Here is a 114202-nt window from a genome sequence, read left to right on the forward strand (position 1 = left end):
GCGCGTATTGTGCGTGTCGCGCTGTTGCGCGGCGCGGATCTCGTCGCGTCGCCGTGGAAGAACGGCGGCGGCGTCACGCGCGAGATCGCGGTGGCGAGACCGTCTTCCAGCGCAGCCTCACTAATTGACCGCCCGACCGCATGAATCACGCAATGGATACAACGACCACAAAACGCGCGCTCTTCGCGGAGCATGCGTATCTTCCCGGCGGCTGGCGCCGCAACGTGCTGCTCGAATGGGATGAGACGGGCACGCTGCGGGCCGTCGCGCACGATTTGCCGCGCGCGCCCGAGGGCGTCGCGCAGGCGTCGGGTCCGCTGATGCCTGGCATGCCGGATCTTCATTCGCATGCGTTCCAGCGCGCGATGGCGGGCCTGACCGAGTATCGCGCGAAACCTACCGATAGCTTCTGGAGCTGGCGCGACCTCATGTACCGCTTCGCGGCGCGCATCACGCCCGACGATCTCGGTGCAATCGCGCGCTGGCTCTATGTCGAAATGCTGAAGGCGGGCTACACGTCCGTCTGCGAATTCCACTACGTGCATCACGCGCCGGACGGGCAGCGTTACGGCAATCCAGCCGAACTGGCGCAGGGTGTGGTCGATGCGGCGGGCGACACCGGCATCGGCATGACGATGCTGCCGGTGCTCTATCAATACAGCGGGTTCGGCGCGCAACCGCCGCGCGACGATCAGCAGCGCTTCATCAATACGCCGGAGCAGTTGCTCACGCTCATCGAGACGCTGCGCCGCGAGCGGCCCGAGCACGGCGCGCTGCGTTACGGCGTGGCGCCGCATTCGCTGCGGGCGGTGTCGCAGGCGGCGCTGCGCGCGCTCCTCGAAGGACTCGATGCCGCGTTGCCCGGCGCGCCCGTGCATATTCACATCGCGGAGCAGACCGCCGAAGTTCAGGCGTGCCTCGCGACCGAAGGCGCGCGCCCCGTGCAATGGCTGCTCGATCGCTTCGATGTGAATCATCGCTGGTGTCTCGTTCACGCAACCCATATCGACGCGAACGAGACGGCCGCGCTCGCGAAGAGCGGCGCGGTGGCGGGGCTATGCCTTACGACGGAAGCGAACCTCGGCGATGGCATTTTCCCGGCGCACGATTATCTCGATGCGCGGGGCGTGTTCGGCGTCGGCTCGGATAGCCACATCGGCATCGACTGGCGCGCGGAGCTGCGTCTGCTCGAATACGGCCAGCGGCTCGTGCGCCGCGAGCGCAACGTGCTGGCTTCGCGGCAGACGGCGCATGTCGCGGACCGTCTGTTCGATGCGGCGCTCGCGGGCGGCACGCGCGCGACCGGCCGGGTGACCGGCGCGCTCGCGGCAGGCGCGCGGGCGGACTGGATCGTGCTCGACGCCGCGCATCCGAACCTCGCGGAGCAGTCCCCGCGGACCTGGCTTTCGTCCATCGTATTCTGCGAACATGGACAGACGCCGGTGCTCGACGTCTACACGGGCGGCGAACGCGTGGTGGCCCAACGTCGCCACCGCGACGAAGACCGCCTGTACGCGGACTATCGCAAGACGCTGAGGCGTCTGCTCGCCGATGCATGAGACCACACGCATCCTGAAGCGCATTTCGCGTCACCATGACCTATGACCGGCCTCTACCCGCTTGAGCGGGGCACTGCGCCGCTTCGACATCGTCCGAAAATGACAGGGTTCTTGCAGACAGCACTTCGAGTGAGCGATCCTCGGTGACCCAGGGATCAGGGCCGCGCTTCGCTAGCGCCCGTTGAATCGCTGCATCCCGCTCAATCAGTAGCGCCTGGATTTCGGTCTCGTAGAGCGCGAAGCAGGCCTTGAGCCACCTTGCGACAATCCGTGGGCCGGTCTGCCGCACGTCGAAGCGCGTGACGAGGCGTGAAAGGCTTGCACCGCTACACCACCGGTCGCCGGTTACCCAGCGGTTCACAGTGAAGAGTCCGACTGGCAAACCGAGGGCATTCACGGAAATAGCAATCAGGTGTGCCGAGTCGGGGTCCCACGTTCCCGGTGCTTCGTCGTTGCCGGCGCACGCTGACACGTCCCAGTCCTCGACATCATGTGAATGGCGGTCGAACCGTGCAAAGGTGTGAAAGTGTCCATTTTCCAGTGTGCCGGGGCGGTCATCCGCGCTGTGGGCGTGATAGAAATACTGGAAGCCGCTGTGGGAGTCGATTGCGTCTGCAGACGGATATTTGCGCCAGCATTCGAACACACTGTCGCCGACCACGTGCTGCAGGAGATTCTCATTGCGCGTGGCAAGCGTCTCGTAACAGCTGATGAGATCGGCGGCCGCCTGCTGCCGCCTGTCCGGTGCTGAAGTCCTGCTTTCATTCATTCCTTCGCCGCGGGCCAGCAGCCACCTGGGCGACTCGGGGATGTAGCGGCGCGCGAGCGCGGCAGCGACGGCCACGATGGCACCGAAATCGAATGCCGCACGCCAGCCGATGTCAGAGGTTTGTGGTCCTCAGGTGTTCCCGGACGCGTGAAATCGAGGACCCGAATGCCGGCTATCTCGATGCTTATTTGGCTCCATTTATCGGCGCGCCCATACCGCGTGAACAATGGCAGGCTTCTGTGGCGGTGATGCGCGGGCTCGATGGTGCTGACACCCAAGCTGATAGCGCCGCAGGGTACGCCGACCCGGTAGTCGCTGATGGCTACGCAGAATTCGAGCGCAAGCGCGGATACCGGTCGATTTGAAATATGTGTGGTTTGGCCCTGTGCTTCCGGGAAGGACGAGGATTTCCTGACGCGGCTGCGTGCGTCCCATCAGCATGATCGGAGACACCTGTTCGTACGACAGTCGTAGTGACTGCCGCTGCTGCGGAGATGTGGTTGGATACGTGTCAGGCTGAGCTGGCTAGCGTTCGCGATTTCCGAATAAATCCGGCGTTGCTTCTCCGATGCGAGATTCGCAAATGCCATTAAGTACCGGGCAGGAATTTCGGTATCGACGTCGCTCGGGCGGAAAAAACGTCTTCCGAGCAAGGCCTCAGCCGCTGGATTGACGATCGAGTGGGAATAAGCAGTAAAGCAGCCACAATAAAAACAAAATAAAAACCCAGGCCGGATCTCCCAGCCCGGGTTCGACAGAACAATACTCCAGCCTTACTTACCCGCGGTGTACTTGAACTCGATAATCGACCCCGGGTTATCGAGCTTGAACGAAGCATTCCCTGCTTCGGTCGTGCCCAGGCCGGCGGAGTCCGTCGCGACGTAGATCGTCGAGCCGTCGTGGCTCGCCACAATTTCTCGATAACGGTTCATCGAGCGGAACAGCGGAATGGCGTCGCCCATCGCAACGCTATTGGTTGCGTCCAGCTTCACGCGGAACACGAGACCGCGCTTGAGCGATGTGATGAGCAGCGAATGCTCCCAGCCCGGCACGCCGCGCGGGCCGCCCTTGTAGTACGTCACTGACGACGGCGCGATAGTCGGCCAGCAGATGAAGTACAGATTCTTGTCCGCGCAGACCGGATCGTTGAAGTCGAAATTGCTCGGTACGGTGTAGAAGGTCTTGACCGGTTCCACGAAGGCCGGATCCGACCATTGCGATTCCTTCATTACCGGCACGGCATCCGGCACCTTGAGCCCGTTTTGCGCCGGGTCCTTCTCCTTTTCCCTCAGCGCCTCGCAGCCGTCTTTCGCTGCCGACCAGTTCGCATACGCGTAGCCGGAATCGTCCTTGCGGCCCGCGACGTGCGGCCAGCCATAGTTGCCGCCCGGCACGATCAGGTTCAGCTCGTCGTCGGTGTTCGGACCATGCTCGGCCGCAAACAGCTTGCCGTTCGGCGAGAACACCATGCCCTGCGTGTTACGGATCCCGTACGCATAGATATGGCTTTTAACGCCGTGAATCACCGGGTTGTCGTTCGGGATCGAACCGTCGACGTTCAGACGCAGGATCTTGCCCTGGTATAGCGAATAGTCTGCCGCCTTGATCTGGGCTTCAGTGGGAATATCCTGCGCGTGATTCGGCTGGCAGAGATAGGAGAACTGGTTGTGGCCCTGGTCGCCGATCGAGTAATAGAGCTTGTGGTCCGGGCCGAACAGCAGGCGCGCCGACTGATGGTCGAAGCTCGACGGCATGCCCTTGATCAGATCGACCGGATGCGCGAGCTTGCCAGTATTCGCGTCGTACGTATAGCGACGGATCAAGGTGGCGTTCGGGGCGTCGCCGCCCTTGCCGGTTGCGTAGGTCATGGAAACGTAGACGTAGTCATGACCCGTGCGCTTGAGCAGCTCCGGGTGGAGTGCAATGCCGAGCAGGCCGTTCTGATGCCCCTCGTCGTAGACCACATCGGGAATCTCGGCCAGCACCGAAAGATTGCCGGTCTTGGGATCGACGCGCAGCACGCGCCTCGTGGCCTGTTCGGTCAGCCAGAGCTGCCCGTCCGGTCCGAGCACCATGTTGTGCGGATTCTTGAGGCCGGTAACGAGCACGCGCTTCGTGAAGTGGTCGGGCAGTGCCGCGAAATGGGTGCCTACCGGAGGCGGCGAATCGGCATGGGCGGCCCCTGCAGAAAAAACGAGCGGAGCGATTAATGCGCACAGGATTTTCTTGTTCACTTGCAGACCTCATTATTGATGAAACATCAACCCCGGAGAGGGACAGCACGCGTCGGCAAACAGGATCGTGTAGCGATAAAACGGGCCATGCTGGAATCGGCATGGGGAGCGGCGACTCCGTAAAGAAAGCTGTATCACCTGGAGTGGATACCGGCTTTGCGAAGGATCGGGGATCCTGATCCAGAATGGCAAACTCAGTAATGCTAATCAGGTTTGAAAATTGACGGCCACCTGCCATCGGGAAAAACGGCTAAAACCGCTGTTACGCACGATGGCGCTTGCTGTGCGATTTCCCCATCCGGATCGAGCCAAGCCGGTTTTCAGCTTACAGCACGGGAGATATTCTCGATTAGGGAGTATTTCCCGATTTTTGTTGTGTAATTGTCAGGTTTTCGGGCTGTGAACGATATGCTATGTGCGGTGCGGCGTTCCGCGCAAGCGTGCGCTATCGCTGGCGGTCCCGAGACACGGTAAAATTATTAAGTTGTTGTCCGCGAAAGAGTTTTTTATGCCGTCGAAGCTTATGTGGGAAAGAAGTCGTGTCGCAGGCGTGGAAACCGCCCGCCACCGCCTCGCGCGTTCTGCACGGGCGGTCACCGCCGCTTAAGCTTCGAAGGGTATCGCGATCGTTCCCTGGCTGCGCGCTTCGCCCCAGTTCGTTGCGTGCGCATTTTTATTTCCTGATTATTTAGAATCGTTGGCCGGATACGCCGCACTGAGGCGACCGGAAAAACATGACTTCAAACGATAAAAGCGGCCAGCTCAAACGCGGCCTCAAGAACCGCCATATTCAGCTGATCGCACTCGGCGGCGCAATTGGCACGGGTCTTTTCCTCGGTATCGCGCAGACGATCCAGACGGCCGGGCCTTCAGTGCTGCTCGGCTACGGCATTGCGGGCATCATCGCGTTCTTCATCATGCGTCAACTCGGCGAGATGGTCGTCGACGAACCGGTCGCGGGCTCGTTCAGCTATTTCGCCGACAAGTACTTCGGCCCGTTCGCAGGCTTTCTCTCGGGCTGGAACTATTGGGTGCTGTACATCCTCGTGAGCATGGCCGAGCTGTCCGCCGTCGGCATCTACATGCACTACTGGTGGCCGAACCTGCCCACGTGGGTGTCGGCGCTCGCGTTTTTCGCGATCATCAACGCGATCAATCTCACGAGCGTGAAGTCGTATGGCGAACTGGAGTTCTGGTTCGCGATCATCAAGGTGCTCGCGATTGTCGGCATGATTGCGTTCGGCGGCTGGCTGCTCGTGAGCGGTCACGCCGGTCCCGATGCCAGCGTCTCCAACCTCTGGCGGCACGGCGGCTTTTTCCCGCACGGCGTGAGCGGCCTCGTGATGGCGATGGCCGTCGTGATGTTCTCGTTCGGCGGCCTCGAACTTGTCGGCATCACCGCCGCCGAAGCCGACGATCCCTCGCACACGATCCCGCGCGCAACCAATCAGGTCATCTACCGCATCCTGCTTTTCTACGTGGGTGCGCTCGCCGTGCTGCTCTCGCTGTATCCCTGGCAGAAGGTGGTGACGGGCGGCAGTCCGTTCGTGCTGATCTTCCACGCGATGAACAGCGACCTCGTGGCCGGCGTGCTCAATCTCATCGTGCTGACGGCTGCGCTCTCCGTGTACAACAGCGGCGTCTACTGCAACAGCCGCATGCTTTACGGCCTCGCGCAGCAAGGCAATGCGCCGAAGTCGCTGCTCAAGGTCAACCGCCGCGGCATTCCGCTGGCGGCGCTCGGCGTCTCGGCGCTTGCGACCGGCGTGTGCGTGATCGTCAACTATTTCATGCCCGGCAAGGCGTTCGAACTGCTGATGGGGCTCGTCGTGTCGGCGCTCATCATCAACTGGGCGATGATCAGCCTGATTCACCTGAAGTTCCGCCGCGACAAGGCGCGCGCCCAACAGATGACGATGTTCAAGAGCCTCGGGTATCCGTTCACGAACTATTTATGTCTGGTTTTCCTCGCGGGCGCTCTCGTTGTAATGTATCTCACGCCGGAGTTGCGGATTTCCGTGTACCTGCTTCCGGTGTGGCTCGCCGCGCTCGCGCTCGCGTACCGGTTCTGGCAGCGCAACGCGGGTTCCGCGCTGCAAGGCGGTGCCGCGACGCGCCAGGCGCATACTGATCGTCTTTCATCCTGAACAGCCCACTTCGCAAACACCATGTTCGAACACATCGACGCCTATCCCGGCGACCCGATCCTCACGCTGAACGAGAACTTTCAGAAGGATCCGCGCCAGAAGAAGGTCAATCTGAGCATCGGCATCTACTTCGACGACGAAGGCCGCCTGCCCGTGATGCAGGCCGTCCGCACCGCCGAAGCGGCGATCCTCGAAGAGCCGGGACCGAAGCCCTATCTGCCGATGGCGGGTTTCGCCCAGTATCGCGACGCCGTGCAGGCGCTCGTGTTCGGCGCGCAGTGCCCGTCGCGCACGGCGGGGCGCATCGCGACGGTACAGACGCTCGGCGGCTCGGGCGCGCTCCGGGTCGGCGCGGATTTCATCAAGCGCTATTTTCCGGCGAGCGAAGTCTGGGTGAGCGACCCGACTTGGGAAAACCATCGCTTCATCTTCGAGCGCGCGGGCTTCACGGTGAAGACCTACCCGTACTACGACGAGGCCACGGGCGGCCTGAAGTTCGACGCGATGCTCTCGGCCATCGACGCGCTGCCGCCGAAGAGCATCGTGCTGCTGCACGCGTGCTGCCATAACCCGACGGGCGTCGATCTCGACCGCGCGCAGTGGGAGCAGCTGATCGGCGTGCTGCAAAAGCGCGATCTGCTGCCGTTCGTCGACATGGCGTACCAGGGTTTCGGTGCGGGCCTCGACGACGACGCGTTCGCCGTGCGCGAGATTGCGCGCCGCGGGCTTCCGGCCCTGATCGCCAATTCGTTCTCGAAGAACTTCTCGCTCTACGGCGAGCGCTGCGGCGGCCTGCACGTGGTCTGCGAAGACGCGGCGGCAGCCGATCGCGTGCTCGGGCAGTTGACGGGCTCGGTGCGCTCGAACTACAGCAATCCGCCCACGCACGGCGCGAAGATTGTCGCGCGCGTGCTGACCACGCCGGATCTGAAGCAATCGTGGGAGAAGGAGCTGGCGGCCATGTGCGAGCGTATCGCCCGCATGCGCGTCGCGATTCATGACGGCCTGCGCGCGTACGTGAGCGGCGAGGCGCTGTCGCGCTATATCCGCCAGCGCGGCATGTTCACGTATACGGGCTTGTCGGCCGATCAGGTCGAGCGGCTGCGCGAAGAGTTCGGCGTTTACGTGCTGCGTTCGGGCCGGATGTGCGTGGCGGGGCTCAACGACAAGAACGTCGGGATCGTGGTCGACGCGATTGCCAAGGTGCTCGCGCACTAGGCATCTATGCGCTTCGCGCGCGGCACAGGCCTGTCTGGACGGCTGTGCCGCACGCGAAGTCGCTTCACACGGCGTACGCTCGTACGCCGCTTACCGGCTGGGCACATCACGGCATTTGCCCGATTCAACGCCGTTCGCTGCTAGCCCTATAACGGTGGTGCAATCGCTGCCCGCGCGGCGCCATTCAGAACCGGATGCCGGTTCAGGCGGCATTCGACAACCGGTTGTCAAGCCATTCACGTCGACGGAAGCCACGACAGAGCCTGACGGTCCTCCAGGTCACGCCCTGCTAGAATGCGTGAGCCGCAACGTGATGAATTACCGATGAAATTGCTTGATGCCCTCGTCGAACAACGGATTGCCGCCGCAGCCGCGCGCGGGGAATTCGACGACCTGCCGGGTGCCGGATCGCCCCAGGAGTTCGACGACGACCTGTTCGTCCCCGAAGAAGTGCGTGTCGCTAACCGCATTCTCAAGAACGCCGGATTCGTGCCTCCGGCAGTCGAACAATTGCGCGCGTTGCGTGATCTCGAAGGGGAACTCGCCAAGGTCGGCGACAAGGCGGCGCAATGCCGTCTGCGCGCGCGTTTGCTCGCGCTCGACATGGCGCTCGAATCGCTGCGCGGCGGCGCGATGGTAGTGCCGCAGGAATACCGTCGGCGCATCGCCGAGCGGCTTTCCGGGCGTGTCTCAGATCCGCAACCCGCCCGGCTGAACGAGTCCACCCAGTCCATTACGGCGGAGGCGCAGTGAACACGCCGGCCGCCACGCCGGCCGCGCCTTCCAGCGTTACCGCCGACCCGCAAGATCGCGCCAATGCAGCGCCCGACGCTGTTGAGCCGGGCACGTCCACGCCTTCGCAACTGCCCGATCCCGTGAGCGAGCGCGACCGACGTTTCATGCGGCTCGCTCAACTGGCTGCCGAAGATGCACGCGCGGCGGGCGAGGTGCCCGTCGGCGCGGTGCTGGTGCGCGGCGACGAGGTGATCGCAACAGGCTTCAACCATCCGATCGGGGCGCACGATCCGTCCGCGCATGCCGAGATGGCCGCGCTCCGTGCGGGCGCGCTGACGCTGGAAAACTACCGTTTGCCGGGCTGTGAACTCTATGTGACCCTCGAACCGTGCCTGATGTGCGCGGGCGCCATCATGCACGCGCGGATCGCGCGCGTGGTCTACGGCGCGCACGACCCGAAGACGGGCGCGTGCGGCAGTGTCGTCGATGCCTTCGCCAACGCGCAGCTGAATCATCACACCAGCGTGGTGGGCGGCGTGCTCGAAAGCGAATGCGGCGACGCGCTGCGCTCGTTCTTCGCGGAGCGACGCCGGGCGAGCCGCGCGGCGCGCCGTGCCGCAGCAGGCGAGACGTCGTCGGCGGATGACGATTCCGCCAGCGAGGGCGACACCCCATCCCAATCGACATGACCAAGCCTCGCACCATCGAACTGATTGCACCGTCCGGTTATCCGCCCGATCCGCTGGCGGTTGAGCGCGCGCTCGATCGCCTGCAGGCCGAAGGCCATCGCGTCGACGGCATGGCGGCCACCGAGCGGCGCTACCTGCGCTTTGCGGGCACCGACGGCGAACGTGCCGCCGAACTCAACCGCCTGGCCGACCCGTCGCGCGACTTGCCCGATATCGTGCTCGCCGTGCGCGGCGGCTACGGCGCCGTGCGTCTCCTGCACGGGCTCGATTACGACGGCCTGCAACGGCGGCTCGCCGGACGGCCGATTGCGTTTTGCGGCCATAGCGACTTCACTGCGATCCAGCTTGCGCTGCTTGCGCGGGCGGGACTCACGACGTTCGGCGGCCCGATGCTCGTGAGCGACTTCGGCGCCGAGGATCTCAGCAGCTTCACGATGCAGCACTTCTGGGACACGCTCTCGAAGCCCGATTTCACGCTCACCGTGGACGTCCCGCAGGCGCAAATCGCACATGTTTCCGGCACGCTCTGGGGCGGCAATCTTGCGGTCATGACGTCCTTGATCGGCACGCCGTTCATGCCGCCGGTGGAGGGCGGTATTTTGTTCCTCGAGGACATCAACGAGCAGCCGTATCGCATCGAACGCATGATCTATCAGTTGCAACTCTCGGGGATCCTCGGGCGGCAGCAGGCACTTGTGCTGGGCGACTTCTCGGGCGGCAAGCCGTTCGACTACGACAACGGCTACGACCTGGATGAAATGATCGAGCAGATGCGCGCGGTGGTCGGCATTCCGGTCATCACGGGTTTGCCGTTCGGGCATATCCCGGACATGGCGACGCTGCCGGTCGGCGCGCAGGCGAAACTGCACGCCACGCCGCTCGGGTTCAAGCTGTCCGTGAGCGGATATCCGCATCTCGGCTGACGCGGTGACACAAAAGCGCTTTCGGGCGCTTTTTTTATGGCCTATATATGCAACTAACTGCCAAGCCGTTTGCCCGCACGCGAATGTCCGACGTGCTCGCGTCGTGACTAACCGCTGGCAGATAAACGGGGCATATTGGGCATGCTGGCGGCGACTGGAATGTCGCGCCGCCAACCAACCAACCGGTGCGTACGGGAATCGCGCGGTTGCTGCAGTGGCGTGGCGTACGCGAGGCGCGGCAGTTTTCGTACACATTGCCTGACCCGTAATATCTGAGCGCGTGTATGGGCGCGCCCCGATGATTTAGCTACACTGATCCGGTACTGAAAGCGGATTGCCGGGCTGACCTGCCGCGCGCCGTTTGTGCACTGGCGATCCGTGCGCCGCAACCGCTTTCCGTCGAATGCGACTTTTGCCGGGTCTTGCCTTCACAACACGATCGGTCGACTCTTCCAACATGGCACTCGATCCTCTCTATCCTCGCGATCTAACCGGTTATGGCCGGCATCCGGTGCAGGCAGACTGGCCGGGCCAGGCGCGCGTCGCTGTGCAGTTCGTGCTCAACTACGAAGAGGGCGGCGAAAACTGTGTCCTGCACGGCGATAGCGCGTCCGAGCAGTTTTTGTCGGAGATCGTTGGTGCCGCCGCGTACCCCGCACGTCACATGAGCATGGAATCGATCTACGAGTACGGCTCGCGCGCCGGCGTGTGGCGCATCCTGCGCGAGTTCGAGAAGCGCGGCCTGCCGCTCACGGTATTCGGCGTCGGCATGGCGATCGAGCGTCATCCGGAACTCGGTCGTGCGTTCGTCGAACTCGGACACGAGATCGCGTGCCACGGCTATCGCTGGATCCACTATCAGGACGCGACGCCGGAACGGGAAGCCGAGCATATGAAGCTCGGCATGGAAGCCATCGAGCGCGTGACGGGCGTGCGTCCGCTCGGTTGGTATACGGGCCGCGACAGCCCGAACACGCGCCGTCTCGTCGCGGAATACGGCGGTTTTCTCTACGACTCCGACTATTACGGCGACGACCTGCCGTTCTGGATGGACGTGGAAGTGACGGGCGGCAAGACCGTGCCGCAACTGATCGTTCCGTACACGCTCGACACGAACGACATGCGCTTCGCCACGCCGCAGGGCTTCAATACGGCGGACCATTTCTTCGCATATCTGCGCGACGCCTTCGACGTGCTCTACGAAGAAGGCGACGAAGTGCCGAAGATGATGTCGGTCGGCATGCACTGCCGGTTGCTCGGCCGCCCGGGGCGATTTCGCGCGCTTCAACGCTTTCTCGACCACATCGAGCAATACGATCGCGTCTGGGTGACGCGCCGCGTCGACATCGCGCGCCACTGGCGCGCGCACCATCCCTACCAGCCGCGCGACCGCAAGGCCGCCACATGAAGGCCATGCATTACACCCTCGAACAGCTCAACCGTGCCTCGACAGAAGCCTTCGTGGCCGCGCTTTCGGGCATCTTCGAGCATTCTCCATGGGTGGCCGAGGCTGCTGCAGCGGAGCGTCCGTTCACGAGCGTCGAGGCGCTGCACGGCGCGATGTCGCGGGCCGTCGAATCGGTGGGCGAGACGAAGCAGCTCGCGCTGATCGGTGCTCACCCGGAACTCGCGGGCAAGGCGGCGGTACGCGGCGAACTGACCGCCGAGTCGACGCGCGAACAGCGCGGCGCGGGCCTCAACCAGTGCACGCAGGACGAGTTCGACAAGCTGCAGTCGCTTAACCGGGCGTATCGCGAGAAGTTCGGCTTTCCGTTCATCCTCGCGGTGCGCGGCTACGACCGCCACGGCATCATCGCGAACTTCGAAGCGCGCGTGAACAACAACCGCGCCGACGAGATACGCGCGAGCCTCGACGAGATCTATCGCATTGCGCGCTTTCGGCTCGACGAGTTAATCGATGCTTGATGCGGCGCTTTCGCGCTCACTGGACAGACAAGAAGGACGACGACGATGGCACTCCCGACTCTCGATTCCAACGCTCCAGAATTTACCCGCCGCTATGTGAATCTTGCGGACCCGCGCCTCGGCGCGCAGGCGCTCGAAGCAAGCGACGAATTCTTCGCGCCGAAGGAGCGCATGCTTGACCCGGAGCCGGCTGTCTTCGTCCCGGGCAAGTACGACGACCACGGCAAGTGGATGGACGGCTGGGAGACGCGCCGCAAGCGCACGATGGGCTACGACTGGTGCATCGTGAAGCTCGCGCGCCCTGGCGTCGTCAAGGGGCTCGACCTCGATACCAGCCATTTCACCGGCAACTATCCGCCCGCCGCATCGGTGGAGGGCGCGTATGTGTCCGAGGGCACGCCGACGGCTTCGACGTCGTGGTTCGAGATCGTGCCGTCCACGGCCCTGACCGGCAACAGCCATCACTACCTCGAAGCCACCGGCGGCGAGGCGAGCCAGCCATATACGCACGTGCGGGTGAACATCTATCCGGACGGCGGCATTGCGCGTCTGCGCGTCTACGGCCAGCCGCAGGTGGACTGGAACGGCGCGAGCCGTACCGAACAGTTCGACCTTGCCGCCATGGCGAACGGTGCATACGTGGTCGCGGCGAACAACCAGCACTTCGGTCTCGCGTCGAACATGCTGATGCCGGGCCGCGGCGCGAATATGGGCGACGGCTGGGAAACGCGCCGCCGCCGCGAGCCGGGCAACGACTGGGCGATCATCGCACTCGCGCATCCCGGCACCATCCATAAGATCGAAGTCGACACGGCGCACTTCAAGGGCAACTATCCCGACCGCTGCTCGGTACAGGCTGCGTGCGTGACAGGCGGCACGGACAGTTCGCTCGTCACGCAGGCGATGTTCTGGCCAGTGCTGCTCGATGAGCAGAAGCTGCAGATGGACGCACAACACAGCTTCGAAAGCGAACTGGCCGCGCTCGGCCCGGTCACGCACGTGCGCCTTAACATCATTCCGGATGGCGGTGTGTCGCGCCTGCGTTTGTGGGGCACGCTCGCGTAAGCGGGCGGTGAGCCAACCATGAAATGATCATGAGCCGACCATGAGCAACCCGATGCAACGCTCCGGCTCGACGCTTGCCGTCGAACTGCTCACGCGCGATGCGTTCGCGCCGTTTGGCGATGTGATCCAACTCGAAGGCGCGAATGCGTTTCCGATCAACCTCGGCACGACGATCCGCTATCACGATCTCGCGAAGGTGGATGTGACGGATGAGGGCGGTTGCGCGCTCATCAATCTCTTTCGCGGCGAAGCGCGCGTGCTGCCGTTCGAGGTGAAAATGCTCGAGCGCCATCCGCTCGGTAGTCAGGCGTTTTTGCCAATTGATCGCCGTCCCTATCTGATCGTCGTGGCGCCCGCGGGCGATCTCGACGTCGCGCAGATTCGCGCATTCGTGACGCAGGGCTGGCAAGGCGTGAACTACGCGAAGGGCGTGTGGCACCATCCGCTGATCGCGCTCGGCGAAGTGAGCGACTTTATCGTCGTCGATCGCGGCGGCGCGGGGCACAACCTCGACGAGCAGGATCTGCCCGAGTCGCTCTGGATAAACGAAGACGCTGTGCGCTCCGCACGGCGATGATGCCTGGCGCAATGCCGCGCAGCGTGTAGAACGCCGCGTGTTTTGCCGGGCTGCGGCGCTTTTTAGACTCGCACGCGGCCCTTGCTGCCTTACCTGATCACCTCGCCGCGCCGCCTTCGAACCAGGCGGCAATCTTCTGGCGTTCGTCGTCGGTCATGTGCGTGATGTTGGCGAGCGGCATGACCTTCAACTGCACGGCCTGCCGATACAGACGCTGGGCGTTCCGCGAAATCTCGTCGGGCGTATCCAGCATCACGCCAGCGGGCGCAGCGCCGATCAGCGTCGGATGGGCCGAATGGCATGCCACGCAACGGGCCTGCAGGATCGGCTGGATATCGGCAAGTTTCAGCTTCTGCGAGTCGGCCGCTTTGTCCGCTTTAGCCGCTTCGGCCTGCGGCACGACCGGGTGCGGGAGCGTCCAGAAGAGGGCGACGAACATCAACGCGATGCCGCCGAGCGGCAAATACCACAACACCTGGCCGCGATGGCGCATCACGAAGAACTGGCGGATCAGCGCACCGGCCAGCATGATCAGCGCGAGCACAGCCCAGTTGTGCGGGTGCGAGTAGGTGATCGCGTAGTGATTCGACAGCATCGCGAACACGACGGGCAGCGTGAAGTACGTGTTGTGCAGCGAGCGTTGCTTGCCGCGCTTGCCGTAGACGGGGTTCGGCGCTTCGCCCTTCAACATGGCGTCGACCATCTTGCGCTGGCCCGGGATGATGACGAAGAACACGTTTGCCGACATGATCGTCGCGAGCATCGCGCCCATGATCAGATACGCGGCGCGCCCAGCGAAGATGTGGCAGACGAGCCACGCCGCGAGCAGGACATAGACGCCGACGCACGCGCCGAGCAGCGTGTCTTTCGTGCCGGGCAGGCGGCACAGTGCGTCATAGACGATCCAGCCCGCAGCGAGGAAGCCGAGCGCCGAGAAGATCGCGACGGCCGGGCCCATGTCGAGCACGTTCTTGTCGATGAGGTAGGTGCTGGGCGCGAACAGATACAACACGGTGAAGAGCGCCGCGCCGGAGAGCCAGGTCGTGTACGCGGGCCACTTCGACCAGTGCAGGTCCTCGGGCATCTCGGGCGGCGCGACCGTGTATTTCTGCATGTTGTAAAAGCCGCCGCCATGCACGTGCCACAGTTCGCCGAACACGCCGCGCATGCGCTGGTTCGGGTCCGCAGGCGGCTTGAGGCTGTTGTCGAGCGCAACGAAGTAGAACGATTCGCCGATCCAGGCGATGGCGGCCACGACATGGAACCAGCGCAGGACGAGATTCAGCCAGTCGGTGATGAAACCTGCCATGAGACCTGCCATAAAGCGCCTCCACTCCTGATTCGTTGCGCGCACAACACCTCGTGCGAACTGCGCGTGCGGTGCCTGCTTCAGCGCCGGATTCGGTGCCTTGTGCGTTTGGCTGCTGCCGTGCGAAGCGCTTGCGCCGCCGGTCCTGTGTGTACGGTGTGGCGACGATGGATTGCCGGGTGGGGCAAGCGCGCCTAGCTGCCGCGGTACGTGCTGTACGACCAGGGCGAGACGAGTAGCGGCACATGATAGTGCGCGCTGTCGTCCGCGATCCCGAAGCGCAGCACGACGCGGTCGACGAAGCGCGGGTGTGGCACCTGCGTACCGAGCGAGGCGAAATAGTCGCCCGCATGGAACACGAGTTCGTATTCGCCGGTCGCGAATGCCGCGCCTTCGAGCAGCGGTTCGTCGCAGCGGCCGTCGTCGTTCGTCGTGACGGTTTTCAGTGCGCGGCGCGCATCGCCCGCGAGCGCGAAGAGTTCGATTTTGATGCCCGCGCCGGGACGGCCATTAGCGGTGTCGAGCACGTGGGTGGTGAGCTTGCCCATTCGCAGTCTCCTCGTGTCCAGCCTGTTATGCATACGCGACGTTCAACGCATTGTAAGAACCATCGTGGCGTAAGCGGGTAGACGACAGTGAAGATAAATCCTTCAGCATGAGTGACGTGACGCAGTGCAGCACGCGCGCGCTCTGCGCGGGTTCACCGTGGTTTTGGCATGGTTCGATGCCCCTGTGGCCGTCGAAGCGATGGATAAATACGACCTTTACAGGGCTACGCTGAATCTGTGTATCGTCGCTTGCATGAGTTGCCAGTGCAATTTTGATCGTCGAAGGTCGACCGCCTCGCGTTGCTCGCGCATCAACCCTCCGGGCAGTAAGTCCAGCCTGATAGGCCTGTTTTATCGGTATGTAGTTTTCAATATAAGGGAGGGAATCCGTCGAGGTCGGCTTGCGCCAGACCCCCCCGCGTCACATGGCCTGGCGGGATTTAATGCCCCTCGACTAACGTCCGTCTAACAGGTATCGTCACCCCCGCGCGACGGCCCGGTCATTGGCCGGTCGCGGCCTGGCTGCCCCGAACGGTGCGGGGACAACCACTCCGTGCGGCATGCGCGGGCATAGAACTCGAATAGCAGTAACGTACTTCGGCAGAACCTTCATGGGCGATTCTTCTTCACGTCAGGCGACGGGCACGGCTTCCGGGAGCGACACAGTGCCGCGTCTCGCGCTCGCGGGCATCACGAAGCAGTACCCGGCCGTGCTCGCCAACGACGACGTCACGCTCTCGGTCGTACCCGGCGAGATTCACGCGCTGCTCGGCGAAAACGGGGCTGGCAAAAGTACGCTCATGAAGATCGTCTATGGCGCGGTGCGGCCCGATGCGGGCGAAATCCGCTGGGAAGGGCAGCCCGTCGACATCGCGAACCCGGCCGCCGCGCGCAAGCTCGGCATCGGCATGGTGTTTCAGCACTTTTCGCTCTTCGAGACGCTCACGGTCGGCGAGAACATCGCGCTCTCGCTCGACGAGGCGTTCGATCTCAAGACGCTCGCCAGGCGCATCAGCGAGGTGTCGGCGCAATACGGTCTCGACGTCGATCCGCAGCGCCACGTCCACAGCCTGACGGTGGGCGAGCGGCAGCGCGTCGAAATCGTGCGCTGCCTGTTGCAGAACCCGCGCCTGCTCATCATGGACGAGCCGACCTCGGTGCTCACGCCGCAGGCCGTGCGCAAGCTCTTCGACACGCTGCGGCGGCTCGCATCGGAAGGTTGCAGCATCCTCTATATCAGCCACAAGCTCGACGAAATTCAGGAACTCTGCGACACGGCCACGGTGCTGCGCGGCGGCAAGGTGACCGGTAACGTGACGCCGCGCGAGGAGACGCAAGCGTCGCTCGCGCGCCTGATGGTGGGGCGCGATCTGCCCGACTACACGCGCCGTGCGCACACGCCGGGCGACGTGCTGCTCGACGTCAAACATCTCTCGATGCCGAGCGCCGATCCGTTCGGCACTTCGCTTGCCGACGTGACGTTCGGCGTGCACGCGGGCGAGATCTTCGGCATTGCGGGCGTGTCGGGCAACGGCCAGGCCGAACTGCTCGCCGCGCTCTCCGGCGAGGCGCATCTGGGCCGCCACGTTCCCGCCGATGCGGTGACGATCTGCGGCGAGCCCGCCGGTCGCCTCACGGCGGGCGAGCGTCGTCGTCGCGGCTTCGCATTCGTGCCCGAAGAACGGCTCGGGCGCGGCGCGGTGCCCGAGATGTCGCTGTCCGAAAATGCCTTGCTGACCGCGCACCGCGAGGGCATGGTGCGCTCCGGCTGGCTCAGGACGGGCGCGATGCGCGCATTCGCCCAGCGCTGCATCGACGCCTTCGACGTGCGCTGCGGCGGTCCCGACGCGCGCGCCGCGAGCCTTTCGGGCGGGAATCTGCAGAAGTACATCGTCGGGCGCGAGATCCTGCAGACGCCGAAGGTGCTCGTGGTCGCGCAGCCCACCTGGGGCGTCGACGTGGGCGCGGCGGCGTTCATCCGTCAACAGTTGCTCGATCTTTCGGCGCGCGGGGTGGCGATACTCGTGATCTCGGAGGAACTCGACGAGTTGTTCGACATCTGCGACCGCATCGCCGTGCTCGCGGGCGGGCGGCTTTCCCCCGCGCGGCTCACCGGCGAGACGAACGCCGAGGAGATCGGACGCTGGATGGCGGGCTTGTTCGGCGAGCGCGCGGCAGGCGGCGAGCCGCCCGCGGCACCCGCCGCGTCTGGGCCTGCGGCGCATGTCTGAAGCACATGTCTGAGGCACATGTCTGACGCGCGGCGCACGAAGCGCTGGCAAGGTAGCGTTTGCGTCGAGCCGAAACGGGCGGCTTGTGCACTCCGGCGCTGAACCTGGCGATTGAGCCTGAATTGAGCCTGCGCTACGGCGACCAAAAGCTGCGACCACAACCGAAAACCGACACACCCGGACTGAACACCGATCACGCCATCATGATTTTTCCGTTTCGACTCGAGGCCCGCACGGCGCCGTCCCGCACGGTGCGCATTGCTGTGCCGCTGATCGCCGCGCTGCTCACGCTTGCGATCGGTTTCCTGATCTTCGGCCTCGTCGGGCGCGACCCCGTGCAGGCCATGCACGCGTTCTTCATCGAACCGCTCTCGACCGTCAACGGCTGGTCGGAGCTGCTGCTGAAGGCGTCGCCGCTGTGCCTGATCGCGCTCGGCCTCGCGGCGGGCTACCGCGCGAACGTCTGGAACATCGGCGCCGAAGGGCAGATGGTGCTCGGCGGCATCGCGGCAAGCGGCGTGGCGATCTACTTCGACCAGTCCACTGGCTGGTGGATCCTGTTCCTCATGATGCTCGCGGGCGTGCTCGGCGGCATGGCGTGGGCCGCGATTCCGGCGTGGCTCAAGAGCCGCTTCAACACGAACGAAATCCTCACGAGCCTGATGCTCACGTACGTCGCGACGCAGGTTCTGATCTGGCTCGTGAGCGGCCCGTGGCGCGATCCGAACGGGATGAATTTTCCGCTCTCCGAGATGTTCAGCGGCGACGCGCTCTATCCGACCTTCGGCGGCGACTGGCGCATTCACTGGCTGCGCGGCACGCGCCTGAATGCCTCGATCTTTCTCACGCTCGCGGCGATTCCGCTCGTGTGGCTGTTCCTGCGCCGCAGCTTCGCGGGCTACCGCATGAGCGTGGGCGGGCTGGCGCCGCTGGCCGCGCGCTACGCCGGTTTCTCGGAGAAAAAGACGATCTGGACCTCGCTGCTGCTCTCGGGCGGCCTCGCGGGCCTCGCGGGGATGGGCGAGATCGCCGGTCCGATCGGCCAGCTTCAGGCGACGTGGTCGCCGGGCTACGGCTTCACGGCGATCATCGTCGCGTTCGTCGGGCGGCTGCATCCCTTCGGCATCGTGCTCGCCAGCCTGCTGATGGCGCTGCTCTACCTCGGCGGCGAGGCCGTGCAGACCTCGCTGCAATTGCCCCAGGCGCTCTCGGGCGTCTTTCAGGGCCTGCTGCTGTTCTGCCTGCTCGGCGCAGATCTCTTTGTGAACTACCGCGTACGCCGCCGTCATCCGGTCGCGACGAGCCACTGATTCTGATTCGGGCATAACCACATGGATATCCAGCAAGCCAGTTCGCTCACGTCGAGCGCCGTGACGGCCGCTATCCCGCTCATGTTCGCGGGCATCGGCGAACTCGTCACCGAGAAGTCGGGCGTGCTCAACCTCGGCGTCGAAGGGATGATGCTGATGGGCGCCGTGAGCGGCTACGCAACCACGACCGTGACCGGCAGCCCGTGGCTCGGGCTCGTTGCGGCGATTGCGGCGGGCATGGCGATGGCGCTGCTGTTCGGCTTTCTCACGCTCACGATGCTCGCCAACCAGGTAGCCACGGGGCTTTCTCTCACGATTTTCGGCGTGGGCCTTTCGGCGTATGTCGGCAAGCCGTACACGTCGGCAGCGAGCCTCGCGACCATCGCCGCCTGGCCGATTCCCGGGCTCTCGCATCTGCCTGTCGTCGGCCCCGCGCTGTTCAACAACACGCCGATCGACTATCTCGCATTCCTGATGTTCGCCATCGTCGGCTGGTTCCTGTACCGCACGCGCGCCGGGCTCGTGCTGCGCTCGGTCGGCGAGTCGCCGCAGGTCGCGCACTCGGTGGGTTTCCCCGTGATCGGCGTGCGCTACGGCGCGACGCTGTTCGGCGGCGCGATGGCGGGCCTCGCGGGCGGCTACTACTCGGTCGTCCAGTTGCACCTGTGGCAGGAGCAGATCACCGCGGGCCGCGGCTGGATCGCGCTCGCGCTCGTCGTGTTCGCCACCTGGCGGCCGGGGCGCCTCCTGATCGGCGCGCTGCTGTTCGGCGCGGTGACCGGGCTGCAGTTCTATGCGCAGGCCATCGGCGTGCCGGTGCCGACGCCGTTCCTCGCCATGCTGCCGTACGTCGCGACGATCGTCGTGCTGGTCCTGATTTCGCGCAACCCGAACACGATTCGCCTGAACGCGCCTGCCTCGCTCGGCAAGCCGTTCTTCGGCACCGCCTGATACTCCATCGAAAACGCGGCATTCCCATCCAGAACAGGAGATCCATGATGAAAAAAACCATCCTGACGGCGGTCGCCGTCGCCGCCACGTGCGGCACGGCGGCGCTCGTGCCGTCGGCCAATGCGGCCGATGTGCCGGGCGTTGCGTTCGTCTACATCGGCAATCCGGGCGATGCCGGCTGGACGTTCGCGCACGATCAGGGTTCGCACGCGGCCGAAGCGAAGTTCGGCAACAAGATCAAGATCACCCGCATCGAGAACGTGCCGGAATCGGCCGACTCGGAGCGCGTGTTCCGCGATCTTGCGAACAAGGGCAACAAGATCGTTTTCGCCACGAGCTTCGGCTATCAGGATTTCGCGCTGAAGGTTGCGAAGGACTTCCCGGACGTCACGTTCCTGCACGCGACCGGCTACAAGAAGGCGCCGAACTTCGGCACCTATGACGTGCGCATGTACCAGGGCGCGTACCTCGCAGGCGTCGCGGCAGGCTATGCGACGAAGACGAACACGCTCGGCTTCGTGGCCTCGGTGCCGATCCCTGAAGTGGTGCGCAACATCAATGCGTACACGCTCGGCGCGCGTTCGGTGAATCCGAAGGTCCACACGAAGGTCATCTGGATCAACAGCTGGTTCGATCCGGGCAAGGAAAAGCAGGCGGCGGAAACGCTGATCGGCCAGGGCGCCGACGTGCTGCTCCAGAACACCGATTCGAGCGCGACGCTCGCGACGGCTGAAGCGAAGAAGGTCCACGCGTTCGGCTGGGATTCGAACATGCAGAAGTTCGGCCCGCACGCGCACCTCGGCTCGGTCGAGGCGAACTGGGGCGTCTACTACGTCAACGCGATCCAGCAGGTGATGGACGGCAAGTGGAAGAACGACCCGGTGTGGTGGGGCATCCCGCAGAAGGCGGTCGATCTGGGCGACGTGAACACGTCCGCGCTGCCGGCTGACGCCGTGAAGGCCGTCGCCGCGAAGCGCGCAGCGATCGCGGGCGGCAAGTGGGACGTCTTCACGGGCCCGATCAAGGACCAGACGGGCGCAGTGAAGGTGCCGGCCGGCAAAACGCTAACCGACACGGAACTGCAGCGCCTGAACTGGTACGTCGAAGGCGTCGACGGCTCGCTGCCGAAGTAAGCAGACGCAGCCTGCATGCATACGCGGCCGCGCGTAGCCTTCGGGCTCGCGCGGCCGTTTTCGTTTGCGGTGCGCCTGGGTTGCGCCTGGGTTGCGCTTCGGTCGGGCCCGGGGCGGCTGCGCCCGTCAATCGTCGATGCGCAGCCCGACCTTGATCGTCACCTGCCAGCGCGTGATCTTGTCGTCCTCGACGAGGCCGCGCGTCTCGGTCACCTCGAACCAGTGCAGATTTCGCAGTGTCTTCGACGCACGGGCAATCGCGCAACGGACGGCGTCGTCGCTCGATTCGGTCGACGAGCCGGTCAGCTCGATCTGCTTGTAGACGTGATCGTTCATGGTGGTGTCTCCTCATGGTCCGCGGGTAGGTCAATCGAGTATAGGCAATCGCGGCCCGGTATCATGGCGCTCCGCGCCGCACACGGCGCGACGGGCGAACGACGCGGGAGGCGGTCAATGATGGACAGGCAGGAACTGGGATTTTGCGGACCGGGGCTGATGGGCGCGCCGATGATCCGCCATCTGCTGGGCGCGGGCCATGCGGTGCGCGTGTGGAACCGCACGCGCGAAAAGGCTGAGGCGCTCGTCGCCGACGGCGCGCGCGTTGCCGCGGCGCCGCGCGAACTCGCGCAGCACGCTGAAATCGTGCTGTTGTGCGTCGCCGATGCGGCGGCGGTCGAAGCGGTCGTGTTCGGCGCCGACGGGCTGCTCGGCGCGCCGTTCGACGCGCAGGGCGGCCAACAGGGCGATCCGGCTGGCCGTACGCGCGTGCGCTGCATTGTCGACCATTCGAGCATTCCGCCCGACGCCACGCGCGCGCTTGCCGCGCGGGCTGCGGCGCTCGGTGTCGGCTGGGTCGATGCGCCGGTCTCGGGCGGCGTCACCGGCGCGCAGGCGGGTACGCTCGCGGTCATGGCGGGCGGCGCGGACGCCGACATCGCACTGGTCGCGCCGATCCTCGCCGCGTATTCGGCGCGCGTCACGCATATGGGGACGGTCGGCGCGGGCCAGACGACCAAGCTGTGCAATCAGGCGATCGTCACGGCGACGGTGGCCGCGATTGCCGAAGCGGTGAGTCTCGCGCGGCGCAGCGGCATCGATGCCGCCAGGCTGCCGGAGGCGCTCGCGGGCGGCTGGGCCGACTCGGCGCTGCTGCGCACGTTCGTGCCGCGCATGACGCAGGACGGGCTCGATCCAATCGGCGCGCTAAAAACGTTCCAGAAGGACGTCGACACGATTGCCGCCGCCGCGCAGCAGACCGGCACGCCGATGCCCGTTTCCGGCACGGTTCAGCAGTTACTGCGGCTGGGTGCGGCGATGGGACTCGCACAGGCCGATCTTTCGGGCTTCATCGACGTGTTGCAGACGCCGCGTAGCATCGCGCGGTGACGTGCCGCGGCAGTGGCGGGGCGGGCGGTTGCGATCCGGCCCCTTGCGCCGCCGCGCTTGTTTCCGTGCTTGTCGTTGGGCTTGTAGTCGGGCTTATGGTTGCGGCTTACCATGCCGTTTTTCTGCGACGCTCATGCATCGTTCAAGCGTCGCACGCGGCTTGTAAGCTGCTTGCACGCGGCTTGCATCCCGTGTCGAGGTATCAGGTGCCCGCGAACTAGCATAACCTGATAAAATTACAGGTTTTTCGTCGATCTACTTTCAGGGGCGCGCTGTGCTCTCTACCGCCAACATCACCATGCAATTCGGGCCGAAGCCCTTGTTCGAGAACATCTCGGTCAAATTCGGCGAAGGCAACCGCTATGGCCTGATCGGCGCGAACGGTTGCGGCAAGTCCACGTTCATGAAGATCCTGGGCGGCGACCTCGAACAGAGCTCGGGCAACGTCGTGCTGGAGCCGAACGTGCGTCTGGGCAAGCTGCGCCAGGACCAGTTCGCCTACGAGGACGTCCGGGTGCTCGACGTCGTCATGATGGGCCACACCGAAATGTGGGCCGCAATGTCCGAGCGCGATGCGATCTACGCGAACCCCGAGGCCACGGACGACGACTACATGGCGGCGGCCGATCTCGAAACGAAGTTCGCGGAATACGACGGCTACACGGCCGAAGCGCGTGCGGGCGAGCTGCTGCTGGGCATCGGCATCGGCACCGAGTTCCACAACGGCCCGATGAGCGGTGTCGCGCCGGGCTGGAAGCTGCGCGTGCTGCTCGCGCAGGCGCTGTTCTCGAAGCCGGACGTGCTGCTGCTCGACGAACCGACGAACAACCTCGACATCAACTCGATCCGCTGGCTGGAAGATGTTCTGAACGAGTACAACTCGACGATGATCATCATCTCGCACGATCGTCACTTCCTGAACCAGGTCTGCACGCATATGGCGGACATGGATTACGGCACGCTGAAGGTCTATCCGGGCAACTACGACGACTACATGCTCGCGTCGGCGCAGGCGCGCGAGCGCCAGGCCGCGGCGAACGCCAAGGCGAAGGAGCGCGTGGCGGACCTGCAGGACTTCGTGCGCCGCTTCTCGGCGAACAAGTCGAAGGCGCGCCAGGCCACCAGCCGCCTGAAGATGATCGACAAGATCAAGATCGAGGAATTCAAGCCCTCGTCGCGCCAGAACCCGTTTATCCGTTTCGAGTTCGAAAAGAAGCTGCACAACATCGTCGTCGTGGCCGAAGAGATCACGAAGCAGTACGACCGTACGATCTTCAGGAAATTCGGCATCAGCGTGCAGCCGGGCGAGCGTATCGCGATCATCGGCGAGAACGGCGCGGGCAAGACCACGCTGCTGCGCTCGCTGCTCGGCAGCCTGGCGCTCGACGGCGGCTCGGTGAAGTGGGCCGAGAATGCGAACGTCGGCTACATGCCGCAGGACACGTACGAAGAGTTTCCGGACGACGTCACGCTGATGGACTGGATCGATCAGTACCGCCAGGAAGGCGACGACGAGCAATCGGTGCGCGGCACGCTCGGCCGTCTGCTCTTCAACGCGGACGACATCAGAAAGTCGGTGAAGGTGCTCTCGGGCGGCGAGAAGGGCCGCATGATCTGGGGCAAGCTGATGCTCGGCCGCCACAACGTGCTGCTCATGGACGAGCCGACCAACCACATGGACATGGAGTCGATCGAGTCGCTGCAGATCGCGCTCGAGAAGTTCGAAGGCACGCTGATCTTCGTGTCGCACGACCGCGAGTTCGTGAATGGTCTGGCCAACCGCATCATCGAAGTGAAGACGAACGGCACGATCAACGATTACAGCGGCAACTACGAGGACTTCCTCGCAAGCCAGGGGCTGCATTGAGCAACCATGCGCTGGCGTGAATGCCACGCGGGCGGCGCGAAAGCGTCGCCCGTTTTTTGTATGCGCGTGAAACGTCAGTCAGTTGCGGTTGCAACCAGCATTGGCGGCGCGCGGTGGGGATTGCGGGGCGCGGCTTAACGGCGCACGTGTCATGCGGCAGTGTGGCGCGGCGAATGAAGAAGCGGGCCGATCGACATCGACGCCGCCATGTGAAAAATTGCCGCGCCGCTCGGCGGCTATAAGTAGTCAGGCAAGGGCCGGGAGAGCGGGAAATACGGCCTGGAAGCGGATCTGGAATCCGAATCGACGCAGTTCAAAGCCCTGAATTCCGATCGCAAGTGGCTTTGGTGTCGGTGCAAATATTTTCGTGCGTCGTGTTGATTAACATCACGTGAAGAAGTGTTACTGCGACAGTCTGTGCACTTGCTTGATGGTTATCAATATCATATGTTGGCAGCGCGCGACCATTCTAACTTTGTTACATACCACGCAGGTCATCATGTTCCCTAACCACTCCTTCGCTCCGCTCCAGATTCGAGGCCGCCGGCTGCTGCCGGTCGTCCAGGGCGGCATGGGCGTCGGCATTTCCGCTCACCGCCTGGCGGGCAGCGTCGCCCGCGAGGGCGCAGTCGGCACCATTGCGAGCATCGACCTGCGTCACCATCACGCCGATCTCCTCGAAGAATGCCGTGCCAACCCTGGCCATGACACGCTGGCTAACGCGAACTTGACCGCGCTCGGGCGCGAGATCGAAGCAGCGCGCAAGTTGAGCGACGGCAACGGCATGATCGCGGTGAATGTGATGAAGGCGGTCGCCGCCCACGCAGACTACGTGCGCTCCGCCTGCGAGAACGGCGCCGATGCGATCGTCATGGGCGCGGGCCTGCCGCTCGACCTGCCGGAGCTCACGCAGGGCTGCGATATCGCACTGATCCCCATTTTGTCGGACGCGCGCGGCGTCGCGCTCATCCTCAAGAAGTGGATCAAGAAAGGCCGGCTGCCGGACGCTATCGTCATCGAGCATCCCGCTCACGCGGGCGGCCACCTCGGCGTCACTTCCATCGAAGACATGGGCAACGAGCGCTTCGAGTTCGACCGCATCCTGGCGGAACTCGAAGAGGTCTACAAGACGCTGGGCATTACGCGTGCCGACGTGCCGCTGATCGTCGCGGGTGGCATCAACAGCCACGAGGCCGTGCGAAAATGGCTTCAAGCAGGCGCAAGTGGCGTGCAGGTGGGTACGCCGTTCGCCGTGACGGAAGAGGGCGATGCCCATCCCAACTTCAAGCGCGTGCTTGCCGATGCGAAGCCTGAAGATATCGTCGAGTTCGTCAGCGTGACGGGACTGCCCGCACGGGCCGTCAAGACGCCGTGGCTCGAGCGCTATTTGCGCAACGAAGCGCGCGTGCGCGCGAAAATCGGCTCGATCAAGGTCGCATGTCCCACGACGCTGGAATGCCTCACGGCGTGCGGCTTGCGTGACGGTATCGAAAAGTTCGGCCACTTCTGTATCGATACGCGTCTTGCTGCCGCACTGCGCGGTGATGTGGCGAATGGTCTCTTCTTCCGCGGCCGCGAATCATTGCCGTTTGGCAACGCAATTCGCAGCGTGCGCGATCTCCTTGAACTGCTTCTGACAGGAGTGACGCGGCCTGCGGTCGCATGCCGTGCGGCGTTTGCCCTGACTTGATCTGACTCAATCCCGTAACGTGGTATGCCCCTGAAAATAAAAAGGTCTTTCAACAAGACCAAAGAAAACAGGGCTTACCACAATGAAAAATTGCATCAAAACTCTCGCGGCTACGGCTGCATTGGTCCTTGGGACTACTACGCTTATGGCAGCACCGGCCACGGCGGCCGACGCATCGGGGCCCGTTCGCACTGGCCTTGCTGCAGGTGACGTGCTCGTGCGTCTGCGGGCTATAAGCATCATCCCGCAGTCCAGCACGAGCGGATCACTCGACGGACTTAGGGCGCAAGTCAACAACTCCATCGTGCCGGAACTCGACTTCACGTACATGGTGACGAGCAGCATCGGCGCCGAACTGATTCTTGGCACGTCGCGCAATCAGGTCACGTCGAAGATCGGTGATCTTGGCGGTGTTGGCGTGCTGCCGCCGACGCTCTTGCTGCAGTACCACTTCAATCACGCGGGCAAAGTGCGGCCGTACGTCGGCGCGGGTTTGAACTACACGCTGTTCTACAACAACGGTCTGCATGCAGGCGCCGGCGGTCCGCAGGTTAACATCGACAACCACAGTTTCGGTCCGGCGCTGCAAGCCGGTATCGACATCGACGTCACGAAGCGGGTGTTCGTGAACGCCGACATCAAGAAGATCTGGATGCGCACGGAGGGATCGGTCAACGGCGCTCCGCTCGGCATGCTGAGGATCGATCCGCTCATCGTCGGTGTCGGTGTCGGTATGCGCTTCTGAGGCACACGCACCATGCAAAAAGCGCCGGCGATGTCCGGCGCTTTTTTTTCGTCAGCCGCGAATCAGGTGCGGTCTTTCTGGAAGCGCATCGCGGTACCTTCACGCTCGATGCGTTCCCACACCGCGCGCTTCTCTTCGTCGGTCATGAAGACCCAGTTGGAGACTTCCATCGCCGTGCGGCCACAGCCTTTGCAGATTTCATCGAAAAGGGTGGAACAGACGCCTATGCACGGGCTGTCCGGAAGATCGTGGAGGTTGGATGCCATCTAAGGAGCCTTGAACGGGGCGGCGAGTGTCGGTGCAATGAACCGGGCCCTGCCGTCCGCGGATGAAAACCCCGCTATGTTAGCCGATACCGGCGCGGGCCCGGTTCATTGCACCCGATGCCCGGCTGGCATCGCCCGGTACGCATGCCGCGCCTTGCCGACGTTTGGCGCGCGCGCCAGCGCGCGAGGTTCGATCAAGAGAGCCAGTCGCTCTGTCGGGAAATATCGGGGATGCAGCAGGGCGGCGGCCTTTGGTGCCCGCTCTCCCGGAGCATCGAGGCCGCGCGCCGGGCAGCGCGTCGCACGAAAACAGCACGGACAGAATTTTTGATGAACACGTGCGCAGAACGGGCTAAAATTGCGCGCGATTTACCTTCAGGCCAGGCGCTTGCGCGGGGCTGTCCCGTTTGCGCGACAGGGCGGCGTTTTCTTTGTCGTCCAACATGTTTGATGGTAGGTTTCGTAAATCTCAGGGGGGCCGCGCCTGGCGCGGCATGATGCGGGGCAGACGGCCAGCGCGGGCTGGCCAGGATCGGAGAACGGAATGAAAAGACAGGTGGTAACACGACTGGCCGCGCTGGCGCTTTGCGCGGCGCCGTGGGTGGCGTCGGTGGCGAAGGATACGCAACTGAACGTGTACAACTGGTCCGACTACATCGCCTCCGACACGATTCCGAACTTCACCAGGCAATCCGGCATCAAGGTCAAGTACGACAACTACGATAGCGACGACACGTTGCAGGCCAAGCTCCTCGCGGGCAATTCGGGCTACGACATCGTTGTGCCGACCAGCAACTACGCGGGCAAGCAGATTGCCGCCGGCATCTTCGCGCCGCTCGACAAGTCGAAGATCCCCAATCTGAAGTACCTCGATCCCCAGCTGATGGCGCTCGTCGCCGGCGCGGATCCGGGCAACAAGTTCGCGGTGCCCTGGGCGTACGGCACGACCGGTCTCGCGTACAACGTGACCAAGGTGCAGCAGATTCTCGGCAAGGACGTGCCGCTCAACAACTGGGACATCCTCTTCAAGCCGGAGAACATTTCGAAGCTGAAGTCGTGCGGCGTCTCCGTGCTCGATGCGCCGGACCAGATGTTCGCGGCCGCGCTGCACTACATCGGCAAGGATCCGATGTCGACGAATCCGGAAGACTATCGCGCCGCGCTCGCGATGATGAAGAAGATCCGTCCGTACATCACGCAGTTCAACTCGTCGGGCTACATCAACGATCTGGTCGGCGGCGACATCTGCTTCGCCTACGGCTGGTCCGGCGACGTCGTGATCGCCAAGCACCGCACGATCGAGGCGAAGAAGCCGTACAAGATCGAGTACTTCATCCCGAAGGGCGGCGCGCCGATCTGGTTCGACGTGATGGTGATTCCAAAGGACGCGCAGCACAAGGACGCCGCGCACGAGTGGATCAACTACATCGAGACGCCGCAGGTCCACGCCGCCATCACGAACGCGGTCTACTATCCGAGCGCGAACGCGGAAGCGCGCAAGTACGTGAACAAGGATATCGCGAACGATCCGGCCGTCTATCCGCCGCCGGAAGTCCTGAAGACGCTGTTCCTGCTCAAGCCGCTGCCGCCTGAGATCCAGCGTCTGCAAACGCGCCTGTGGACCGAGTTCAAATCGGGCCGCTAAGGCGAGCCCCGACAGCCAGCCTGTTCCCCCGAGCCCCCGACAGACCGCCGGGGGCTTTGTTCGTCAACACCCGTCCAGCGACAAGACAGGGCAGAGAGAATCATGAGTGACCAATCGAGCGCACCGGCCGCGACCGGCGCGCTGCCTTCGGGCTCATCCGCCGCAGGGACTTCTGCGGATAACTTCGTGCAGGTCATCGACGTCGTCAAGAAGTTCGGCGAGACAGCCGCTGTGAAGAACGTCAGCCTTTCGGTCAAGAAGGGCGAACTGTTCGCGCTGCTCGGCAGCTCGGGCTGTGGCAAGTCCACGCTGTTGCGCATGCTCGCGGGTCTCGAAACCGTGACCTCGGGCAAGATCCTGATCGACGGGGAAAATCTCGCGACGCTGCCGCCGTATCGCCGGCCGGTCAACATGATGTTCCAGTCGTACGCGCTCTTTCCGCATATGACGGTCGAGTCGAATGTCGGGTTCGGACTGCGTCAGGAAGGCGTGAAAAAGGGCGAACTGACCGAGCGCGTCGCGGCGGCGCTCGAACTCGTGCAGATGTCGCGTTACGCGAAGCGCAAGCCGCATCAGCTTTCGGGCGGCCAGCAACAGCGCGTCGCGCTCGCGCGCTCGCTCGTGAAGCGTCCGAAGCTGCTGCTGCTCGACGAACCGATGTCCGCGCTCGACAAACAGATTCGCCAGCGCACGCAGATCGAGCTCGTGAACATTCTCGACACGGTCGGCGTGACCTGCATCATGGTCACGCACGATCAGGAAGAGGCGATGACGATGGCGGGGCGCCTCGCCGTCATGAGCGAAGGCGAAATCGTCCAGCTCGGCACGCCGAACGAGGTCTATGAATTCCCGAACAGCCGCTTTTCGGCGGAGTTCATCGGCTCGACCAATCTCTTCAGCGGCAACGTCGTCGAGGACGAACCCGATCACGTCTACGTCGATTCGCCGGATCTGTCCGTGCGTCTGTACGTGAGCCACGGCATTACCGGCCCGCTCGGCATGCCGGTGACGATTTCAGTGCGCCCCGAGCGCATCGCGCTCACGCGCAAGCCGCCCGAAGGCACCTTCAACTGGGGGCGCGGCGAAGTCATGAACGTCGCGTACATGGGCGGCTACTCGCTCTATCACGTCAAGCTCGATTCAGGCAAAACCGTGGTCGCGAACGTGTCGAGCCTCGCCATCTCCGAGATCGAATCGCCCGGCTGGGGCGACGAAGTTTATGTGCGCTGGAGCGCGTCGGCAGGGGTGGTGCTGACGTCATGAGCGCAGTAGTGAAGAAAATCGTAAGCTGGCCCATCAGGCGCTTCAACCTGACCGGCAGTACGGCGGTCGTGGCAGGACCGTTCATCTGGCTGTTGCTGTTTTTCCTCGTGCCGTTCATCCTGGTCGTGAAGATCAGCTTTGCGGACCAGCAACTCGGCATTCCCCCGTATACCGAACTCGTCTCGTTTGCCGACGGCGTCGCGCATATCGCGCTCGACCTGTCGCACTATGCATTCCTGTTCCAGGACAGCCTGTACTTCGCGACGTACGTCAATTCGGTGATGGTGGCCGCGATCTCGACGCTGCTGTGTCTCCTGATCGGCTATCCGATGGCGTACTACATCGCCCGCTCGAATCCGGCCTCGCGCAACGTGTTGATGATGGCGGTGATGCTGCCGTTCTGGACTTCGTTCCTGATCCGGGTCTACGCGTGGATCGGCATCCTCAAGAACAACGGGCTGCTGAACAACTTCCTGATGTCGACCGGGCTGATTCATACGCCGATCGAGCTTTATCACACGAACACGGCCGTTTATATCGGCATGGTCTATTCGTACCTGCCGTTTCTCGTGATGCCGCTTTACGCGCATCTCGTGAAGATGGATCTGACGCTGCTGGAAGCCGCCTACGACCTCGGCGCCAAACCGTGGCGCGCGTTCATCGAGATCACGCTGCCGCTGTCGAAGAACGGCATTATCGCGGGGTGTCTGCTCGTGTTCATTCCGGCGGTGGGCGAGTACGTGATTCCTGAACTGCTTGGCGGCGCGAATACGCTGATGATCGGCCGCGTCATGTGGAACGAGTTCTTTGACAACGCCGACTGGCCGATGGCCTCCGCCGTGACCTGCGCGATGGTGCTGCTGCTGCTCGTGCCGATGGCGCTGTTCCAGCACTTTCAGGCGAAGGAACTGGAGGGCCGCGGCCGATGAAAACCAATCCGGTTCTGCGGTACATCGCGCTCGGCCTCGGTTTCGCGTTTCTCTATATCCCGATCATCAGCCTGATTGTTTTCTCGTTCAACGAGTCGAAACTCGTGACGGTGTGGACGCGCTTCTCGATACGCTGGTATCAGGCGCTCGTCACCGACGACGAACTCATCGCCGCCGCGTGGCTTTCGCTGCGCGTCGCCCTGATGACCGCATTCGCCTCGGTCGTGATCGGCACGTGGGCGGGCTTCGTGCTCGCACGCATGGGGCGTTTTCGTGGCTTCACGCTCTACACCGGCATGATCAATGCGCCGCTCGTGATCCCCGAAGTCATTCAGGGCATTTCGCTGCTGCTGCTGTTCGTGGAAATGGGCAAGCTGATCGGCTGGCCCGCAGGGCGCGGCGTATTCACGATCTGGATCGGCCACGTGATGCTCTGTATCTCGTACGTTGCGATCATCGTGCAGTCGCGCGTGCGCGAACTGAATCCGTCGCTCGAAGAGGCTGCGCTCGACCTCGGCGCGACGCCGTTCAAGGTGTTCTTCACGATCACGCTGCCGCTTATTTCGCAGGCGCTGGCCGCGGGCTGGCTGCTGTCGTTCACGCTCTCGATCGACGACCTCGTGCTGTCCGCCTTCCTGTCCGGCCCGGGTTCGACGACACTGCCGCTCGTTGTGTTCTCGCGCGTTCGTCTGGGCCTGAATCCGGAGATGAACGCGCTCGCGACACTCTTTATTCTCGTCGTGACGATCGGCGTTGTGGTCGGCAACTACTTCATGCAGCGCGCGGAGCGCAAGCGCATGGCGTTGGCCGTCTGAAGCAGGGCGCTCAAAATCACTTTTGCAGCATTACCGCACCGTCACGGCATACCCATTGCGGGATCGCTGATCGAATCCGCACTCGTTTCGACGCGTCCAGCGAAACGACGACGGAACAATGGGTCGCTGTCGCTACGTACCGCGAAGTCGTACCATCGGCCGCTGTCGGTCAGCGGCCAGTGCAACGACGATTGCGCCTGCGCATTGACAGTCATGCTCCACGGTCCGTCGCGGCGATAGGCAAGCGACTCGACAGTGAACGTGCACGGCGCAGTTCCCCGGTTGATCAGGTCAACATGGATGTCGCCGTTTGCGATGTCATAGCAGACACGGATCTCCGGATTCGGCGTCACGCCGGACAGGCGGCCGGTATCGCCGGTGAATTGCCGGTGAAAGCTGTTGGGGCCGAGCACCCATAGATCGTAGCGTCCCTGGTTGTCTCGTCCTCCGTTCCATGTGTCATCCAAAGTTTTCCCGGCCTCGACAACGTAGCGCCGCGGGAGCCTTCCGAGGTTGTGGCGGTCGTACACGTGGAACACGGCGGCCTGCTTGCCGGAATTCGCGAAGTGCAGTTCAACCATTCCTGAAGCGGCGACGCACGCGCTGGTGTGCAGTTCGTACGGCAGCGCGCGCGATGGTCGATGTCCGGTTGCCTGGATGGGCAAGCTCGTATCGACAGGCAAGGGCACGTCGGGTAGTGCGGCCTGCGCGTCGCGCAGTTGGTCGGCGGCCGCGCGCGTGCCACGTCCCGTCAGCTCGGGTAATCGTTCGGTATTGGGTGTCCGAAAGTTGAACGCGCTCGTCAGATCGCCGCATACCGCGCGACGATAAGGGCTAATGTTTGGCTCGTTCACACCAAAGCGCATTTCGAGGAAGCGCAGCACGGACGTGTGATCGAAAACCTGCGAATTGACCCAGCCGCCACGGCTCCATGGCGACACGACGAATAGCGGTACGCGCGGCCCTGGACCAAACACCCGTCCATCCGGTTGCGGCTGTAACGTGCTGCCGGCAGGAGCCGGCTGTGTGAAATATTCGAATGCCATGGCTTCGTCAGGCAATGTCGATTTTCCCGCCAGCGTACCGTCCGGATTGCGCGATGGCGCCGAGGGGGACGGTACGTGATCGAAATAGCCGTCGTTCTCGTCGTAATTGATCAGTAGCACCGTTTTGCTCCAGACATCGGGATTCGCAGTGAGGGCGTCCAGCACCTCCTGGATAAACCACGCGCCCTGCACGGGACTCGACGGCCCCGGATGCTCGCAATAAATCGATGGGGCATTGATCCACGAGACTTGCGGTAATCGACCCTCGAGCACGTCGCGGCGAAACGCATTCAGATATTCGTCCGGTGATGTGCCTGGCAGCGTATTGGCGATCCCCTTGTAAAGGGGCGTCTTCGCGTTGTCCGTCGCTGCGTCGTAAGCATGGTAGGGCAGCGGCTGGCCAGTGTTCCAGTAAGGGTTGCCCGGTGCGCCGCCGCTCGTAACCGGAAAGCCTGACTTTAGATTTGCACGCCGAAACGGTACGAATGCCCCCAGCAGATTGTCGCCCCATTCGTCGGGCATATTCTGGTAGCAGATCCAGCTGACCCCGGCCGCCTCCAGGCGTTCCGCGTAGGTCGTCCACGTGTACCCGGTATCCGCAGTCGCGGGGAGGCCGTCGAGCGCATTCCACTCGTTGTTCACAAACGCGGCGTTGACTGCAGTCGCGCCGTTGGTCCCCGTGAGGTGGAACGAGCGATTCGCATCCGTTCCCGTGTGCATTCCGCAGTGGTACGCGTCGCAGAGGGTGAACCCGTTTGCGAGTGCGAACTGGAATGGGATTTCCTGCTCCTTGAAATACCCCATCGACGTATCCGTTTTCGATTTCGGCCAGCTTGCCATCCGGCCGCCATCCCACGCATCCTGACTATCGGCCCACGTGTGCGGAACGCCTGTGGTTCGTTGTGCGTTATTGGCCGCACCGTCGAGGTGGTACGGCGTCAACAGCGCGCCGTTTGCGCGTCCCTGCTGCCATACGCGACGCCCGTCCGGCAACGGAATCGTGAAGCGATCGCCAAAGCCGCGCACGCCTTTGAGCGTGCCGAAATAATGATCGAATGCGCGGTTCTCCTGCATCAGAATCACGACGTGCTCGACGTCGCGGATAGTGCCCGTCGAGTTGTTCGCCGGGATTGCGAGCGCACGGCGAATCGAGGCAGGAATGCCGGCAAGAGTGGCCGTTGCGGCAGCACCGGTGCCCGCGAGCTTCAGAAAATCACGTCTGCTGTTCATGTCGAATTACGGATCAAAGTGTGATGCGCTCACGGTGCGCAACACAGGTTGGGTTTGGTCGGCGGCGGCTGGTCGATTTTGCGTGAGCGTACGCAAGAAAAATGTCGGGGCAATGAAAGGTTGGCGTGGATATGGACGCTGTGCCGGTAGGGGATGGGTGGCTCAAGCGTTGTCAGGTTGGCGGGTGTGCCAATTAGGACGCCGGAATAAGCACGACGGAATTATCCGGGGCTCCGGCCTGGATCCCCCGACGTAACGAAAACGGCGCGCGGCCGATTCAGCCGCGCGCCGTTTTCGTTTCTGCTGCTGTCTGCTGCCTTCTGTTGCCGTCTGCTGCTGTTATGCCGCGATCCGGTATCCCATGCGGAAACCGCCCCAATGCCGCCCGTTCACGAAGATCGGTGCGGATGCATCCTTCATCATCACAAAGTTGCCGCCGCCCATATCGCGCCGATAAGTCTGCAACAGGAACCGCTTCGTATGCGAGCCCGCCGCGACGCCGGCGCGGTCGCTAAAAATGCGGTGATTGCGGCAATGCGCGGCGTTCCACACGGGATCGTCGCGCTGCGGCAGCGAGAACTTGCGATTGTGCGTCGGGATATAACCGTGCGGGTCGATCGTGACGCAGAACGCCACGCGCGAATCGAACTCGAGGAGCGGCTCGATGATCTCGGGCAGCACACGGTCGGCGAAGCCTGTGAAGCGCGCGATGTGCTGCTGCGGATTCGTGTGGGGCACCGGCACGTAGTCGGTGTCGAAGAGATCCGCCTCGCTGATTTCGCCGCGCGCAACTGCCTTCTCGAACAGCTTGCCGACCTGCGTCGCCGCGCGCTGCACGACCTCGACGAAGGGCGTGTCCTCGGTTTCGACGCCCGTCGCCGCGCTCAATTCGATCAGCGTTTCCGATACGTCCAGCAGGCGCCCGAGTTGATCCTTGGCCTGCACGAAATTGCGGCTCGAATCCTCAACGCCGTTCGCCATCTCCGCAACCTGCGCTTCGAGCCCGTCGCACTTTTCCTCGATTTCGGTGGTGAGCTGGGCGATCTGGCCGGCGTGCTCGTCGAGTTGCGTGATCGCAACGCCGGTGCTTTGCATCGCCGAGCCGATGGAGTGCGTGCCTTCGCGGACGCGATGTGCGCGCTCGGTGTTCGTCGCACCTTCGGCGATGAGCTGTTCGGTCTGCTGCGTGAGTTCGGCGAGCGTCTTCTCGATCTGACCGGTGGCCAGCGCCGTTTTCGCCGAGAGATTCTTCACCTCGGACGCCACGACGGCGAAGCTCTTGCCCGATTCGCCGGCGCGCGCGGCCTCGATGGCGGCGTTGAGCGCGAGCAGCTGGGTTTGCCGCGCGATCAGCGAAATTTCCTCGGAAACCTTCGAGACATGCGCGAGCGCGCTGCGCAGCGCACTGATCTGGCTTTCGATGACGGTCACGCCTTCGACGAGCCCATGAATATCGGCAAGCGATGCTTCGATGGTCTGTTGCGAGGACTGCACGGTCGCGGCCGTGCTGCTGCTGACTTCGCGCATGGCCCGGGCCGCGGCGGCGATCTGGTGATTGCCCGCTAGCGTGTGCGCAGCGGAGTCGCGCAGGACGCAACAGACGCCTGCCTGGTTTTGCACCCGCGCGGCAACTTCATCGACGTGGCCGGATACATCGCAAATCTCAATTCCGAGGCGGCCTGCCTGAGCGGCGATATCGCCGACGATAGCAGCCGATTTTCCTGTGCGGCGAGCGCCGAACAGGCGAAAACGCAAACGTGACATCAGGTCTCCTTGCCCGTAAGGGTCGGTAAGCGTGGGCCCGTCGATCACGCGTATTTTGGGCTCTCTCCAAGCAGTTTAACGGCGCGCAGCGGGAAGACTTGAGCGCTCGAAGTGCCGCAGGGATATGATCGGAAACACGGGCCGCGCAGCGCCCGTACCGGGAACACGATGATCGAGGCGATGCTGCACGGCGTTGGTGCACAACCGGGTGCGGCCGGATTCGATTGACTACGCGTACGCAAACGTGCGCGACATGCTGAGAGGGGACACGATGACCGATGATTCCACCCGTCGCTTTACCGACCGGGTAGCCGATTACGTGAAGTTCAGGCCGACCTATCCGCGCGAGCTGGTGACCTTCGTGCATGCCGATTGCGGTATTGCACCGCTTGCACGCGTGGCCGATATTGGTGCGGGCACCGGCATTTCCGCGAAGCTTTTTCTCGATGCGGGGCATCCGGTGGTGGCCGTCGAGCCGAACGCCGCGATGCGTGCAGCTGCCGATCAACTGCTGGGCGACTACCCGAACTACCGCAGCGTGGCGGGCACGGCGGAAGCCACGACGCTCGATACCGCGAGCGTCGATCTCGTGATGGCTGCGCAGGCTTTCCACTGGTTCGACGAGAAAGGGGCGCGACGCGAGTTCGCACGCATCCTCAAACCGCGCGGACAGATTGTCCTGTTTTGGAACAGTCGTCTGCTGGAAGGCTCGCCCTTTCTTGCGGGCTACGAAGCGCTGCTGCAGCACTTTTGCGCGGACTATGCGCGTGTTGCCGAGCGTTATCCGGACGACGCGGCGATGGCCGACTGGTTCGGCGACGGCTTCGAGCGCAAGACGGTTTTCCCCAATGCGCAGTTACTCGATTTCGATGGATTGCAGGGACGGCTGATGTCGTCGTCTTACGCGCCTAAACCCGGCGATCCGCGCCACGAGCCGATGCTGGCCGCGTTGCGCACGCTCTTCGATCAGACGCAACAGGATGGCCGCGTGAATTTCGTCTACGAGACGCGCGTTTATGCGGGAAGGCCGCAGCGCTAGCGCATGAATGCTTCGATGGATCGCAGCGCGAATTAATATCGGTAGCTGATGCCGGGGGAGGCGCGCCAGGTTGAAAAGCGATGCGCAGTCCCATCCGGGCGGCTGCGCAATCGTTGTCGCGCCTCGATAAAAAACGGGCTCTGCAAGAGAGCCCGTCGTGAGATTGCTTGCTTGCGCCGTGCAGCGCCAAGCGTGCGCGAGACTTCTACGAATTGCCCCAGTCGTCGGAACTGTCGTTACTGCCCATATCGACGCCGCCGCCTGAACCATCGTCCCAGTCGTTCGAACCCTGGCCGAAGTCGAGGCCGCCGCCATCGCCGCCGCGCGGTATGCGGCGACCGTCTTCGTCGACGTAGACATCGCGCTCGACCACGCGGTCACGCCCGCGACCAAGCGCCTCGCCGAGCAGCACGCCGGTCAGCAATCCGCCCATTCCACCCATTCCGCCGCCTTGCTGCACGATGACCTGGGGCGGTTGTTGCGGCGGATAGGGTGCCTGCGGTTGATGGCCGAACGCGGTGTCGGCTTCGCGCGCATAGGCGGAATTGCTGCCGTCAGGCGACGCCGCGGCGGGCTGCGCGTTCGGATCGGGGCGGCCATCGGCACGCGCCTTGAGGCTTTCGAACCGGTGTTCGAGGTCCTCGATCTGATACTGCGGCAGCGGATTGGCGCTGTTCGAGAGCGTTTCGACGAGGCCGCGCAATTGCGCTTCCAGCCCCTCGACTTCCTTTTCGAGCACATCGTGGCCCGGCGCTGTCGAAAGCCGCACGTCGAGCTTGAGCGAGCGCACCGCATTGAGCAGTTCCGTGGCGCGCTTGAGCTGATCGAGACGGTCGCCGCCAGCCTTGGCGTCTTCATTCGACTTCGCGCGGCGCAGCGTCCAGCGCAGCACCAGCGCAATGCCGGCGAGCAGGACCGCAAAGCCGATCCATGCACCCATGCCGAGACCGTGGCGTTGCGGCGCGGCTGCCGGCGCCGCCTGCTGCGGTTCTTGCTGAACCCGTTGCTGAACCTGTTGCTGGGCGAACGGATTGGTCGTGCGGCTCGTGGTGACGGCACCGGCGCGCGTCGCATCGGCGCGGATCTTCGCCTCAACCTGGGCGAAGCGTGGCGGCGTTGTGAAGCGCACTTGCGGATCGAGCGATCTGGCCTGCTCGACCTGGGTCAGCGCGTCGGCGTAGCGGCCTTCGCGGTTGAGCACCTGCGCGTAGAGATAGTGGGCGTGCGCGTTGTTCGGATGTGCCTGCAGAACCTCCACGAGGCCTGCATCCGCGCGTTGCCAGTCGCTTCGCGACATGGCGGATTCGATCTGCTGCACGCTTGGCACCGCGAACGCGGCACCGCTTGCGAATGCAAGCGAAGCAATGGCGGCGACGAGAAACTTTTTCATGTTGCAAGCCGGGCGGCGTAACGCCCGTCTCCATGACGGTCGGGACGAGGAGGCGGCCCGCGGTGAGCGCCGCGCCGCCTCCGGACACCCCTGCGCGTTATTGCGCCGGTGTGTTCAGTTGCTTCTTGAGGGCTTCGAGACGCTCATCCACCGATGGGCCCTTGTTCAGCGCGGCGAGCTTGTCGTCGAGCGCCTTGCCGCTCGACGTGTCGGCGGAGGTGAGCCGCGCATCCGAGCGTGCGTTCGACAGCGCGACCTTGTCTTCGAGCTTCTGGAAATCGGCCGAGAGATTCTTGCCGCCGATGCCGCCGAGCGCCGTAGCCGCGACGTCCTTCGCCTGCGCGATCTGCTGCTTCGCCTGCAGGATGTTCGAACGTGCGTTGAGGTCGTTGCGCCGCTGGCGCATGTCGTCGATCTGCTGCTTCAGTTGATCGACCGACGGTTCGAGCTTCGCGAGTTCCGTGGCGAGCGCGTCGCGTTCGGCTTCGGCCGTGGACTGTGCGCCGAGCGCCTCGCGTGCGAGCGCTTCATCGCCCGATTGCAGCGCGCGCCGCGCGCCTTCTTCGTACTTCTTCGCCTTGTCGGCGGCCACGTCGCGCTTGCTTTGCTGCGTCGCGACCTGCGCCTGGATCTCGACGAGCGCGTTCTCCGCTTTCGCGATGCTGTCGTCGAGTTCGCGCACGATCTGACGTGCGTCGCGCGACGGGTCCTGCACCGAATCGGCGGCGTCGTTGAGCAGGCCCTTGAGCGTGCGAGAGATGGAGTCGAAAAGCGACATGAATTCCTCCGTGAATTGAAACGGGCTGCGATGGGCAGAAATGCACGCAAGCGCAGACGGCGTCGAGCAGCATCGGCATTGTGCCCGCTGTCAGCAGATTACGCCGCTTTGCACAGACCGCGCATGCAGCCGGTAAATCGGGGCGCCTTCCGCCGATTGCAAGAGCGTGTTGACGAACGCGCGCGACGAACCGGCATGCGGCCAGGCATGGCCCGGCTGCCATCGCTCGCGGATATTACACCACGGGGTCTCTTAAAAGCGCCTTAAAAGGGGACTTAAAGCGGACCTGAAATTCCGCTGCCCGGCTTGCCGCGCGACGACGCCTCGCTACGCGAACTTGCCTTCTTCGGGCGCACCGTTGCCATGTTCGTCGGGATGCGTGTCGGCGGCGTGGCTCGCTCGCTTTGCGCGTGCGACTGGCGGCGCGCTCAGCGACTGGAGCGGCTCATCGTGCCCGGCATGCTCGGCATCGGGAAAAGCCGCGTCGGTCACGGTTGCTTCAGCGCTCAGACGGGCAACCGCCTGGGCGATTTCGCGCGTGGCGTTGCCGATGTCGTCTCCGGCGGCGGGAGATGAGGGCTGCGCCGCGGCTTGCGTTTCAGTGGCTACTTGCGGTTGTGCGGCGTCCGCCTCGCCGTCGCGGTGCGCGGCTGTCACGGCGAGGTCACGATCCGTTTGCGCGGGCACAGTGGCTTCGTCTTTTGGCGTGAGTTGCGCCAGCTCGGGCTCATTGTCCTGCGCGGGAACCGCTGAAGGGGCGGGCTGCAGCGCGTTCCCGCGCCGCGGACGCAAGGGCTTCGTGGCTTTGTGCAGCACCTGGGCGAGCGTATCGGGTTCGCGCGGCGCGTTCAGCCAGTCGACGATGCTCGCGGCTTTTACCTGGTCGCTCGTCGCGCCGAATGCGAGCACGGCGCGGCGCATCAGTTCGCTGATGCTGATGCCGAGCGTGTCGGCCGCAGCCGAGATCGCGCGCTTTTGCGCGGGCGTGACGAAGACGACGATGCGTTCGCTAGGCTTGTTCATGGTCGGCTGCCAGATCGGCTTCGGGTGACCCCGGGATCCCGCCCGGGGCGCGCGTGCGGCTGTCTTGCGAAGACTGCATGCGGGCCGGGTGGAGCGTGTCGCAGCTACGCATCATACGGCTTGACGCCCGATGCGCAATGCCCGGGTGCGCGCGCCATGGCGGCACGCGAAGCAACAATATACCGGCAACCCCGGCGTGCGGCGCGCATTCCGGCGCTCAACGGCGGTTTGTCTGAAAACCTTTTGCGAAGAACACATCAGATGGCGCAAAGAGCCGCCTTTTATTGGTGGAATGCCGGTTTGACGACGCGGGTGGTCATATGTGCCGCTTGCCGCACGCGGCCTGACAACATTTTTTTTTACAAAATCCCCGTCCCGCGTCGCGTGATTTATTTAGAATGCGCTGTTACATTGCGTGATGGTGCGCTTTGAGCGCGTGCCGGGCGGCGGGACGGGGGGCGTAGCCAGCCGCGTTGCGGCAACGGCCACAGGCCGGCGCTGCCTGCCGCCGCATTTGGCGCCATGACGCCATGACCACGATCCTTGTGCGCGAGAGAGACGCGCACCTATGGGCACAAACGGGCGCATACACGCGCAAGCAGGCCCAGGCAGGCCTAAGCAGGCCCAACCGGGCACAAACGGGGGCGCGCACCGGACGCGCCAATCATTCCAGTCATGCCTATCATTAAACAACCGCCTTCTTCGCAGTATCCGAACGACGATCGGGAACCCGCCTACCGCAACGGACACCAGCAGCCGGAACGCCATACGCCGCCAGACGGTGCGAGTGGTGGCGCCATGCGTCGCCGCTCGATCGGCGCGTCGATCGCGCTCTGGTTCGTCGGCCTGATCGTGACGCTGCTTGCGGTCGGCGCGCTGATCGCCGGTTATGCCCTTGTCGTGATGGGGCCGCATCTGCCGTCGCTCGACGCGCTCACCGACTATCGCCCGAAGGTTCCGCTGCGCGTCTATACGGCCGATCACGTGCTGATCGGCGAGTTCGGCGAGGAACGCCGGCAGATCGTGCGCTTCCAGGACATCCCTGACGTGCAGAAAAAAGCGGTGCTCGCAATCGAGGACTACCGCTTCTACGAGCACGGCGGCGTCGACTTCGTCGGCATCCTGCGCGCGGGTCTCGCCGACCTTACGCACGGCGGCGCGGCGCAGGGCGCGAGCACGATCACGATGCAGGTGGCGCGCAACTTCTTCCTCTCAAGCGAGAAGACCTATACGCGCAAGGTCTACGAGATGCTGCTCGCGTACAAGATCGAGCGGGCGCTCACGAAGGATCAGATCCTCGAGCTGTACATGAACCAGATCTATCTGGGGCAGCGCGCCTATGGCTTTTCGGCGGCGGCGCGCGTGTACTTCGGCAAGGATCTCAAGGACATCACGCTCGCGCAGGCCGCGATGCTCGCGGGGCTGCCGAAGGCGCCGTCCGCGTATAACCCGATCGTCAATCCGCACCGCGCGAAGATTCGCCAGGAGTACATCCTCAAGCGCATGCTCGATCTCGGCTATATCACCCGGGATCAGTACGACGCGGCGCTCAAGGAGCCGCTCGTGACGAAGGGCGCGGGCAACGAGTACAGCGTGCACGCCGAATACGTCTCCGAAATGGTGCGGCAGATGATGTACGCACAGTACAAGGATGAGACTTACACGCGCGGCCTCACCGTGACGACCACGATCGATTCGGCCGATCAGGAAGCCGCCTACGACGCCGTGCGCAAGGGCGTGATGGACTACGAGCGCCGTCACGGCTATCGCGGGCCGGAAGGCTTCGTGCAGCTGCCCGCGAGCGGCGACGACCGCGAGCAGGCTATCGAAGACGCGCTCACCGATCACCCGGATAACGGCGCGCTCGTCGCGGCTGTCGTGACCGAGGCGAATCCGAAGCAAGTCAAGGCGCAACTGCTTGACGGCACAACCGTCACCATGAGCGGCGAAGGCCTGCGCTTCGTGGCGGCGGCGTTGTCGCCGCGCGCTTCGCAGGCGCAGCACATCCGCGTGGGCTCGATCGTGCGCGTGCTGCCTGACGACAAGGGCAACTGGCAGATCACGCAGTTGCCGCAGGTGGAAGGCGCGCTCGTCTCGCTCACGCCGCAGGACGGCGCGATTCGCGCGCTGATCGGCGGCTTCGATTTCAACAAGAACAAGTTCAACCACGTTACGCAGGCGTGGCGCCAGCCGGGTTCGAGCTTCAAGCCGTTCATCTATTCGGCGTCGCTCGAAAAGGGCCTGGGACCGGCGACGATCATCAATGACGCACCGCTGTTCTTCCCGCCCAGCACGCCTGGCGGCGACGCGTGGGAGCCGAAGGACGACGACCAGCCGGAAGGTCCGATGTCGATGCGTCTCGCGCTCGCGAAGTCGAAGAACCTCGTCTCGATCCGCATCCTCTCGTACATCGGCACGAAATACGCGCAGGACTTCGTGACGCAGCGCTTCGGCTTCGATGCCGACAAGACGCCGCCGTATCTGCCGATGGCGCTGGGCGCGGGGCTCGTTACGCCGCTGCAGTCGGCGGGTGCGTACTCGGTGTTCGCGAACGGCGGCTATCGCATCAACCCGTATCTGATCGCCGAAGTCGACGACTCGCACGGCCGCCCGATCCTGCGCGCGCAGCCGCTCGTCGCGGGACAGAACGCGCCGCAGACGATCTCGCCGCGCAACGCGTACGTGATGGGCAGCCTGCTGCATACGGTGGCGACCTCGGGCACGGGCGCGGGTACGAACGTTCTGCATCGTAGCGATCTGCACGGCAAGACCGGTACGACCAACGATGCCAAGGACGGCTGGTTTGCGGGTTATCAGCGCTCGTTGGTTGCCGTGGCGTGGATGGGCTACGACCAGCCGAAGAGCCTCGGCAGCCGCGAATTCGGCGCGCAGCTCGCGCTGCCGATCTGGGTGGAATACATGCAGCATGCGCTGCGAGGCGTGCCGCAAGAGGATCCGCCGCCGCCCGAGGGCGTGACGTCGATTGCTGGCGAGCTGTACTTCACGGACATGACGCCGGGTAGCGGCTTCGTGGCGAGCATCGGCGTCGATTCGTCGAATCTGGCGGGTGGGGCAGGCGACGCAGTTGGCGGCATGGCGCCGCCGAACGTGACGTCGAACGAGAAGCAACAGATCATGGACCTGTTCGAGTCGAACAAGCCCTGATAAGCGGGGGTTTTAATAAAGGTGGTCGATACGGCGCGTTGGCGACAACGCGCCGTATTTTTTTTAGCTTCTTTCGGCTCACTCGCCGAAACGTCGATGGAAGCGAAGGTAATCGGCGGGGATGAGTTGTAGTCCTTGCGACTATTCCGCATCTTCGGTCGAATCACAAATAAAGGAATCAGTCGCTTTCAGAACAATCCAGCTAAGCGCTGCGCCTATCAGTAAAAAAGCTACCCCACCGAGGTACCCGCGCCATATAACTCCGCATATAGTCAGAGAGCCTGTCAGCGAAATGACTGTAGTTAGCTTACTCAAAATGTTTGTGGCATTTCCAACCCGACGCCGTTTGTGCTCGTTCCGTTGCTCAGCGACACGCCGAGAAACATCGTGCAAATCGGTCATGGAGTTGGTTTGAAGATTAATTCTCTATTAAGAACGCGTACCCCCTCGGGACCGGCCTGTACGAGTCTGCGCTCCTCCTCCGCGACCAGCCGCTCGAACTGAAAACTGGAATTTTTAGCCAGTTCGGCTTCAATGATGCTGATTGCCTCTTGCGCCCATGGCACCTCGGACTCGAAGTGCCCGAGCAAGCGGCCATCTTGACGAACGACGATACGATAAATTTTCATGAGGTTAGCCCCTGTCTAAGATTGGAACAGGCCGGAGCACAAGTTCCTCTATGTTTTGCGCAACCTGGAATTTCCTGTTAGCAGAGTCGGAATCTTTTCTACAGAATCCGCGGCCTTTTGCTTTATAGCCAGTCACTCCGCGGTCGCCCCAAGCGGTATGACGGGGCACCAGGAATCGAATTTACTCGCGGCTTGCAGTTCCAGAAGGCCAAAAATAGCTATCAGGCAGAGTCCGGGCGCCGTAAATCGCTTGCCCGACGCGGACCACCGTGGCGCCTTCTTCGATGGCGGTTTCGAAATCGCCTGACATGCCCATCGACAATTCAGTGACCTCGTTCCCTCGGGGCAGATCGTGCTGAATGCGGTCTTTCAGGTTCCGCAGCAGAACAAAGCACTCGCGCACGCGAGCGGTTTCAGATGACAGCAATGCCAACGTCATCAGACCGCGCACCCGAAGGGCGGGATATGCCGCCAGTCCTCGCACAAAGGCCACTACGTCATCCGGGGGCAAACCATATTTGCTAGCCTCGCCTGACGTATTGACCTGGACAAATACGTCGAGGCCATGTCCCTCTGTCTGCAGGCGCCGCTCTAGCGCTTCCGCGACACGTACGCTGTCGAGTGCCTGAAATTCCGAAGCAAATTGAGCGACCAACCTGGCCTTATTTGTCTGGAGGTGGCCGATTATCGACCATCGCAAGTCTGTTAAATCGGACATGGCCTCCCACTTGCGATAGGCCTCTTGCACCTTGTTCTCGCCGAGTTCCTTGCAGCCCGCCTCATAGGACAGGCGGATACGCGCTTCATCGACCGTCTTGCTGACCGGCAACAGGCGAACCGAGGATGGTGCGCGGCCAACTCGCTCGCAAGCACGGGCGATGCGATTACGAACCTCAGCCAGGTTGCGGCGAAAGTCCTCAACCGTCAGCGCTTGCGGATAGCGTGGGTCACCCGCTTCCTGCGGGTCAACTGACTCATTCATGTTCGTGGCCCCATGGACGAAAAGTGGTTCTACGCGGGCAATAAGCATAACGTAGTATCGTATTGCCGCAGCAACATGTTTGTTCTGAGATCAAGAACAGGTTCGCGGGAAATTCCGCAGCGGAAATCGTCGACAGCATCCGCGTACTGGTGCGCACAGAGCAACTGAAACCGGGCCGGACCTTGCCATCCGGTCGCGAATTGACGGCCGTTCCCGGAGTTAACGCCAATGCCGTTGCCGCGGCTTATAAGCGTCTAGTTTCGGCCCGGATAGTTCTTGCGCGGGGCCGCTTGGGAACGGTCATTCGGCGAGCCAGAAGTTGAGGTGGAAGAGGGTACGGCCTTTGAAATGCCACTTCCGGCTATCGCTAGTGGTGATCCAAACCCTGTGCGGCTACCGAGCATTAGATTTTTCGATCAAAAGAACTGCTAATCGACCCAACATCACTACTCGCCAGCAGCGCTCGTCTTAACGGCATTGTCGGCGGACGATCTCTCAGCGTCCGCCGCCACGGGCGGACTTCCCATCGCCTGGAACAGCGCCGCCGTATCGGAGAGCCGCGAGCCGCGATAGCGGATCTCATCGAGCCGCGCGTTGCGCCATTGCTGCTCGCTCTGCCGCACCGCGTACCAGGGCACGGCGCCGAGCCGGTAGCGCGCATTCGTCTCCTCGTACACGCCCTCGGAAGAGCGCGCGGACAGGCTCGCCGAATCGAGCGCCTGCGCGTCGTGTTCGAGTGCCGCGAGTTGGTCGGCGACGTTCTGGAACGCCGCGAGCACCGTTTGCCGATACGACGCGTTGGCCGCATCGTACGTCTGCAGCGCCGCGCGCCGTTGCGCAAGCAGTGCGCCGCCGTGGAAGACCGGCTGCGTGAGCGAGGCGCCGATGGTCCATAGCGCGCCCGCACCGGAAGTCAACATCGGCCATGAAAATCCGGCCTGGCCGAGTGCAGCCGATAGCGTGATGCTCGGGAACATCTGCGCCGTGGCCGCGCCGACATCGGCGGCGGCAGCCTTCAGCGCCGCGTCGGCGGCTTCGATGTCGGGCCGCGACTTTAACAGTTCCGATGGCACCACCACGGGCACCTGCGGCGGTAGTGTGAGACTTGCGAGATCGAGATCGGGCGGCGCTGCGTCCGGCGTGCGACCGAGCAGCACCGCGAGCGCGTGCCGTGTCGTGCTCAATTGCTGGCGCAGAACCGGCAGACTGGTCGCGAGCGACGCCGCACTTTGTTGCGCGCTCAACAGGTCAGTATGCGAGACCGCGCCGAGCGCGTAGCGCTTCGCCACATCGTCGGCCTGCGCGTTGGCGAGCGCGACAAGCCGCTCGGTCGTGTCGATTTCCGCGTGAAGCGTGGCCGCGCCGATCGCCGCGGCCACGATGTTGGCTGCGAGCGCGCGCCGCGCAGCGTCGAACTGAAACAACTGCATGTCGACGCGCGCCGTGCGCGCCAGGTTGTTGAGCCGTGTCGCACCGAACAGATCGAATGTGTATCGCACCTGGACAATACCGGCAAAGATGTCGTACTGCAGCTTGTCGACGCCCAGTTGCGGCACGCCTGGCGTGCGCTGGCGCTGTGCGATGCCGAGTGCGTCGACGGTCGGCAGCATCGAACTGCCGATCTGGCCGCGCAACTGTTCGCGCGCGGCCTGCAGGCTGTGATCGGCGGCGGCGAGGTTCGGACTGTTGCGCAGTCCCTCATCGACGAGCGCGTCAAGTGCGTCGGAACCGTACAGCGTCCACCATTGCGGCACGGGTTTAGCGCCCACCACGAACTGCTGCGCGACACCTTGAGCGGCGACAGTTTGCACCGGTTGAGGCTGCGCGCCGTAGTGCGCCGGATGCGGCATCGCGGGCGCTTGTCCTCCCGGACCCCACGCGCAGCCTGTGAGCCCAAATGCGAGTGCGAAAGCGAGCGCGGCAGCGGCTGCGCAAGCGCCGCGGCAGGGCACGGACGCATTACGTCCATTAGGTCCATTACGTCCAGTACGCGCGCGCATCGTCATCGTGTTCGCGGACCGTTTCATGATGCATTCTCCGCGTGGCGGCCATCGCCGCCGGGTTCGTCGGTCTCGCTGCTGCGCACGCGGAACGCGGTGGCGTAGAGCGCGGGCAGATAGAAGAGCGTGAGCACGGTCGCGCTCGTGATGCCGCCCATGAGCGCTGTCGCCATCGGGCCGAAGAAGTTCGAGCGCAAGAGCGGAATCAGCGCGAGCACGGCTGCGGCAGCGGTCAGCGTGATCGGCCTGAAGCGCCGCACGGTGGCGCCGACGATGGCGTCGTAACGCTTGTGCCCGCTGCGGATATCCGTTTCGATCTGGTCCACGAGAATCACCGAATTGCGCATGATGATGCCGAACATCGCAATCACGCCGAGCATGGCGACGAAGCCGAACGGCTGGCGAAACAGCAGCAGCGCGATGACGACGCCGATCAGGCCGAGCGGCGCGGTCAGCACCACCATCATTACGCGCGCGAAGCTCTGCAACTGGATCATGAGCAGCGTGAGCACGGCGATCACGAGGATCGGCAACTGTACGTTGATCGACGCTTGGCCTTTCGCACTTTCCTCGACCGAGCCGCCGACTTCGATGCGGTAGCCCGTCGGCAGCGTCGCGCGGATCGTCTGCAAGCGGCTCACGACGTTGTTCGTGACGTCGATGCCCTGGGCGCCCGGCTTCACGTCGGATTGCACCGTGATGGTGGGCTGCCGGTCGCGCGACCAGATCACGCCGTATTCGAGGTCGTTGACGAGGTGGCCGAGCGAGCCGAGCGGCACGGGTCCGTTGGGCGTCGGCATCGCCATCGTGAGCAGATGCGCGGGATCGACGCGCTCAGCCGCAGGCGCGCGCAGATCGACGCTGATGAGCTTGTCGCGCTCGCGGAACTGCGTGACGGTGTAGCCCGAGAGCGTCATCTGCAGAAAATTCGCGACGTCCTCCGAGGACACATTCAACTGGCGCGCCCGCTGCTGGTCGATCTCGAAGCGAAGCGAGCGTTCGGCGGGTTCGTCCCAGTCGAAGTTGACGTTGTCGGTGCGCGGATCGTCGCGCATCGTGGCGGCGACGCGGTCCGCAATGCTGCGCACGACGGCGATGTCATTGCCGCTGACGCGCAGCTGCACGGGATAACCGACGGGCGGTCCATTCTCCAGCCGAGAGAGGCGCGTGCGAATTGCGGGGAAATCGTTGCGCAGCTTTCCTTGCAGCCAGGTCGCGAGTTTTTCGCGGTCTTCCACCGATTTTGCCGTGATCACAAACTGAGCGAAGTTCGGCACCTGTAATTGCTGGTCGAGCGGGAGATAGAAGCGCGGCGCGCCGGTGCCGACAAAGGTGATCGAATGGTCGATTTCAGGGCGGCTCTTGAGCGCGGCTTCGATCCGTTTCGCCTCGCGCAGCGTGGCGTCGAACGACGCGCCTTCGGGCAGGCGCACGTCGACGAGCAACTCTGGCCGATCCGAACTCGGGAAAAACTGCTGCGGCACGAGCGTGAAGCCCGCGAGCGCCACCAGGAAGAGCAAGATGGTGCTACCCAGCACGATCAGTTTCCGCTCGACGCACCAGCCGATCCAGCGCTGGAAGCGACGATAAAAGCGCGTGTCGTAAATGTCGTGTTCGTGGCCATCGGGCTCGTGCGGCGCGCGCTGACGCTCGGGCAGCAGACGATAGCCAAGCAGCGGAATCAGCACGACTGCTGCGAACCACGAAGCGATCAGTGCGATTGCTGAGACCTGGAAGATCGAACGTGTGTACTCGCCAGTGCTCGACTTCGCGAGGACGATCGGCAAGAAACCGGCGACCGTGACGAGCGTGCCGGTCAGCATCGGAAACGCGGTGCTCGTATAGGCGTACGCAGCGGCGCTGGTGCGGTTCCAGCCCTGCGCGAGCTTCACGGCCATCATCTCGACCGAGATGATGGCGTCGTCCACGAGCAGGCCGAGCGCGAGCACCAGCGTACCGAGCGAAACCTTGTGCAGGCCGATGCCGAACAGATACATGACGAGCGACGTGACGGCGAGCACGATCGGAATCGTGATGACGACGACCGTGCCCGTACGCACGCCGAGCGATACAAGGCTCACGAGCAGCACGATGCCGATGGCTTCGGCGACGGCCTCGATGAAGTCGTCGACCGAGCGCGAAACCGCTTTCGGCATGCTCGATACCTCGACGAGCCGCAAACCCGCGGGCAGCTGGGCCCGCAGTTGCGCGACGCGCACGTCGAGCGCGCGGCCAAGCCGGATCACATCGCCGTCCGGTTGCATCGTGAGTCCGATGCCGAGCACGGATTTGCCTTCGTAGCGCATCTGCGTGACGGTCGGCTCGTCGTAGCCGCGCCGGATCGTGGCGATGTCGCCCAGGCGAAAGCTGTGGCCGTTCACGCGGATCAGCGTATCGGCGAGCGCCTTGACGTCCTTGACCTGGCCGCTCGGGCGCACGAAGACGCGATCGTCGGCGGTGGTCAGCGTGCCCGCCGCCGCGACGCTGTTCTGCGTGCCGATAATCTGACCGATCTGCGTGGGCGAGATGCCGAGGCGCGTGAGTTGCGTATTGGAAATCTCGACGTAGATGTGCTGGTTCGGATCGCCGAAGTAATCGACCTTGCCGACGTCGGGCACGCGCAGCAATTCTTCGCGCAGGTTGTCGGCGTAGTCGTGCAACTGGGCTGGCGAGAAACCGTCACCCTCCAGTGCGTAGATGTTGGTGTAGACGTCGCCGAATTCGTCGTTAAAGAACGGGCCCTGGACGCCGGGCGGCAGGTACGCGGCGATATCGCCGACTTTCTTGCGTACCTGGTACCACGTTTCCTTCACCTCGCTCACCGGCGCGGAGTCCTTCATCGTGAAGAACACGAGCGATTCGCCCGGGCGCGAGTAGCTGCGCAGGAAGTCGATGTGCGGCGTTTCCTGAAGCTTGCGGCCGATGCGGCTCGTCACCTGGTCCTCGACCTGGCGCGCCGTAGCGCCTGGCCAGAAGGTCTGGATCACCATCACGCGGAATGTGAAAGGCGGATCTTCGGACTGCGACAGGCGCGTATAGGAGAGGGCACCGAAGATCGTCGCGAGCGCGATGACGAAGACGACCAGCGCCTGATGCCGAAGCGCCCACGCAGACAGGTTGAAGCGCCCCTCTTCGTGAGGCGTGCTCATGACGCGAAGTCCTCCGAATGAAGCGGCGGAACCGGGCGCACTTTCTGACCCGTGGTAACCGTGTGGACGCCTTGCAGGACGATCTGGTCGTTGTCGTCGAGTCCGCTCGTCACGGTGATCGTGCTGGCGTCGTAGCGCGAGATCGTTACGCTGCGCAATTGCAGCACGTTGTCGGGCTTATGGATGACCCAGACGGCGGGCGCGTTGCCGTCATGAAAGAGGGCGGTGGCGGGAATCGTGAATGCGCCCTCGGCGCCTGCGTGCTTTGCCGCGAGCACGACGTTCGCGCTCATGCCGAGCCGGACGGCGGCGTCCGGCTCGTCGAGCGTGAGCTTCACGCGCCAGGTGCGGCTTTGCGGATCGGCGGCCGCAGCAATCTCGCGCACACGGGCCGAATAGCGCTTGCCCGGCAGCGCGGGCAGGTTCACCTGCGCGTGCTCGCCGACGCTCACGCCGGCGACGGTGTTCTCCGGCAGGTCGCAGAACACGTCAATATCGCCCGACCACGCCAGTTGATAGACGGATTGGCCCGCCTGCACGTTCTGGCCGGTATCGGCGTTTTCGGCGGTGATGATGCCCGCGTGATCGGCGACGAGTTGCGTATAGCGGCGCTGGTTCTCGGCGAGCGCGAGCTGTTGCTGCGCCTGATCGCGCTGCGCGGTGGCCGACGCGTACGCGTCCTGCGTCTGTTCGAGCTGCACCTTCGCGATGAGGTTGGCCTCGGCCTGCGCGGTGTCGCGTTCGAGCTGCTGTTTCGCGAACACATAGCGATGCTGTGCGGCTGCGAGTTGCGCGGCGGCGCTCGCGGTGTTCTTGTCGTAGTCGGCCGGATCGAGGCGCGCGAGGATTTGACCGGGCTTGACGGCGTCGCCGAGGCGCACGCTGCGCTCGACGATCTTGCCGTTCACGCGAAACGAGAGCGGCGTCGAATACCGCGCTTCGACCTCGCCGGGGTACGTGGCCGGTGCGCCGTCCTGGTCGGGGTGCACGGTCATCGAGACGACCGGGCGGGGTTCGGGCGGCGCGGCGGTTTGCTTGCCGCACGCCGCAAGCGCAGCGGCGCCGCATAAGGAGAGAAGACCGGCGAGGCGGCGCCATTCAATGCCGCGCGATGACCGACTGGACTGCCTGCGCATCTTGCTCGATACGCCACGACCGCAACGATTCACATGGACCTCGACTTGCTTGGCTGCACACACGCGCAAGCGCGCGGCTGTGTGCGCTGCGCGTGCCATGGCACGGCACCGCTGGAACGGACTCGCCGATGCGCGAGACGCGTCGGCTACAGATGATGAAGTGGATTCTAATACAAGGTTGTATCTGAGTGCGTGAATGAATTCGAAGAATAATTCGGTGCTAGACTCTCGCCATGACTCGCATCCGACTGACCCGCGAACAGAGCCGTGACCAGACGCGCGAGCGCCTGTTCGACGCTGCGCACGCCATTTTTATGAGCAAAGGCTTCGTGGGAGCGAGCGTCGAAGACATCGCGCTTGCCGCGGGATATACGCGAGGGGCGTTCTATTCGAACTTCGCCAGCAAGGCCGAACTGCTCGTCGAGCTGCTGCGCCGCGACCACGAGGCGATGCAGGCGGATCTGCGCGCGATCTTCGAAACCGAAACCACCCGCGAAGACATGGAAGCGCGCGTGATCGCCTACTACAGCCGCATGGCGCAGGACAACAAGGGTGTTCTGCTGTGGGCCGAGGCGAAGCTGCTGGCTGCACGCGATGCGCGCTTTCGCACGCGCTTTAACGCGTTCATGAAGGAAAAACGCGACCAGCTGGCCGCGTATATCGAGGAGTTTTCGGCGCGCGCCGGCACGCCCATACCGCTTGCGCCCGACCGGCTTGTGATCGGCCTGATCGGCCTGTGCGACGGTGTGCAGTTTCTCGCCACGGCCGATCCGCAGCACGTCACGCCTGCCGTCGTCGAAGAAGTGCTAGCCCGATTTTTTGCGCGCGTGGTGTTCGGGCGCGACGTCTGAACCGCGCGTCTGAAACGTGCGCTTGAACTGCGCAGGCAGCGGACTTACGAACCGAGCCCGGGGCCGTAGTTGCTGCCGATCAGCCGCGTGACCGAAGCGACATCCACATAGTCCTGCTCGGGCATCCCGTCCAGTATTCCCACCACTTCGTTGCTGGCGCCCGCATTGCGCGCGGCGGCCACGAGATCGTCCTTGTTGGCCGGCCAGCGCACCTCGCGCAGCACGTCGGCGAATTGAAGATCGATGGGTTCGTCGGGAATGCGGGAGGCGGGCATGCGGAGTGTCCTTTGCGCGGCGGGCGCTCAGTGCGATGCGTCAGGCGGAGTGTGACGCACGACGAGCATACAGAATCCACGCCGAACGCCGCCGCTGCGTGTGCCTGCGAGTGCGTTCTGCGTGTGCGTTATGTATCACGTCTGCTGGTGTAGTACCGGGCTCAGTACCTGATCGAGGCGCCGCGACTTCGGCAGGCTCAGATACTCCCAATGCTCGTGGCCGCGGCTCACGGCAACCGGCACATTGGGAGCGGGCGGGGCGACTGGAGCGTCGTCCCGGTGGAACTGCATTCCTGCACTCGTTTGTTCAACCGGAGCTTCTTGCGCCGTACGCACAGGCGCCGCGAAGCACGATGCCGAGAGGAGAACGCTGGTCATCAGTGTCGAGGCTTTCATCGCTCGACCTCCTTTCCATGCAGCCTGCAGGCTGCAGCAAACGCTGTGCCGCACCCCGGAGCGGCACTCTGTCAGCCCGCTATCCGGAAATTGCGACAGTTCCATCATGGCAGGAAATGCGGCAATGCGTCTCGAACGTGCGTGCTTTTTGATGCGGCTCAGACGCCGGGGCGCAGGACCTCGAAGCGGGTCCAGGGCCACGACGGCCGGTCGCGCATGTAACCGTTCAGCCAGTTCCACTGCGGATGACGCTGCATGAACGCCTGCGCGTCGAACGCTCGCCCGCACGGATGGCCCCAGCGTGCCCAGAACGCGAGATCGCGGGCCATTTCGCTATCCACAACCTTGCCGTCGTTCGCGCCCCACGGATTGAACGGTCCGTGATCCGAACCGGCAAAGCGCGCGTCGTCGAGTTCGAGATGGCCGCAGATGGTGCGCGAGCACGGGTTGTCGTCGCGGTCGAGATAGACGTCGTGATGGTCGGCGATCATCTCCTTCGCCAGTTCGATGTCTATCTTGCCGCGATGCCGCTCGGCAAGCTGCATGAAGCGCAGCCGCCGCGCGCCGTTGTGGCGCACGTCCGTGAAATCGTCGCCTTCTCCGACGCATTCCTGATTGCGGATCTTGAGGTCGCTCGCGGCGTTGAAGCCGCTGAAAAAGCCGTCTTTCGTGATTTCGAAGCCCGTGTGCTGCAGCCCGAGTTCGTAGCGCGCGATTTCGCCCGTCTTGATGTCGCCGAGCAGCCAGCTGTTCGCGTACCCGCCGTTGTTCGCCATCGCGAACATCTCGCACCATTCACCGATACTCGACGCGTATTGCGTCGCGCGCCGCGAGCGGTAGAACTCGGGCGCGCCGCTCGCGCGGTAGCCGACGAAGTTGGAGATGGTCGTCTCCGTGACCATCAGCCCGGCCGAGGTGATCCAGAAATCGGTGAGGCTGGAAATGCAGCCGGGCAGGCCCTGCATGAGAATGCGATGGCCCGATTCGGGGACGATGTCGAACACCACGTTGAAGGCGTCGCCTGCCGCGTAGCGGTCCCACGAGTTGTGCGCCATGACGATGCGGCCGTCGCGCGTCGCGCTGCCGGTCGCGATAAAGGCGCTGCAGTGGTGGCCGCGCCGCCCGCGCCACGGCTTCACGTGTTGCTGCGGCTGCTGCGCCGCCGCATGCGTCGGCCACCAGCCCTGCAGCAAATCCATATAGCCGTTCCAGGCGAGCACCTCGGCGAACGACAGCTTCGCGCCGTCCGCGATGCCCTGGATTTCGTCGGCGAATTCGTGGTCGATCCGCGGCGCGAACTGCGTGACGGCGGCGTTCACGAAGGTCTCGAAGTCCTCGCCGGTGTCCCATTTCGCGAGATAGCGCGCCGTGCGGATCGCGTTGCGGATCTCGTTGCTGAGCAACTGGCCGTGCTGCTCGCCGCGGTCGTACGGTTCGCCTTCGAGGTGCACGAAGATCCAGCCCGCGTGATCGCGTCGTACGGCATCGAGAGACGGTTCGCTCATCTTCGCTCCGGTTTGCATCCTTTCGGCCGATTCTGCCGATCGGCGCCGGCCCGGTTCGCGAACCCCGCAAACACGCCGGGGCAGCGCAAGGCTGATTTCCATTGTAGAAAATCCACTGCGCTTTAACAGGTGGCGCGTGGCGAGCCCGGTGCGTGAGGAGCCACGGGGCATGCGGCTCTCCGGGCGATGGCGACGGCGGTGCGCGCACGAGGTGCGCGGCAGTTTCAGCGCTCGGGATTGAGCCGCTGATACGCGTCGAGAAGCGAGGTCTTGTAGACGACGCCGCTGAGCGTCGGTTGTTGCTCGCTCTCGATGACAGGCAGGCGTTCGCCGCGGAACGCCATGAAATGCTGGAGGCCCGCCGCGAGCGACATGTCCGGCGTGAGCGCGTTGAAGGGCATCTGTACGTAGTCGGAAGCGCGCTTTTGCGACGTGTCGCGTTTCTGCAGCAGATCCGAGGTGATATCGGCGAGCGCGACCGCGCCGAGGAAGTGACCCGACGCGTCGATGACGTAGAGATACTTCACCGGATATTCGAGGAACACGCGCGTCATGTCGGAGACGGTTGCGTCGGCTTGCACGACGGTGTCGGCCGGGCGGATCAGCGCGCGCATCTGCGTGGCGCGCAGGCGTGTGCGTTCTTCCACTTCGCGATTGCGGTGTAGCGTGATTTCGTACATCGACGATTTGCCCGTCGCGCGCGCGACGAAATACGCGACCACGCACGAGAGCATGAGCGGCAGCACGGCCTGGTAGCTGAGCGTCATCTCGAAGATCATGAGAATCGCCATCAGCGGAGCCTGGGTCGCGCCCGCCAGGAACGCGCCCATGCCGACCATCGCGTAGGCGTACGGCTCCGAGGTGCCGTGCGGAAACAGTGCGTGCATGCCCTGGCCGAAGAGACTGCCGAACACGGCGCCCATGAAGAGCGTCGGCGTGAAGACGCCGCCTACGGCGCCCGAGCCGATTGTCGCCGTCGTCGCGATGAGCTTGAACACGAGCACGGTGGCGAGCGCGGTCCACGTCCAGGGCGAGTGGAGGATCGAGTTGACGACGCTGTAGCCGTTGCCCCAGATCTCGGGCGTCCACACGGAGATGACGCCGCACACGAGGCCGCCCAGCGCGAATTTCACCGGCAGCGGCAGGTTCAGGCGCGCGACGCGCGACTTCGTGCCGTCGAGCAGGGCGAGGAACTGCGGCGCAAGCGCGCCGCACAGGAGGCCGAGCGCGACGAAGAGCACGACTTCGATGCCCGAGATGGCCGGAAACGGCGGCATTTCGTACGGCGGTTTGTAGCCCGCGAACTCGCGCATCGTGATGTTCGCGACGACCGAGGAGACGACGATCGGCCCGAAGCTTTCCATCACGATCGAGCCGAGCACGATCTCGGTGACGAAGAAGGCACCCGCAATCGGCGCGTTATACGCCGACGTGATACCGGCCGCCGCGCCGCACGCGACGAGCAGGCGCAGGCGCTGCGGATCGAAGTGGACCCAGCGGCCGATCAGCGAGGCCGCGAGCGCCGCGAGCTGCACCATCGGACCTTCGCGGCCGATCGAGCCGCCGCTTGCAATCGTGAAGAGCGACGACGCACCGCGCCAAAGGCTTTTGCCGACCGGCATCACGCCGTCGCCGATTGCAACCGCTTCCACATAATCGGTGTGAACGGTGCGCGCGTCGTCACCCGGCGCCTTGCGTTTGGCGGGCATCAGCAGGCAGCCCGCGATGAAACCGCCCGCGGCGGGCAGCCAGATGCGGGTCTGCCACGGCAGATGTTTCGCCATTTCGACGAGACTGCCGGACGTGCCGGAGAACAGGCGCTGCAACAGCGCGATGCCTTCGCGAAAGATCACGGTCGCGAACGCGCCAGCGACGCCGACGATGACCGACCAGACGAGCATCGTGTGCGCGTCGGAGAGGCGGAACAGGTTGCGGGCGCGGGTGCGCAGTTTCAGCAGGAATGACAGCACGGCGGACAGGTTGCGGGTGTAAGTGTGAGGAATCGGCGCCGAGCGCAAGCATAGCATTGCGCCCGGCAGGGGAATGGCGTCACGCGGCGCTGCGCATGGCCGCCAGCAGCCGTGGTTGACGCCCGCCGGGCGCAAGCCGGGCAACGGGCGCGTGCGTGGTTAGAGCGTGTGGCTAGCGCGTCGCGTGGTCGAGTTCCGGGTAGTGCCGGAAGATGCCGGTTTCGTTGAACGGCAGGCGGCGCGGCGAAGCGAGATACGCGGCGATGTTCGGGCGCACGGCCACGGCATCGTGCAGCGCGCAGACATGCGGATAGCGTTCGGCGAGATGGTTCGTCGCTTTCGGGAATGCGTAGCGCAGACCTTCGACGATCTGGAAGATCGACAGGTCGACATACGTGAGCGCGTCGCCGACCATGTGCTGCGCGCCGGACGGGTTCTGCGCGAGCACGCGCTCGAAGTAGCCGAGAAACTTCGGCATGCGATGCGCGAGGAAGTCGGCGGCGCGCGCCTTCGCTTCGTGTTTCTGGTCCTCGTAGTAGAGGCCGCTCGCGATCGGGTGATGCGTGTCGTGCACTTCGGCGACGAGATCGACGATCGTCATCTGCAGGCCATTGGCCACGTAGCGCAGACCTTCGTCGCGCGGCGCGAGCGAAAGCTTCGGTCCGAGATAGAACAGGATGTTCGCGGTTTGCGGGATCAGCAGATCGCCGTCCTTGAGGAACGGCGGCGCGAAGGGCGGATAGGCGCCCGAACGGCTGTCGAGTTCGGAGATCATCGCACCGATGCCGAGGCCCGCCGATTTCTCTCCGCGCGCCACGTCCACATAGTCCGCCTGCGCTTCTTCCAGCGCGAGCCGCACGAATTCGCCGCGGCCCTGCAGGCCATCCCAGTAATACAGTTCGTATGCCATCGGTTGCCCCTTTGCCATGACGCCTGCCCGTGAGACGGGCGGTACGGCACAGTATCGCGCGCAACCGGCGCGGTTGTTCGACGGATGCCGTACGCCCGATCAGCACACGCGCCAGGGCGCGAGCCGAAACGCCAAAAGCCCCGCACGCGGCGGGGCGAGCCGCTGGCGTTGCCAGCGGGCCGGGGGAAGATCGAGATCGGGGTGGCAATCCGCGCGGCATGCTGACGGCGTGTCTACCGTCAGCCGAACAGACGTTCCACGGCCCAGGTAATCGCGAGACCGCCGCCGATCAGCCATGCGTAGACGACGAGCCCCGTGGTCAGCGCGCGCGGACCGGCCTGGCGAACCTGCGAAATGCGTGTCTCGATGCCGAGGGCGGTCATCGCCATCGTGAGCGCGAAGGTGTCGAGTGCGTTGACGGTCTGCGTCGCAGCCTCAGGCAGCATGTGCAGCGAGTTCACGATCACGAACGCGAGGAAGCCGAGCGCGAACCACGGCACCGCGATCTTGCGCGCACCCCGCGCCGCGTGCCCCGCGCCGTTGCTGTGACCGTGACCGTGCGCCTGGCGACGATTGAGCCAAACGCCAAGCACCAGCAGCACCGGCACGAGCAGCATCACGCGGGTCATCTTGACGATGGTGGCGATATGCGTGGCTTCCGGGCTCACAGTGCTTGCCGCGCCCACGACCTGCGCGACTTCGTGAATCGTGCCGCCGAAGTAGAGCCCGGCCCCGAGCGTATCGAGGTGGAGCCAGCCCGCGCGGTAGAGCACCGGATAGAGAAACATGGAGAGCGTGCCGAACAGCACGACGCTGCCGACGGCCATGGCGCTCTTGTGAGGCTTCGATTGCAGCGTCGATTCGAAGGCGAGCACGGCGGCTGCGCCGCAGATCGCGCCGCCCGCGGCCGTGAGCATGGCCGTGTCGCGGTCGAGCTTCATGAGCTTCATGCCGGCCCAGGTGCCGATCAACAGCGTGCTCACGACGATCACGGCCGATTCGACGAGCCCCGGCAGGCCGACCTGGGCGATCTCCTGAAGGCTCACGCGCAGGCCGAAAAACGCGACGGCGATGCGCAGCAGCTTGCGCGCGCAGAAGTTGACGCCAGCGGCCCAGCTTTCAGGCATCCCGTCGCGCAGGACGTTGCCGTAGACCGCTCCGGCGACGATGCCGACGATCAGCGGGCTCAGGCCCAGGCCGGCGATGGCGGGCAATGCGGCGAGGCGCGTGACGGCCGCCGCGAGCAGTGAGACGAACAGGACGCCGTTGAGCAGGCCGCGTGTGGGGGACGGCTGATGCGCAAGCGTCGTTGAAGGGGAGGCGGACATGGCGATTCGGGAATCGGGTAGCGAACGAATGCGCTTATCCTAATTTAGATATATCGATATGAATAATCATCATTTGTGACGTAAAATATAAGCCAACCCTATAATTACTCGTCATGACCCCGGAGCAGCTGATAACCTTCGCCGCCGTCGCCGAGCATCGCAACATCAGCCGTGCAGCGGAGGCACTGCATCTCTCGCAGCCTGCGGTTTCGGGCCAGTTGCGGTTGTTGCAGGACGCCTTCGGCGAGGCGCTCTACGTGCGCGATGGCCGTGGCGTGCGCCTCACGCCCACCGGCGAGCAACTGGCGACGCACGCAACGCGGCTGCGCGACTGCTGGCGCGACGCCCATGCGTTGCGCGACGCGCTGCGCGGGCTGGAGCGCGGGACGCTGCGCATCGGCGCAAGCACGACGCCCGCGAGCTATTTGCTGCCGTATCTGGCGGCGGCATTTCATCGGCGTTTCCCCGAGGTGAAACTTGAAACGATGAACGGCAATACGTCCGATGTCATCGGCATGCTCGGCTCGCTCGATGTCGCGCTGATCGAAGGCCCGGTTGGCGCGCAGTTGCCGTCGGATACGATCGTGCATCCGTGGCACGACGACGAGATCGTCGCCATCGCGCCACGCGGGCATCCCGTTGCTGCGCACGCGCACGCTGATGTGCCCGACACGCGCGTCCCGCTCGCCGCGCTCGGCGAATACCCGCTCGTGCTGCGCGAGGACGGTTCCGGCGTGCGTCAGATCGTGGAGCGCGCGTTCATGAAAGCGGGCGTGCCGATGCGCATTGCGCTGGAAATCGCGGGCGTGGAGGGCGTGAAGGAGGCAGTGCGCGCGGGCATGGGCATCGGCTTCGTATCGGCCATGTCGATGCGCCACGAAGACGGCGCTTTGTGCCGGCTCGCGCTCGGACCGCAGCCGCTCGCGCGGCATTTTTCGATTCTCGTGCCGCACGCGGGCGCGGCCTCGCGGGTGGCTCAGGTATTTCTCGATCTGTGTTTCGCGGAGGAGGCAGGCGAAATCGCAGCCGTCAGCGCAGCGAAGTAGTTTGTCGCCGTCCGGCGGGTTCGCCTGCTGCATCCTATGCTTCATGCGCGCGGTGCTCGTCATCTCGGGCGCGCTCGTTCGTCATGTCGTGAACCCTGAAGTGCTCGCACGATGAGCCACAGCGCGACGATGCGCGACGTGACGGGCCAGGCGCGTCTCCACATTCAGCCGACGGTGGCCGGGGCTGCGCGGCAGCCCCGATATCTGCGATGATTCGGGCTGCGGCGCGCGTTGGCGCGTGCCGGATGTTATAAGGCGCCTCATGTTCGTAGCCCCGACCACGCTGATCAGCCTCTCGCTCGCGACACTCTTCGTCGCACTCTTGCCCGTGTTGCTTTATCGGCGGCTGCAGCGTCCTCTCGCGCTCGGCTGGCGCGACACGGTTGCGGGCATCGCCGTATTCGCGTTTTTCGCGACTGTGATCGAGCGGGCGCTCAACGGCTATATGCTGCACGGCAATCCCGTGACCGCCGCGTGGCTCGCGAACCCGCTTGCTTTCGTCGTCTATGGGGCGCTCGCCACTGGTGTGTGCGAAGAGGTGGGCCGCTATATCGCGATGCGCATGCTTGCTCGACGCGCGCCGAACGTGGCGACCGCGCAGCCGTCCACTGACAGCACGGGCATCGGTTACGGCATCGGTCATGGCGGCGCCGAGGCGTGGCTCGTTGGCGTGATCGTGCAGTTGCAATGGATCGTGTTCGCCGTGCTCGCCAATCGCGGCGAACTCGACAACCATCTCACCAACCTCCCGATGGACGCCGTATTGCGCGTGCATCTGATCCTCGGTCGATTGTCGCCGTCGCTCGCAGGCGTATTCGCTGTCGAACGCACTGCGGCGCTTGTGTTCCAGATTGGCCTGTCCGTGCTGATGTGGCGCGGCGTGCGTGCGCGATGGAAGGGTATCCTGCCGCTTGCGATCGTTCTCCACGCACTGATCGACGTTCCTGCCGCTATGTTTCAGGCGCGCATGCTGCCGTTGCTCATGGTCGATGGCGTCTATGCGGCCGTTGCGATCGCGCTTGTTGCCGTCCTGTTTCGCATCTGCCGGCCAGCGCGTCGTGCGGACGCTGCTGCGTAAGCCGGTTTCGACCGGCGCGTTTTTTCACCTTTTTGTTGGTCTGGATGGAAGACTATCTGTTTGAATGTGCGAGTCCCGATTTCGAGGAGTTCGCGCGCGTGATCGCCGATCTCTTTCCCGAGCAGACGCGCTTTACCGAGCAGCCTGCCGAAAACGGCACGCCGCTCTTGACGGTGTATTGGGTGGCGATGCGCTTCGGCTCGGCCGCGCGGCGCATGACGATGACCATTGCGATCGCGCCTGCCGCGCTCGCGCGCTACCGGGCATTACCGCCACGGTTGCGCGGTCGCAGTTTCGCGGTGCTGCGCGCGTATGTGGAAGCGACGATCGGTTCGCTGGAAGAGCAGCACGCGAAAGGCGAGAGCGTGGCGCGTGAGGTGACGCTGGAGCTGGATGAGGATTTCGCGTGACGCGTCTCGCGCATCACGCGTGATTGAGCGTGATTACGCGTGGTTATGCGAGCGTTCGGTGCTCAGTCGGCAATACGATAGACCTTGGCGAAACGCTCTGCCTTCACGACGCCGTAATCGCCGGGCGCGTATTGCATGACCCAGTCGCCCGCGGCGCCCGTGAGGCGGTCGCCGCCCGCGGAGCGCACGATCGTGAACGGTTCGTCCATGCGCCGGGCGAGCACGACTGCGGGCCGGTTGCGATACGCGCCGGGCGTGCCGTGCGCAAGCGCCGCGTCGGCGGGCAGGTACTTCGCATCGAAACGTTCGCGCGACACCACCCAGCGCTCGCCGGTGGAGCCGGTAATGATCGCGTCGCCGAGTGCGTAGCGATTCGGGCCTTCGAGGCTCATCAGTTCACCGGGTTCGGCGGCGAAGGTCACGGCGACGGTTTCGTCCTTGACGACGCGCTGGGCAGCGGCGTCGGCGCGCAGGTCGAGTTGGGCAAGTTCAATCATGATGGCGGTAGCGGAACTGCATCGAAAAAGCGTATTCCAGATGAAACGACGGCCGGACTGAACTGTCCGGCCGTCATGCGGTTCGCAAGGGTACCTTGAATCGGGCGGTCGCGCACGCCGTTTTGCGCACCGTTTGTGCCAGTTTCGTGCGCGACAGTGTGCGTGCGTTACTGCGCCGCTGCGGCGTCGCTCGCTGGCTTCGCGTGCGCCTTGCCGCGATGCTTCGAACGCGGACCGCCCTTGCCGCCGGCTTCCCGGCCATGGTGGCGGAAGGTCTGGTCGGCCAGCGCCTTTTGCTCCGGCGAGAAGCTGTTGTACAGCGGCTCGAACGCGGTGACGAGTTTTTGCATGTCCTCGGCGTGGGCCTGGGTGAGCTGCGCGTACTGCTTCATGTCGTCGAGCGCGTTACGCGTGGTTTCACCGTTCGCGCGCTGCTTGAACAGATCGGACATGTTCTGGCTGTTGCTGCGCATCTGATCGGCGAAGGTCTTCCACTGCGGTTCCTGCTCGGGCGTGATCTTCAGCGTCGAGTGCAGGAAGGCGATGCGTTCTTCGACGCGCTGCTGGTGCTCGGCGGCGCGCGCCTCCTGGGTTGCCGCTGCGGGCGCTGACGACGCGGCGGGTGTAGCTGCGGTTTGCGCGAAGGCGCCGCTCATCGAAAGCGCGGCAACAAGGACGGCCAAAGTCTTCTTCATTTTTGCTCCTCGGATCATTTCGTGCGTTACGTAGCGTTTTGTAGCGTTTCGTAGCGAGTGGGACTCAATACCGGACCAATTGCAGCGGATATTAGTACCACGATAACGTCCGGCTGCGATGGCGGCGCGACAACTGCTTACAAGTGATACGCGCCGAAATCGCTGCAAATGCAGGCGAGCGCACGATGAACCGCGCGTGCAGGCAGGTTCGCTGCCACCGGCCAATGCCTCGTGTGCCGCGCGGCGCGCGATAATGACGCCACATTCTTTTGACTGTGAGACGTCCCATCGATGAGACCGCCGCGCCTCGACCAACTCGACGACCTCGACCGCAGCCTTGTCGCGCTGCTGCAGGAAAACGCACGCGAGAGCGTTGCAAACCTCGCGCGCCGGCTCGGTGTCGCCCGCACGACGGTGCTTGCGCGCATCGCGCGGCTCGAACGTTCGCAGGTCATCGCGGGCTATGGCGTGCGGCTCGGCCAGGACGTGCTCGATGCGAGTCTTCAGGCATGGGTGGGACTCATCATCGCGCCCAAGCACGGCGCCGACGTGCAGAAGCGTCTCGGCAAGATGCACGAGGTGCAACTGCTCTGTGCGGTCAGCGGCGAATATGACTACGTCGCCTGGCTGCGTGCCGAAACGCCGGACCGCCTCAACGATCTGCTCGACCAGATCGGCGGCATCCCGGGCGTCGAGCGCACGACGACCTCGATCGTGCTCGCGCGCAAGATCGACCGCGGCATGGTCGCGGGCTGAAGGCGCAGCGCGAGCCGGCTCGACTTGTTTCGGCCCGCATCGGCCGATTTTTGACCTGTTTCGCCATGTTTCGCCCTGTTTCGACGAATCGTCGAACAGCCTGGTCGAAACGTCGAAAATTAAGGTCGAAACGCAGCACTTTGCGTCTATAAACCGATTACGCATCTCCCTAGACTGTCCTTAGCGGCCGCGGCTTCGCCCCGGACCATAAAACCAAGCAAAGGAGATGCAAGATGAAAGTCGCAATTGCCGGCGCCGGCCTGATCGGCCACACCATTGCCCACATGCTGCGCGAGACCGGCGACTACGAGGTGGTTGCCCTCGACCGCGACCCGAAAGCGCTCGAAAAAATCGCTGCGGACGGCATTCCTGTCGAGCGCGTCGACTCCGCCGATGGCGCCGCGCTGCGCAGTGCGCTCGCGGGCTACGACGCGCTCGTGAATGCGCTGCCGTACTACCTCGCCGTGAACGTGGCATCGGCGGCGAAGGGGGCGGGCGTTCATTACTTCGACCTCACCGAGGACGTGCGCGCGACGCACGCGATCCGCACGCTCGCCGAGGGCGCCGATCACGTCTTCATGCCGCAGTGCGGCCTCGCGCCAGGCTTTATCGGCATCGCGGCGCACGCGCTTGCGAGCCATTTCACCGAGATCCGCGACGTCAAGATGCGCGTGGGCGCGCTGCCGCAATTCCCGACCAACGCGCTCAAATACAACCTGACCTGGAGCGTGGACGGTCTCATCAACGAGTACTGCCAGCCGTGCGAAGCGATTCGCGACGGCCGCACGCAATGGGTGCAGCCGCTCGAAGGCCTCGAACACTTTTCGCTGGACGGTGTGGAGTACGAGGCGTTCAACACCTCGGGCGGGCTCGGCACGCTGTGCGAGACGCTGGCCGGGCGCGTCGAATCGCTCGACTACAAGTCGGTGCGCTATCCGGGACATCGCGCGTTGATGCAATTCCTGCTCGAAGACCTGCGCCTGGCCACCGACCGCGACACGCTCAAGTCGATCCTGCGCCGCGCGGTGCCCGAGACCGAGCAGGACGTCGTGCTGATCTTCATGACCGTGACGGGCATGCGCAACGGCCGGCTCGTGCAGGAAGTGCTGACGCGCAAGATTTTTGCCAAGACGGTGTGCGGCGTGCCGATGAGTGCGATCCAGATCACCACGGCGGGTGCAATGTGCGCCGTGCTCGATCTGTTCCGCGAGAAGAAGCTGCCGCAACAGGGCTTCGTGCGCCAGGAGCAGGTGGTGCTCGATCAGTTCCTCGCGAACCGCTTCGGGCAGGTGTACGAGGGCGCGACGCTCGACGCCCGCGCACTGGCGCAGGTGGCGTAAGGGAATCGCAGGCGGCGTCGGGCGGCACTCAGGGCGTCGTCGCCGCCTGCACGATGCGCTGCAGCAACGCGTCGTAGTCGGACTCGTCGGGCGCCGTGCTGTCGAAGACGATGAGGCCTTCGAGCTGCGTGCCCGAGGGCACGAAGCGGCGCTGCCGGTATTCGTCCCAGTGGGCGAGCTTGTAGGCATCGTTCGGATTGCCGCGCCCGATGATGCGGCGATGTGCCGTGTCCTCCGCTGTCTGCACCCAGACCACGGAGAGCGCCACCTTCGGCCCGATGTTGAGCCACGCGCGGTCGAAGAGCCGCCGGTCGCGAATCTCGCGCGAGAGCGGCCCGACGACGATCACGCTCACGCCGAGTTCGAGGTTTTCGCGGGCGGTATCTATCAAGCCCTGATACTCGGGGTCGCGCAGGTGCTTCAGGTAGAGGGGACTGTCGCGGTCGTTCGGATCGTGCGTGAGCGCCCCCATGGCAGCGGAGCTGTAACGGCCGTACAGCGTGTCCTTGTCGAGCAGGCAGAACGCTTCGCCCGTCGCGCGGCCAAGCGGTCCGATCAGGCGTTTCGCGAGCGATGTCTTGCCCGTGCCGGCGTGGCCGCAGATGAAAACGAGGCGTGTCACGAAAGGTGGTTCTCCGCATCGGTGGATTGCACGTCTTCGCCGCGAGCGTTCGCGTCCAGCCACATCGCGTCGACGCTGCCGATGCCGGGTTTCCACGAGAAATGCAGCATTGATTCAGTCTCCTGTTGCGCGCAGCGGCGCGGGCGCGCCGCGCACGCTGCCAAGTCGGTAACATTGATCATCGCCGTTATGCCCGTACCGTGCAAGCGCACACGAATGCGCCTTGTCGCGGACAGGCATGATGAACGCACGCGCCGCGCGTGCCGGTGAAGCCAATGGTAATAAATAGAAATATACGGAAATAAGCCGGAACAACCCGGCAGACCGGCACAGACAGGGGACGCATTTCATGCTTTCGCGTGTGTTCCATGCATTGCTCGCACCGTGCGCAATGACGCGTCATGGGGCATGCCGCAGCCTGCGCGCCGCAGCACAGGCAATAGCGCTTGCCATGCTCATTGCCTTCACCACGCTTACCGTGCTTACGATCGGCGGCTGCGCCGAAACGGCCGCGCCGCCGGTGCCGTTCAGGCCGGTGCCCGCCGAGCGCATCGTGTTGCCCGGTTATACGCAACCGGGGGAAGGGCGCGTCGCCGTGGATGTGCGGCGCGAGCGCACCAACGATCTGGTCGTCAAGTTTCGCGATGCGCCGCTCTACGTCGATGGCGAGCGGGTCACCGACCTGATGAACGGCGAGCACGTCGTCCTGTACCTGCGCGCTGGCGTGCACCGCATCGGCGCGACGACGCAGTTCGACCCCGTGGTGGAGATCCGTTTCGTGGTTGATCCGCGTTATACGAACATCGCGAATGTATCGTTCGACACCGGCCATCGCATCCTGATCCGCCGCGTCGCACATTGACGCTCTTGCGACTTGTTCCGTAACGGCGATGCATGCATGCGAGTTCGTCGTCGGGAGGAACACGTCGAAGCGATGCGCACGATCGCCCGGCATGCCGGTTTGCTCAAGGCAGTCCGCACAGCAAAGCAGAAGACCCGCCATGCGGGTTTTGCGCATTCGCCACCGTGTCTTCGGCGTCGCCCAGTGAAATATGCGCTCAAGAAATGCGCCGCCAGGCCGTTATGCGATACGTGTTGGTGACGAAACTAGCGCGTCCGGCCGGAGAGTGGCCGTGAGTGCTGCGCTTCGCGCGCCACCGCCCAAATGCCCGCGTGCCGCGTGTGCCGGTGGATCGACCCGGTCTGCGCGGGTGCTGCGTGCGCTTCGCTACCCGCGTCGCGCGCGGCCAGGCTCGCGACTACAGGATCGTGATGGATGCAATTGCCCCCGACGTGATGTCCGCAGCGGCTGAAATGCTGAGGAAGACGCGTGTCGGCAAGACTGACGCGCAACCGGCGTACGCCGGTACCGACCTCGACCGCCGCGCGGGCGAGGCGTCGGCGCGGGTGATCGCGGACCGTCGCGTGAGTGACGCACGCCGCCTGCGTCACCGATCGGCTCGACGCCACGCGAGCGAGCGCGGCGCCATGACGAACAAGCCGTTGGCCGCGCAACCAGCCAGGCCTGTCCCGCAGGCTAGTCAGGGTGCATATGCACGTCCGGCGCACAGCGATTTTTTGTATGCAATCGCGCCCGTGACAATGTTCGTGCTGTTCTTCCGGCCCGGCTTGCGCCTGCTCACTTACGATACGCCCGGCGCGAGCCTCGTGCCGGAACTCGCCGTCGTGACAGCGGGAACGGCGCTCGTGCTCGCTGTTACGTTAGCTGTTGCGTTCGCTGTTGCCTTAATCGTCAGCGCAGTTGGCGCGGGGCACGTGCGACAGACCATGGCGAGCGTCGCGATCGACAGTTCGGAACCGATGAGCGACAGGGTGCCTGTGCGCGGCGGGAACGGTGCAAGCGGCCCGAAAGGACTGAAGGCGCTGGAGGGGCTGAAGGAACCGATGGAACGCATCATTGCCGGCGCGGTGTTCGGGGCATCTGTGCTCGACATGCGCTGCAGCTGCATACGAAGGACATAACAATCGACAGAGGGCGCGGTCTGCGCGGCAGTGGTGGACCGTCGAGGGCAATAGCCGCATCGCGGCGCGCGGTTGGAGGTGGAGCGCGCACTGCGAGACGGCCGCAACAGGCAGCAAACGAGGCAGGAGCAACAGAAAGATGGCGACGATCAAGGATGTGGCTGCCGTGGCGGGGGTGTCGTTCACGACGGTGTCGCATGTGGTGAACAATTCGCGGCCTGTGTCGGCCGACGTGCGGACCAAGGTCGAGCGCGCGATCCGCGAACTCAACTACGTGCCGTCGGCGGTGGCGCGTTCGCTCAAGGCGCGGGCAACGGCGACGATCGGGCTGCTGGTGCCGAACGGCACGAATCCCTATTTCGCGGAGCTCGCGCGCGGCGTCGAGGATGGTTGCGCGCAGAAGGGCTACTGCGTGTTCTTCTGCAACTCGGACGACGATCCGGCCAAGCAGCGCAGCTATCTGCGCGTGCTGCAGGAAAAGCGTATCGACGGGCTGATCCTGGCATCGGCCGGCGAAGACGCCGTGCTCGCGGCAACGCTTGCCGAAGCGCGCGAGCCGCTCGTCGTCGTGGATCGCAACATCGAAGGGCTCGACGCCGATCTCGTCCAGATCGACCATGAGCGCGGCGCGTGGCTCGCGACGCGGCATCTCATCGAACTCGGCCATCTGCGCATCGGCTGCATCACCGGACCGGTTTCGACGGCAGTAAGCGCGATGCGCGTGCATGGTTTTCTGCGCGCGATGGCCGGACGCGGCATCGAAATCCCGCCGGGTGCAATCGTCGAAAGCGACTTTTCGGGCTCGGGCGGCTATCGCGCCGCGGCGCAACTCCTCGATACCGTGCGCCCCACCGCGATCTTCGCCTGCAACGACATGATGGGTATCGGCGCGCTGCGCGCCGCGGCCGAGCGCGGTCTTTCGGTGCCGGGAGACTGCTCGGTCATCGGTTTCGACGATATCGAGTTCGGCCATTTCACCTGGCCCACGCTGTCGACGGTGGGACAATCGGTGCGCGCGCTCGGCGAGATGGCCGCACTGACGCTGATCGAACGGATCTCGGGGGCCGCTGAAGCCGGTGCGCCCGGACGCCGGCGCCTGATGGCGCCGCGCCTCATCGCGCGCGAATCGACCGGGCCGCTCGTCAGCGTCTCGGACGTGAAGTCGCTCGCGGCCTGAGGCGGGGCGCGTCAGGGGAACATGCGAGGCAATCCGCGGGAAACGTCGCGAAAAACGGGATGTACACCGGAACGCACGCCGCACGACGCATCGCATTGAACCAGGAGCAACCGTGACGGCACGGATATTCACACGGCCTGCAGGCGGACGCGTTGCGGTGGTCGGCAGCCTGAACATGGATCTGGTCGTGCGCGCGCCGCGCCTGCCGCAACCGGGCGAAACGCTCGCGGGCAGCGCCTTCGCGCAGGTGGCGGGCGGCAAGGGCGGCAACCAGGCGGTGGCCGCCGCACGCCTTGGCGCGCGGGTCGCCATGATCGGCTGCGTTGGCGCCGATGCCAACGGCGAGCAACTGCGCGCGGGACTCGTCGCGCAAGACATCGACTGCGCCGCGCTGGAAACTTCGCCGCACGCGCCGACGGGCGTGGCGCTGATCGTCGTCGACGAAGCGAGCCAGAACACGATCGTCATCGTCGCAGGCAGCAATGGCGAGGTGACGCCCGACACGATTGCGCGGCACGAAGCGGTGCTGGCGCAGGCGGACGTCGTGGTCTGCCAGCTTGAGACGCCGCCCGACGCCGTGCATGCGGCGCTCGCCGCAGCAAAACGGTTTGGCAAGACCACTATTCTCAATCCCGCGCCCGCCACGGGGCCGCTTCCGGCAGACTGGCTGCCGCTCGTCGATTACCTCGTGCCCAACGAACTCGAAGCCTCGGTGCTCACGGGTCTGCCTGCGAGTACGCCCGCCGACGCCGTGCACGCGGCGCTCGCATTGCGCGACGCGGGCGCGCGCAACGTGCTCGTGACACTCGGCGCGCAGGGCGTCTGCGCGTTGCTCGGCGAGGCACCGCCCGCGCACTGGCCCGCGCCGCGCGTCACGGCCATCGATACGACCGCGGCCGGCGACACGTTCATCGGCGCTTTGGCCGCGAGGCTGGCGCGCGGCGTCGCAGCACCGGCGGCGGTGCAGTTCGCACTGCGCGCGGCGGCGATTTCCGTCACGCGCGCGGGTGCGCAACCGTCGATTCCGGGCCTCGACGAAGTACCCACCTGAATCCCTCGACTGACGCAACGCGTTTGCGCCACGTCGTCACTTGGGTGTTCGGCTGGCATTTCCCCATAGCCCTCGCAATCTTCATACCAAATGGCCATTTTCAAGGTGGCCAAACGTTTGCCGTAAAGGGCGTAAAGAGCGGCGATTCTTGCCATGACGTACGCCGCCACGCCAGAATGCGCGCCATTGAGCTGAAACGCCGCTGCATTGCAACGGCTTTTTTGGGGGTCGGCTCGGTGCTGGAGCGCACGCTACGCCTGCGCAGTTACGGTACATTGATGAGCGGTGTCACGAGCGCTGCCCAATTCGCACGGTACACTTGCGCGCGTCGGTCATGCCGGCGCAGGCCGCGAGTGCCCGTGCCGCGCGCATGGCTTGCCGTGGGCGCGCCCCCGGCGAGCGAGACTCCGACACAACGACATCCGACTGCATGGTTCATCCGTGCCGGTCACGAGTGATAGAACAAAAGGACCCAGACATGACGCACGACGACCTCGCGCAGCGCCTCGTGAATGCGCGCCGCCAGCATCAGCTGATCGACACGGCGGCGCCCATGCGCATGCCGCCCGACGCGGCTACGGCCTACGCCATCCAGCAGGCCGTCATGGCGGGCCTCGGGACGACTACCGGCGGCTGGAAGGTCGGCGCGCGGGCGCCGGGCGGACCGGCATCGGGCGCGCCAATTCCGGCGACGCTCATCTACGCCTCACCCGTACGGCTCGAACGGCAGGCGTTTTTCCGCGTGCTGGTGGAGCTGGAAATTGCGTTCCGCTTCGCCGAGCCCATCGCACCACGCGCCGATGCCTACGCGCGCGACGAGGTGCTTGCGTTGGTCGGACAGATCCTGCCGGCGATCGAGATCGTCGACAGCCGCTTCGCGGAGTGGCCGAATGTTGTGCCGCTCGCGCAACTGGCCGACGCACAGAACAACGGCGCGCTCGTGACCGGCCATGCGCTGCCCTACGCGGCGCTTGCGCGCTCGCTCGACTTCGTCGCACCCGGGCTGGAGCTTTCCTTCGACGGGGCATCGCTCGTGCCCGAGGCGCCCGGCAACCCGGCAGGCGATCCGCGCGAATTGCTGGTGTGGTTCGTCAACCACTGCGCAGCCATGGGCATCACGATCGAACCCGAGTGGACGGTGACGACCGGCACTTATGTCGGCGCGCATCGTATCGCGGGGCCGGGGCTGATGCACGGGCGCATCGACGGACTTGGCGAAGTGGAGATCGAGTTCGTCTAGCGCGCGGGGCACTGCCGCGCTCAGGTATTGAACAAGAGAAGCCGCCCGCGTAACGCGAGGCGGTTTTTTTCTGGGTTGCGTGTTTTGCCCGCACAAGCTGTCAGGCGTGACAGTTTCGCGCGCCGTCCAAGCCACTACTGCCGGTAGGGACAGGTAACGTTCGCACGCGCGATTCGCACGTTTTGCACGTTTCGCATGATTGGCTCGCATGCAGAACGGATGCGGACCGCGCCAAAACAAAAGAAAAATAAACGGTGACGCGCAGGGACAACAGCATGGACAGAGCAGGTGTTACCGCCCATGACGGAGAGTGGCGGAGCGTGAGGGATAACGCGCAGACGCCTGCAAAAAAGAAGCGTCCAGTGGAGGCATGAGACAGCGAAGGCGCAAAGAAAGGTGCGAAAGGCGAAAGCGGTGTTTGCGGCGCGTCGATTGCTGCCGCGGCCTGAATTTTGCGCGTCCAGAGGGAATTGATTGTACGGCTTGCCCGGTCGTGCTCCAAGCAGTCTTTCACCTGGCCTTATCCGGCGCGATTTCTCTGTGAAAAAAAATAGAAAAGGGTTTAGGATGAATTCGAGCGATGTCGTTTCCGACGGGCGCGCCGCGCGCGACATCGGTCGAAGATCTAGCGAGGAGGTAGCATGGATATCTACAGCAGCTTCGCGACCCGCTTCGAAAAAACGCGAGAGGAAGAATTCTCGCTCGAGGAGTATCTCGCGCTCTGCAAGGAAGATCCCAGTGCGTACGCCACAGCTGGCGAACGCATGCTGACAGCAATCGGCGAACCCGAACAGATCGACACCCGTAACGATCCACGCCTGTCACGCATCTTTGCGAACAAGGTCATCAAGGTCTATCCTGCGTTCCGCGAGTTCTACGGCATGGAGGACGTGATCGAGCAGGTGGTCGCGTATTTCCGCCACGCAGCGCAGGGCCTCGAAGAGAAGAAACAGATCCTCTATCTGCTCGGTCCGGTGGGCGGCGGCAAGTCGTCGATCGCCGAGCGCCTCAAGCAGCTCCTCGAACGTGTGCCGTTCTATGCGATCAAGGGTTCGCCCGTCAACGAATCGCCGCTCGGCTTGTTCGACTATGACGAAGACGGTCCCATCCTCGAAGAGCAATACGGCATTCCGCGCCGCTATCTCAAGAGCATTCTGAGCCCATGGGCAGTCAAGCGCCTGCATGAATACAACGGCGATATCCGGCGCTTCCGCGTGGTGCGCCGCTATCCGTCGATCCTTCGGCAGATAGGCATTGCGAAGACCGAGCCTGGCGACGAGAACAACCAGGACATTTCTTCGCTCGTCGGCAAGGTCGACATCCGCAAGCTCGAACAGTACGCGCAGGACGATGCCGACGCCTATAGCTACTCGGGCGGCCTGTGCCTCGCGAATCAGGGTTTGCTCGAATTCGTGGAAATGTTCAAGGCGCCGATCAAGGTGCTGCATCCGCTGCTCACCGCAACCCAGGAAGGTAACTTCAAGGGTACGGAAGGGTTCGGCGCGATTCCGTTCAACGGCATCATCCTTGCGCACTCCAACGAATCGGAGTGGAAGGCATTCCGCAACAACCGCAACAACGAGGCGCTGCTCGACCGGATTTTTGTCGTGAAAGTGCCGTACTGTCTGCGCTACTCGGAAGAGATGAAGATCTACGAGAAGCTGTTGCGCAACTCGTCGTTGGCCCACGCCGTCTGTGCGCCGGGCACGCTCAAGATGATGGCGCAGTTTTCCGTGCTCACGCGCCTGCAGGAGCCGGAGAATTCCAGCCTCTTTTCGAAGATGCAGGTCTACGACGGCGAAAATCTCAAGGACACCGATCCGAAGGCGAAGTCGTATCAGGAGTATCGCGATTTTGCAGGCGTGGACGAGGGCATGAACGGCGTCTCCACGCGCTTCGCATTCAAGATTCTCTCGCGCGTGTTCAACTTCGATTCCACCGAAGTGGCAGCGAATCCGGTGCACCTGATGTACGTGCTCGAACAGCAGATCGAGCGCGAGCAGTTTCCGCCGGAAACCGAGCAGAAATTCCTGTCCTTCGTGAAGGACGTGCTGGCGTCGCGTTACGCCGAGTTCATCGGCAAGGAGATCCAGACCGCGTACCTCGAATCGTATTCGGAATACGGGCAGAACATTTTCGATCGCTACGTCACGTACGCCGACTTCTGGATCCAGGATCAGGAATTCCGCGACCACGACACGGGCGAAAGTTTCGACCGTGCGGCGCTCAATGCCGAACTGGAGAAGATCGAGAAACCGGCTGGCATCAGCAATCCTAAGGACTTCCGTAACGAGATCGTCAACTTCGTACTGCGCGCACGGGCCGCCAACGCCGGCAAGAATCCGGCATGGATCAGCTACGAAAAGCTGCGCGTGGTCATTGAAAAGAAGATGTTCTCCAATACGGAAGAACTCTTGCCGGTCATCTCGTTCAATGCGAAGGGCTCGGCGGAAGAGCAGCGCAAGCACGAAGACTTCGTCAACCGCATGGTGACGAAGGGCTATACGCCGAAGCAGGTGCGGTTGCTGTGCGACTGGTATCTGCGGGTGCGCAAGTCATCATGAGCGAGGAGGCTTTACCGTCCGTGCGCCGCGCCGCCAGTGCTTTACGGCGGCGGGCCGCACGGGCTTCCGGCGGGGCGCGGGCCGCATGGCCATAAGCGCGACGCAGATGCAAACCGCGCTGCGCCTCGCCCATTCGAAACTGGAGCGGGAGACTGGATGTGCTTCATCAAATCATCGACCGCAGGCTGGCCGGCAAGAACAAGAGCATTGCAAACCGCGAGCGCTTTCTGCGCCGCGTGAAAAACTATATTCGTCACGCCGTATCGGAAGCGGTGCGTGATCGCAGCATCAAGGACATTCAGAATAACCAGAGCATCACGATCCCGCGCAAGGATATCGCCGAACCGTCGTTCCGCCACGGTCCAGGCGGGCGGCGCGAGATGGTGCATCCGGGCAATGAAGACTACGTGCGCGGCGACCGCATTCCGCGTCCGCAAGGCGGCGCGGGCGGCGGAAGCCAGGCGAGCAACGAAGGCGAAGGGCAGGACGACTTCGTGTTCGAACTGTCGCGCGAAGAGTTCATGCAGTACTTCTTCGACGACCTCGAACTCCCGCGCCTCGTCAAAACCCATCTGATGGCCGTGCCCACCTGGAAAAGCATCCGCATGGGCTGGGCCGCCGAGGGCACACCGAACAACATCGATGTCGTACGTTCGCTGCGCAGCGCGCTCGGGCGGCGCATCGCGCTGGGTGCGCCGCTCGCCAACGAACTTCACGAACTCGAGGAGCAACTCGAGGTGCTCAAGGCCGATCCGGCCGACCGGCGCGAAGAAATCTGCGACCTCGAAGAACGGATCCACCATCTGCGCGGCCGCATCTGGCGCATTCCGTTCATCGATCCCTTCGATCTGCGCTACGTGAACCGCATCAAACAGCCACAGCCGTCGAGCCAGGCCGTGATGTTTTGTCTGATGGATGTGTCCGGTTCGATGGACGAGCAGCGCAAGGATCTCTCCAAGCGCTTTTTCATCCTGCTCTACCTCTTTCTCAAGCGTAATTACGAGCGCATCGAGGTGGTGTTCATCCGTCACCATACGCGCGCCGAAGAAGTGGATGAAGACACCTTCTTCCATTCCACCGAGAGCGGCGGTACGGTCGTTTCCAGTGCGCTGGAACTCATGAAAGAGGTGATCGAGGACCGATATTCGCCGAGCGAATGGAATATCTACGGTGCGCAGGCGTCGGACGGGGACAACTGGACGGACGATTCGCCGAAGTGCCGTAAGATCCTCCTGGATGACATCCTGCCGAAGGTGCGTTATTTTGCGTATATCCAGGTGACGCCTGAAGAGCAGAATCTCTGGCTCGAATACGCGCAACTGGCGCTGACCCAGCCGCATCTGGCGATGAAGAAAGTCGACTCCGCGGCGGATATCTACCCGGTTTTCCGGGAGCTGTTTGAAAAGCAGGTGGAAACATCATGACGACACGCCACTTGCACAACGAGGCGCGCGGCTATCAGCCGGAGCGCCGGAAGACTGGCGGCCACGAAAAGGGGCACCATGGTGTGAAGGAGGACGCCACGGTACCCGCCGCCGGGGAACCCGGTCATGTTTCCGAACACGCTCGAGAGCCGGAGCGTGGGCTTCGCGAGCCAAAGGAAGTGCACATGGACTTAGCCGATAGACGGCCGTTGCCGTGCCCGTCCGACTGGACCTTCGAGTTGATCGAGGAATACGACACGCACATCGCGCATGTTGCGGAGCAATATGAGCTTGACGTGTACCCGATCCAGCTCGAGCTGATCAGTGCCGAGCAGATGATGGACGCCTACGCATCGGTTGGCATGCCGGTGAACTATCGGCACTGGTCGTTCGGCAAGCACTTCCTCGCGACCGAGAAGAGTTACCGGCGAGGCCAGATGGGGCTCGCGTATGAGATCGTCATCAATTCGAATCCGTGCATTGCGTACCTCATGGAAGAGAACACGATGACGATGCAGGCGCTCGTCATCGCGCACGCCGCGTACGGTCACAACTCGTTTTTCAAGGGCAATTATCTGTTCAGTCTCTGGACCGATGCCCATGCGATCATCGACTACCTTGTCTACGCGAAAAACTACATTGCCGAATGCGAAGAGCGTTATGGCCTTGATCGCGTCGAGGAACTGCTCGACTCCTGCCACGCGCTGATGAATTACGGCGTGGACCGTTACAAACGTCCGCAAAAGCTTTCGCTCGAGCGCGAGGCCGCGATGCGACGCGAACGGGAAGCCTATTTGCAGTCGCAGGTCAACGATCTGTGGCGCACGCTGCCCGCGAGACATCGGCCGCTCGCAGAGGAAGTGGAGGAGCGTTTCCCGCCCGAGCCGCAGGAAAACCTGCTCTATTTCGCCGAGAAAAACGCGCCGCTCCTGCAGCCGTGGGAGCGCGAAGTGATTCGCATCGTGCGCAAGATCGGTCAGTACTTTTATCCGCAACGGCAAACGCAGGTCATGAACGAAGGGTGGGCCACGTTCTGGCATTACACGCTGCTCAACACGCTGTATGCGCAAGGCAAGCTCGAAGACGGCTTCATGATGGAGTTCCTGCACTCGCACAGCAACGTCGTGTATCAGCCGCCCGTAACAAAGCACTATTACAGCGGCATCAATCCGTATGCGCTGGGATTTTCCATGATGAGCGACATTCGCCGCATCTGCGAAAACCCCACCGACGAAGACCGCAAGTGGTTCCCCGAACTGGCGGGCAGCCCGTGGCTCAAATCGCTGCACTACGCGATGCGCAATTTCAAGGATGAGAGCTTCATCGCGCAATATCTCTCGCCGCATCTGATCCGCGAAATGCGGCTCTTTTCTGTGCTCGACGACGACATGCGCGACGCGCTCGAAGTTTCCGCGATCCACGACGACAGCGGTTACCAGTACGTGCGCCAGGCGCTCTCGCGGCAATACGACATGCATCATCGCGAGCCGAACATCCAGGTCTGGTCGGTCAATACGCGTGGCGACCGAAGCCTCACGCTGCGCCACTTCATGAGCGACAACCGCCATCTTTCCAACGACACCGACGAAGTGCTGCGCCACATGGTGAGGCTGTGGCAGTTCGATGTGTATCTGGAGAGCGTCGACGAGAACGGCACCGTGCGCAAGCGCTATGAATGCCGTTATATGCCGCCATCGTTGAGGGTTTAGCCGCCGCCTGTCTACCGGGCCGTCAAACTATCTGGACGTCGATGCGTCGGCTTTTCCGGGCAGGCTCAGTGCACTGCGCCGTGAAAGCTGACCTTGAACGCATACGACAACAATTCAGCATCGTCGGCGATACCGAGCTTGCGCATGGCCTCGGCCTTCAGTGCGTCAATGGTGTGTCTGGACCGGTCAAGCTTGCGCGCAATCTCGACGGTCGACATGCCGGTCGCGTAGAGCTGGATCACCTGTACCTCAGACTTCGATAAACCCATGCACAGGCCAAGACCGGTGACAGCAGGTTCCTGCGTCCGGGTTCCGCAGACGGCTTTGCGTGAAAAGGACGCGTCTTCCGTGCACGCAGTGCGGATGGCGGCGATCAGATAGCTCGGGTCAACCGACTTGTTGATGCATGCACGCACACCGATCTGCGTGAGTTGCCGCGCGATGGCGGGGCTATCGATGACGGTAAAGGCGACGATTCTTAAATCCGGATACCGGCGACGCAGCCAGGAAAACATCTCGAAGCCGTCGCCAAGCGTTCCGTTCGGCATCATGTAGTCCGATACCAGGACATCGCACGGTTTCGTTTCGAGTAATTTAACCAGCTCGTCGGGATTATTCGCGGTTCCGGTGATTCTTATTGCTTTGACTGCGCCGAGTATGCATACGACGCCAGCAACAATCGTCGGGTGATCGTCGGCAATTATGACGTCAATGACCATGTTGATCCTGGTGATTCCCGCGATCGCTTCGATAACTCACTGCACGGCACCCTGTTCCTGGCGAGGCACATAGCCGGTAAAGTGCCAGCGACCATCGTCTTCGAGGCGAAAACTCAGTTTTTCAAACACGTTCGCGCCGGTCGCGAGAGTCGTTGCGTAGTCGATATTCGCATACAGACCGTCGGGAAGTTCGAGCGCGTTTTTGTAGATGATCCGGGTGATCTGTGCCCAGCCACGACGGTTGACCGTGCCGAGCTTTTTCCGGGCCTCCAGGATGCCGGTTTCGAATTTCTCCCGTTCGATACGATCTTTCACGAATTTGGCCGCACCATTCCACACGACTCTGATCTGCCCGTTGTCCAGGTGACGAAATACGGCGTCTGCCTCCTGCAGCAGTTCGTTGGCCGACTCGCCATTGGATTGCGCGTGCGCGTTTAAAGCCGCGGCGAGTGCAATGATGGTAAGGGATGATTTTATGAGCATGTTTGCCATGTGCCTGGTCGTGCGAAAAGTTTGGAAAACCAACGTGCCATGAGAGTCGCAACGCTCACCAGCCATATCCGAATCCCGCGCCGTACGTCTTGTTGTCTCCCGAGATGCCGATGCCGACCTTCAACACTGCGTTCGACGACAGATTCGCGCTCGCGCCGAAGGCCATACCGGATTGCCCGGCGAAACGCGCTACGCCCACCGCGACAGTGAATGTTTTGCCTGGCGCTACCTGCGGCAGCATGGTCAGCGCGGTGGCCGCGGCAATGCCTTGCCGCGCCATCTTGTTGGTGTTTTGTATTTCAGCGCCCAAGCTATTGATTTGCATTTGCTGATTCTGCACAGAGTGCGTGAACGACGTCGAAAGCGCATTGAGCTGGTTAAGGTTGACAGCGTCCGTGCCCTCTGTGCCTGGAGCCACGTTGATGATCTGGCGTTGCTGCGTATCGTTGCCTACCGACACGACGTTCGAACGGCCGCTGTTTGTGGAGTCCGCACCTAACGCAACTGAATTCGACCCAGGTGTGACGGTCGGTGCGACGCTGCCAGGCATGCTCATGTCGGCGCCAGTGCCTGGGGCACCGGACGAAGGCGGTTGGTTCGCAAAAGATGTCGACAGTGACGCGAGAGAATTGTTGAAGTCCTCCATGCCCGTGGAAAGCGAAGCGATCGAGCTTTCCGATGTGCTCAAACCTGTCGACAAAGAATCGTTGCCGCCGGCAAGCGGCGGAAGCGTATCCACGATACTGGTGGTCGTGCTCAAATCGGTGCTCAACGAAGATACCGAGGTGGACAATGAATTGACCGCTCGATACGCCGCGTCGAGCTGGCTGCCGTTCACCGCATCCGTGCTGGTGGGGGAAATGCGCCCCGCGGCGACATTGGTGATCTGGCGTTCTGCGCCCGGCGCGCCGACGCTGATCACGCTGAGCGGGGCGCCACCGGAAAACGCATAGGCGACGCCGCCAATCGTCGCACTCGATGTCGGGTTCGGAGCAGCGGTGATCGAACCGGCACCTAATGCGACAGCGCCCGCATTGTTCGCGACGGCGTTTGCGCCGAATGCGAGCGAGTCGGTAGCAGTTGCGGTCGAACTGCTGCCGAGTGCGATCGAATTGTCGCCTGTTGCAACGATGGCGTTGCCGATAGCGATTGCTTTAATACCACTCGCGGCATTGGTGAAGCCAATCGACACGGACTCGCCGCCCGTGGCCATCGCCTGCTGCCCGATGGCTACGGCGCCACTCGATTCGGCTTGCGCGCCATCGCCCAGGGCTACGCCGCCGGCGCCCGCCGCGGTTGCGTTCACGCCGATGGCCAGTGCATTGGCGCCCGTTGCGCCGTCATTGTTCCAGTTGCCCTGTTGCGTGCCGTTATCGTTGATGCTGTAGTAATGCGGTTTTATGCCGTCCACGGCGGTCGAAGTCGAGGTGGACAGCGACGCGATGGAACTGTTGACCGATACAAGTCCGGTGGACAGCGAGCCAATGCCGGTCGAGGTCGACGTCGATAGTGCGGTGACGGTGCTGGTGGTCGTGCTCAGGCCGGTCGAGAGAGAGTCGATCGAACTGGTCGCCGTCGACAAACCCGTCGAGACCGATGCCGACAACGCAGTGACGGTACTGTTGGTCGAACTCAAACCGGTCGACAGGGAATCAAGCGTGCCGGTGCCCGTCGAGATTCCAGTCGACAGCGAATTGAGCGCAGCGTTGGTTGCGTAGAGCTGCGAGCCGTTGATGGCATCGGTACTCGTCGCGGAGATCTGGCCGGCAGCAACATTGGTGATTTGACGCTCCGCCCCGACAGCCCCCACGCTCACGACACTCAATGGATTCGAACCCGCGAAAGCGTAGGGTACGCCGCCGATTGTCGCGATGGCTCTGGCTGCCGGCCTGGGTGCGGCAGTGATCGAGCCGGCGCCAATCGCGACGTCATTGGCGTTGTTTGCGACGGCGTTCGGTCCGAGCGCGATCGAATCCGTGCCCAGCGCCTGGCTGTCCGGGGCGGTCGAGTTGGCGTGGAAGTACTTGATGCCCTGGCTATTGATATGGTCGATGGCTGCGCCGATGCTGTTGGCGCTACGGGTCGTGCCGTTCGCGTTGTACATCGTGTACGACGGCGCGGAGATGGCGCCGGTGGCGGCATTGTAGGTCGCGCCTCCGCCGAGCGCTGCGGCAGTGCTGGTGCCCAGATTGTCGGTTGTGACCGCAACCGTACCCAAACCGGTGGACAGCGAGCTGACGCTCGATGAGGTCGAGGTCGACAGGGAGCTGATCGAACTGGTGGCCGTCGAAAGGCCGGTCGACGCGGATGTCGATAGCGACGTGACGGTGCTGTTCGTTGAACTCAGACTGGTCGACAGGGAGCTGACGCTGGTCGAAGTCGACGTCGATAGCGACGTCACAGTGCTGTTGGTCGAACTCAACCCGGTCGACAGGGAACTGACGCCGGTCGACAGGGAGTCGATCGAACTGGTCGCCGTCGACAGACCCGTCGAGACCGACGTCGACAACGAGGTGACGGTGCTGTTGGTCGAACTCAGGCCGGTCGACAGAGAACCAACCGTGCCGGTGCCCGTCGACAATCCCGTCGACAGCGAATTGAGGGCGGTGTTGGTCGCATAGAGTTGCGAGCCGTTGATGGCATCCGTACTCGTTGGGGAGATCTCGCCGGCAGCAACATTGGTGATTTGACGCTCCGCCCCGATAGCGCCCACGCTCACTACACTCAATGGATTCGCGCCCGCGAAAGAGTAGGGTAAGCCGCCGAGTGTCGTACCGGTTGCCGGTTTGGGCGCAGCAGTGATCGAGCCAACGCCAAGCGCGACGTCATTGGCGTTGGTTGCGACGGCGTTCGGTCCGAGCGCGATCGAATCCGTGCCCAGCGCCTGGCTGTCCGGGCCAGTGGAGTTGGCGTGGAAATACTTGATGCCTTGACTGTTGATATGGTCGACGGCCGCGCTGACGCTACTGACGCTACCGGTCGTGCCGTTCGCGTTGTACATCGTGTACGACGGCGCGGAGATTGCGCCGGTGGCGGCATTGTAGGTTGCTCCCCCGCCGAGCGCTGCAGCAGTGCTGGTGCCCAGGTTATCGGTTGTGACCACAACCGTACTCAAACCGGTGGACAGCGAACTGACGCTCGATGAGGTTGATGTCGAGAGGGAAGTGATCGAACTGGTGGCTGTTGAAAGTCCGGTCGACAGGGAGCTGACGCTGGTCGACGTCGACGTCGATAGCGAGGTGACCGTACTGTTGGTTGAGCTCAGACCGGTCGACAGGGAATTGATGCCGGTTGAGGTGGACGTCGACAGCGACGTGACGGTGCTGTTGGTCGAACTCAGTCCAGTCGACAGGGAACTGATTCCAGTCGAGGTCGATGTGGACAGCGAGGTGACCGTGCTGTTGGTCGAACTTAATCCGGTCGACAGAGAGCTGATGCCAGTCGAGGTGGACGTCGATAACGACGTGACGGTGCTGTTCGTTGAACTCAGTCCCGTCGACAGGGAACTGATGCCAGTCGAAGTGGAGGTCGACAGCGAAGTGACGGTGCTGTCTGTCGAACTCAGCCCAGTCGACAGAGAACTGACGCCGGTCGACAGAGAGCTGACGCCAGTCGACAGGGAGGTGATTCCCGTCGAGGTCGACGTCGATAGCGATGTGACGGTGCTGTTCGTTGAACTCAGTCCAGTCGACAAAGAGCTGACGCCGGTCGACAGGGAACTGATTCCCGTCGAGGTTGATGTCGATAGCGAGGTGACGGTGCTGTTCGTTGAACTCAACCCGGTCGACAGAGAGCTGATGCCGGTCGACGTGGACGTCGACAGCGAAGTGATCGAACTAGTGGCTGTCGACAGTCCTGTCGACAGCGAGCTGGCGTTGGTCGAGGTTGATGTCGATAGCGACGTGACGGTACTGTTGGTCGAACTCAACCCGGTCGACAGAGAGCTGATACCGGTCGACGTGGACGTCGACAGCGATGTGATCGAACTAGTGGCCGTCGACAGTCCAGTCGACAGCGAGCTGGCGTTGGTAGAGGTCGACGTGGACAGCGAGGTGACCGTGCTGTTCGTCGAACTCAACCCGGTCGACAGAGAGCTGATACCGGTCGACGTGGACGTCGACAGCGATGTGATCGAGCTAGTGGCTGTCGACAGTCCTGTCGACAGCGAGCTGGCGTTGGTCGAGGTCGACGTGGACAGCGAGGTGACCGTGCTGTTAGTCGAACTCAACCCGGTCGACAGAGAGCTGATACCGGTCGACGTGGACGTCGACAGCGATGTGATCGAGCTAGTAGCCGTTGACAGTCCTGTCGACAGCGAGCTGGCGTTGGTCGAGGTCGACGTGGACAGCGACGTGACGGTGCTGTTAGTCGAACTCAACCCGGTCGACAGAGAGCTGATACCGGTCGACGTGGACGTCGACAGCGAAGTGATCGAACTCGTGGCCGTCGACAGTCCTGTCGACAGGGAACTGGCGTTGGTCGAGGTCGACGTGGACAGCGAGGCGAGACCACTGTTGGTGGAACTCAGTCCGGTCGACAGAGAACTGGCATTGGTCGAGGTCGAAGTAGACAACGAAGAGACCGAACTACTCGTTGAACTCAGCCCGGTCGACAGCGAGCTAATCGATGTCGAGTCCGCAGTAGACAAACTGGCGATACTCGACGCCGTCGTGCTTGCGACAGAATAAAGTTGGCTACCGTTGATTGCATCGGTGCTTGTGGGGCTGACCAAACCGGCCGCGACGAACTGGAGACGTTTCTCGGTACCGGTGCCGCCGATACTGACCACGCCTGCGGCACCGCTTGAACCAGCAAAGTTACCGAAAGTCAGGTTTCCGATCGTTGCGCTGCTATACACGCCAATACCGGCCGTCGCCGTTGTCGCGGTTCCAACGGTGGTGGCTGCTTGACCCAGTGCAACCGATCCAGTGACGCTTGCTGTGGCATTCGGGCCAAGGGCTGTCGTAGTGGAGCCGTTGGCTAACGCCCAGTTGCCGAGAGCCACACTGCTCGCGCCTGATGCGGTTGCTTTGTTACCGAGAGCCGCACTGCTCCCGCCGGAGGCGGTTGCATTGGGTCCGAACACCGCAGCCGACGCATTTGACGCCACTGCGGACGTGCCGATTGCGATAGATCCGTTGAGTCCGCCCGATGAAGCCGTGGCGCCGTAGCCAATCGCCACCCCCCCGGTTGTAGTCGTATCGGTGAAAGCGCTGCGGCCAATTGCAACTCCATTTACGCCCTGGGCACTCGCTCCGCCAGTGCCGGTATTATTTCCTCCGCCAATTGCAACCGAACTGTCTCCGGCTGCACGGGTGTCGTTACCCACTGCAACAGATCCCACGCCGCCACTGCTTGCGCCCGAGCCCAGGCCGACGGTCCCCGAATTCGACGCGGTGGAATTGTTACCCACCGCGATGCCGTAAGCCCCGCCTGCACTGGCATTGGTACCAATGCCAATCGAGTTGGCCCCCGTTGCGTTTCCGCCCCCAGCGGAGTATTGGCCAATGGCGGGGCTGGAAACGAAAAACGCCGTCAATGAAATAGCAGCTGCAATCGCTTTTTTATTGACGGCGCCAGCAGATCTTCCGCGAACGGCATCAATTTCAGATGCTGCAACCCATGCGCCAAGCGCCTCATTCCAGATCGAACGATATATTTTATTCATTTCACATCCCCGATACCTTACCTCGTAAATAAGGCAACCGCCTGAATACGATAAATGGTTGCTTCGCAAAATTAAACGGCAAAACGGATTCGCCAGATGCATTGCGCGAATGCGGTGCGAATTAATCTGACAGCGAAATCCAAATTCAGAGAAAGCAATTAACGGAATGCGACACGAACAGTATCAAAATTTATTGGATTTATACATTGAACTTGTCTGATTTTTATACTTATAAACATCATTTGCGCATCGTTTTTAATCTGATTTGCGTAAATGCGATGGCCGTGATCTGCCCCCCTGCAAACCGGGCTGGCAGGGAGCCAGGTAAGGTTCGCTTTCGGAGAAGAGGCGAGCATGAAGAAGGGCTTTGCAGAACAGCAGATCCTGGCTGGCGTAATCGTTGCCCCATGGCATCGGGGCCACAACGAGCACAGGCCGCATCGCGCACTGAGCTATCTTTCGCCGGTAGAGGGCATGGCAAATCATCGGGCAACAGCAGCAACGCATGTCCGGTGTGAAATTAACCCGTTAAATTGCCTTCTTGAATGGATTGTGCAAATGCAATTAAGCCTGATGGCGGCAAGAATCTGATTTTGATGTTGCAGCCGATATAATTTATTGTCGGTAATATCAATATTTATTTGATCGATGGATTCGCGCTATCCTGTTTTTGCATCGTGGAATTCACGTTCGACCATAATTTATCAATCTGATTGAGCCTGCGAGAGCACAATACAAGGTTGCAGTTGTTATCAGACAGGAAGTAGGCAGAATTAAAGACAACGCTGAAATTGCCGTTATGCAGTAAAGATTCGGCATGACTTCCCCGGTACGCTTGTATGCCGATTTACGCCGGACGGGCTTGGATCAAGAGCACCTGCAACTGCGTACGGGGAGCAGGCGACTGCAGTTGACGCTTTACGGAAAAAATCGGTCTGAATCGGGCTGTTCGTACAAGGCAATGTGGTGCCAATGTGCACCTGCCAAAGTGTTTTCGTGTCGATAAGCGAGCCGGGCAATAGCGCCACTTGCTGTCGACTTAACTCAGGGAAAAGTTGTGAGCGAGCAGCTTCAGCACATCATCGACAGCGAGCACGAGCGCTGGGCGCTGAACATATCGTCAGCGTTGCGTTCACTGCGCAAGTATGGCTTTTTCGTCGTGCAGGACCCTAACGCGGCCGCACTGCTCGCATCCGACCAGCAGCGCCAGGCACGCGAGGCAGCCTGCCATCTGCTTGCGGTGCCGGCGAATAACGAGAATCTGTCCACGCACGCTGTTCACGAACTCGCACGCACGTTGCTCGAAGACGGCGTGGCTGGCCTCAAGCATATTCGCGGGCTGGAATAGCCCGCGCGCCGATGGCGGCCGGCGGCGCCATCACGTAGCGCAGCGAAGGCTATTCGGTGGTGCGTACACGCTGACCGTGCGCAGCACCCGTATGAGTTGCCGGTTGCTCGGGGGAAATTAAGGCGCCGACAATAAGCAATGCTATAAATATGGCAAGGATGATGCCGATTCGCTTTAGCAGTTTTTTCATGCGCAATTAATCTGCCCAGAACACGTTGGCTGGAAAACTTCAACAAGCGGCGCGGCATTGTAAATGCGCGCATGACCGGCACGCCTCATAGAGTACGCATCGGCGGCAATCTGGAATAAACGGTGGCCAGGCGGATCGGGAGGGCGCGGCCTGGGCCTTCGGGGGCGATATGGTTCGTCGCTTCACCATTTGAAGTCGTGAAACCGATGCATATCCGTCAGTGCCAATGCGGAGTGGGCTGCATCGGTACGTCACTCGGCTGCTTCATCAAGCCGAGCAGGCTTTTCCTCCCGCCGGACGATAGCTGCCCGCTTTCGCCTGATCTTCGTACATGTAGACGCCATGCTTCGTATTGCCGTAATACGGCGAGCCAGGGCAGTGATAAACGCCTGACTTCGTATTGACCCACACCAGGACTCCATCGCCCGGCGGGCTTGTCGAGCCCGGCATTTGCAGACCTGCGCCGTTTAGCACCATCGCGAGCCGCACGCCTGCGCGGCTCAATTGCAGAGCGACGTCTTGCTGTGCAGTGAAAACATAGTCGTCCGGCAACGCAAAGGTTCCCGAACTGTTCGGCGCGGGCAGCTTGCCGTACACATCCTGCTTCGCGATGTCGAACGCCTCTAAAGACCAGTCGCGCGGCGTCTGCGTCTGCCAGCTTGCGACCTGGCCGCTGTTGATGTTGTCGATCAATTGACTGGCGACCGTATTGGTGTCGCTGCCGAGCTGCTTGACGAACGCCGTGTCCCAGTAACTATGCAGCTTGCCAGGCGCGATGCCGGGTGCCGACACCATCTTGTCGTTGCCGCCGCGATCGCTGCTGTCGCTTGCGTGCAACGGTTGGTGCAGGTCGCCAACGAAGTGCAGCAGGAACTGGAGCGCGAGCAGACGTTCGGCGTCGGTGGTCTGAGGCGCCGCCAGCTCCTTCGTGAATTGATCCACTTTATCGACCACGCATGCAGTAGCCGGGCCGGCGGAAGCTGGCGCGTTGAGCGGCAATGGCGGATGGCCAAAGCACGCGGCATCAATGTCGCCGTCGCTGATTTCGGTGTCGACGAAGTGCCAGTTCGCAGTTTCAGGATGTTTGTTGCGATAGCGGTCGGCCCAGCTCGCTTCGCTGGCCATGTCCGTCGAGGTCAGGCCTGTGCTGTCGTTTGCGAGCATGGCGTTGACGGCGGCACGCGTGCTGCTCGTCAGGTAGTGATCGGCGATCTTCGCGACGATCCGGTGCCCTCCATCGCCCCACGCGAAAGCGCTTGGGGCGATGGAGAGGAGCAGCGCGCCGCAGGCCAGCCAGTGGCGGACGAGGTGGCGGGATTGAGTTGCAAGGTTGAACGGTTTCGTCGGTGCAGCTTGGAGCCTCGACTCGGGTGCTGTCATTTGATGATCTCCGGCGTGTCTGGATGGAAATGAACGCGCGTTGCAAGAACATCAGTATGACGAATCAACTGCGAACTCACGATGACGATCAGCGCCGAAGGCCAACTTCGAAAGCGTGATGTGCTATGCATTCATGCATGAACTCGACGCTGCGATTGCGTATCGTGGTAGCCTTCGCTCCACGGTTGCTTCAATTCCGGAGTTCGGTTCAGATGTTTATATTGGACTGCTACGGAAAGTCACGACTGCTTTCAGCGGATTGTGGACGTTACCGGGTATGGTAAAGACTTCCCAAAACACCTTCTTTCTCATGCTTCTGGTCGCGCAGGGTTTTGAGTGCCGGTTGCGCAGGCAGGGCGCGAGAACGGGAGGCCGGATTGTCGGTGCGCCCAGCGCGCGCAAGAGGTTGCGTCCGAGAATAAGTCGCGCCTATCGGTCCGTGACGCGGCGTATCCAGTGCATGGTATTTAAATTTTGTCGCGATATCGTAAAGAGGTGAAGCGCCATGAAAGTTGGCGGAATGGAAAAATTTTCCATTTGCATTGCCACTCCAAGTCTCCGGTCGATGATGTCGTCAAGTTACGTGCGATCCATTTCCGAGCTGCAGGCAAAATGCTATTCAAGGGGTTTTGGATTCGACATCAAAATTGTCAACGGAGTCAGCCCGATAGACCACGCTCGAAATTTGCTGGTTAGTATTTTTCTAAAAGAAACAAATTGCTCGCATATCTTATTTGTCGATGATGATATAGGGTTTAGCGTTGACGAGTTAATTGCGATGTTCGAGCAGGTGAATGATGCCGACGTGGTCGGCGTAATCTGTCCAAAGCGAAAAATCGACTGGCATCGTATCAAGAAGGTTGTGCTGGCTCATCCGGATATCAATCCGGCGCACCTGGCTAATCTCGGCGGTAGCTATGACGGTATGTTTTCCATACCGAACAATGCTGCGACGGTTTCCGTCGGGCAACAACTGATTCCCGTCGATGCTGTTGGCACGGGGTTGATGCTTGTCTCGCGCGCATGTTTCGAGCGCCTCAGAAGAGTGGCCAATCTCACTTCGTACTATATGAACGAATACGATGGGCTACGTTGCGAGTCGTATTTTCAGTCCCGCCCTGGCCTTGGAGAAGATTTTGCGTTCTGTAAACTGGTTCTTCGTCATGGCGGCACAGTGCGCGGCGCGACAAATGTCACTGTCACTCACTCGGGACTTCATGATTACATCGGAGATCTTCCGGGGATTGCGAAATACGAATTCCCCGCCTAACCCTTCGAAGCGCGAACTGCGGCGAAAATGCCTCGCAGGAGTTCGACCGGCGAAGGCGGGCAGCCCGGTATGGTGACATCGACGGGCAGCAACTGCGCGAGCGGGCCGCAGACGGCATAGCTGTCACGGAACATCCCTCCTGTGCACGCGCACTCGCCGGCGGCCACCACCAGCTTCGGAGCGGGCGTCGCCTCGTAGGCCAGTCGCACCGCTTCGCGCATGTTCGATGCGAGCGGCCCGGTTACCAGCAGCATGTCCGCGTGCCGGGGGCTCGCAACGAAGCGGATCCCGTGTCCCTCGATGTTGTAGTACGGGTTGTTGAGCGCGTGAATCTCCAGCTCACAGCCGTTGCACGAGCCCGCGTCGATCTGCCGGATACACAGGGCGCGACCCAGCACGTCGAGGATTTGCTGGTGCAGTTGCTGGGACTCCGTGCGCCAGTCGTTGCCGCCCTCGGGGACGGGTTCGGCCGGTGCGCGGGTGCTCGCGATTCGCTTGAGAAGTTGCCACGTCACAGGTCGTGCCCCGCATAGCAGAGGTTGAACGATTTGTTGATGAGCGGAAAGTCCGCAACGATATTGCCGATGATCGCCACTTCGACGGCGGGCCAGTTTTGCCACGACGGGTCATGGCAATGGCAGCGGGCGAGCGTACCGTCCTCGCCGGTTTCGAGCGCGACCAGCACGTCGCCGCGCCAGCCTTCGATCCACCCGGCGCCATAAGAAGGCGCGCGCGCGGTTTCAGGTTGAACGGCAACGCTGCCGCCTGGCAGGCCCGCGACGATCGCACGGATCTGACGCAGCGATTCATCGATTTCGCTAAACCGCAGCGCGACGCGGGCGGCGACATCGCCGCGTTTGTCGCTGGCGTGGCGCGCGCCAATCTCGCCGTAGGGAACCGGCCCATGATCGCTGCGCAGGTCCATCGTGGCGCCGCTCGCCCGCGCGGCGAGCCCGCATACGCCGAACTGGGCGGCCATCTGCGGGTTCAGGATGCCGGTGTTCGTGAAGCGATCTTGCAATCCAGGGTGATCGTCGTAGATGCGTCGCATCGAGCGGACCTCGCGCTCGATGCGCTCGCTCTGGGCGACGATCGCGTCGGCGCAAGCCTTGCTGAGATCGCGCGCTACCCCGCCGGGCTCGACCGCGTCGAACAGGTAGCGGTGGCCGAAGGCCTGCTCGTTCAGGCGCAGCCAGTCCTCCTTCATCCGCGAAAACTGCGCGAGCCCGAAGGCGAAGCCCGCATCGTTGCCGAGCCCGCCGAGGTCGCCCAGATGATTGGCGATGCGCTCGCGTTCGAGCAGTAGCGCACGCAACCATTGCGCGCGCACCGGAATGGTCGTGCCGAGCGCACGCTCGAGCGCCATGCAGTACGCCCATGCGAACGCTACGCTGCTGTCTCCCGCGATCCTGCCCGCGACCCGATGGCCTGCAAGTGCCGGCGTTCGCTCGAACAGACGCTCGACACCGCGATGGGCGTAGCCGAGCCGCTTTTCAAGCCGCAGCACCTTTTCGCCGACGACGGAGAAACGGAAGTGCCCCGGTTCGATGGTGCCCGCGTGAATGGGCCCCACCGCGATTTCGTGCACACCGTCTCCGGTGACGCGCGTGAATGCGTAATCCGCTTCGTTCGATTCGAAGCGCTCCATGCCGGATGCGGATTTGCGCAACGGAAAGTAGTCGGCGGGCCAGTTGCCGTGATTCAGCCAGGGGCGCGTGTCGTCCGCCCCGCATGCGCGCAGCCCGGTCAGATCGTGGACGGCGCGCTGCATGCGGGCTGCGCACACAAAGCGCGCCGAGAGATCCGGATACCCGGCGGGTCCGGACGGTCCTTTTTCAAGCGGCAACCGGACCCAGAGCAGGCCGTCTTCGACGCCATAGGCCGCGCATATCGTGAACGTGCCATCGCGCGCTTCGGCGCCCCACATCGTCACGAGCCGGCCTCCGTTCTGCGCGACGAGATTGGCTACGCCGATCCATGCGGCGGCATCCGCCTGCACAACGAGCGTGGCCGGCGGATCGGCGAAGTGGGCGAGGCGGCTGAGGCCGGTTAACTGGAGTGCGTCGATCCGCATGAATCATCCTGCAATCATGGCCGCGGCCGCGTGATACCACGCCGCAAGCCAGGGGGGGATGTAGAGCCCGAGCATAAGCCCGATGGCCAGATGAATGAATACCGGCAGCAGGGCGGGCCGATGGTCGAGCCGGCGCGCAGTCGGTTCGCCGAATGCCATGCCTTGCACGTGCCGGAAAATGATTGCAAACGCAACGGCGAGCGCCAGCAGCAGAAGCGGTACGGCCCAGGGCAGCGCATGGATCGCCGTGGTGAGAATCAGGAATTCGCTCGCGAAAACACCGAACGGCGGCATGCCGAGAATCGCGAGCGCGCCGAGGATCATGCCCCAGCCGACAAGCGGGCTCACGCGAACGAGCCCGCGAATGCCGTCGATGGACTGCGTGCCGGTTTTTTGCGCGGCGTGGCCCACCGTGAAGAAAATGGCCGATTTGATCAGCGAATGCGTCGTCATGTGCAGCAGGCCGGCGAACGTCGCCACGGGTCCGCCCAGCCCGAACGCGAAGCTCATCAGGCCCATGTGCTCGATCGACGAGAACGAGAAGAGGCGCTTCACGTCCTTCTGTCTGAGCAGTGAAAATGTTGCGACGAGCACGGAGAGCAGCCCGAAGCCCACGAGCAGCCGTCCGGGCAGGCCGTTCTGAAGCGCGCCGTCGGCGAGCACCTTGCAGCGCAGCACCGCGTAGAGCGCGACGTTGAGCAGCAACCCGGACAACACGGCGGAGATCGGCGTCGGGCCTTCGGCGTGGGCGTCGGGCAGCCAGTTGTGCATCGGCACGAGGCCGACCTTGGTCCCATAGCCGATCAGCAGGAACACGAATGCGAGCGACACGATCACGGGGTCGAGGCTCGCCTTGGCGGCATTGAGGCTGGTCCAGAGCAGCGCGTCGCTGCCGCCCAGGCCGCGGCTTGCCGCGAGGTAAAGCAGGATCGTGCCGAAGAGCGCTTGTGCGATGCCGACGCCGCACAGAATGAAGTATTTCCACGCCGCCTCGATGCTGGCCGCCGTGCGATAGACGCTCACGAGCAGCACGGTCGCGAGCGTCGCGGCTTCCATCGAAACCCACAGCACGCCCATGTTGTTGGTCAGGAGCGCGAGCAGCATCGCGAACACGAACAACTGGTACATTGCGTGATACAGCCGCGTGCGGCCCGCACTCATCCGGCCACGGTCGCGCTCGGTGCGCATGTACGGTTTCGAGAAAACGGCCGTGGTCCAGCCGACGAACGCGGTCAGCGCCGCGAGAAAAACGTTGAGCGGATCGACGTAGAACAGCTGGCCGAACGCGAATGCCGGGCCGTGCGCCACCGTGTTCTGTGCAAGCAGGAGCGTGGCGGCGAAGGTCGCGAGGCTGAACCCGGCGTTCAGGACAGGTGCGGTGCGATGCGCGCCTGCCAGCGCGAGCGTCGCGCTCGCCACGAGCGGCAGCGCGAGCACCGCCGGGAGAATCCATGCGTTACACCCGGCAAAACTACAGGCGACACTCCAGGCGTTACTCATCGTCGGGCTCGCCGAGGTGGGGAATATCCAGGCTGTCGAACTGCTCCCGGATCTGGAACATGAACACGCCGAGAATCAGCATGCCCACGAGCACGTCGAGGCCGATGCCGAGTTCGACGAGCATCGGCATGCCGTTCGTGGCGGCAGCCGCGGCGAAGAAGAGGCTGTTTTCCATCGAAAGAAAACCGATCACCTGAGGGATCGCTTTCGCGCGCGTGATTATCATCAGGAACGAAAGCAGCACGCACGCGAGCGCGATGCCGAGCGTGCCGCGCGCAACCGACGAAGCGAACTGCGTGAGCGGCAGCGCGACGTTGAACGCGACAATCACGAGCACGATGCCCGTGAGCAGCGTGGCGGGAATGTTGAGCAGCGATTCAATGTCGCTCGTCACGTTCAGGCGCTGCACGAGCCGGTAGAGGATCCACGGAATCAATCCGACCTTGAGCACGAGCGTCAGCGCGGCGGAGATGTAGAGGTGCGTGTCGGCGAGGAGGGAGCCGAGCACGAGATTGGCAAGGGCAAGCACGAGGCCCTGCAACGTGTAGAGATGGATCAGCGCGAGAATGCGCCGCTGGCTCAGCATCGCGAAGGAGATCAACAGCAGGATCGCGGCGAGGAGATTGATGATCTGCGTGGCAAGCCCGTGCATTACGCCCCCAACAGGAAATGGACGAGCATGCCGATGACGGCGAGCAGATACGCCGTCGCGAGGAATTCGGGCACGCGAAAGAGCCGCATCTTGGCGTTGAGCGTCTCGACGAGCGCGAGCAATGCGCCGCCCGCGAGGAGCTTCGCGAACAGCACGGGCACGGCGAACAGCAGCGCGAGCGGGTTGCCCGCCTCGGCGATGCCCCACGGCACGAAGAGCGCCAGGCCGATGCACGAGTACGCGAAGAGCTTCAGGCTCGATGCCCATTCGATCAGCGCGAGATGGCGCCCGGAGTACTCCAGGAGCATCGCCTCGTGGATCATCGTGAGTTCGAGGTGCGTCGCGGGATTGTCGACCGGCAGGCGTGCGTTTTCGGCGAGCGACACCATGGTGAACGCGATGCCTGCAAAAGCGAGGCTCGGATAGATGGCCAGCTCGCCATGGCCGAGCAGGCCGACGATGCGCGTGAGCAGCGTCGACTGCGTGATCAGCGAGGCCGAAAACAGCACCATGAGCAGCGCGGGCTCGGCGAGGAAGCCGACGAGCATCTCGCGTCGCGCGCCGAGCGTGCCGAACGCTGTGCCCGCATCCATCGCGGCGAGCGAAGTTGCGACACGGGCGAGCGCGAACAGCCCGACGAGCGCGATCGCATCTGCGGCGGGCGAAAGCGGCAGGTCGGTCGAGAGCGTGGGGACGATTGCGCACGCAAGCGTCATCGCGCCCCAGACGACATAGGGTGTGAGGCGCGTGATGGGACTCGAATGCTGCGCGACGACCGATTCCTTGTTGAAGAGCTTGTGCAGCGTCCGGTACGGCTGCCAGATGCTGGGGCCGCGCCTGCCTTGCAGCCGTGCGCGGCAGATGGCGACCCAGCCCGACAGCAGTGGCGCCGCGGCGAGTGCCACGAGGATTTCGAGCGCTTGCGAGAGCAGTCCGGAAAACGTGATCATCTGCGCACCAGGATGAGCAAAACGATCAGCGCGGCGAAGCTGTACGAGAGGTAGACGGCGATCCGGCCGGTCTGCAGCTTGCCCGCGAGCGCGCCGATGCGCTGTACGGCGCGTGCAAGCGGCGCGTACAGCCAGCCCCATGTGCGGTCGGCAGCAACCACGTGGTAGGTCGGCTGCGCGTCGAACGGCGAGGGCATGTCGCGCTCGATCTTGAAGAGCGGCGTGAAGATTTCGCGAATCGGCTGGCCGAAGCCCTCCGCCGTATCCTGCATGCGTGCGGTCACGAACGGATTGCCGCAGGCCCATGGCGCCGAGCGACGCAACCGGCCGTGATAGAAGCGCCGCACAAGCAGCCACGCGAGCGCGCAGCAGCCGAGGAAGAACGCGAGGAAGACGGCGGGCATGTAGCTCGCGCGATCGACGCTGGTGGGAGCGAGCAGCAGCCAGTGACTTGCCGACACCGCCGCGCCGAGATCGGCGCCCGCGAGTTGGCGCGTGACGGGCGCGAGCAGCCGGACGATCTGCACGGGCAGCAGCCCGAGCAACACGGTTGCGGCGACGAACCAGCAGAAGCCGGCGCGCCCCCACGCACCGGGGTCGCGTGCACGCGTGAGCGAGGCTTCGCGGGGTTGTCCGAGAAAGACGATCCCGAAGAACTTGACCATCGTGTAGCCCGCGAGCGCCGCGACGAGCGCGACCAGCGCGGCGATAACCGGCACGGCCATGTTCAGGAAGGTATTCGGCAGCGCGGGCGTGAAGAGAAAGCTCTGCAACAGCAGCCATTCGGAGACGAAGCCCGAGAGCGGCGGCAACCCCGCGCTTGCCAGCGCGCCGGCAAGCGCGGTCCAGGCCGTCCACGGCATCCGGTGAATCAGGCCGCCGAGGCGGCCGAGATTGCGCTCGCCCGTCGCGTGCAGCACGGCGCCCGTGCCGACGAACAGCAGGCTTTTGAACGCCGCGTGGCTCGCGATCTGGTAGAGCAACGCGGTCATCGCGAGCGCGGCGAGGCCGTTCATGCCGAACGCGCGAAACAGGACGGCGAGCCCGAGGCTCACGAACATCAGCCCGATATTGTCGATCGACGAATACGCGAGCAGCCGCTTCATGTCCGACTGGATCGCGCTGAACACTACACCGAGCAGCGCGGTGAACAGGCCGAGCGCGAGCATCAGCACGCCCCACCAGGCGATTTGCAGGTGCAGCAGATCGAAGACGGTACGCAGCAGCCCGTAGAGGCCGGCCTTCAGCACGAAGCCGCTCATGAGCGCGGAAACCGGTGAGGGTGCGGCGGGGTGCGCCTCGGGCAGCCACACGTGCAGCGGAAAGATGCCGGCCTTTGCGCCGAAGCCCACGAGCGCGAGCACAAAAGCGACCGACGCCGGGAAGGGCGCGAGGTGCTGCGCGCGCATGGCGGCGAAGGTGTAGTCGCCGGTATCGGCCTGCATCAATCCGAACGCAACGAGGATTGCCAGCGCACCGACGTGGGAGATCAGGCAGTAGAGAAAAGCCGCGCTGCGGATTTCGGCGATGCGCGAGTTGCTCATCACGAGGAAGGTGGCGGAAAGCGTCAACGCTTCCCAGGCGACGAGGAAGCTGTAGGCGTCGTCGGCGAGGAGCACGAGCGCAAGGCTCGCGAGGCACACGTGATATTCGAAGCACAGCAGGCCGGGTGAGGTGCCTTCGCCTTTGCGGAAATAGCCTGCCGAGAATGCGCTCACGCCTGTGCTCACCATGCCGAGCACGGCGAGGAAATAGGCCGAGAGCGCATCGAGGCGGAAGTGGAATGGCAAGCCGGGGAGGCCGAGCGGCAGCACGATGGTTTGTGCCGCGCCGGTCATAGCGGCGATGCCGAGGCCGAACATCAGCATGCCGAGGAGGGCGCCCGCCGGGAAAAGCGCGTGCGCCACCACGCGTGTGCGGCGCAGGTTCGCAAGGCCCGCGCTCCCGATCGCCAGCCAGCCGGCGACAACGTACAGTGCGAGCTGGATCACGAAGCGATGTTCCATCGAACCTGGTCTCCTGTCGCGTCAGCTAGGCGCCGCAAGCTATTTCGTTGTGTTTCATGTGCTTCGCGTACGCGCCAACGTCAGGATCGAGGTCGCCCGAAAGTACGATTTCGCGTGTATCGATCTTCTCACGAGTCGATGCCGCGAGCATCGGGACGAGCGGATTTAAGCCGTGCGTTGAGCAGAATGACAACGCCCGATTCCGCCAACTATGCATGCGTGGTGTGCAGGTAACTCGTCTCATGTCGAGCGCATTTGGTTAACACCGTATGTTAACGGCATTAACAGGCTAGCAGAACTGCTCCGGCATGACCAGAGCGGAGCGTCACGCAGGAAAGGCGTGGTTGCGTTTACATATCATGCAAATCACATTAACATGCAATTACACTTGTGTAACGACAGCAGGGCAGCCTGCGCTGGCAAATGAAGAAGCCGGCGCAGCGGGCAGAAAGGGGTTGGGGATGATTGACGTCGAGGTTCCATTGCTGTCGCACGACTGCCGGCGCTTGTCTTTGCGCGAGGCGGCGGGCGAGCAGGGGCTTGTCGCCGTGTGCGTCGGTCAGGCAAGCGGGCGTGGTTTCCAGCTGCTCCATCGCTTCGAGGCCACATGCGACAGGCTCGATGCGACGGGCGTCAACGTCGTGTTCGTCTATCCGGCGAAAGCCGCACGCCATGCACAGGACGCGCTTTCGGTCATGGCGGCGCGCTACAGGCGCAGGCCGAGCCTGTTACTCGACGATACCGATCTGTTCTTTGTTCGCGAGGTGCCGGTCCATCAGCTTTGCGCCATGCGTTTCGATCGTTACATGACATGCGTCGAATCCGTCGCGATTACCGTGCGTGAGCCTCAGTGGGACGTGCGATTGCGGGAGTTTCTGGTCAGGGAGCACAACAGGCACGCAGACGCGGCTTGAGCGGCATGGATCGCGCTGCTGGATTGCGCGAACTGGTTGTGGCTGGATCAATGTGCCAGGCTGCTTTCCGCCCTTTTGTTACTGCGGCATGCAATGTGGCACTCATTGTGGCTTTCAGGCACGGCGTACATTCCCGCCTGGGTCAGTATGCTAAGCTGCCGCCGTCGCGGGACGCCGCAGCCAAACCATGTTTTGGTCGCTGCCGTCCGGTAGCGATTATAATTTGATTAACATATTTGGACGGCAAGCCTCCGCGTGATGGAAACCAAAAGCGCCCGACTGACGATACTGATCGACCCCGCCAAGAAGGCCGCATTCGAAGAACTGTGCGCGGCGCAGGATCTGACTCCTTCGCAAGTCGTCCGTCAATTGATCCGCGAATATCTCGCGCAGCACGGCGTGACGTACAAGACGAAAAGCACCGTCGGGACGCGGGTGCGCCGGTAAATCCCATACGCGTCCAGCCTGCCCGAAATGGCAGGGCGCCCCGCGCTCATATCCGCCTGCGCGTTGTCGCAGGCCCTTTTTTTACTGATCAAAAACCAACGCCGTTGCAGGTGCGAGGGTCGACTTATGAACGTATTGCCGCCGTGTCCGAAATGCCATTCCGAATTCGTGTATGAAGATGGCGCCGTCTATATTTGCCCCGAATGTGCCCACGAATGGCCCGTGACGGAAGCTGCTGCTTCGCCCGAACCCAGCGCCAAGGTTTATCGCGATTCAGCAGGCAATGTCCTGCAGGACGGTGATACGGTGACGGTCATCAAGGATCTTAAGCTCAAAGGCTCGGGCGGCACGATCAAGATGGGTACGAAGGTCAAGAATATCCGCCTGGTCGATAGCGACCACGACATCGACTGCAAAGTGGATGGCTTTGGCGCAATGAGTCTGAAATCGGAATTCGTCAGGAAGGCGTAACGCGCGCCGCGGGTCGCATCTGGAAGCTGGACGGTTGGCGCTTTCGTTCTGTCGCCCAACTGTTCTTTAGTCAGACTGCGACTCGCGCTATCGCGGCGGGCGTATATCTCGCTTACGAGATGGATTTACGTCCGGACAGCGCGGCAGTGGGCGAAGCGCTGCAATCTTTTGGTTTGATGTTTATTTTGTAATTAACATAATACAAATTATCCAAATTTTTTGTGTAAGAGCAAAGTAGTAGTGTCGTACTTCTGGCTAAGTTCAAATGTCCGCTTTCCAAGCCAACCGTAAGCTGCCCGGCTCATAGCGCGAGCCGCGATTCCAGCACGGCGACAAGCACTGCGACAATTAACCCGCGCGCGATGCAGCGCATCGCGATCTGGCCAAATCGCTAGAATAGCGGGCGATGCGTCCTGCCTGACGGATTTCGGACGCCGCCTCCGATTCCCCATCCACAGCGTCAGTCATGGCCCGTATTCAGCTGCAGTTTCCGGAAGACCAGTACTTTTACTCGACCCAGCTCACCGTTCGCGTTACCGACATCAACGGAGCCAATCACCTCGGCAACGATTCGATGATCTCGATGATTTCGGAGGCGCGCGCCCGCTTCCTGTTCGACGCGGGCCTGGAAGCCACAAAAGGCGCGCACACGAGCATCATCGTCACGGATCTCGCCACGACCTATCGCGCCGAAGCCTATGCGCGCGACCAGTTGTGCTTCGAAGTCGGCATCATGGATTTCAACAAGTACGGCGGCGACATCATTTTCCGCATCACCCGTCCCGCGGACGGCGCGCTGATCGCCATGGCGAAATCGGGTTTCGTGTTCTTCGACTACGAAGAAAAGAAGGTCGTGCCGATGCCGCGCGCGTTCAGCGACAAATTCCCCACCGTCGACACGATTGGCTGACGCACCCTGCTTCTTGATGCGCGCGTTTCGTCAAGCGCCGTTCAGGGCCGCTCGCCGCGCGCGAGCCGGTTGTCGATGTCGTTCACGACCGGCAGCAGATCCGCCACGCTGTCGATCACGTAGTGCGCCCCGGCGCCGCGCAGGCGTTCGACGGCCGCCTCGCGACGGCGCCTGAATTCTTCGGGCGGCAGCGCGCGCACCTCTGCTTCGGTGAGTCCAAATGCGTTGCCGCTCACGGCGACGCCCACGGCCCACGTTCCGCCGTTGATGCCCTCCTCGATGCCGACCTCGGTATCGTCCACCTTGATCGTCTCGCGCGCGAGCCACACGCCCAGTTGCGGCAGCGTGCGATAGATCATGTACGGCGACGGCCGCCCTTCGGGCGTGTCGCCGGTGCAGACGATGCTGTCCGGCTCGAAACCCTGCGCCGCAGCGCCTGGCACGATCTGGTCGATAATCTCGCGCGTATAGCCTGTCGTCGTGCCGATGCGTACGCCTCCGGCGCGCAGCGCAGCGGTGACGGCGGCCACGCCGGGGATCACGTCGCTGTACTGTGCCGCGACCGCGATATTTTTCGGCACGAACACGTCGTAGACCGCGTCGATGTCGGCTTCGCCCGGCGCATGTCCGTGACGCGCTTCCCACGCTTTCGCGACGCGCGGCAGCGCCATCAGCGCCGCAATGTGCGGTCGCTTGGCCATGCCCATCGGACCGCGCGCCTCGTCGATCGTGATCGGTACGCCAAACGCTTCGAAGGTCTCGACGAACGCGCCCATCGGCGCGCGCGAACCGTAATCGACTACCGTGCCTGCCCAGTCGAAAATCACCGCTTTAACGTGTTTCATTGCCCTGTGTCTTGCGAAATATCTGCGTAGAGAGGTTTCTGCTTGCTCGATCATCGATCGGCGATCAGCGACTCGCGCCCGGCGTTTACGCCACGAGCGCTTCGCGCTTGCCGAGCGCCGCGGTTGCGGGCGCCCCGCTCGTCACACCGAGTGTGCCCAGCGCATTGCGGCACGCTTCGATCACTTGCCGCATGATGGTTTCGTCGAGTGCGCCGATGCAGCCGATGCGAAAACTCTCCACCGTCGTCAGCTTCCCCGGATAGATGATGAACCCTTGCGCCTTCATCAATTCGTAGAAGCGCTCGAAGTTGAAGGCTGGATCGGCGGGCGAAAAGAACGTGACGATGATCGGCGAGCGCCATTGGCCGGTCAGCAGCGGCTCGAAGCCGAGCGAACCCATGCCTGCCACGAGCACGTCGCGATTGCGCGTGTAGCGTGCGAGGCGCCCCGGCTGGCCGCCTTCGAGCGCATAGAGGCGCAACGCCTCGATGAACGCCGCGACGGCATGCGTGGGCGGCGTGAAGCGCCACTGGCCGGTGCGGTTCATCACCTCCCACTGGTCGTGGATGTCGAGCGCAAGCGAATGGCTGTTGCCCTTCGCGTCACGCAACACATCTTTTTTCGCGATCACGAAGCCAAAACCGGGCACGCCCTCGATGCACTTGTTCGCCGACGAAACGAACGCATCGCACGGCAGCGTGCGCACGTCGAGCGCAACCGCGCCGAACGCGCTCATCGAATCGATCAGAAGACGGCGGCTCGCACGCGCCGTGACGGCGGCAATTTCCTCGATCGGGTTCAGGATGCCGGAACTGGTCTCGCAGTGGACCACGACGACATGGGTGATCTCCGCATTCGCGGCGAGGATGCGCTCGACGTCGGCTGCGCGCGGCGGCAAATAATCGCCGGTGTCGTGCACGGTGTGGCGGCGGCCCAGATAGCGCAGCGTCGTCGCGATGCGCTTGCCGTACGCGCCGTTCGCAAGCACGAGCGCGTGGCCGTCGCGCGGCACGAAGCTGCCGAGCATCGCCTCGACGCAATAGCTGCCGCTGCCCTGCAGCGGCACGCAATCGTATTCACCGTCCACATCGTCCGTATCGCCCGCAATGTCCAGCAGGCTGCGGCGCAGCCGGGCCGTCATCGCACGGAAGTCGCCGTCCCACGATCCCCAGTCGCGCAGCATCGCCTCTTTCGTCGAAGCGGCTGTCGTGAGCGGGCCGGGAGTCAGCAGATACGGTTCGGCGGGGGCGGTCATGCGGTGGGCTCCGGTTTGGCGTTCGACATCAAAGCCCGATAGCCTAGCCGAACGGTACGCATCGGTAAAATCGATATAATCGATGTGCCTATAAGTTGAGCTTATTCCAACCGGATTCCCATGCAATACGCACAGTTACGCGCCTTTCACGCGGTTGCCGCACACGGTGGTTTTTCGCGTGCCGCGCAGGCGCTATCGCTCACGCAGCCCGCCGTATCGGACCATGTGCGGCGGCTCGAGCACGACTTCGGCGTCAAACTCTTCGAGCGTGCGCCGCGCGGCGTCGAATTGACGGACCTCGGCAAGCGCCTCTTTGCCATCACGCGTCAGATGGTGAATTGCGAACGCGCCGCCCGGCGCCTGCTTGAAGCGGCGGGCGCGCTCGAATCGGGCGAACTGTCGCTGATTGCCGATGCACCCGACCTCGCCATCAAGCTGATCGGCGGGTTCCGGCGACGCTATCCCGGCGTGGTGATCAGGCTGTCGATCGCCAACGCGGCCGAATGCCTGCGCCGCGTGCTCGCAAGTGAAGCGGATGCGGCCATCACGGCTGCGCGCCAGGTCCACAGCCGCCTGCAGACGCGCGTGCTGCGCGAGGAGCCGCTCGTGGCGGTCGTGCCCGCCGACAGCCCGGCGGCCAGGAAGCGCCGCATGACCTACGAGGAGCTGGTGCGCGAGCCGATGGTGTTTCGCGAGGCACAGTCGGTCACGCAGCAACTGCTCGAAACCGAACTCGTGCGCAAGGGACTGCAGGTGCAGCCGGTGCTCTACGTCGATGGACGCGAGGCGCTGCAGACGGCCATCGCGCAGGGTGTCGGCGTCGGCGTGATTGCGCACGCGGAATTCGGGCAGTCGCCGCAGATCCGCATGATGGCGCTCGCGGACTGCCAGGTGCGCATGGTCGAATCGCTGACGCGGCTCGCGGACCAGTCGTCGAATCTGCTCGACGCCCTCTTTGCAACCGAACTCGACTGAGTGCCACGCTCGGCATTCAGGTAACGACGATGCCGGTGCCGATGGCATGCAGGAGGTCGCGCAGCGCCTCGGCCTGCTCCATGCCTGCCCCGGATCGCAGGTCGATTCGTACCGCACGCCCGGCAATGCCGTCGACGGGCCGCGCGAGCCATAACTCCACGGCCAGCCCGCGCCCTTCGGGTTGATCGACCGCGGCGGGTTCGACGACGCGCGGCTTGAAAGAGGCGGATTCGGACATGGCGTGGACCTCATCGTGGAGAATGCACCATGCCATCGTAGTGGCGGACGTACGCCGCACCAAATGACGAATGCGCGTTTGCAAATGACGGCCGCGCCCCGCCCAGGCACCTGCACCTGCACCTGCACCTGCACCGCTATTTTTCCGCGCCGGCTCGTGCGCCGCGTGGCAAACTGGTCGAATCGTTCCACTTCGGAGTTCGTCATGGAACGTCCGTTCACCGATCGCCGTGAAGCCGGCCGGATGCTCGCACAGCGTCTTGGCGCATTCGCGGGGCGGCGTGACGTCGTCGTGCTCGCCCTGCCGCGCGGCGGTGTGCCCGTTGCATACGAGGTGGCCGCCGCGCTTGGCGCACCGCTCGACGTGCTGCCGGTCTGCAAGCTCGGCACGCCCTGGCAAGCGGAGCTGGCGATGGGCGCGCTGTCCTCGAACGGCGCGCAGTTCGTCGACGAAGATCTGGTGCGCGAAGCCGGCGTGAGTGCGGCGCAGTTGCAGAGCGCCATGGCCCTCGCGCGCATCGAACTGGGCCGCCGCGAGGCGCGCTACCGCGGCGAACGTCCGCTCGAACCGGTTGCGGGCCGCGTGACGCTCATCGTCGACGACGGCATCGCAACAGGCGCATCCCTGAAGGCCGCCGCACGCGCCGTGGCGAGTCTCGGTCCCGCACGCATCATCGCCGCAATGCCAGTCGCACCCGCTGGCGCGCGCCTGCGGCTGGGCGGCGCCATCGACGATCTTGTGTGCGTGCACACCCCGCTTCAATTCTTCAGCGTCGGTCAGTTCTACCTGGACTTCGACCAGGTCGACGATGACACGGTGCGCTATCTGCTCGATCAGGCCGCAGGCGGCGCGGGCAATACGTGAGCAACGCCTGAGAAGCCGCGCGCCCTGCCGCTTCAGCGCACGGGGTTTGCGGCCTTCTCGCCGACAACCGTTTGCCACGGCCGCACGCGCCAATGCTTGACGAGCCCGGCCGCGACATAGGGATCGGCGCGCGCGAAGGCTTCGGCGGCCTCAGGCGAATCGCCCTCGAACAACAGCAGCGCACTGTCGTGTGGCTCCGCCACCGCTCCTGCGAGCAGCAGTTCACCGCGCGCCACGGCGGCCCACGCGAGCGCGAGGTGCGCGTCGCGGTGCGCGGCACGCCGCTCCAGATAATCGTCGACGAGTTCGTACATCAAGAGCCAGTGCATCGTGTATCTCCTATAAATCGGGGCCTGTTCACATTCCGCGTAATTTGTGAAATCCGCACAATCCACGTAACGCCGACAGGCCGCATTGTGCTGCACGCGTGTCAACCGCTGACATTACCGCCCCGTTTTCAGAAAGGCTTTGCCATAATTGTTGCGGCGATGGGCTGCAATCATGCTGGATGCCTTCTCGCCCAACTATCGACAACGTCGAAACCCCAAGGGAGTGATCGATGAAGATTCAATCCGCTATCGCTGCAATCGTACTCGGCGGCGTTCTGGCCGCACCGGCGTTCGCACAGACGCCCGCTCAAACCGCCCAGCAGCAGAAGATGAAAACATGCAATGCGCAGGCCGGCGACAAGAAAGGCGATGAACGCAAGGCGTTCATGAAGCAATGCCTTTCGGCGGGCGGCGCGGCGGCACCGGCCATGACCCAGCAGGAACGGATGAAGGCGTGCAACGCGCAGGCCGGCGACAAGAAAGGCGACGAGCGCAAGGCGTTCATGAAGCAGTGCCTCTCGACGAAGAGCTGATAGGCAGTTGCAACAGGGCGCGCATCGGCTCCGGCCGAGGCGCGCTTTTTTATGTGTGCGCGTATTTCAGTGTGCACGCGCGGCCGCGAACGCACCGCGTAGCGCCCTCACCTCGCCGCGTGGTTTGCGTCTGCCTCTTCCCGCCTTGCCTCCGGATCGGGATCGGACCCGCGATTTTTCTCCTATGATGCCTCCAGCGGCGCCCCCACCCCGGACGACATGACACACACGCCATCGGTCCGCCGTTTGACGTCGATGCCAGGAGCATCGAACGGAGGCGCGGATGGCCTGGAGACACAAGAACCGCTGGTTTCGCCGCTGGCTGATGGCGATCGTGTTGTGGCTCGTGCCGGTGATGATCGTCGCCGGGCGCGAGATGCGCGATGCGATGGCCTACAACCGCGCGGATCTGCAACTGGCCCTGACCACGTGGACCTTCACCGACGCCGAACGCAACGCCGGTGTGCACTGCGCTGTCGCGGCACGCCGGATGCGGCCCGAACACTGGGCTGCCCCGCCGACGTGCTCGCCACGAATGCCGCACGCCAGCGGGCAGCGCGGCACCCAGAGCAGCGCCGCCGCAGTCGGCTTCCAGTCACCACAACGGAGGACAGGATGCAAACAAGCAGATTCCTTCTGAAAGCTTCCGTCACCATCGCTATCGCGAGCGCCGCCCTCACCGGCTGCACGACCACCAGCATTCACCCGCCTGCGGCAATGTCCGCCGATGCCCGCCGCCAGTCGATCGACGCTGCCGTCGACAGCACGCTCTCGCGGCTCTATCAAACCGTGCCCGGCTCGCGCGAGTTCGTCGGCCAGGCGCGCGGCATTCTGGTGTTTCCATCGGTGGTTCAGGCAGGCGTCGCCATTGGCGGCGAGCACGGTGACGGCGCGTTGCGCGTCGGCGGAAGCACGACCGGCTACTTCAGTACGACGTCGGTGTCCGTGGGCGCGACGCTCGGCGTGCAGTCGAAGTCCGTCGTCTATCTCTTCATGACCCAGGACGCCCTCGACAAATTCCGCCAGTCGCAAGGCTGGTCGGTTGGCGGCGACGCTTCGGTCGCCATCGTGAATGTGGGCGCGAACGGTACCGTCACTACCGCCACGGCCACCAAGCCGGTCGAAGTGTTCGTGCTCACGAACAGTGGCCTTATCGGCAATTTGTCGCTCGAAGGCACGAAGATCACGCGGCTCGCGCTGTGACGCACGCTGTTACACGGCTTGTCATGCGCGTACTTCAGCTCGCGGACGTGTCGATCACCTTGAAGCGCGAGCGCTTGTTCGCGCGAATCACGGTCTGATACGCCTCCACGTACTGCTGTGCCATGCGGCGGGACGTGAAGCGCGCCTCGAACTGCTGGCGCACGCCCGTGCGCGGCACGCGCGCAATGCGGTTCACCGCGGCCACGGCGCCGATCTCGTCCTCGACGATGAAGCCCGTCACGCCCTCGTCCACCACTTCCGGCACGGCGCCACGATTGAACGCGATGACTGGCGTGCCGCACGCCATCGCTTCGATCATCACGAGGCCGAACGGCTCCGGCCAATCGATCGGAAACAGCAGCGCATGCGCGCCCGAGAGGAAACCGGCCTTCTCGGCGTCGGAAATCTCGCCGACGAACTCGACGTTCGGCATGGCGAAAAGCGGCTTGATCTCGTGCTCGAAGTACTCACGGTCGGCCTCGTCGACCTTCGCCGCGATGCGGATGGGCAGCCCGCAGCGCTGGGCGATGCGAATTGCCGTATCCACGCGCTTTTCCGGCGAGATACGGCCCAGAAATGCAAGGTAGCGCTGCTCGACGGGCTGCGGCGTGTAGAGGTTTTCGGGCAACCCGTGATAGACGGTCGTGAGCCATTTGGCCTGCGGCATCGGCTGACGCTGCGCATTCGAAATGGAAATGACCGGCGCGTTATCGAAGGTATCGAAAACCGGCTGCTGCTCGGGTAGATCGAGACGGCCGTGCAGCGTCGTCACGAATGGCGTTTCCTGGCGTTTGAACACCGAAAACGAGTAGTAATCCATATGGAAGTGCAACACGTCGAACTGATCGGCCTGGCGGCGCACCATTTCCATGAGCAGCATGTGCGGTGCGATCCGGTCGCGGATGCCGGGATCGAGTCGCAGCGCGCGAGGCCAGACCGGTTCGAGCTTGGCGCTCGTCACGGAATCGCCGCTCGCGAACAGCGTGACGTCGTGACCGAGATCGACCAGCGCTTCGGTGATGTACGACACCGCGCGCTCGGTGCCGCCGTAGAGCTTCGGCGGAACCGATTCGGTCAGCGGGGCAATCTGTGCAATTCTCATCAGGTGTCTCCGGCGATCGGGGGCGTTCGAGTATGTAATGCCGCATCAGGCCTCGCTATTTCGAGGCGGCTCATTGTAAGGCAACCCGCGCGCGGCACGGCGAGGCCGCCGGGGCACAATCAACGGCTGCTCGCATATATCACGTGGCTTGGTCATTATTCTGCACACCACGTGCGAGCGCCCTCATTTTTTCAATTCCTGTCGGGACTTACATGCGGATACATCACGGTTTCGACGGGCCAGTTGTGCCGGGTGACATTGTGGGGTCCGAATCTGCCGATGCCGCGTGCATCATCCGTGCTCAGTGGCCTCAATGTGCCTTCGGGACGCTGCCGAGATCGCCCAGGAAGCTGTCTCGCCAGACGCCGAGGTTGTTGCGCCGCAGAGCGGCCATGTTGATCTCGTAGCGCGCCTGGCGCTCCGCGAGCGGCATCGACAGCGCGTGCTGCAGCGCCTCCGACATGCCCTCCGCATCGTGCGGATTCACGAGCAGCGCGCCGGTGAGTTCGGCGGCAGCGCCCGCGAAGATCGACAGCACGAGCACGCCCGGATCGTCGGGATTCTGCGCAGCCACATACTCCTTGGCGACGAGATTCATGCCGTCATGCAGCGGCGTGACGTAGCCCACCTGCGATTCCCGAAAGAGCGACATCAGCTTAGCGTGGTCGTATTGCTGGCTCAGATAGCGGATCGGCGTGTAATCGAGACCCGAGTAGCGGCCGTTGATGCGTCCGGCTTCGCGCTCCAGCTCTTCGCGGATCAGCTTGTAGCTCGCGACATCGGAACGCGTGGGCGGTGCGATCTGCACGAGCGTGACCTTGCCGCGCCACGCCGGTACTTGTTCGAGCAACTGCTCGAACGCATGAAAGCGCTCGACGAGTCCTTTCGAGTAATCGAGCCGGTCCACGCTCATGACGAGCTTGCGTCCTTCCAGGCTCTGCTTGAGGTCGAGCACCTCGGCGCGGCCTTCGTCACGCGCGGCCTGTGCGGCGATTTCGTCGGGAAACACGCCGATGCGGTAGACGCCCGTGCGCAGCTTGCGCCCGAACGCTTCCACCGAGGCCCCTTTGCCTTGCGCACGCACCGTGCCGCGCGCGGTGCGCGCGATGTAGTCGAGGAAGGCCTGCTGGTCGTTCTGGGTCTGGAATCCGAGCAGATCGTAGCAACACAGCGAACGGACGAGTTCATCGTGTGGCGGGATCGTCTGCAGCACCTGCGGCGAGGGAAACGGAATATGCAGGAAAAAGCCGATGCGGTTCTCGATGTCCTCGGAGCGCAACGCCTCGGCGAACGGGATCAAATGGTAGTCGTGGACCCAGATGTTGTCGTCGGGATGAATGAGCTTCACGAGCTTGTGGGCGAGCCACGCATTCACGCGCCGGTAGCCCGTGTATTCGTCGCGTTCGTAGCGCGCAAGATCGTTGCGGTAGTGGAAAATCGGCCACAACGTGGCGTTCGAAAAACCGCGGTAGTACTGGTCGTAGTCCTTGCGGGAGAGGCCGACCGTCGCGAACGTCACGGCGCCTTCCTTGACGAGCATCGGCCCCGCATTCGCCACCGATTCGCTCACGACGTCGCCGCTCCAGCCGAACCAGACGCCGCCTCCGTCCTTCAGCGCGCCGAACACGGCGACGGCGAGGCCGCCCGCAGAGGCTTTCGCCTCCGATGGAGTTGCCACACGGTTCGATACGACGATCAATCTGCCCATCTATGCCTTCCTCCGCTCGTGCGTTCATGTGCGCGGTTCGTGCTCGCGGCACCGGCTAATGCTGATCGATGCCGTTCGGCTCGCGCATGGGTGTGTGCTCATCAGCATGGGGCGTGCCACGCGTGACGCGCCCACCTTCTCCAACGGCGGCGAGCAGCCGAAAGCAGCAGTTAGCGGGTGCGCCGCGTTGCGCCGCTCGCAGCATCGCTGGCCGGAAATGCCGCTGAGGTGTGTTGCACATCCCCCGCGACGTTGCTGCGCACCACGCTGCCGGTCACCGGATCGGCTTCCGTGTTCGCCGCCGTGCTCGATGCCGCAGGCTGCGCGGGCTGCGGCTCCCATACCGGCATGTCGGCTGCGCTGCTTTCCGGTTCCGCCGACACCTCCGCGCGCGTACGCGGCAGAAATTGCGGATAGTGCGCGTTCATGAAGGCAAGCAGCCCTTCGCGCACGCGGCAGCGCAGATCCCAGTTCAGCCCTGAGTTAGGCGAACTGACCAGCACGCGCAACTGCATCGCCCGCTCGTTGGCATCGGTGACCTGCAGGACCTGGACCCGGCCATCCCACTCGGACGCGGGCGCGACGATGCGTGACAGTTCCTCGCGCAGCGGCGCAAGCGGCATGCGGAAATCGAGCCACAGGAAGACGGAGCCGATGATCTGCGAGCTGTTGCGCGTCCAGTTCGTAAACGGGTTTTCGATGAACCACTGCAGCGGCACGATCAACCGACGCTGATCCCAGATGCGCACGGACACGTAGGTGCCGGTGATCTCCTCGATGCGCCCCCACTCGCCCTGGATCACGACCACGTCGTCGAGCCGGATCGGTTGCGTGAGCGCGATCTGAAGCCCGGCGATCAGATTGCCGAGCACGGGGCGTGCCGCAATACCGGCGACGAGACCGGCCACGCCCGCCGAAGCGAGCAGGCTCGCGCCGAACTGCCGGACATTCGGAAAGGTCATGAGCGCTGCGCCGATGCCGACGATCATGATCAGGATCATGACCGTGCGTGCGAGTACGCGTGCCTGGGTATGGATGCGGCGGGCCTGGAGGTTATCGACGATGTCGATCGGATGGGCCGCGATGATCGCTTCGCCGATGGCCGCTGCGCAGCGCACGGAAAGCCAGGTGATCGCTGCAATGAGCGCGACGGCGGCGAGTTCGCGCAGGCTGGAGATGAAGCGCAAGGTGTCGGGTGCCTGCCACCAGACGAATTCGGCCGCGAGAATGAGGATGACCGCGAGCGCGGGCTGGCGGACGTAGCGCACGATCACGCTCACGCGCGGATACGGCCCGGCGATGCGGCGCAGCACGCGCGAACCAAGCCAGTGAACCGCCGCGGCAAACACGAGCGTGACGGCACTGACGATGAGCGTGCCGAGCCAGGTTTGCAGCGGCGCGTTGGCGATACGCAAGAGATCGTCGATGCTCGGCATCTGCGGTCTGTTCCTCCTGAGCCAGGCGGCTACGCGTGGAAACAGCACAAGCGACACGAACGCCACGGCCGCGGACGAAAACGGCGCAGCGTCAGGCGCCTACCGGCTCAACCCGGCTCAACCCGGCTCAACCCGCCTCTACCCATCAGACAAGCTCGTCGAGCCTGCCATGAAGGGCTCAGCTGCCCGGCTTGCAGGGAAAGGTTTTGCCGAGACCGAGCGAAACAGCCGTGCTTGCGTTGTAGCCGATGATGTTCGGGTTGTCGGCGATGTACCTGCGCACCGCGTCGGTCAACTGCGCCGTGCGTGCGTCCGGCGGCAGGCAGAAATACTGGCCGACGCGCGGGCCGGTCGTGCCGCCGATTGCGTCGATCGTGTTGAACACGCCGTCCGCGGCGCCTTCGATGTAGGCCGCGCACGCGCTACGCGACGCGACATCGGTTTTCATGCAGAGCCGGTTGAGATCGCCCGCCGTGAAGGCAAACGCCGAAAGCGGCAGGACGAGCGCGCTGGCGCAAATCAGAGCCCGCAGCATGATTCTCCTTATTAGTGACGTATAGTGCCGCGGCCCGTTGAGTCGCCGCATGCTGCCGGCCGCTCCGGGCGGCCGGCAGCCCGGTTATTTTGCACCGTTTTGCGGGGCCGCCGCATTGTCGGACTGGCCGCCCGACTGCGCCATGCGCGCGCTCAATCCCTTGATCGCGTCCGGCGCCTTGTACTGTTTCGCGAAATCGAGCGCGTTCAGGCCGATCTGGTTCTTCGCGTTGATGTTCGCGCCGCTGTCGAGTAGCAGCTTGGCCGTCGACATGTGATCGCCGCGTGCGGCCATCATGAGCGGCGTCGTGCCGTTCGGCGACAGCGCGTCGACCTGGGCCGAATAGCCGAGCAGCAGTTTCGCGATGTCGTCGTTGCCGTTCGCCGCGGCATAGTGCAGCGGGGTCCAGCCCGTCTTGTTGACTTGCGCGCCCTTCGTGATCAGCAGCTTCACGAGGTCGAGATCGCCGTTGAGCGCCGCGAGCATCAGCGCGTTTTCGCCTGCGCGGTCTTCCGCGTCGATCTTCGTCTTCGGATTGTCGAGCAGCAGCGCGGCGACCTTGTCGGATTTTTCGCGCGCGGCCAGCACGAGAAGCGGGTTGCCCTGCTCGTCGAGGGCGTTCGGATCGAGGCCCGTGCCGAGATCGCTGGCGACGCCCTTGTCGTCATCGAATTTGACGGATTTCACGAGCGAGGTGATCGATGCGGCCTGAACGGGCGCGCTCGCCAGCACTGCCGCGCTCACGCCGAAGACGAGCGCCGCAGCCACGCGCCGCGCCGCGATGGCGCGTGCAGTGCCTGTAGCACGTGCGGAAGAGACGATGGAAAGTAGCGGTTTTGAGTTCATGTCAAACCTTAAAATTATTCGCTATCGTTATGATAATAAACGGTATTGACAGCGTGATGTGCCTTATCCGGCGGCCTGGGGAATCTTGAAGAGCCGGAAGAAGTTCTGCGTGGTGACCGCACCGAGTTCGGCGTCGGGCAACCCACGCTGCTGCGCAATGAATCTTCCGACATAACTTACGTACGCAGGTTCATTGGGTTTGCCGCGAAAAGGTACCGGCGCAAGGTACGGCGAGTCGGTTTCGATCAGAAGACGCTCGATCGGCACCCGGCGCGCGACCTCTTGCACATCGGTTGCGCTCTTGAAAGTCACGATACCCGACAACGAAATATGGAAGTTCTGCGCGAGCGCGCGCTCGGCGACCGGCCAGGGCTCGGTGAAACAGTGCATCACGCCGCCCGGCACGCCCGCGCGCTCCTCTTCCATGAGCCGCAGCGTGTCGTCGGCGGATGCGCGCGTGTGGACGATCAGCGGCTTGTTCGTCGCGTGCGCCGCCCGGATATGGGTGCGGAAGCGCTCGCGCTGCCACTCCATGTCGGCGACAGTGCGCTCGCCAAGGCGGTAGTAATCGAGCCCCGTTTCGCCGATCGCCACCACCTTCGGATGGGCGGCCAGCTCGGCCAGTTCCGCGACGGTGGGTTCCTTCGCATCCTCATGGTCGGGGTGGACGCCGACCGAGGCGTAGACGTTCTCGAACCGCTCGGCGATATCGAGCACCGACGGCAGCGTCTCGAGATCGACGGACACGCACAGCGCGTGCGTGACGGCGTGGGTGCGCATGTTCTCGAGCACCTGCGGCAGGCGCTCGCCGAGACCTTCGAAGTTGATGTGGCAATGCGAATCGACAAACATGGACAGTCCTGCGCAGGTTCAGACGGCGGGTGAAGCGGCATCGAGCCGCTTGCCGAGGATGATGAGATCGCGCTCGACGCCGTCGAGCACGGCGACGCGCGGCAGCGAGCCCCACACTGCAAAGCCGAAGCTGCTGAAAAGCCGCATGCTCGGCTTATTGTGGCCGAACACGAAACCCAGCACCGTATGGATGTCGAGTCCCGGTGCGGCTTCGATGGCGGCGGCGAGCAGCTGGCGGCCGAGCCCCTTGCCGCGCGCGGCTTCGTCCAGATAGATGCTGACCTCGGAGGTGTGGCGATATGCCGGGCGCCCGTAAAAGTCGGAAAAACTCAGCCAAGCGATGACGCGGCCGCCTTCTTCGACCACCCACAGCGGCCGCTTCGCGGGGCCGTGCGCGTGGAACCACGGCAGACGGCTTTCCACGCTGACCGGTTCCAGATCGGCGGTGACGAGCCGTGACGGCACGGTCGAGTTATAGATCGCGACGATGTCGTGCAGATCGTCGAGGGTGGCATCCCGGTAGACAAGGCTCATGGTGATCAAGATTCGGATAACGGCTCGCCGTGCTGCCGGTGGCGCGCAGGCCGGTCCATCCCGGCCTGGGCTCAGGCGAACAATTCACGATAGCCGAGAAACAGCTCCTCGAACACGAGGCGGGCGTTCAGCGGATGGTTCTCCACGGCGCGCTGGCGCGTGACGGTCTTCAGATAGCGTGCGAGCGCGCTGGCGTCGAGCTTCGCGGCGCAGTGCGCGAGCGCGGCGTTTGCTTGCGGGAAATAACGCGGCCGGCCCGCCGTGCGCTCGGCAAGCAGATCGTAGACCCAGCGCTGCAGCCATCCGAGCACGAGCGGCACCGGCAGCTTCTGGAGCGTTTCGCCGCACGCAAAGGCATCGCACGCGGCGCCCGCCGAAAGCTGAGCGATCGTCCAGTCGCGCAAGGTGCGGTTCTCGTCGTGCGCGAGCGCGAGCGCCGCGAGCGGCGCACCGCCCGCCTCGGCGAGCAAGCCCGCCGCGCCGGCAACGCCTTGCGCCGCGAGCCACGCTTGCGCGGCCTCGGGCGCTGGCGTCGTCATCGGCCACTGGCGGCAGCGGCTGATGATGGTCGGCAAGAGCCGGTCGACGCGCGCCGACACCAGCAGGAACACGACACCGGCGGGCGGCTCCTCCAGCGTCTTCAGGAGTGCATTCGCGGCAGCCACGTTGAGCGCTTCGGCCGGGTACAGCACGACCACGCGCATGCCGCCGCGATGCGAGCCGACGCCCGCGAAGTCGAGCAGCGCCCGCACCTGCTCGATGCGGATCTCTTTGCTGGGCGTGCGGCTTTTCTTGCCGTCATCGTCGCTCTTGTCGCCCTTATCTCCTTTCTCGGCCGCCTTCTCGCCGTCCTCGGCGCCCGGCATGCCGGTTTCACCGGCCAGCGCCTCGGGTACGACGATCCGATAGTCGGGATGGTTGCCCTGCATGAGCCACTTGCACGCGGGGCAGGTGCCGCACGGCTCGCCATTGGGCTTCGGCGCTTCGCAGAGCAGACCCTGAGCCAGGTGCTGTGCAAAGCGGAGCTTGCCGATCCCGGCCTGGCCATGCAGCAGCAGCGCGTGCGGCCAGTGGCTGCGCAATTGCTGAAGGCGCTCCCAGTCGCCGGTCTGCCACGGATAGATCATTTTTAAATCAATCGGTTAGCGGAGAAAATCTGGATTTGAGGCGAACTCGACACCAAGACATGAATTCTGCAAATAACGTTTTTAAATCAAAGTTCTGCAATGATTTCTTCGAGTTGTTTGCGAATCGCTTCGATGCTTTGTGTCGAATCGACGATCGAGAACCGGCACGGTGCCTCCTCGGCCCGGCGCAGGTATTCGTCGCGCGTGCGGGTGAAGAACGCTTCGGTTTCGCTCTCGAAGCGGTCCGGCGTGCGCGCCGCGCCGCGCCGCTCGCTCGCCGTGTCGGTCGGCACGTCGAACAGCACCGTCCGGTCGGGCTGAAAACCGCCCTGCACCCAGCGCTCCAGCGCCTCCAGCTTGTCGCGCGGCAACCCGCGACCGCCGCCCTGATAGGCGAAGGTGGCGTCGGTGAATCGGTCGGAGAGCACCCAGTCGCCCCGCACGAGCGCCGGCTCGATGACCTGCGCGAGATGCTCGCGGCGCGCGGCAAACATCAGCAGCGCCTCGGTTTCGAGGTCCATCGGCTGGTGCAGCAGGATTTCGCGCAGCGTTTCGCCAAGGGGCGTACCGCCCGGTTCGCGCGTCATGACGACCGTGCGCCCGCTGGGGGCGAGCCTTTCGGCGAGTTTGTCGCGAAACCAGGCCAGATGCGTGGTCTTGCCCGCGCCGTCGATGCCCTCGAACGTGATGAATCGGCCCCGCGCCATTTACTGCCCTCGAATGTATTTGTCGACGGCCTTGTTGTGGTCGACAAGATTGTCAGAAAAAACGCTGCTGCCATCGCCACGCGCCACGAAATACAGCGCGGTGGTCGATGCCGGATTCATCGCCGCCTGCAACGATGCGGCGCCCGGCAGGGAGATCGGCGTCGGCGGCAGGCCGGGGCGCAGGTACGTATTGTAAAGACTGTCGGTCTGCAGATCGCGTTTGTGCAGGCGGCCGCCGTAGCTCTCGCCAAGGCCGTAGATCACGGCCGGATCGGTCTGCAGCGGCATGCCCGCGCGCAACCGGTTCGCGAACACGGCGGCGACGAGCGGCCGGTCGTCCGCCCGGCCCGTCTCTTTCTCGATGAGCGATGCGAGCGTGAGCGCCTCATACGGCGACCTGAACGGCAGCCCCGGCGCGCGTGCGGCCCACGCATCGGTGAGGCGCGTGTTCATGAGCCGGTAGGCGCGGCGGTACACGTCAAGGTCGCTCGTGTCTTTGTCGAACAGATAGGTGTCGGGAAAAAACAGGCCTTCGGCGTTGCCCGTCGGTGCAACTGGTGCGCCGATCGCGGCCAGTATCTGCGCGTCGGTCATGCCTGCGGTGTCGTGGCGCAGCGCGGGGTTCGCATCGAGTTCGGCGCGCATGCGCTTGAAGGTCCAGCCTTCAATGATCGTCGCGACGTATTCATTGACGTCGCCGAGCGCCATTTTCTGCAACACTTCATACGGCGTCACGCCGAGCTTGAATTCGTAGTTGCCGGATTTCAGCTTGCTCTGCAGGCCGAGCGTGCGCGTCATCAGCACGAACAGCTCGGTCTGGATGGGCACGCCGCCGCTTTGCAACTGCGCCGTGACGCTGCGCACGGTGCTGCGCGGCTTGATGGTGACGTCGAGTTGCGCGGAGGCGAGCTGGACAGGCGTCGTGGCCCAATACCAGACCCCTGCCACCGCGCCGGCGCCGAGCGCCGCGAGCGCAGCACCGGCGATAAGGCATTTCTTCAGGAGGGACATGCGAAACACGGCTCAAGTGGACCTCATATAATAACTGCTTGCCCTCGCCAACGTCAGGATTGACTGTTCACCGAATCCATGAACTCCCCGCTCGACTCCGCTGCAACGCTTCCGCCCACCGCCACCGAACGCCCCGCTGCCGACGATTTTGACGCCGTGCTCAAGCGCGGCACGTACGCGACACTGCCGCAGTTCGGCGTGATCGACGCTCACGGCGACGATGCCGCAAGCTTCCTGCACAACCAGCTCACCAACGACGTCCAGCATCTCGACGTGACCGGCGCGCGCCTCGCGGGCTACTGCTCGCCGAAGGGCCGCCTGCTCGCGTCGTTCCTCACCTGGAAGACCGGCGACACGATTCGCCTGCTGCTGTCGAAGGATCTGCAGGCAAGCGTGCAGAAACGTCTTTCGATGTTCGTGCTGCGCGCGAAAGCGAAGCTCACGGACGGCAGCGACACACTGCTCGTGGTCGGCCTCGCGGGCGACGTACGCGACGCGCTCGCCACACAGTTCAACGCGCTACCCGATGGCGTCCACGTCAAGGTGGACGATCCGGCCGGCACGCTGATCCGCGTGCCCGATGCAGCCGGTCGCCTTCGCTATCTGTGGATCGGCCCGAAAGAAGCAGTCGAGGCACGGCTCGCCGCGCTCGACGGCCAGTTGAAGCGTGTCGCCCCCGAGGTTTGGGACTGGCTCGATATCCACGCGGGCGAGCCGCGCATCACGCAGCCGATCTCCGAGCAGTTCGTTCCGCAGATGGTCAACTACGACGTGATCGGCGGCGTGAACTTCAAGAAGGGCTGCTATCCGGGCCAGGAGGTCGTCGCACGCAGCCAGTATCGCGGCACGATCAAGCGCCGCACGTCGCTCGCCAGCGTGGTGGCGGGCCTCGATATTGCGCGTGCGGGCGTCGAACTCTTTCACTCCGACGATCCGGGCCAGCCGTGCGGGATGATCGTCAACGCGGCTGCGGCGCCCGATGGCGGCGTCGACGTGCTCGTCGAGATCAAGCTCGCCGCGCTC

At 63.5% G+C, this 114202-nt stretch carries 101 protein-coding genes and 2 pseudogenes (1 of these 103 cut by a window edge); 54 read left to right on the plus strand and 49 right to left on the minus strand.

Going from position 1 to position 114202, the window contains the following annotated elements; genetic code table 11:
* Positions 1–9: 9 nt before the first annotated feature.
* Together ACFPTO_RS03220 and ACFPTO_RS03225 are read left to right on the plus strand one after the other, a co-directional pair.
* A pseudogene (locus ACFPTO_RS03220) lies at positions 10–117 on the plus strand (HutD family protein); the annotation flags it as partial.
* Positions 118–152: 35 nt separating this feature from the next.
* Positions 153–1559: a formimidoylglutamate deiminase gene (locus ACFPTO_RS03225; RefSeq protein WP_377709420.1), complete on the plus strand. Its 1407-nt coding sequence runs from the start codon at positions 153–155 to the stop codon at positions 1557–1559.
* Positions 1560–1599: 40 nt separating this feature from the next.
* Here the strand turns inward: ACFPTO_RS03225 and ACFPTO_RS03230 are convergent, their stop codons facing one another.
* On the minus strand, positions 1600–2403 hold the full coding sequence (locus tag ACFPTO_RS03230; RefSeq protein WP_377709421.1) for a DUF6969 family protein: 804 nt from the start codon (positions 2401–2403) through the stop codon (positions 1600–1602).
* A 17-nt stretch (positions 2404–2420) separates the two neighbouring features.
* Between ACFPTO_RS03230 and ACFPTO_RS03235 the strand changes: the two genes are divergently transcribed.
* Positions 2421–2693: a hypothetical protein gene (locus tag ACFPTO_RS03235; RefSeq protein ID WP_377709422.1), complete on the plus strand. Its 273-nt coding sequence runs from the start codon at positions 2421–2423 to the stop codon at positions 2691–2693.
* A 408-nt stretch (positions 2694–3101) separates the two neighbouring features.
* Here the strand turns inward: ACFPTO_RS03235 and ACFPTO_RS03240 are convergent, their stop codons facing one another.
* On the minus strand, positions 3102–4562 hold the full coding sequence (locus ACFPTO_RS03240; protein WP_377709423.1) for a glucose/sorbosone family PQQ-dependent dehydrogenase: 1461 nt from the start codon (positions 4560–4562) through the stop codon (positions 3102–3104).
* A gap of 734 nt (positions 4563–5296) precedes the next feature.
* Between ACFPTO_RS03240 and ACFPTO_RS03245 the strand changes: the two genes are divergently transcribed.
* The 9 genes from ACFPTO_RS03245 to ACFPTO_RS03285 all read left to right on the plus strand — a co-directional run bounded on the left by ACFPTO_RS03245 (position 5297) and on the right by ACFPTO_RS03285 (position 13842).
* The gene (locus tag ACFPTO_RS03245) at positions 5297–6709 is read left to right on the plus strand and encodes an amino acid permease (protein WP_377709424.1); all 1413 of its coding nucleotides are present in this window, start codon (positions 5297–5299) and stop codon (positions 6707–6709) included.
* 21 nt (positions 6710–6730) lie between these two features.
* Positions 6731–7927, plus strand: a complete 1197-nt coding sequence (locus ACFPTO_RS03250; RefSeq protein ID WP_377709425.1) for an amino acid aminotransferase — start codon at positions 6731–6733, stop codon at positions 7925–7927.
* Positions 7928–8251: 324 nt separating this feature from the next.
* Positions 8252–8680 carry a DnaJ family domain-containing protein gene (locus ACFPTO_RS03255; protein ID WP_377709426.1) on the plus strand — a complete coding sequence of 143 codons (429 nt, stop codon included), beginning with the start codon at positions 8252–8254 and terminating at the stop codon, positions 8678–8680.
* Positions 8677–9351, plus strand: coding sequence for a tRNA adenosine(34) deaminase TadA (tadA, locus tag ACFPTO_RS03260; protein WP_377709427.1), 675 nt, complete (start codon positions 8677–8679; stop codon positions 9349–9351). Before ACFPTO_RS03255 ends, tadA begins: the two co-directional genes overlap by 4 nt.
* A complete protein-coding gene (ldcA, locus tag ACFPTO_RS03265) occupies positions 9348–10274 on the plus strand; it encodes a muramoyltetrapeptide carboxypeptidase (protein WP_377709428.1) in 927 nt (308 codons plus the stop codon). Before tadA ends, ldcA begins: the two co-directional genes overlap by 4 nt.
* A 457-nt stretch (positions 10275–10731) precedes the next feature.
* Positions 10732–11682 carry an allantoinase PuuE gene (puuE, locus tag ACFPTO_RS03270; protein ID WP_377709429.1) on the plus strand — a complete coding sequence of 317 codons (951 nt, stop codon included), beginning with the start codon at positions 10732–10734 and terminating at the stop codon, positions 11680–11682.
* Positions 11679–12200, plus strand: a complete 522-nt coding sequence (uraD, locus tag ACFPTO_RS03275; protein WP_377709431.1) for a 2-oxo-4-hydroxy-4-carboxy-5-ureidoimidazoline decarboxylase — start codon at positions 11679–11681, stop codon at positions 12198–12200. Before puuE ends, uraD begins: the two co-directional genes overlap by 4 nt.
* 45 nt (positions 12201–12245) lie before the next feature.
* The gene (gene alc / locus ACFPTO_RS03280) at positions 12246–13265 is read left to right on the plus strand and encodes an allantoicase (protein ID WP_377709432.1); all 1020 of its coding nucleotides are present in this window, start codon (positions 12246–12248) and stop codon (positions 13263–13265) included.
* Between the two features lie 40 nt (positions 13266–13305).
* Positions 13306–13842 carry an ureidoglycolate lyase gene (locus ACFPTO_RS03285; RefSeq protein WP_377709434.1) on the plus strand — a complete coding sequence of 179 codons (537 nt, stop codon included), beginning with the start codon at positions 13306–13308 and terminating at the stop codon, positions 13840–13842.
* Between the two features lie 97 nt (positions 13843–13939).
* On the opposite strand, the gene ACFPTO_RS03290 is transcribed toward ACFPTO_RS03285, so the two are convergent.
* Together ACFPTO_RS03290 and uraH are read right to left on the minus strand one after the other, a co-directional pair.
* Positions 13940–15151, minus strand: a complete 1212-nt coding sequence (locus tag ACFPTO_RS03290) for a urate hydroxylase PuuD (protein ID WP_377709963.1) — start codon at positions 15149–15151, stop codon at positions 13940–13942.
* A 194-nt stretch (positions 15152–15345) separates the two neighbouring features.
* On the minus strand, positions 15346–15699 hold the full coding sequence (uraH, locus tag ACFPTO_RS03295; RefSeq protein WP_377709435.1) for a hydroxyisourate hydrolase: 354 nt from the start codon (positions 15697–15699) through the stop codon (positions 15346–15348).
* Positions 15700–16310: 611 nt separating this feature from the next.
* On the opposite strand from uraH, the gene ACFPTO_RS03300 reads away from it, so the two are divergent.
* The 4 genes from ACFPTO_RS03300 to ACFPTO_RS03315 all read left to right on the plus strand — a co-directional run bounded on the left by ACFPTO_RS03300 (position 16311) and on the right by ACFPTO_RS03315 (position 21324).
* Positions 16311–17930: an ABC transporter ATP-binding protein gene (locus ACFPTO_RS03300; protein WP_377709436.1), complete on the plus strand. Its 1620-nt coding sequence runs from the start codon at positions 16311–16313 to the stop codon at positions 17928–17930.
* Positions 17931–18133: 203 nt separating this feature from the next.
* On the plus strand, positions 18134–19240 hold the full coding sequence (locus ACFPTO_RS03305) for an ABC transporter permease (RefSeq protein ID WP_377709437.1): 1107 nt from the start codon (positions 18134–18136) through the stop codon (positions 19238–19240).
* 21 nt (positions 19241–19261) lie between these two features.
* On the plus strand, positions 19262–20191 hold the full coding sequence (locus tag ACFPTO_RS03310; RefSeq protein ID WP_377709439.1) for an ABC transporter permease: 930 nt from the start codon (positions 19262–19264) through the stop codon (positions 20189–20191).
* A gap of 44 nt (positions 20192–20235) precedes the next feature.
* On the plus strand, positions 20236–21324 hold the full coding sequence (locus ACFPTO_RS03315) for a BMP family ABC transporter substrate-binding protein (RefSeq protein WP_377709441.1): 1089 nt from the start codon (positions 20236–20238) through the stop codon (positions 21322–21324).
* 126 nt (positions 21325–21450) lie between these two features.
* On the opposite strand, the gene ACFPTO_RS03320 is transcribed toward ACFPTO_RS03315, so the two are convergent.
* Entirely contained in the window at positions 21451–21660 is a 210-nt protein-coding gene (locus ACFPTO_RS03320) for a dodecin (protein ID WP_293041478.1), read from the minus strand.
* 117 nt (positions 21661–21777) lie between these two features.
* Between ACFPTO_RS03320 and ACFPTO_RS03325 the strand changes: the two genes are divergently transcribed.
* The 4 genes from ACFPTO_RS03325 (at position 21778) to ACFPTO_RS03340 (ending at position 27012) form a co-directional block, all read left to right on the plus strand.
* A complete protein-coding gene (locus ACFPTO_RS03325) occupies positions 21778–22710 on the plus strand; it encodes an NAD(P)-dependent oxidoreductase (protein WP_377709442.1) in 933 nt (310 codons plus the stop codon).
* 274 nt (positions 22711–22984) lie between these two features.
* Positions 22985–24577, plus strand: a complete 1593-nt coding sequence (locus ACFPTO_RS03330; RefSeq protein WP_377709444.1) for an ABC-F family ATPase — start codon at positions 22985–22987, stop codon at positions 24575–24577.
* Between the two features lie 499 nt (positions 24578–25076).
* Entirely contained in the window at positions 25077–26267 is a 1191-nt protein-coding gene (locus tag ACFPTO_RS03335; protein WP_377709446.1) for an NAD(P)H-dependent flavin oxidoreductase, read from the plus strand.
* 82 nt (positions 26268–26349) lie between these two features.
* Positions 26350–27012: an OmpW/AlkL family protein gene (locus ACFPTO_RS03340; protein ID WP_377709447.1), complete on the plus strand. Its 663-nt coding sequence runs from the start codon at positions 26350–26352 to the stop codon at positions 27010–27012.
* Between the two features lie 62 nt (positions 27013–27074).
* On the opposite strand, the gene ACFPTO_RS03345 is transcribed toward ACFPTO_RS03340, so the two are convergent.
* Positions 27075–27278 carry a DUF1289 domain-containing protein gene (locus tag ACFPTO_RS03345; RefSeq protein WP_296654746.1) on the minus strand — a complete coding sequence of 68 codons (204 nt, stop codon included), beginning with the start codon at positions 27276–27278 and terminating at the stop codon, positions 27075–27077.
* Between the two features lie 544 nt (positions 27279–27822).
* On the opposite strand from ACFPTO_RS03345, the gene ACFPTO_RS03350 reads away from it, so the two are divergent.
* The 4 genes from ACFPTO_RS03350 to ACFPTO_RS03365 all read left to right on the plus strand — a co-directional run bounded on the left by ACFPTO_RS03350 (position 27823) and on the right by ACFPTO_RS03365 (position 31930).
* Complete coding sequence (locus ACFPTO_RS03350; RefSeq protein ID WP_377709449.1) at positions 27823–28923, plus strand: polyamine ABC transporter substrate-binding protein; 1101 nt, start codon at positions 27823–27825, stop codon at positions 28921–28923.
* A 102-nt stretch (positions 28924–29025) separates the two neighbouring features.
* On the plus strand, positions 29026–30186 hold the full coding sequence (locus ACFPTO_RS03355) for an ABC transporter ATP-binding protein (protein WP_377709451.1): 1161 nt from the start codon (positions 29026–29028) through the stop codon (positions 30184–30186).
* The gene (locus tag ACFPTO_RS03360; RefSeq protein ID WP_377709453.1) at positions 30183–31115 is read left to right on the plus strand and encodes an ABC transporter permease subunit; all 933 of its coding nucleotides are present in this window, start codon (positions 30183–30185) and stop codon (positions 31113–31115) included. Before ACFPTO_RS03355 ends, ACFPTO_RS03360 begins: the two co-directional genes overlap by 4 nt.
* Positions 31112–31930, plus strand: coding sequence for an ABC transporter permease subunit (locus tag ACFPTO_RS03365; protein WP_377709455.1), 819 nt, complete (start codon positions 31112–31114; stop codon positions 31928–31930). Before ACFPTO_RS03360 ends, ACFPTO_RS03365 begins: the two co-directional genes overlap by 4 nt.
* A gap of 41 nt (positions 31931–31971) precedes the next feature.
* Here the strand turns inward: ACFPTO_RS03365 and ACFPTO_RS03370 are convergent, their stop codons facing one another.
* Positions 31972–34206: a phosphocholine-specific phospholipase C gene (locus ACFPTO_RS03370; RefSeq protein ID WP_377709457.1), complete on the minus strand. Its 2235-nt coding sequence runs from the start codon at positions 34204–34206 to the stop codon at positions 31972–31974.
* A gap of 339 nt (positions 34207–34545) precedes the next feature.
* Entirely contained in the window at positions 34546–35970 is a 1425-nt protein-coding gene (locus tag ACFPTO_RS03375) for a methyl-accepting chemotaxis protein (RefSeq protein ID WP_377709459.1), read from the minus strand.
* Positions 35971–36241: 271 nt separating this feature from the next.
* Here ACFPTO_RS03375 and ACFPTO_RS03380 point away from each other — a divergent pair, with 271 nt between their 5' ends.
* Positions 36242–37009 (plus strand): class I SAM-dependent methyltransferase, encoded by a 768-nt coding sequence (locus ACFPTO_RS03380; RefSeq protein WP_377709460.1) that lies wholly within the window; start codon positions 36242–36244, stop codon positions 37007–37009.
* Positions 37010–37214: 205 nt separating this feature from the next.
* On the opposite strand, the gene ACFPTO_RS03385 is transcribed toward ACFPTO_RS03380, so the two are convergent.
* From ACFPTO_RS03385 to ACFPTO_RS03395, 3 genes are all read right to left on the minus strand, one after another.
* Positions 37215–38399, minus strand: a complete 1185-nt coding sequence (locus ACFPTO_RS03385; RefSeq protein WP_377709462.1) for a tetratricopeptide repeat protein — start codon at positions 38397–38399, stop codon at positions 37215–37217.
* A gap of 97 nt (positions 38400–38496) precedes the next feature.
* Positions 38497–39177 (minus strand): PspA/IM30 family protein, encoded by a 681-nt coding sequence (locus tag ACFPTO_RS03390; RefSeq protein WP_377709464.1) that lies wholly within the window; start codon positions 39175–39177, stop codon positions 38497–38499.
* A 327-nt stretch (positions 39178–39504) separates the two neighbouring features.
* Positions 39505–40200, minus strand: a complete 696-nt coding sequence (locus ACFPTO_RS03395) for a hypothetical protein (RefSeq protein WP_377709465.1) — start codon at positions 40198–40200, stop codon at positions 39505–39507.
* Positions 40201–40875: 675 nt separating this feature from the next.
* Between ACFPTO_RS03395 and ACFPTO_RS03400 the strand changes: the two genes are divergently transcribed.
* A complete protein-coding gene (locus tag ACFPTO_RS03400; protein WP_377709467.1) occupies positions 40876–43365 on the plus strand; it encodes a penicillin-binding protein 1A in 2490 nt (829 codons plus the stop codon).
* 398 nt (positions 43366–43763) lie between these two features.
* On the opposite strand, the gene ACFPTO_RS03405 is transcribed toward ACFPTO_RS03400, so the two are convergent.
* Together ACFPTO_RS03405 and ACFPTO_RS03410 are read right to left on the minus strand one after the other, a co-directional pair.
* Positions 43764–43994 (minus strand): cytoplasmic protein, encoded by a 231-nt coding sequence (locus ACFPTO_RS03405; RefSeq protein ID WP_377709468.1) that lies wholly within the window; start codon positions 43992–43994, stop codon positions 43764–43766.
* 181 nt (positions 43995–44175) lie between these two features.
* Entirely contained in the window at positions 44176–44976 is an 801-nt protein-coding gene (locus ACFPTO_RS03410) for a YggS family pyridoxal phosphate-dependent enzyme (protein ID WP_377709469.1), read from the minus strand.
* 62 nt (positions 44977–45038) lie between these two features.
* On the opposite strand from ACFPTO_RS03410, the gene ACFPTO_RS03415 reads away from it, so the two are divergent.
* Positions 45039–45299 (plus strand): GntR family transcriptional regulator, encoded by a 261-nt coding sequence (locus ACFPTO_RS03415; protein WP_377709471.1) that lies wholly within the window; start codon positions 45039–45041, stop codon positions 45297–45299.
* A gap of 123 nt (positions 45300–45422) precedes the next feature.
* On the opposite strand, the gene ACFPTO_RS03420 is transcribed toward ACFPTO_RS03415, so the two are convergent.
* The 3 genes from ACFPTO_RS03420 to ACFPTO_RS03430 are packed head-to-tail and all read right to left on the minus strand — an operon-like array spanning position 45423 to position 51261.
* Positions 45423–46982, minus strand: a complete 1560-nt coding sequence (locus ACFPTO_RS03420; protein WP_377709965.1) for an efflux transporter outer membrane subunit — start codon at positions 46980–46982, stop codon at positions 45423–45425.
* Between the two features lie 17 nt (positions 46983–46999).
* Complete coding sequence (locus ACFPTO_RS03425) at positions 47000–50125, minus strand: efflux RND transporter permease subunit (RefSeq protein WP_377709473.1); 3126 nt, start codon at positions 50123–50125, stop codon at positions 47000–47002.
* Complete coding sequence (locus ACFPTO_RS03430; RefSeq protein ID WP_377709474.1) at positions 50122–51261, minus strand: efflux RND transporter periplasmic adaptor subunit; 1140 nt, start codon at positions 51259–51261, stop codon at positions 50122–50124. Before ACFPTO_RS03430 ends, ACFPTO_RS03425 begins: the two co-directional genes overlap by 4 nt.
* 233 nt (positions 51262–51494) lie before the next feature.
* Between ACFPTO_RS03430 and ACFPTO_RS03435 the strand changes: the two genes are divergently transcribed.
* Positions 51495–52112: a TetR/AcrR family transcriptional regulator gene (locus ACFPTO_RS03435; protein WP_377709475.1), complete on the plus strand. Its 618-nt coding sequence runs from the start codon at positions 51495–51497 to the stop codon at positions 52110–52112.
* 44 nt (positions 52113–52156) lie between these two features.
* On the opposite strand, the gene ACFPTO_RS03440 is transcribed toward ACFPTO_RS03435, so the two are convergent.
* The 6 genes from ACFPTO_RS03440 to ACFPTO_RS03465 all read right to left on the minus strand — a co-directional run bounded on the left by ACFPTO_RS03440 (position 52157) and on the right by ACFPTO_RS03465 (position 58496).
* Complete coding sequence (locus ACFPTO_RS03440; RefSeq protein WP_377709476.1) at positions 52157–52387, minus strand: DUF2795 domain-containing protein; 231 nt, start codon at positions 52385–52387, stop codon at positions 52157–52159.
* A 135-nt stretch (positions 52388–52522) separates the two neighbouring features.
* Entirely contained in the window at positions 52523–52678 is a 156-nt protein-coding gene (locus ACFPTO_RS03445) for a hypothetical protein (RefSeq protein ID WP_377709477.1), read from the minus strand.
* A gap of 263 nt (positions 52679–52941) precedes the next feature.
* Positions 52942–54288, minus strand: coding sequence for a C45 family autoproteolytic acyltransferase/hydolase (locus ACFPTO_RS03450; RefSeq protein WP_377709478.1), 1347 nt, complete (start codon positions 54286–54288; stop codon positions 52942–52944).
* A gap of 224 nt (positions 54289–54512) precedes the next feature.
* On the minus strand, positions 54513–56258 hold the full coding sequence (locus ACFPTO_RS03455; RefSeq protein WP_377709966.1) for a ClcB-like voltage-gated chloride channel protein: 1746 nt from the start codon (positions 56256–56258) through the stop codon (positions 54513–54515).
* Positions 56259–56430: 172 nt separating this feature from the next.
* Entirely contained in the window at positions 56431–57168 is a 738-nt protein-coding gene (locus tag ACFPTO_RS03460; protein WP_377709479.1) for a glutathione S-transferase, read from the minus strand.
* A gap of 239 nt (positions 57169–57407) precedes the next feature.
* Positions 57408–58496 (minus strand): YeiH family protein, encoded by a 1089-nt coding sequence (locus ACFPTO_RS03465; RefSeq protein WP_377709480.1) that lies wholly within the window; start codon positions 58494–58496, stop codon positions 57408–57410.
* A 113-nt stretch (positions 58497–58609) separates the two neighbouring features.
* On the opposite strand from ACFPTO_RS03465, the gene ACFPTO_RS03470 reads away from it, so the two are divergent.
* From ACFPTO_RS03470 to ACFPTO_RS03480, 3 genes are all read left to right on the plus strand, one after another.
* Positions 58610–59542 (plus strand): LysR family transcriptional regulator, encoded by a 933-nt coding sequence (locus ACFPTO_RS03470; RefSeq protein ID WP_377709481.1) that lies wholly within the window; start codon positions 58610–58612, stop codon positions 59540–59542.
* A gap of 262 nt (positions 59543–59804) precedes the next feature.
* A complete protein-coding gene (locus ACFPTO_RS03475; protein WP_377709482.1) occupies positions 59805–60620 on the plus strand; it encodes a YhfC family intramembrane metalloprotease in 816 nt (271 codons plus the stop codon).
* A gap of 44 nt (positions 60621–60664) precedes the next feature.
* Positions 60665–61030 (plus strand): DUF3022 domain-containing protein, encoded by a 366-nt coding sequence (locus tag ACFPTO_RS03480; RefSeq protein WP_377709484.1) that lies wholly within the window; start codon positions 60665–60667, stop codon positions 61028–61030.
* 62 nt (positions 61031–61092) lie between these two features.
* On the opposite strand, the gene ACFPTO_RS03485 is transcribed toward ACFPTO_RS03480, so the two are convergent.
* Entirely contained in the window at positions 61093–61527 is a 435-nt protein-coding gene (locus ACFPTO_RS03485; RefSeq protein WP_377709485.1) for a PGDYG domain-containing protein, read from the minus strand.
* A gap of 167 nt (positions 61528–61694) precedes the next feature.
* Positions 61695–62222 carry a Spy/CpxP family protein refolding chaperone gene (locus tag ACFPTO_RS03490; RefSeq protein WP_377709487.1) on the minus strand — a complete coding sequence of 176 codons (528 nt, stop codon included), beginning with the start codon at positions 62220–62222 and terminating at the stop codon, positions 61695–61697.
* A gap of 291 nt (positions 62223–62513) precedes the next feature.
* Between ACFPTO_RS03490 and ACFPTO_RS03495 the strand changes: the two genes are divergently transcribed.
* Both ACFPTO_RS03495 and ACFPTO_RS03500 read left to right on the plus strand, forming a co-directional pair.
* Entirely contained in the window at positions 62514–62978 is a 465-nt protein-coding gene (locus tag ACFPTO_RS03495; RefSeq protein WP_293035095.1) for an Lrp/AsnC family transcriptional regulator, read from the plus strand.
* 233 nt (positions 62979–63211) lie between these two features.
* Complete coding sequence (locus ACFPTO_RS03500; protein ID WP_377709488.1) at positions 63212–64318, plus strand: saccharopine dehydrogenase family protein; 1107 nt, start codon at positions 63212–63214, stop codon at positions 64316–64318.
* A 28-nt stretch (positions 64319–64346) separates the two neighbouring features.
* On the opposite strand, the gene ACFPTO_RS03505 is transcribed toward ACFPTO_RS03500, so the two are convergent.
* The gene (locus tag ACFPTO_RS03505; RefSeq protein ID WP_377709490.1) at positions 64347–64940 is read right to left on the minus strand and encodes a P-loop nucleotide/nucleoside kinase family protein; all 594 of its coding nucleotides are present in this window, start codon (positions 64938–64940) and stop codon (positions 64347–64349) included.
* Between the two features lie 451 nt (positions 64941–65391).
* Here ACFPTO_RS03505 and ACFPTO_RS03510 point away from each other — a divergent pair, with 451 nt between their 5' ends.
* The 8 genes from ACFPTO_RS03510 (at position 65392) to ACFPTO_RS03545 (ending at position 76088) form a co-directional block, all read left to right on the plus strand.
* Positions 65392–65802 (plus strand): hypothetical protein, encoded by a 411-nt coding sequence (locus ACFPTO_RS03510; protein ID WP_377709492.1) that lies wholly within the window; start codon positions 65392–65394, stop codon positions 65800–65802.
* Between the two features lie 410 nt (positions 65803–66212).
* Complete coding sequence (locus ACFPTO_RS03515; protein WP_377709494.1) at positions 66213–66923, plus strand: hypothetical protein; 711 nt, start codon at positions 66213–66215, stop codon at positions 66921–66923.
* Positions 66924–67062: 139 nt separating this feature from the next.
* Entirely contained in the window at positions 67063–68100 is a 1038-nt protein-coding gene (locus tag ACFPTO_RS03520) for a LacI family DNA-binding transcriptional regulator (protein WP_377709496.1), read from the plus strand.
* Positions 68101–68212: 112 nt separating this feature from the next.
* Positions 68213–69151 carry a ribokinase gene (gene rbsK / locus ACFPTO_RS03525; protein WP_377709497.1) on the plus strand — a complete coding sequence of 313 codons (939 nt, stop codon included), beginning with the start codon at positions 68213–68215 and terminating at the stop codon, positions 69149–69151.
* A gap of 478 nt (positions 69152–69629) precedes the next feature.
* A complete protein-coding gene (locus ACFPTO_RS03530) occupies positions 69630–70391 on the plus strand; it encodes a 2-keto-4-pentenoate hydratase (RefSeq protein ID WP_377709499.1) in 762 nt (253 codons plus the stop codon).
* Positions 70392–71032: 641 nt separating this feature from the next.
* The gene (locus ACFPTO_RS03535) at positions 71033–72955 is read left to right on the plus strand and encodes a PrkA family serine protein kinase (protein WP_377709500.1); all 1923 of its coding nucleotides are present in this window, start codon (positions 71033–71035) and stop codon (positions 72953–72955) included.
* 158 nt (positions 72956–73113) lie between these two features.
* A complete protein-coding gene (locus ACFPTO_RS03540) occupies positions 73114–74379 on the plus strand; it encodes a YeaH/YhbH family protein (protein ID WP_377709502.1) in 1266 nt (421 codons plus the stop codon).
* The gene (locus ACFPTO_RS03545) at positions 74376–76088 is read left to right on the plus strand and encodes a SpoVR family protein (RefSeq protein WP_377709504.1); all 1713 of its coding nucleotides are present in this window, start codon (positions 74376–74378) and stop codon (positions 76086–76088) included. Before ACFPTO_RS03540 ends, ACFPTO_RS03545 begins: the two co-directional genes overlap by 4 nt.
* Positions 76089–76153: 65 nt before the next feature.
* Here ACFPTO_RS03545 and ACFPTO_RS03550 read toward each other — a convergent pair whose 3' ends face one another.
* Genes ACFPTO_RS03550 through ACFPTO_RS03560 form a run of 3 tightly spaced genes read right to left on the minus strand, consistent with a single transcriptional unit; the run spans position 76154 to position 82967 of the window.
* The gene (locus tag ACFPTO_RS03550) at positions 76154–76807 is read right to left on the minus strand and encodes a response regulator (RefSeq protein WP_377709505.1); all 654 of its coding nucleotides are present in this window, start codon (positions 76805–76807) and stop codon (positions 76154–76156) included.
* Positions 76808–76843: 36 nt separating this feature from the next.
* On the minus strand, positions 76844–77299 hold the full coding sequence (locus tag ACFPTO_RS03555; protein WP_377709507.1) for a DUF4019 domain-containing protein: 456 nt from the start codon (positions 77297–77299) through the stop codon (positions 76844–76846).
* 55 nt (positions 77300–77354) lie between these two features.
* Positions 77355–82967, minus strand: a complete 5613-nt coding sequence (locus ACFPTO_RS03560) for an ESPR-type extended signal peptide-containing protein (RefSeq protein WP_377709967.1) — start codon at positions 82965–82967, stop codon at positions 77355–77357.
* 354 nt (positions 82968–83321) lie between these two features.
* On the opposite strand from ACFPTO_RS03560, the gene ACFPTO_RS03565 reads away from it, so the two are divergent.
* Together ACFPTO_RS03565 and ACFPTO_RS03570 are read left to right on the plus strand one after the other, a co-directional pair.
* On the plus strand, positions 83322–83558 hold the full coding sequence (locus ACFPTO_RS03565) for a hypothetical protein (RefSeq protein ID WP_377709508.1): 237 nt from the start codon (positions 83322–83324) through the stop codon (positions 83556–83558).
* A 466-nt stretch (positions 83559–84024) separates the two neighbouring features.
* Entirely contained in the window at positions 84025–84315 is a 291-nt protein-coding gene (locus ACFPTO_RS03570) for a hypothetical protein (RefSeq protein WP_377709509.1), read from the plus strand.
* A 457-nt stretch (positions 84316–84772) separates the two neighbouring features.
* Here the strand turns inward: ACFPTO_RS03570 and ACFPTO_RS03575 are convergent, their stop codons facing one another.
* Complete coding sequence (locus ACFPTO_RS03575; protein WP_377709510.1) at positions 84773–85885, minus strand: S1/P1 nuclease; 1113 nt, start codon at positions 85883–85885, stop codon at positions 84773–84775.
* A 505-nt stretch (positions 85886–86390) separates the two neighbouring features.
* Between ACFPTO_RS03575 and ACFPTO_RS03580 the strand changes: the two genes are divergently transcribed.
* Positions 86391–87155 (plus strand): DNA ligase-like domain-containing protein, encoded by a 765-nt coding sequence (locus ACFPTO_RS03580; protein WP_377709511.1) that lies wholly within the window; start codon positions 86391–86393, stop codon positions 87153–87155.
* Here ACFPTO_RS03580 and ACFPTO_RS03585 read toward each other — a convergent pair.
* From ACFPTO_RS03585 to hyfB, 6 genes are read right to left on the minus strand one after another with little or no spacing between them, the layout of a single operon-like run.
* Entirely contained in the window at positions 87152–87670 is a 519-nt protein-coding gene (locus ACFPTO_RS03585; RefSeq protein ID WP_377709513.1) for an NADH-quinone oxidoreductase subunit B family protein, read from the minus strand. The two genes, ACFPTO_RS03580 and ACFPTO_RS03585, sit on opposite strands and share 4 nt — an antisense overlap.
* Positions 87667–89229 carry a hydrogenase large subunit gene (locus ACFPTO_RS03590; protein WP_377709514.1) on the minus strand — a complete coding sequence of 521 codons (1563 nt, stop codon included), beginning with the start codon at positions 89227–89229 and terminating at the stop codon, positions 87667–87669. The genes ACFPTO_RS03585 and ACFPTO_RS03590 overlap by 4 nt, the downstream gene beginning before the upstream one ends.
* Before the next feature lie 3 nt (positions 89230–89232).
* Positions 89233–90729: a hydrogenase 4 subunit F gene (locus tag ACFPTO_RS03595; protein ID WP_377709516.1), complete on the minus strand. Its 1497-nt coding sequence runs from the start codon at positions 90727–90729 to the stop codon at positions 89233–89235.
* Complete coding sequence (locus tag ACFPTO_RS03600; protein ID WP_377709517.1) at positions 90722–91381, minus strand: formate hydrogenlyase; 660 nt, start codon at positions 91379–91381, stop codon at positions 90722–90724. The genes ACFPTO_RS03595 and ACFPTO_RS03600 overlap by 8 nt, the downstream gene beginning before the upstream one ends.
* Complete coding sequence (locus ACFPTO_RS03605; protein ID WP_377709519.1) at positions 91381–92331, minus strand: respiratory chain complex I subunit 1 family protein; 951 nt, start codon at positions 92329–92331, stop codon at positions 91381–91383. The genes ACFPTO_RS03600 and ACFPTO_RS03605 overlap by 1 nt, the downstream gene beginning before the upstream one ends.
* Positions 92328–94337 (minus strand): hydrogenase 4 subunit B, encoded by a 2010-nt coding sequence (gene hyfB, locus ACFPTO_RS03610; RefSeq protein WP_377709520.1) that lies wholly within the window; start codon positions 94335–94337, stop codon positions 92328–92330. The genes ACFPTO_RS03605 and hyfB overlap by 4 nt, the downstream gene beginning before the upstream one ends.
* Positions 94338–94681: 344 nt before the next feature.
* Here hyfB and ACFPTO_RS03615 point away from each other — a divergent pair, with 344 nt between their 5' ends.
* The 4 genes from ACFPTO_RS03615 (at position 94682) to ACFPTO_RS03630 (ending at position 97079) form a co-directional block, all read left to right on the plus strand.
* Positions 94682–95251: a hypothetical protein gene (locus tag ACFPTO_RS03615; RefSeq protein ID WP_377709521.1), complete on the plus strand. Its 570-nt coding sequence runs from the start codon at positions 94682–94684 to the stop codon at positions 95249–95251.
* Positions 95252–95509: 258 nt separating this feature from the next.
* Entirely contained in the window at positions 95510–95698 is a 189-nt protein-coding gene (locus tag ACFPTO_RS03620; RefSeq protein WP_293042551.1) for a ribbon-helix-helix protein, CopG family, read from the plus strand.
* A gap of 126 nt (positions 95699–95824) precedes the next feature.
* Entirely contained in the window at positions 95825–96169 is a 345-nt protein-coding gene (locus ACFPTO_RS03625) for a zinc ribbon domain-containing protein YjdM (protein ID WP_377709523.1), read from the plus strand.
* 466 nt (positions 96170–96635) lie between these two features.
* Positions 96636–97079 carry a thioesterase family protein gene (locus ACFPTO_RS03630; protein ID WP_377709524.1) on the plus strand — a complete coding sequence of 148 codons (444 nt, stop codon included), beginning with the start codon at positions 96636–96638 and terminating at the stop codon, positions 97077–97079.
* A 41-nt stretch (positions 97080–97120) separates the two neighbouring features.
* On the opposite strand, the gene phnX is transcribed toward ACFPTO_RS03630, so the two are convergent.
* Both phnX and ACFPTO_RS03640 read right to left on the minus strand, forming a co-directional pair.
* Positions 97121–97924 carry a phosphonoacetaldehyde hydrolase gene (gene phnX, locus ACFPTO_RS03635; RefSeq protein WP_377709526.1) on the minus strand — a complete coding sequence of 268 codons (804 nt, stop codon included), beginning with the start codon at positions 97922–97924 and terminating at the stop codon, positions 97121–97123.
* A gap of 85 nt (positions 97925–98009) precedes the next feature.
* Entirely contained in the window at positions 98010–99179 is a 1170-nt protein-coding gene (locus tag ACFPTO_RS03640; protein ID WP_377709527.1) for a 2-aminoethylphosphonate--pyruvate transaminase, read from the minus strand.
* A gap of 120 nt (positions 99180–99299) precedes the next feature.
* On the opposite strand from ACFPTO_RS03640, the gene ACFPTO_RS03645 reads away from it, so the two are divergent.
* The gene (locus ACFPTO_RS03645) at positions 99300–100154 is read left to right on the plus strand and encodes a LysR substrate-binding domain-containing protein (protein ID WP_377709529.1); all 855 of its coding nucleotides are present in this window, start codon (positions 99300–99302) and stop codon (positions 100152–100154) included.
* A gap of 16 nt (positions 100155–100170) precedes the next feature.
* On the opposite strand, the gene ACFPTO_RS03650 is transcribed toward ACFPTO_RS03645, so the two are convergent.
* Positions 100171–100392: a hypothetical protein gene (locus ACFPTO_RS03650; RefSeq protein WP_377709530.1), complete on the minus strand. Its 222-nt coding sequence runs from the start codon at positions 100390–100392 to the stop codon at positions 100171–100173.
* A gap of 204 nt (positions 100393–100596) precedes the next feature.
* Here ACFPTO_RS03650 and ACFPTO_RS03655 point away from each other — a divergent pair, with 204 nt between their 5' ends.
* The gene (locus ACFPTO_RS03655) at positions 100597–101256 is read left to right on the plus strand and encodes a phosphoribosyltransferase (RefSeq protein ID WP_377709532.1); all 660 of its coding nucleotides are present in this window, start codon (positions 100597–100599) and stop codon (positions 101254–101256) included.
* A gap of 32 nt (positions 101257–101288) precedes the next feature.
* Here ACFPTO_RS03655 and ACFPTO_RS03660 read toward each other — a convergent pair whose 3' ends face one another.
* Positions 101289–101585: a YciI-like protein gene (locus tag ACFPTO_RS03660; RefSeq protein ID WP_377709533.1), complete on the minus strand. Its 297-nt coding sequence runs from the start codon at positions 101583–101585 to the stop codon at positions 101289–101291.
* Positions 101586–101815: 230 nt separating this feature from the next.
* On the opposite strand from ACFPTO_RS03660, the gene ACFPTO_RS03665 reads away from it, so the two are divergent.
* From ACFPTO_RS03665 to ACFPTO_RS03675, 3 genes and pseudogenes are all read left to right on the plus strand, one after another.
* Positions 101816–102118: a PsiF family protein gene (locus tag ACFPTO_RS03665; RefSeq protein ID WP_377709534.1), complete on the plus strand. Its 303-nt coding sequence runs from the start codon at positions 101816–101818 to the stop codon at positions 102116–102118.
* 283 nt (positions 102119–102401) lie between these two features.
* Positions 102402–102679: pseudogene (locus ACFPTO_RS03670) on the plus strand (hypothetical protein); the annotation flags it as partial.
* A 54-nt stretch (positions 102680–102733) separates the two neighbouring features.
* The gene (locus ACFPTO_RS03675; protein WP_377709969.1) at positions 102734–103321 is read left to right on the plus strand and encodes a BPSL1445 family SYLF domain-containing lipoprotein; all 588 of its coding nucleotides are present in this window, start codon (positions 102734–102736) and stop codon (positions 103319–103321) included.
* A gap of 34 nt (positions 103322–103355) precedes the next feature.
* On the opposite strand, the gene ACFPTO_RS03680 is transcribed toward ACFPTO_RS03675, so the two are convergent.
* From ACFPTO_RS03680 to mltG, 10 genes are all read right to left on the minus strand, one after another.
* Positions 103356–104423 carry a glycosyltransferase family 4 protein gene (locus ACFPTO_RS03680; RefSeq protein WP_377709536.1) on the minus strand — a complete coding sequence of 356 codons (1068 nt, stop codon included), beginning with the start codon at positions 104421–104423 and terminating at the stop codon, positions 103356–103358.
* A 310-nt stretch (positions 104424–104733) separates the two neighbouring features.
* A complete protein-coding gene (gene otsA, locus ACFPTO_RS03685) occupies positions 104734–106131 on the minus strand; it encodes an alpha,alpha-trehalose-phosphate synthase (UDP-forming) (RefSeq protein WP_377709537.1) in 1398 nt (465 codons plus the stop codon).
* A gap of 170 nt (positions 106132–106301) precedes the next feature.
* Positions 106302–107567 (minus strand): mechanosensitive ion channel family protein, encoded by a 1266-nt coding sequence (locus tag ACFPTO_RS03690; RefSeq protein WP_377709539.1) that lies wholly within the window; start codon positions 107565–107567, stop codon positions 106302–106304.
* Positions 107568–107745: 178 nt separating this feature from the next.
* Positions 107746–108102, minus strand: coding sequence for a Rap1a/Tai family immunity protein (locus tag ACFPTO_RS03695; protein WP_377709540.1), 357 nt, complete (start codon positions 108100–108102; stop codon positions 107746–107748).
* A gap of 84 nt (positions 108103–108186) precedes the next feature.
* Positions 108187–108948, minus strand: a complete 762-nt coding sequence (locus tag ACFPTO_RS03700; RefSeq protein ID WP_377709542.1) for an ankyrin repeat domain-containing protein — start codon at positions 108946–108948, stop codon at positions 108187–108189.
* 63 nt (positions 108949–109011) lie between these two features.
* Positions 109012–109800, minus strand: coding sequence for a TatD family hydrolase (locus ACFPTO_RS03705; protein ID WP_377709543.1), 789 nt, complete (start codon positions 109798–109800; stop codon positions 109012–109014).
* An 18-nt stretch (positions 109801–109818) separates the two neighbouring features.
* Complete coding sequence (locus ACFPTO_RS03710) at positions 109819–110334, minus strand: GNAT family N-acetyltransferase (protein ID WP_377709544.1); 516 nt, start codon at positions 110332–110334, stop codon at positions 109819–109821.
* Positions 110335–110405: 71 nt separating this feature from the next.
* Positions 110406–111461 (minus strand): DNA polymerase III subunit delta', encoded by a 1056-nt coding sequence (locus ACFPTO_RS03715; RefSeq protein WP_377709545.1) that lies wholly within the window; start codon positions 111459–111461, stop codon positions 110406–110408.
* A gap of 86 nt (positions 111462–111547) precedes the next feature.
* On the minus strand, positions 111548–112168 hold the full coding sequence (gene tmk / locus ACFPTO_RS03720) for a dTMP kinase (RefSeq protein WP_377709547.1): 621 nt from the start codon (positions 112166–112168) through the stop codon (positions 111548–111550).
* Positions 112169–113179, minus strand: coding sequence for an endolytic transglycosylase MltG (gene mltG, locus ACFPTO_RS03725; RefSeq protein WP_377709548.1), 1011 nt, complete (start codon positions 113177–113179; stop codon positions 112169–112171).
* A gap of 78 nt (positions 113180–113257) precedes the next feature.
* Between mltG and ygfZ the strand changes: the two genes are divergently transcribed.
* On the plus strand, positions 113258–114202 hold the 5' portion of the coding sequence (gene ygfZ, locus ACFPTO_RS03730) for a CAF17-like 4Fe-4S cluster assembly/insertion protein YgfZ (protein ID WP_377709549.1). The gene runs 87 nt beyond the window's last position; 945 of the gene's 1032 nt are visible here — the first part of the coding sequence; the start codon lies at positions 113258–113260; its stop codon lies off the right edge, out of view.

It is taken from the genome of Paraburkholderia denitrificans (genome assembly GCF_042655705.1).
Lineage (GTDB): Bacteria > Pseudomonadota > Gammaproteobacteria > Burkholderiales > Burkholderiaceae > Paraburkholderia > Paraburkholderia denitrificans.

Coding starts and splice junctions, on each gene's coding strand:
- ACFPTO_RS03225 (WP_377709420.1), top strand. CDS start 153: ATGGATACAACGACCACAAAACGCGCGCTCTTCGCGGAGCATGCGTAT.
- ACFPTO_RS03235 (WP_377709422.1), top strand. CDS start 2,421: ATGCCGCACGCCAGCCGATGTCAGAGGTTTGTGGTCCTCAGGTGTTCC.
- ACFPTO_RS03245 (WP_377709424.1), top strand. CDS start 5,297: ATGACTTCAAACGATAAAAGCGGCCAGCTCAAACGCGGCCTCAAGAAC.
- ACFPTO_RS03250 (WP_377709425.1), top strand. CDS start 6,731: ATGTTCGAACACATCGACGCCTATCCCGGCGACCCGATCCTCACGCTG.
- ACFPTO_RS03255 (WP_377709426.1), top strand. CDS start 8,252: ATGAAATTGCTTGATGCCCTCGTCGAACAACGGATTGCCGCCGCAGCC.
- ldcA (WP_377709428.1), top strand. CDS start 9,348: ATGACCAAGCCTCGCACCATCGAACTGATTGCACCGTCCGGTTATCCG.
- puuE (WP_377709429.1), top strand. CDS start 10,732: ATGGCACTCGATCCTCTCTATCCTCGCGATCTAACCGGTTATGGCCGG.
- uraD (WP_377709431.1), top strand. CDS start 11,679: ATGAAGGCCATGCATTACACCCTCGAACAGCTCAACCGTGCCTCGACA.
- alc (WP_377709432.1), top strand. CDS start 12,246: ATGGCACTCCCGACTCTCGATTCCAACGCTCCAGAATTTACCCGCCGC.
- ACFPTO_RS03285 (WP_377709434.1), top strand. CDS start 13,306: ATGAGCAACCCGATGCAACGCTCCGGCTCGACGCTTGCCGTCGAACTG.
- ACFPTO_RS03290 (WP_377709963.1), bottom strand. CDS start 15,151: ATGGCAGGTTTCATCACCGACTGGCTGAATCTCGTCCTGCGCTGGTTC.
- uraH (WP_377709435.1), bottom strand. CDS start 15,699: ATGGGCAAGCTCACCACCCACGTGCTCGACACCGCTAATGGCCGTCCC.
- ACFPTO_RS03300 (WP_377709436.1), top strand. CDS start 16,311: ATGGGCGATTCTTCTTCACGTCAGGCGACGGGCACGGCTTCCGGGAGC.
- ACFPTO_RS03305 (WP_377709437.1), top strand. CDS start 18,134: ATGATTTTTCCGTTTCGACTCGAGGCCCGCACGGCGCCGTCCCGCACG.
- ACFPTO_RS03310 (WP_377709439.1), top strand. CDS start 19,262: ATGGATATCCAGCAAGCCAGTTCGCTCACGTCGAGCGCCGTGACGGCC.
- ACFPTO_RS03315 (WP_377709441.1), top strand. CDS start 20,236: ATGATGAAAAAAACCATCCTGACGGCGGTCGCCGTCGCCGCCACGTGC.
- ACFPTO_RS03320 (WP_293041478.1), bottom strand. CDS start 21,660: ATGAACGATCACGTCTACAAGCAGATCGAGCTGACCGGCTCGTCGACC.
- ACFPTO_RS03325 (WP_377709442.1), top strand. CDS start 21,778: ATGATGGACAGGCAGGAACTGGGATTTTGCGGACCGGGGCTGATGGGC.
- ACFPTO_RS03335 (WP_377709446.1), top strand. CDS start 25,077: ATGTTCCCTAACCACTCCTTCGCTCCGCTCCAGATTCGAGGCCGCCGG.
- ACFPTO_RS03340 (WP_377709447.1), top strand. CDS start 26,350: ATGAAAAATTGCATCAAAACTCTCGCGGCTACGGCTGCATTGGTCCTT.
- ACFPTO_RS03345 (WP_296654746.1), bottom strand. CDS start 27,278: ATGGCATCCAACCTCCACGATCTTCCGGACAGCCCGTGCATAGGCGTC.
- ACFPTO_RS03350 (WP_377709449.1), top strand. CDS start 27,823: ATGAAAAGACAGGTGGTAACACGACTGGCCGCGCTGGCGCTTTGCGCG.
- ACFPTO_RS03355 (WP_377709451.1), top strand. CDS start 29,026: ATGAGTGACCAATCGAGCGCACCGGCCGCGACCGGCGCGCTGCCTTCG.
- ACFPTO_RS03360 (WP_377709453.1), top strand. CDS start 30,183: ATGAGCGCAGTAGTGAAGAAAATCGTAAGCTGGCCCATCAGGCGCTTC.
- ACFPTO_RS03365 (WP_377709455.1), top strand. CDS start 31,112: ATGAAAACCAATCCGGTTCTGCGGTACATCGCGCTCGGCCTCGGTTTC.
- ACFPTO_RS03370 (WP_377709457.1), bottom strand. CDS start 34,206: ATGAACAGCAGACGTGATTTTCTGAAGCTCGCGGGCACCGGTGCTGCC.
- ACFPTO_RS03375 (WP_377709459.1), bottom strand. CDS start 35,970: ATGTCACGTTTGCGTTTTCGCCTGTTCGGCGCTCGCCGCACAGGAAAA.
- ACFPTO_RS03380 (WP_377709460.1), top strand. CDS start 36,242: ATGACCGATGATTCCACCCGTCGCTTTACCGACCGGGTAGCCGATTAC.
- ACFPTO_RS03385 (WP_377709462.1), bottom strand. CDS start 38,399: ATGAAAAAGTTTCTCGTCGCCGCCATTGCTTCGCTTGCATTCGCAAGC.
- ACFPTO_RS03390 (WP_377709464.1), bottom strand. CDS start 39,177: ATGTCGCTTTTCGACTCCATCTCTCGCACGCTCAAGGGCCTGCTCAAC.
- ACFPTO_RS03395 (WP_377709465.1), bottom strand. CDS start 40,200: ATGAACAAGCCTAGCGAACGCATCGTCGTCTTCGTCACGCCCGCGCAA.
- ACFPTO_RS03400 (WP_377709467.1), top strand. CDS start 40,876: ATGCCTATCATTAAACAACCGCCTTCTTCGCAGTATCCGAACGACGAT.
- ACFPTO_RS03405 (WP_377709468.1), bottom strand. CDS start 43,994: ATGAAAATTTATCGTATCGTCGTTCGTCAAGATGGCCGCTTGCTCGGG.
- ACFPTO_RS03410 (WP_377709469.1), bottom strand. CDS start 44,976: ATGAATGAGTCAGTTGACCCGCAGGAAGCGGGTGACCCACGCTATCCG.
- ACFPTO_RS03420 (WP_377709965.1), bottom strand. CDS start 46,982: ATGACGATGCGCGCGCGTACTGGACGTAATGGACCTAATGGACGTAAT.
- ACFPTO_RS03425 (WP_377709473.1), bottom strand. CDS start 50,125: ATGAGCACGCCTCACGAAGAGGGGCGCTTCAACCTGTCTGCGTGGGCG.
- ACFPTO_RS03430 (WP_377709474.1), bottom strand. CDS start 51,261: ATGCGCAGGCAGTCCAGTCGGTCATCGCGCGGCATTGAATGGCGCCGC.
- ACFPTO_RS03435 (WP_377709475.1), top strand. CDS start 51,495: ATGACTCGCATCCGACTGACCCGCGAACAGAGCCGTGACCAGACGCGC.
- ACFPTO_RS03440 (WP_377709476.1), bottom strand. CDS start 52,387: ATGCCCGCCTCCCGCATTCCCGACGAACCCATCGATCTTCAATTCGCC.
- ACFPTO_RS03445 (WP_377709477.1), bottom strand. CDS start 52,678: ATGCAGTTCCACCGGGACGACGCTCCAGTCGCCCCGCCCGCTCCCAAT.
- ACFPTO_RS03450 (WP_377709478.1), bottom strand. CDS start 54,288: ATGAGCGAACCGTCTCTCGATGCCGTACGACGCGATCACGCGGGCTGG.
- ACFPTO_RS03460 (WP_377709479.1), bottom strand. CDS start 57,168: ATGGCATACGAACTGTATTACTGGGATGGCCTGCAGGGCCGCGGCGAA.
- ACFPTO_RS03465 (WP_377709480.1), bottom strand. CDS start 58,496: ATGTCCGCCTCCCCTTCAACGACGCTTGCGCATCAGCCGTCCCCCACA.
- ACFPTO_RS03470 (WP_377709481.1), top strand. CDS start 58,610: ATGACCCCGGAGCAGCTGATAACCTTCGCCGCCGTCGCCGAGCATCGC.
- ACFPTO_RS03475 (WP_377709482.1), top strand. CDS start 59,805: ATGTTCGTAGCCCCGACCACGCTGATCAGCCTCTCGCTCGCGACACTC.
- ACFPTO_RS03480 (WP_377709484.1), top strand. CDS start 60,665: ATGGAAGACTATCTGTTTGAATGTGCGAGTCCCGATTTCGAGGAGTTC.
- ACFPTO_RS03485 (WP_377709485.1), bottom strand. CDS start 61,527: ATGATTGAACTTGCCCAACTCGACCTGCGCGCCGACGCCGCTGCCCAG.
- ACFPTO_RS03490 (WP_377709487.1), bottom strand. CDS start 62,222: ATGAAGAAGACTTTGGCCGTCCTTGTTGCCGCGCTTTCGATGAGCGGC.
- ACFPTO_RS03495 (WP_293035095.1), top strand. CDS start 62,514: ATGAGACCGCCGCGCCTCGACCAACTCGACGACCTCGACCGCAGCCTT.
- ACFPTO_RS03500 (WP_377709488.1), top strand. CDS start 63,212: ATGAAAGTCGCAATTGCCGGCGCCGGCCTGATCGGCCACACCATTGCC.
- ACFPTO_RS03510 (WP_377709492.1), top strand. CDS start 65,392: ATGCTCATTGCCTTCACCACGCTTACCGTGCTTACGATCGGCGGCTGC.
- ACFPTO_RS03515 (WP_377709494.1), top strand. CDS start 66,213: ATGGATGCAATTGCCCCCGACGTGATGTCCGCAGCGGCTGAAATGCTG.
- ACFPTO_RS03520 (WP_377709496.1), top strand. CDS start 67,063: ATGGCGACGATCAAGGATGTGGCTGCCGTGGCGGGGGTGTCGTTCACG.
- ACFPTO_RS03530 (WP_377709499.1), top strand. CDS start 69,630: ATGACGCACGACGACCTCGCGCAGCGCCTCGTGAATGCGCGCCGCCAG.
- ACFPTO_RS03535 (WP_377709500.1), top strand. CDS start 71,033: ATGGATATCTACAGCAGCTTCGCGACCCGCTTCGAAAAAACGCGAGAG.
- ACFPTO_RS03545 (WP_377709504.1), top strand. CDS start 74,376: ATGACGACACGCCACTTGCACAACGAGGCGCGCGGCTATCAGCCGGAG.
- ACFPTO_RS03550 (WP_377709505.1), bottom strand. CDS start 76,807: ATGGTCATTGACGTCATAATTGCCGACGATCACCCGACGATTGTTGCT.
- ACFPTO_RS03555 (WP_377709507.1), bottom strand. CDS start 77,299: ATGGCAAACATGCTCATAAAATCATCCCTTACCATCATTGCACTCGCC.
- ACFPTO_RS03560 (WP_377709967.1), bottom strand. CDS start 82,967: ATGAATAAAATATATCGTTCGATCTGGAATGAGGCGCTTGGCGCATGG.
- ACFPTO_RS03565 (WP_377709508.1), top strand. CDS start 83,322: ATGAAGAAGGGCTTTGCAGAACAGCAGATCCTGGCTGGCGTAATCGTT.
- ACFPTO_RS03575 (WP_377709510.1), bottom strand. CDS start 85,885: ATGACAGCACCCGAGTCGAGGCTCCAAGCTGCACCGACGAAACCGTTC.
- ACFPTO_RS03580 (WP_377709511.1), top strand. CDS start 86,391: ATGAAAGTTGGCGGAATGGAAAAATTTTCCATTTGCATTGCCACTCCA.
- ACFPTO_RS03590 (WP_377709514.1), bottom strand. CDS start 89,229: ATGCGGATCGACGCACTCCAGTTAACCGGCCTCAGCCGCCTCGCCCAC.
- ACFPTO_RS03595 (WP_377709516.1), bottom strand. CDS start 90,729: ATGAGTAACGCCTGGAGTGTCGCCTGTAGTTTTGCCGGGTGTAACGCA.
- ACFPTO_RS03600 (WP_377709517.1), bottom strand. CDS start 91,381: ATGCACGGGCTTGCCACGCAGATCATCAATCTCCTCGCCGCGATCCTG.
- ACFPTO_RS03605 (WP_377709519.1), bottom strand. CDS start 92,331: ATGATCACGTTTTCCGGACTGCTCTCGCAAGCGCTCGAAATCCTCGTG.
- hyfB (WP_377709520.1), bottom strand. CDS start 94,337: ATGGAACATCGCTTCGTGATCCAGCTCGCACTGTACGTTGTCGCCGGC.
- ACFPTO_RS03620 (WP_293042551.1), top strand. CDS start 95,510: ATGGAAACCAAAAGCGCCCGACTGACGATACTGATCGACCCCGCCAAG.
- ACFPTO_RS03625 (WP_377709523.1), top strand. CDS start 95,825: ATGAACGTATTGCCGCCGTGTCCGAAATGCCATTCCGAATTCGTGTAT.
- ACFPTO_RS03630 (WP_377709524.1), top strand. CDS start 96,636: ATGGCCCGTATTCAGCTGCAGTTTCCGGAAGACCAGTACTTTTACTCG.
- phnX (WP_377709526.1), bottom strand. CDS start 97,924: ATGAAACACGTTAAAGCGGTGATTTTCGACTGGGCAGGCACGGTAGTC.
- ACFPTO_RS03640 (WP_377709527.1), bottom strand. CDS start 99,179: ATGACCGCCCCCGCCGAACCGTATCTGCTGACTCCCGGCCCGCTCACG.
- ACFPTO_RS03645 (WP_377709529.1), top strand. CDS start 99,300: ATGCAATACGCACAGTTACGCGCCTTTCACGCGGTTGCCGCACACGGT.
- ACFPTO_RS03650 (WP_377709530.1), bottom strand. CDS start 100,392: ATGTCCGAATCCGCCTCTTTCAAGCCGCGCGTCGTCGAACCCGCCGCG.
- ACFPTO_RS03655 (WP_377709532.1), top strand. CDS start 100,597: ATGGAACGTCCGTTCACCGATCGCCGTGAAGCCGGCCGGATGCTCGCA.
- ACFPTO_RS03660 (WP_377709533.1), bottom strand. CDS start 101,585: ATGCACTGGCTCTTGATGTACGAACTCGTCGACGATTATCTGGAGCGG.
- ACFPTO_RS03665 (WP_377709534.1), top strand. CDS start 101,816: ATGAAGATTCAATCCGCTATCGCTGCAATCGTACTCGGCGGCGTTCTG.
- ACFPTO_RS03675 (WP_377709969.1), top strand. CDS start 102,734: ATGCAAACAAGCAGATTCCTTCTGAAAGCTTCCGTCACCATCGCTATC.
- ACFPTO_RS03680 (WP_377709536.1), bottom strand. CDS start 104,423: ATGAGAATTGCACAGATTGCCCCGCTGACCGAATCGGTTCCGCCGAAG.
- otsA (WP_377709537.1), bottom strand. CDS start 106,131: ATGGGCAGATTGATCGTCGTATCGAACCGTGTGGCAACTCCATCGGAG.
- ACFPTO_RS03690 (WP_377709539.1), bottom strand. CDS start 107,567: ATGCCGAGCATCGACGATCTCTTGCGTATCGCCAACGCGCCGCTGCAA.
- ACFPTO_RS03695 (WP_377709540.1), bottom strand. CDS start 108,102: ATGCTGCGGGCTCTGATTTGCGCCAGCGCGCTCGTCCTGCCGCTTTCG.
- ACFPTO_RS03700 (WP_377709542.1), bottom strand. CDS start 108,948: ATGAACTCAAAACCGCTACTTTCCATCGTCTCTTCCGCACGTGCTACA.
- ACFPTO_RS03705 (WP_377709543.1), bottom strand. CDS start 109,800: ATGTTTGTCGATTCGCATTGCCACATCAACTTCGAAGGTCTCGGCGAG.
- ACFPTO_RS03710 (WP_377709544.1), bottom strand. CDS start 110,334: ATGAGCCTTGTCTACCGGGATGCCACCCTCGACGATCTGCACGACATC.
- ACFPTO_RS03715 (WP_377709545.1), bottom strand. CDS start 111,461: ATGATCTATCCGTGGCAGACCGGCGACTGGGAGCGCCTTCAGCAATTG.
- tmk (WP_377709547.1), bottom strand. CDS start 112,168: ATGGCGCGGGGCCGATTCATCACGTTCGAGGGCATCGACGGCGCGGGC.
- mltG (WP_377709548.1), bottom strand. CDS start 113,179: ATGTCCCTCCTGAAGAAATGCCTTATCGCCGGTGCTGCGCTCGCGGCG.